The 96,275-nt window shown below is 59.0% G+C and carries 80 protein-coding genes and 1 rRNA gene; 35 read left to right on the top strand and 46 right to left on the bottom strand.

Going from position 1 to position 96,275, the window contains the following annotated elements:
* Positions 1 to 5 precede the first annotated feature (5 nt).
* The 6 genes from rrf to E5J99_RS11645 all read left to right on the top strand — a co-directional run bounded on the left by rrf (position 6) and on the right by E5J99_RS11645 (position 5,913).
* Positions 6 to 117 (top strand): 5S ribosomal RNA (gene rrf, locus E5J99_RS11670).
* A gap of 467 nt (positions 118 to 584) precedes the next feature.
* Positions 585 to 2,648, top strand: coding sequence for a BatA domain-containing protein (locus E5J99_RS11665; protein WP_135497982.1), 2,064 nt, complete (start codon positions 585 to 587; stop codon positions 2,646 to 2,648).
* Between the two features lie 53 nt (positions 2,649 to 2,701).
* Complete coding sequence (locus tag E5J99_RS11660; RefSeq protein WP_135497981.1) at positions 2,702 to 3,232, top strand: DUF4199 domain-containing protein; 531 nt, start codon at positions 2,702 to 2,704, stop codon at positions 3,230 to 3,232.
* Between the two features lie 34 nt (positions 3,233 to 3,266).
* Positions 3,267 to 3,794 carry a DUF4199 domain-containing protein gene (locus tag E5J99_RS11655; protein WP_135497980.1) on the top strand — a complete coding sequence of 176 codons (528 nt, stop codon included), beginning with the start codon at positions 3,267 to 3,269 and terminating at the stop codon, positions 3,792 to 3,794.
* Positions 3,787 to 4,776, top strand: coding sequence for a glycosyltransferase family 2 protein (locus E5J99_RS11650; protein ID WP_135497979.1), 990 nt, complete (start codon positions 3,787 to 3,789; stop codon positions 4,774 to 4,776). Before E5J99_RS11655 ends, E5J99_RS11650 begins: the two co-directional genes overlap by 8 nt.
* Before the next feature lie 6 nt (positions 4,777 to 4,782).
* Entirely contained in the window at positions 4,783 to 5,913 is a 1,131-nt protein-coding gene (locus tag E5J99_RS11645; protein WP_135497978.1) for a glycosyltransferase, read from the top strand.
* A gap of 123 nt (positions 5,914 to 6,036) precedes the next feature.
* Here the strand turns inward: E5J99_RS11645 and E5J99_RS11640 are convergent, their stop codons facing one another.
* The gene (locus E5J99_RS11640; protein ID WP_167852093.1) at positions 6,037 to 7,143 is read right to left on the bottom strand and encodes a glycosyltransferase family 9 protein; all 1,107 of its coding nucleotides are present in this window, start codon (positions 7,141 to 7,143) and stop codon (positions 6,037 to 6,039) included.
* Between the two features lie 178 nt (positions 7,144 to 7,321).
* Between E5J99_RS11640 and E5J99_RS11635 the strand changes: the two genes are divergently transcribed.
* Positions 7,322 to 7,915, top strand: coding sequence for a hypothetical protein (locus E5J99_RS11635; protein ID WP_135497976.1), 594 nt, complete (start codon positions 7,322 to 7,324; stop codon positions 7,913 to 7,915).
* Here E5J99_RS11635 and E5J99_RS11630 read toward each other — a convergent pair.
* The 3 genes from E5J99_RS11630 to purB form a co-directional block, all read right to left on the bottom strand.
* On the bottom strand, positions 7,902 to 8,570 hold the full coding sequence (locus E5J99_RS11630; RefSeq protein ID WP_135497975.1) for a LuxR C-terminal-related transcriptional regulator: 669 nt from the start codon (positions 8,568 to 8,570) through the stop codon (positions 7,902 to 7,904). The two genes, E5J99_RS11635 and E5J99_RS11630, sit on opposite strands and share 14 nt — an antisense overlap.
* A 214-nt stretch (positions 8,571 to 8,784) precedes the next feature.
* Positions 8,785 to 10,509, bottom strand: a complete 1,725-nt coding sequence (locus tag E5J99_RS11625) for a T9SS type A sorting domain-containing protein (protein ID WP_167852092.1) — start codon at positions 10,507 to 10,509, stop codon at positions 8,785 to 8,787.
* Positions 10,510 to 10,638: 129 nt separating this feature from the next.
* Positions 10,639 to 12,003 (bottom strand): adenylosuccinate lyase, encoded by a 1,365-nt coding sequence (gene purB / locus E5J99_RS11620; protein ID WP_135497973.1) that lies wholly within the window; start codon positions 12,001 to 12,003, stop codon positions 10,639 to 10,641.
* Between the two features lie 159 nt (positions 12,004 to 12,162).
* Between purB and E5J99_RS11615 the strand changes: the two genes are divergently transcribed.
* Positions 12,163 to 14,304, top strand: a complete 2,142-nt coding sequence (locus E5J99_RS11615; protein ID WP_167852091.1) for a transglycosylase domain-containing protein — start codon at positions 12,163 to 12,165, stop codon at positions 14,302 to 14,304.
* Positions 14,305 to 14,460: 156 nt separating this feature from the next.
* Here E5J99_RS11615 and E5J99_RS11610 read toward each other — a convergent pair whose 3' ends face one another.
* Genes E5J99_RS11610 through hemG form a run of 3 tightly spaced genes read right to left on the bottom strand, consistent with a single transcriptional unit; the run spans position 14,461 to position 17,591 of the window.
* Positions 14,461 to 15,402 (bottom strand): TerC family protein, encoded by a 942-nt coding sequence (locus E5J99_RS11610; protein ID WP_135497971.1) that lies wholly within the window; start codon positions 15,400 to 15,402, stop codon positions 14,461 to 14,463.
* A 42-nt stretch (positions 15,403 to 15,444) separates the two neighbouring features.
* Positions 15,445 to 16,242, bottom strand: a complete 798-nt coding sequence (locus E5J99_RS11605; RefSeq protein WP_135497970.1) for a polyprenol monophosphomannose synthase — start codon at positions 16,240 to 16,242, stop codon at positions 15,445 to 15,447.
* 17 nt (positions 16,243 to 16,259) lie between these two features.
* Positions 16,260 to 17,591 carry a protoporphyrinogen oxidase gene (gene hemG / locus E5J99_RS11600; protein ID WP_135497969.1) on the bottom strand — a complete coding sequence of 444 codons (1,332 nt, stop codon included), beginning with the start codon at positions 17,589 to 17,591 and terminating at the stop codon, positions 16,260 to 16,262.
* A gap of 77 nt (positions 17,592 to 17,668) precedes the next feature.
* On the opposite strand from hemG, the gene E5J99_RS11595 reads away from it, so the two are divergent.
* Positions 17,669 to 18,214 (top strand): D-glycero-alpha-D-manno-heptose-1,7-bisphosphate 7-phosphatase, encoded by a 546-nt coding sequence (locus tag E5J99_RS11595; RefSeq protein WP_135497968.1) that lies wholly within the window; start codon positions 17,669 to 17,671, stop codon positions 18,212 to 18,214.
* A 70-nt stretch (positions 18,215 to 18,284) separates the two neighbouring features.
* On the opposite strand, the gene E5J99_RS21280 is transcribed toward E5J99_RS11595, so the two are convergent.
* From E5J99_RS21280 to E5J99_RS11590, 3 genes are all read right to left on the bottom strand, one after another.
* A complete protein-coding gene (locus E5J99_RS21280) occupies positions 18,285 to 18,431 on the bottom strand; it encodes a hypothetical protein (protein ID WP_167852090.1) in 147 nt (48 codons plus the stop codon).
* Between the two features lie 330 nt (positions 18,432 to 18,761).
* Positions 18,762 to 18,911 (bottom strand): hypothetical protein, encoded by a 150-nt coding sequence (locus tag E5J99_RS21275; RefSeq protein ID WP_167852089.1) that lies wholly within the window; start codon positions 18,909 to 18,911, stop codon positions 18,762 to 18,764.
* A gap of 103 nt (positions 18,912 to 19,014) precedes the next feature.
* Positions 19,015 to 20,415, bottom strand: a complete 1,401-nt coding sequence (locus tag E5J99_RS11590) for a type III PLP-dependent enzyme domain-containing protein (protein ID WP_135497967.1) — start codon at positions 20,413 to 20,415, stop codon at positions 19,015 to 19,017.
* Between the two features lie 319 nt (positions 20,416 to 20,734).
* Here E5J99_RS11590 and E5J99_RS11585 point away from each other — a divergent pair, with 319 nt between their 5' ends.
* The 7 genes from E5J99_RS11585 (at position 20,735) to E5J99_RS11555 (ending at position 27,817) form a co-directional block, all read left to right on the top strand.
* A complete protein-coding gene (locus E5J99_RS11585; protein ID WP_135497966.1) occupies positions 20,735 to 21,709 on the top strand; it encodes an arginase in 975 nt (324 codons plus the stop codon).
* Positions 21,710 to 22,068: 359 nt separating this feature from the next.
* On the top strand, positions 22,069 to 23,862 hold the full coding sequence (gene argS, locus E5J99_RS11580; protein WP_135497965.1) for an arginine--tRNA ligase: 1,794 nt from the start codon (positions 22,069 to 22,071) through the stop codon (positions 23,860 to 23,862).
* 70 nt (positions 23,863 to 23,932) lie between these two features.
* Positions 23,933 to 24,514, top strand: coding sequence for an LOG family protein (locus E5J99_RS11575; RefSeq protein WP_135497964.1), 582 nt, complete (start codon positions 23,933 to 23,935; stop codon positions 24,512 to 24,514).
* 143 nt (positions 24,515 to 24,657) lie between these two features.
* Entirely contained in the window at positions 24,658 to 25,263 is a 606-nt protein-coding gene (locus E5J99_RS11570) for a glutathione peroxidase (protein ID WP_245318917.1), read from the top strand.
* A 130-nt stretch (positions 25,264 to 25,393) separates the two neighbouring features.
* On the top strand, positions 25,394 to 26,329 hold the full coding sequence (locus tag E5J99_RS11565; RefSeq protein WP_135497963.1) for a 1,4-dihydroxy-2-naphthoate polyprenyltransferase: 936 nt from the start codon (positions 25,394 to 25,396) through the stop codon (positions 26,327 to 26,329).
* A gap of 242 nt (positions 26,330 to 26,571) precedes the next feature.
* Positions 26,572 to 26,907: a hypothetical protein gene (locus E5J99_RS11560; RefSeq protein WP_135497962.1), complete on the top strand. Its 336-nt coding sequence runs from the start codon at positions 26,572 to 26,574 to the stop codon at positions 26,905 to 26,907.
* 91 nt (positions 26,908 to 26,998) lie between these two features.
* Positions 26,999 to 27,817, top strand: coding sequence for an SDR family oxidoreductase (locus E5J99_RS11555; protein ID WP_135497961.1), 819 nt, complete (start codon positions 26,999 to 27,001; stop codon positions 27,815 to 27,817).
* 845 nt (positions 27,818 to 28,662) lie between these two features.
* Here E5J99_RS11555 and E5J99_RS11550 read toward each other — a convergent pair.
* Positions 28,663 to 30,273, bottom strand: coding sequence for a DEAD/DEAH box helicase (locus tag E5J99_RS11550; protein WP_135497987.1), 1,611 nt, complete (start codon positions 30,271 to 30,273; stop codon positions 28,663 to 28,665).
* A gap of 213 nt (positions 30,274 to 30,486) precedes the next feature.
* Here E5J99_RS11550 and E5J99_RS11545 point away from each other — a divergent pair, with 213 nt between their 5' ends.
* Together E5J99_RS11545 and E5J99_RS11540 are read left to right on the top strand one after the other, a co-directional pair.
* On the top strand, positions 30,487 to 31,620 hold the full coding sequence (locus tag E5J99_RS11545) for a CaiB/BaiF CoA transferase family protein (protein ID WP_135497960.1): 1,134 nt from the start codon (positions 30,487 to 30,489) through the stop codon (positions 31,618 to 31,620).
* Positions 31,621 to 32,122: 502 nt separating this feature from the next.
* Positions 32,123 to 32,977 (top strand): hypothetical protein, encoded by an 855-nt coding sequence (locus E5J99_RS11540; RefSeq protein ID WP_245318915.1) that lies wholly within the window; start codon positions 32,123 to 32,125, stop codon positions 32,975 to 32,977.
* 78 nt (positions 32,978 to 33,055) lie between these two features.
* On the opposite strand, the gene trpS is transcribed toward E5J99_RS11540, so the two are convergent.
* The 7 genes from trpS to E5J99_RS11505 form a co-directional block, all read right to left on the bottom strand.
* Positions 33,056 to 34,033 (bottom strand): tryptophan--tRNA ligase, encoded by a 978-nt coding sequence (gene trpS, locus E5J99_RS11535; RefSeq protein ID WP_135497959.1) that lies wholly within the window; start codon positions 34,031 to 34,033, stop codon positions 33,056 to 33,058.
* A 166-nt stretch (positions 34,034 to 34,199) separates the two neighbouring features.
* Positions 34,200 to 34,964, bottom strand: coding sequence for a queuosine precursor transporter (locus E5J99_RS11530; RefSeq protein WP_135497958.1), 765 nt, complete (start codon positions 34,962 to 34,964; stop codon positions 34,200 to 34,202).
* Positions 34,965 to 35,082: 118 nt separating this feature from the next.
* Positions 35,083 to 36,000, bottom strand: a complete 918-nt coding sequence (locus tag E5J99_RS11525) for a ribonuclease Z (RefSeq protein WP_135497957.1) — start codon at positions 35,998 to 36,000, stop codon at positions 35,083 to 35,085.
* A gap of 131 nt (positions 36,001 to 36,131) precedes the next feature.
* Positions 36,132 to 36,506: an STAS domain-containing protein gene (locus E5J99_RS11520; protein ID WP_044002696.1), complete on the bottom strand. Its 375-nt coding sequence runs from the start codon at positions 36,504 to 36,506 to the stop codon at positions 36,132 to 36,134.
* A gap of 99 nt (positions 36,507 to 36,605) precedes the next feature.
* The gene (locus tag E5J99_RS11515; RefSeq protein ID WP_135497956.1) at positions 36,606 to 37,439 is read right to left on the bottom strand and encodes a DUF4198 domain-containing protein; all 834 of its coding nucleotides are present in this window, start codon (positions 37,437 to 37,439) and stop codon (positions 36,606 to 36,608) included.
* Between the two features lie 103 nt (positions 37,440 to 37,542).
* Entirely contained in the window at positions 37,543 to 39,387 is a 1,845-nt protein-coding gene (locus E5J99_RS11510) for a glycosyltransferase (RefSeq protein ID WP_135497955.1), read from the bottom strand.
* A gap of 211 nt (positions 39,388 to 39,598) precedes the next feature.
* Positions 39,599 to 41,422 carry an alpha-amylase family glycosyl hydrolase gene (locus tag E5J99_RS11505; protein WP_245318913.1) on the bottom strand — a complete coding sequence of 608 codons (1,824 nt, stop codon included), beginning with the start codon at positions 41,420 to 41,422 and terminating at the stop codon, positions 39,599 to 39,601.
* A gap of 561 nt (positions 41,423 to 41,983) precedes the next feature.
* Between E5J99_RS11505 and E5J99_RS11500 the strand changes: the two genes are divergently transcribed.
* Positions 41,984 to 42,385, top strand: a complete 402-nt coding sequence (locus E5J99_RS11500; protein WP_135497954.1) for a DUF6960 family protein — start codon at positions 41,984 to 41,986, stop codon at positions 42,383 to 42,385.
* Between the two features lie 198 nt (positions 42,386 to 42,583).
* Here the strand turns inward: E5J99_RS11500 and E5J99_RS11495 are convergent, their stop codons facing one another.
* On the bottom strand, positions 42,584 to 43,930 hold the full coding sequence (locus E5J99_RS11495) for a YfcC family protein (protein WP_135497953.1): 1,347 nt from the start codon (positions 43,928 to 43,930) through the stop codon (positions 42,584 to 42,586).
* 134 nt (positions 43,931 to 44,064) lie between these two features.
* Between E5J99_RS11495 and E5J99_RS11490 the strand changes: the two genes are divergently transcribed.
* Positions 44,065 to 44,307: a hypothetical protein gene (locus tag E5J99_RS11490; RefSeq protein ID WP_135497952.1), complete on the top strand. Its 243-nt coding sequence runs from the start codon at positions 44,065 to 44,067 to the stop codon at positions 44,305 to 44,307.
* Positions 44,308 to 44,566: 259 nt separating this feature from the next.
* Here the strand turns inward: E5J99_RS11490 and E5J99_RS11485 are convergent, their stop codons facing one another.
* Positions 44,567 to 46,225 carry a M28 family peptidase gene (locus E5J99_RS11485; protein WP_135497951.1) on the bottom strand — a complete coding sequence of 553 codons (1,659 nt, stop codon included), beginning with the start codon at positions 46,223 to 46,225 and terminating at the stop codon, positions 44,567 to 44,569.
* Between the two features lie 469 nt (positions 46,226 to 46,694).
* Between E5J99_RS11485 and E5J99_RS11480 the strand changes: the two genes are divergently transcribed.
* A complete protein-coding gene (locus tag E5J99_RS11480) occupies positions 46,695 to 47,258 on the top strand; it encodes a GNAT family N-acetyltransferase (RefSeq protein ID WP_135497950.1) in 564 nt (187 codons plus the stop codon).
* Between the two features lie 6 nt (positions 47,259 to 47,264).
* Here E5J99_RS11480 and E5J99_RS11475 read toward each other — a convergent pair whose 3' ends face one another.
* From E5J99_RS11475 to E5J99_RS11465, 3 genes are all read right to left on the bottom strand, one after another.
* Positions 47,265 to 48,083, bottom strand: coding sequence for a hypothetical protein (locus E5J99_RS11475; RefSeq protein WP_135497949.1), 819 nt, complete (start codon positions 48,081 to 48,083; stop codon positions 47,265 to 47,267).
* A 111-nt stretch (positions 48,084 to 48,194) separates the two neighbouring features.
* Complete coding sequence (locus E5J99_RS11470; protein ID WP_135497948.1) at positions 48,195 to 48,644, bottom strand: GNAT family N-acetyltransferase; 450 nt, start codon at positions 48,642 to 48,644, stop codon at positions 48,195 to 48,197.
* Between the two features lie 332 nt (positions 48,645 to 48,976).
* Positions 48,977 to 50,425: a S41 family peptidase gene (locus E5J99_RS11465; protein ID WP_135497947.1), complete on the bottom strand. Its 1,449-nt coding sequence runs from the start codon at positions 50,423 to 50,425 to the stop codon at positions 48,977 to 48,979.
* Positions 50,426 to 50,695: 270 nt separating this feature from the next.
* On the opposite strand from E5J99_RS11465, the gene E5J99_RS11460 reads away from it, so the two are divergent.
* Together E5J99_RS11460 and E5J99_RS11455 are read left to right on the top strand one after the other, a co-directional pair.
* On the top strand, positions 50,696 to 52,657 hold the full coding sequence (locus tag E5J99_RS11460) for an ATP-binding protein (RefSeq protein ID WP_135497946.1): 1,962 nt from the start codon (positions 50,696 to 50,698) through the stop codon (positions 52,655 to 52,657).
* A 134-nt stretch (positions 52,658 to 52,791) separates the two neighbouring features.
* A complete protein-coding gene (locus E5J99_RS11455) occupies positions 52,792 to 53,277 on the top strand; it encodes a hypothetical protein (protein ID WP_135497945.1) in 486 nt (161 codons plus the stop codon).
* A 366-nt stretch (positions 53,278 to 53,643) separates the two neighbouring features.
* Here E5J99_RS11455 and E5J99_RS11450 read toward each other — a convergent pair whose 3' ends face one another.
* Positions 53,644 to 54,852 carry a glycosyltransferase family 4 protein gene (locus E5J99_RS11450; protein WP_135497944.1) on the bottom strand — a complete coding sequence of 403 codons (1,209 nt, stop codon included), beginning with the start codon at positions 54,850 to 54,852 and terminating at the stop codon, positions 53,644 to 53,646.
* A gap of 226 nt (positions 54,853 to 55,078) precedes the next feature.
* Positions 55,079 to 56,806 (bottom strand): T9SS type A sorting domain-containing protein, encoded by a 1,728-nt coding sequence (locus E5J99_RS11445; RefSeq protein ID WP_135497943.1) that lies wholly within the window; start codon positions 56,804 to 56,806, stop codon positions 55,079 to 55,081.
* A gap of 544 nt (positions 56,807 to 57,350) precedes the next feature.
* Between E5J99_RS11445 and E5J99_RS11440 the strand changes: the two genes are divergently transcribed.
* The 5 genes from E5J99_RS11440 (at position 57,351) to E5J99_RS11420 (ending at position 63,160) form a co-directional block, all read left to right on the top strand.
* A complete protein-coding gene (locus tag E5J99_RS11440; RefSeq protein ID WP_135497942.1) occupies positions 57,351 to 59,600 on the top strand; it encodes a TonB-dependent receptor in 2,250 nt (749 codons plus the stop codon).
* A gap of 154 nt (positions 59,601 to 59,754) precedes the next feature.
* Complete coding sequence (locus tag E5J99_RS11435) at positions 59,755 to 60,474, top strand: hypothetical protein (RefSeq protein ID WP_135497941.1); 720 nt, start codon at positions 59,755 to 59,757, stop codon at positions 60,472 to 60,474.
* Positions 60,475 to 60,674: 200 nt separating this feature from the next.
* On the top strand, positions 60,675 to 61,772 hold the full coding sequence (locus tag E5J99_RS11430; RefSeq protein ID WP_135497940.1) for a sensor histidine kinase: 1,098 nt from the start codon (positions 60,675 to 60,677) through the stop codon (positions 61,770 to 61,772).
* Between the two features lie 64 nt (positions 61,773 to 61,836).
* Positions 61,837 to 62,142: a hypothetical protein gene (locus tag E5J99_RS11425; RefSeq protein WP_135497939.1), complete on the top strand. Its 306-nt coding sequence runs from the start codon at positions 61,837 to 61,839 to the stop codon at positions 62,140 to 62,142.
* Positions 62,143 to 62,383: 241 nt separating this feature from the next.
* Positions 62,384 to 63,160: a LytR/AlgR family response regulator transcription factor gene (locus E5J99_RS11420; protein WP_135497938.1), complete on the top strand. Its 777-nt coding sequence runs from the start codon at positions 62,384 to 62,386 to the stop codon at positions 63,158 to 63,160.
* 145 nt (positions 63,161 to 63,305) lie between these two features.
* Here E5J99_RS11420 and E5J99_RS11415 read toward each other — a convergent pair whose 3' ends face one another.
* Genes E5J99_RS11415 through E5J99_RS11395 form a run of 5 tightly spaced genes read right to left on the bottom strand, consistent with a single transcriptional unit; the run spans position 63,306 to position 67,548 of the window.
* Complete coding sequence (locus E5J99_RS11415) at positions 63,306 to 64,064, bottom strand: LytR/AlgR family response regulator transcription factor (RefSeq protein ID WP_135497937.1); 759 nt, start codon at positions 64,062 to 64,064, stop codon at positions 63,306 to 63,308.
* A complete protein-coding gene (locus tag E5J99_RS11410; protein ID WP_135497936.1) occupies positions 64,061 to 65,158 on the bottom strand; it encodes a sensor histidine kinase in 1,098 nt (365 codons plus the stop codon). The genes E5J99_RS11415 and E5J99_RS11410 overlap by 4 nt, the downstream gene beginning before the upstream one ends.
* A 3-nt stretch (positions 65,159 to 65,161) precedes the next feature.
* Positions 65,162 to 66,121, bottom strand: coding sequence for an alpha/beta fold hydrolase (locus E5J99_RS11405; RefSeq protein ID WP_135497935.1), 960 nt, complete (start codon positions 66,119 to 66,121; stop codon positions 65,162 to 65,164).
* Positions 66,122 to 66,176: 55 nt separating this feature from the next.
* Positions 66,177 to 67,058, bottom strand: coding sequence for a hypothetical protein (locus E5J99_RS11400; protein WP_135497934.1), 882 nt, complete (start codon positions 67,056 to 67,058; stop codon positions 66,177 to 66,179).
* Between the two features lie 34 nt (positions 67,059 to 67,092).
* Positions 67,093 to 67,548: an ABA4-like family protein gene (locus E5J99_RS11395; protein ID WP_245318911.1), complete on the bottom strand. Its 456-nt coding sequence runs from the start codon at positions 67,546 to 67,548 to the stop codon at positions 67,093 to 67,095.
* Positions 67,549 to 67,724: 176 nt separating this feature from the next.
* Here E5J99_RS11395 and E5J99_RS11390 point away from each other — a divergent pair, with 176 nt between their 5' ends.
* A complete protein-coding gene (locus E5J99_RS11390; RefSeq protein WP_135497933.1) occupies positions 67,725 to 68,414 on the top strand; it encodes a hypothetical protein in 690 nt (229 codons plus the stop codon).
* A 235-nt stretch (positions 68,415 to 68,649) separates the two neighbouring features.
* Here the strand turns inward: E5J99_RS11390 and E5J99_RS11385 are convergent, their stop codons facing one another.
* The 3 genes from E5J99_RS11385 to E5J99_RS11375 all read right to left on the bottom strand — a co-directional run bounded on the left by E5J99_RS11385 (position 68,650) and on the right by E5J99_RS11375 (position 72,793).
* Positions 68,650 to 69,042 carry a hypothetical protein gene (locus tag E5J99_RS11385; protein WP_135497932.1) on the bottom strand — a complete coding sequence of 131 codons (393 nt, stop codon included), beginning with the start codon at positions 69,040 to 69,042 and terminating at the stop codon, positions 68,650 to 68,652.
* 26 nt (positions 69,043 to 69,068) lie between these two features.
* Positions 69,069 to 71,255 carry a dipeptidyl-peptidase 3 family protein gene (locus tag E5J99_RS11380; protein ID WP_245318908.1) on the bottom strand — a complete coding sequence of 729 codons (2,187 nt, stop codon included), beginning with the start codon at positions 71,253 to 71,255 and terminating at the stop codon, positions 69,069 to 69,071.
* A 392-nt stretch (positions 71,256 to 71,647) separates the two neighbouring features.
* The gene (locus E5J99_RS11375) at positions 71,648 to 72,793 is read right to left on the bottom strand and encodes an AMP-binding protein (RefSeq protein ID WP_135497931.1); all 1,146 of its coding nucleotides are present in this window, start codon (positions 72,791 to 72,793) and stop codon (positions 71,648 to 71,650) included.
* A 150-nt stretch (positions 72,794 to 72,943) separates the two neighbouring features.
* Between E5J99_RS11375 and E5J99_RS11370 the strand changes: the two genes are divergently transcribed.
* Positions 72,944 to 73,165 carry a hypothetical protein gene (locus tag E5J99_RS11370; protein ID WP_135497930.1) on the top strand — a complete coding sequence of 74 codons (222 nt, stop codon included), beginning with the start codon at positions 72,944 to 72,946 and terminating at the stop codon, positions 73,163 to 73,165.
* 237 nt (positions 73,166 to 73,402) lie between these two features.
* On the opposite strand, the gene E5J99_RS11365 is transcribed toward E5J99_RS11370, so the two are convergent.
* The 9 genes from E5J99_RS11365 to E5J99_RS11325 all read right to left on the bottom strand — a co-directional run bounded on the left by E5J99_RS11365 (position 73,403) and on the right by E5J99_RS11325 (position 83,159).
* Positions 73,403 to 74,245: a DUF6671 family protein gene (locus tag E5J99_RS11365; protein WP_135497929.1), complete on the bottom strand. Its 843-nt coding sequence runs from the start codon at positions 74,243 to 74,245 to the stop codon at positions 73,403 to 73,405.
* 11 nt (positions 74,246 to 74,256) lie between these two features.
* Entirely contained in the window at positions 74,257 to 75,216 is a 960-nt protein-coding gene (locus E5J99_RS11360; RefSeq protein ID WP_135497928.1) for an L-threonylcarbamoyladenylate synthase, read from the bottom strand.
* A gap of 1,157 nt (positions 75,217 to 76,373) precedes the next feature.
* Positions 76,374 to 77,123 (bottom strand): phosphatase PAP2 family protein, encoded by a 750-nt coding sequence (locus E5J99_RS11355; RefSeq protein ID WP_135497927.1) that lies wholly within the window; start codon positions 77,121 to 77,123, stop codon positions 76,374 to 76,376.
* Positions 77,124 to 77,206: 83 nt separating this feature from the next.
* Positions 77,207 to 77,566, bottom strand: coding sequence for a DUF6370 family protein (locus E5J99_RS11350; RefSeq protein WP_135497926.1), 360 nt, complete (start codon positions 77,564 to 77,566; stop codon positions 77,207 to 77,209).
* A gap of 435 nt (positions 77,567 to 78,001) precedes the next feature.
* A complete protein-coding gene (locus E5J99_RS11345; protein ID WP_135497925.1) occupies positions 78,002 to 78,430 on the bottom strand; it encodes a DUF1810 domain-containing protein in 429 nt (142 codons plus the stop codon).
* Positions 78,431 to 78,655: 225 nt separating this feature from the next.
* Entirely contained in the window at positions 78,656 to 79,480 is an 825-nt protein-coding gene (gene menB / locus E5J99_RS11340) for a 1,4-dihydroxy-2-naphthoyl-CoA synthase (RefSeq protein WP_135497924.1), read from the bottom strand.
* A 122-nt stretch (positions 79,481 to 79,602) separates the two neighbouring features.
* The gene (gene menD, locus E5J99_RS11335) at positions 79,603 to 81,369 is read right to left on the bottom strand and encodes a 2-succinyl-5-enolpyruvyl-6-hydroxy-3-cyclohexene-1-carboxylic-acid synthase (RefSeq protein WP_135497923.1); all 1,767 of its coding nucleotides are present in this window, start codon (positions 81,367 to 81,369) and stop codon (positions 79,603 to 79,605) included.
* Between the two features lie 114 nt (positions 81,370 to 81,483).
* Entirely contained in the window at positions 81,484 to 82,719 is a 1,236-nt protein-coding gene (locus tag E5J99_RS11330) for a chorismate-binding protein (protein WP_135497922.1), read from the bottom strand.
* Positions 82,716 to 83,159 (bottom strand): hotdog fold thioesterase, encoded by a 444-nt coding sequence (locus E5J99_RS11325; RefSeq protein ID WP_135497921.1) that lies wholly within the window; start codon positions 83,157 to 83,159, stop codon positions 82,716 to 82,718. Before E5J99_RS11325 ends, E5J99_RS11330 begins: the two co-directional genes overlap by 4 nt.
* A 76-nt stretch (positions 83,160 to 83,235) precedes the next feature.
* Here E5J99_RS11325 and E5J99_RS11320 point away from each other — a divergent pair, with 76 nt between their 5' ends.
* The 5 genes from E5J99_RS11320 to E5J99_RS11300 all read left to right on the top strand — a co-directional run bounded on the left by E5J99_RS11320 (position 83,236) and on the right by E5J99_RS11300 (position 90,514).
* Positions 83,236 to 83,859: a histidine phosphatase family protein gene (locus tag E5J99_RS11320; RefSeq protein ID WP_135497920.1), complete on the top strand. Its 624-nt coding sequence runs from the start codon at positions 83,236 to 83,238 to the stop codon at positions 83,857 to 83,859.
* Positions 83,860 to 84,107: 248 nt separating this feature from the next.
* A complete protein-coding gene (locus E5J99_RS11315; protein WP_135497919.1) occupies positions 84,108 to 85,886 on the top strand; it encodes a pyruvate dehydrogenase complex dihydrolipoamide acetyltransferase in 1,779 nt (592 codons plus the stop codon).
* A 190-nt stretch (positions 85,887 to 86,076) separates the two neighbouring features.
* Positions 86,077 to 88,650, top strand: coding sequence for a TonB-dependent receptor (locus tag E5J99_RS11310; RefSeq protein ID WP_135497918.1), 2,574 nt, complete (start codon positions 86,077 to 86,079; stop codon positions 88,648 to 88,650).
* Between the two features lie 198 nt (positions 88,651 to 88,848).
* Positions 88,849 to 89,385, top strand: coding sequence for an ATP-dependent protease subunit HslV (hslV, locus tag E5J99_RS11305; RefSeq protein ID WP_135497917.1), 537 nt, complete (start codon positions 88,849 to 88,851; stop codon positions 89,383 to 89,385).
* A gap of 157 nt (positions 89,386 to 89,542) precedes the next feature.
* Positions 89,543 to 90,514, top strand: coding sequence for a deoxyhypusine synthase family protein (locus E5J99_RS11300; protein ID WP_135497916.1), 972 nt, complete (start codon positions 89,543 to 89,545; stop codon positions 90,512 to 90,514).
* Between the two features lie 1,281 nt (positions 90,515 to 91,795).
* On the opposite strand, the gene E5J99_RS11295 is transcribed toward E5J99_RS11300, so the two are convergent.
* The 4 genes from E5J99_RS11295 to E5J99_RS11280 all read right to left on the bottom strand — a co-directional run bounded on the left by E5J99_RS11295 (position 91,796) and on the right by E5J99_RS11280 (position 95,956).
* Complete coding sequence (locus E5J99_RS11295; RefSeq protein ID WP_135497915.1) at positions 91,796 to 92,146, bottom strand: CZB domain-containing protein; 351 nt, start codon at positions 92,144 to 92,146, stop codon at positions 91,796 to 91,798.
* A 50-nt stretch (positions 92,147 to 92,196) separates the two neighbouring features.
* Positions 92,197 to 93,519: a PAS domain-containing protein gene (locus tag E5J99_RS11290; RefSeq protein WP_167852088.1), complete on the bottom strand. Its 1,323-nt coding sequence runs from the start codon at positions 93,517 to 93,519 to the stop codon at positions 92,197 to 92,199.
* 254 nt (positions 93,520 to 93,773) lie between these two features.
* Positions 93,774 to 94,337 carry a hypothetical protein gene (locus tag E5J99_RS11285; protein WP_135497913.1) on the bottom strand — a complete coding sequence of 188 codons (564 nt, stop codon included), beginning with the start codon at positions 94,335 to 94,337 and terminating at the stop codon, positions 93,774 to 93,776.
* A 308-nt stretch (positions 94,338 to 94,645) separates the two neighbouring features.
* Positions 94,646 to 95,956: a cystathionine gamma-synthase family protein gene (locus tag E5J99_RS11280; RefSeq protein ID WP_135497912.1), complete on the bottom strand. Its 1,311-nt coding sequence runs from the start codon at positions 95,954 to 95,956 to the stop codon at positions 94,646 to 94,648.
* Positions 95,957 to 96,275: the final 319 nt, after the last annotated feature.

The following is a 96,275-nucleotide window of genomic DNA, read 5'->3' as shown; positions in this document are numbered from 1 at the left end:
CCAGTAATGGTGGCTTTAGCACGGGTGTTCACCTCTTCCCATTCCGAACAGAGTCGTTAAGCCCCGTAGCGCCTATGGTACTGCCTTCACCGGCGGGAGAGTCGGTCGCCGCCAACTTTATTTATACCTCTCTGCCCTCCGCGCCCCGTGCTGCGGAGGGCAGCGTCGTTTCTACCCTGCCCTGACCCCTCTAGTACTGTAGTGGTAGAGCTAGGTGAAAGTATGACCGCCTTGTATGCTTCGCTTGTGCTGTAATGACCATGATACGCACAAGTTTGATGTTATATGTTTCTTTATGACCAATAGATTATATAATCTATTGGTCATAAAAAGTAATACTCTGAGTTGAACAGAATCTTTCATGCGCTAAATGTTAGTATAAAGTGTGCATATGTATGTTGTTTATCTGCTGAAAGTACCGTTCCAGAACACGTGACATAGGGGCAGTAGCAGCACTAGAGAGACCTAGCTAAATTTTGTTTCATCAAGTAAAAAGAACATCCTATCATTTTTTTATAGATTTTGTTTGTATTGGACAAGTAGGAAGTTTTAGTTGTTGCTTACGTGTACTTACTCTGCTTGTCATGATGCTAACTCACCCGTGGTTTTTGCTGGGTATTTTTTCTGTGGCAATTCCTGTTGCAATTCATTTTTTTGAGTTGCGCAGGCCGCAACGGCTTTTGTTTACAAATGTCGGCTTCATCCGAGAAATTAAGCTGGTTACTGCTCGACAGCGCAAACTCAAGCACCTGTTAATATTGCTAACCCGGATTGCATTTATTACTTTCTTAGTATTTATGTTTTGCCAGCCCTTCATTCCTGCACCACAACAAGAGGGTGAAGGAGGAACTGGCAATATCACGGCCATTGTAGATTCTACACCAAGCATGGTAGTAGAAGCAGAAAACGCGGAGCCTTTATTTAGCCAAGCAACAGAGGCGGCACAGGAATTGGCGCAAGTATATCCGGCTTCAACGCGCTTCCTACTACCCACAGTGTCAAACTCGTTATTGACAGCAACAGCATTTCAAACTACAGTTCAAGAACTGGCGGTATCAGGACAGTCTGGAGGCCTTGGCAAGTTGTTGAAGCGAGCAAATAACGCGAATAGCTCAGGGCATACTTTTGTGTTCTCCGACTTTCAGAAGGGTGATTTCAATCCCCGTATGTTGAGGGCTGATAGTATCACCCAATTGTACTTAGTTCCGCTACAAGGTAAATCTACCGCCAACGTTTACGTCGATAGTGTGTTGCTGGAGGATGCCTTTGTTAGAACAGCAACAGATATAGGATTGCGAATCCGACTCCGTAATGGTGGAGCAACAGCCTCAGCTGATTGCCAAGTAAAGGTATTCGTCGGCAACCGGCAGGTTGCGGCTTATCAAACAGCAATCAAGGAACGGGAGAGTACTACTTCTATCGTTCGTGTCCGGCTAGAAGGTGCAGATTTGCAGGCATGTCGGGTTGAGGTGGAAGACTTTCCGGTGACATTTGACAACAAGTATTACTTCACGCTTCAAGCATCTCCACAGCTAAATATAGTTGGCATTACACAGTCGCAGACAGATCTGACGAGTCGGGTGTATAACAATGAGGCGCTGTTTTCTTATGCTAGTAGTACACCCCAAGGTTTGAGCTATACTCAGCTTGATGCCGCTAATCTGCTTGTGTTGCAAGGAGTACCGAAGGTAGATAATACGTTGAGAGAAAATCTGCGCCGGGCAGTAGGACAAGGTGCTACTTTAGTGATTGTGCCTCCCGTTAGTGCTGATGGCAGCCAGGAGGAGTATAACCGGTTGTTTCGGGATTTAGGAATGGGCGGAATCCAATGGGAGAAGGCGCAGGCAGCAAAACCGACTCTACAGGACGTGGCAACGCCTGATTTGCGAAATCCTTTTTTCAAGGATGTGTTTACATCCTCTAATCAGCGGGCAGTGATGCCGAAAGTCGCACCTGTGCTGCGGTGGTCCCGTTCGGGTACGGAGGTGATGAAGATGAGAAACGGTGACAGTTTTTTGGCGGAATTTCCGAGTGGTAAGGGAAAAGTATACCTATTTTCTGCTCCATTTCAGGAAGAGTATTCCAATTTTATCCAGCACGCATTGTTTGTACCGGTTATGTACCGCTTGGCGATGCAGAGCTACCAGAACAAGCAGCACCTAGCGTATCGCTTGAACCAAGGCGCCCTTACGCTTGGCGTGGCTGCGCAGACAAAGAGCCAGCGCGACGAGCCCGTGGTAAGCTTGCAAAAGGATAGTTTGACAGTTATTCCGTCCCAACGCTGGGAGGCTGGAAGTCTACAGTTAAGTATTCCAGCAGTGGTACAAGAGCCGGGGTTTTATCAGGTCGTGTGCAACAACAAAGTCTTGACCACACTGGCATTAAATATCGATAAGGCTGAGTCGGAACTTGCCTATTACACAGCGGCTGAGTTGCGGCAGATCATTGGTCCTAATCGCCCCAATATTCAAGTGTACGAAAATGGCACGGGCCGCTCTGCTGCTGCTTACTATAAAGCGCAGCAGGTGGGTACACCTTTGTGGCGCTACTGCCTGCTGCTGGCGCTGGCCTGCTTGCTTGCTGAGGTAGTGTTGTTGCGCTTAATGGGTGCCCGCAAGCCGGCCTCTTCTCCAGCTGTAGCAGCGTGAATACTATAGTTTAGGCAAAGTCTCTATCTTGCCGCCTCACCTGCCGTTTTGCTGTGTCTGCCGACGTTTCATCTGCCAGTTCTGTAGTTCGTACGGCTTTGCGCTTTGGCGTAGGAGCCGGTATAGTGTGCTCATTATGGCTGGTAGGCCTGCTGTTGACTGGCAACGACCCGTTCGGTCCGAAGCGCTTGATGGTCATATTCTTGCCACCGCTGGCCGTGATAGGTAGCCAGTGGATGTTGAGAAGATCTTCCCGACCTGGTGGTTCCGGACTCAAGCGCACCCTCGCCGTGGGTCTGCTGACAGCGGTTGTAGCCGCTACCACTTCTGCCGTGGGAACTTACGGAGTGGCACAGTTGGCGGGGCCCGAGCAACTTGAAAAGAGCAAGGCAGCCATGCTCACAATTGCCGCCGGCTCGCGGGCTGATTTTTTGCGACAGCCTAATGGCAAGGAACAATACGACCGAACTATTGAGGGTTTGAAAAGTATAAATGCCCAAGGCTTGGCTACGGATGACTTTACGAAGAAGCTCTTGTTTGGCTTGCTGCTAAGCTTGCCCGGCGGAATTTTTCTGCGCAAATAATCGGTTCTGTTGCACTGTTTTAACCTTCTAGGATATGGAAAATGCTACCACTCCCGCCACGTCTCCCTCCAGTATTGGCCTCCGTTACGGCCTTTTGGTCGGACTGCTCGTTTGCATCGTTTCTTTCTTAATCAAGCTGGTCATAACTGATCCGAGTAGCCAAGTAAATAATATCATATATGTGGTGCTGATTGTCGGAATCATTCTGGCTCACAAAGCCTACAAGCAACAAAATCAGGGGTTTATGTCATTTAGTCAGGGCCTGGGAATCGGCCTGCTGGTGGCGCTGATAGCGGGACTAGTTTCAGGCGTATTTTCTTACATATATGCCGAATTTATTGACCCCACCTATATTACTACCATCATGGAAGGTATGCGGGCCCAAATGGAGGGTCAAGGCCGCACTCAGGAGCAAATCGATATAAGCATCAGTTGGATGCAAAAACTGATGACTGGCCCCATGATACTAGCGACAGTGTTGCTTGCCATGTTTTTCTGGGGCCTGATTATTTCCCTGATTGCCTCTGCTTTCACGAAGCATAACCGACCCGAGTTTGAGTAAGCGTTTGTCGTCCCACTTTCCCGTTGAGCTTTCCATTGTAATTCCCCTGCTCAATGAAGCCGAGTCGTTGCCGGAGCTAACGCGCTGGATACATCGGGTGCTAAGCCAGCACGGGCTGACCTATGAGATACTGCTGATTGACGATGGCTCGACGGATACTTCCTGGGAGGTAATCGAGGAATTAGCCCAAACGGACACTCACCTGCGCGGTATTCGCTTCAACCGAAACTATGGCAAATCGGCGGCGCTGAATACCGGCTTCAAAGAAGCGACGGGTCGCGTGGTGTGTACCATGGATGCCGACCTGCAGGACTCGCCCGAAGAGTTGCCGGAACTCTACCGCATGATCGTCGACGACCACTACGACCTAGTAAGCGGCTGGAAAAAGAAGCGGTATGACCCGTTGAGCAAAACCATTCCAACCAAGCTCTTCAACGGCGCGACGCGCTGGATTTCGGGTATCCGGCTGCATGATTTCAACTGTGGCCTGAAAGCTTACGATCAGCGGGTGGTGAAGGGAATAGAGGTGTATGGCGAGATGCACCGCTACATCCCCGTAATTGCCAAATGGAATGGTTTCAGCCGCATCGGGGAGAAGGCCGTGCAGCACCAAGAGCGCAAATATGGCGTGACCAAATTCGGGTTGGAACGCTTCGTGTACGGCTTCCTGGACCTGATGTCCATCACTTTCGTCAGCCGGTTTCGGCGGCGTCCCATGCATTTCTTTGGCACGCTGGGCATGGTTTCGTTTTTAGTGGGTATGCTGATTACGCTGTGGCTGGTGAGCGAAAAGGTGTACCTGGCGTTTCAGAATTTGCCCGCTCGCAACGTGACCGATCAACCGTTATTCTTCCTGGCGCTGGTAGCCGTAATTTTAGGTATGCAGCTATTTCTGGCGGGTTTTCTGGCCGAGATGGTGCAGCTTAACGGCCCGCGTCGCAACGAATACCTGATTCGGGACCGACTAAACTTACCTGACTAATAGCCTGTGGCACGCGTCGTGATTATCGGGCCGGCGTATCCGCTGCGCGGAGGTCTGGCTACCTACAATGAGCGGCTGGCGCGGGCCTTCCGCGAGGCCGGCGACGAGGTGCGGCTGGTTACCTTCAGCCTGCAATACCCCGACTTTCTGTTTCCGGGCCAGACCCAGTTCAGCACCGAAGCCGGTCCTGCCGACCTCGATATTGAGGTCAGCATCAACTCCGTCAACCCGCTGTCGTGGTGGAAAGTGGGGGAGAAGCTGCGGCGCGAGAAGCCCGATCTGGTCATTCTCCGCTTCTGGCTGCCGTTTATGGGACCGGCGCTGGGCACCATTGCTCGCTTGGTGCGACGCAACCGGCACACGCGCGTGGTGGCTATTACCGATAATGTAATTCCGCACGAGAAACGACCCGGTGACCGGCCTCTGACGCGGTATTTTCTTTCTGCCTGCCACGGTTTCGTGACGATGTCGCGCGCGGTGCTAGCTGATTTGCGCCGCCTGCACTTCCGGCAGCCCGCGCAGTACCAGCCCCATCCGCTCTACGATAATTTCGGCCCGCTGAAGTCCAAAGCCACCGCGCTGCAAGCCCTGCAGCTCGACCCAGCATTCGGGTATCTGCTGTTTTTTGGCTTTATTCGAGCCTATAAAGGATTAGATATTCTGCTGGAAGCTTTTGCCGATGAGCGACTGCGCCAGCTGCCCGTCAAGCTCATTATCGCCGGCGAATATTACGAAGATGCCGCGCCCTACGAAGTGCTGATTCGCCGGTTCGGCCTGGAAAAACGGCTGGTGCGCGCCACCGATTTTATTCCGAATGAGAAGGTAGGCGATTACTTCTGCGCGGCCGATCTGGTAGTGCAGCCCTACAAAAACGCCACCCAGAGCGGCGTGTCGCAGATTGCCTACCACTTCGAGCGGCCCATGCTGGTCACCGACGTGGGTGGCCTGGCCGAGTTGATTCCCGATGGCGAAGTAGGCTACGTGGTGACGCCCACGCCCCAGGCTATTGCCGACGCGTTAGTCGATTTTTATGAGCATCAGCGGGAAGCCGAATTTACGGCCGGCGTATGGGCCAAGAAAAAGGAGTTTTCATGGCGCGAGATGGTAGCCGCGCTGAAGGCGGTGGGGCAGGGGTAAAAAGAGCGACAGTAGAACGTCATGCTGAGCGAAGCCGAAGCATCTCTGCCGCAGTAGTAACTAATTACTTTGGCGGTAGAGATGCTTCGGCTTCGCTCAGCATGACGTTCTGTTTATGCTACTCTACTGTTCTGATACCGCCACGCTCGCCTGCACGGCCTCAAACACCTTCCCGGCCGGCAGTTCCTCCATGCAGCTGGTGCCCAGCTTGCACGAGCCCCGGTAGAAGCACACGCAGGCCCGTTCGGGCTGCACGATCTGGCCGCGGCCGTAGAGGTCGAATTCGTAGGGGTTGAAGATGTTGTTCATCAGAATCGTGGGCTTTTGCAGCGCAATGCTGATGTGCATGGCCATCGTCACCTGGGTCACGATGCCGTCCATCTGGTACATCAAATTGATGAACTGCTCCAGCGGGAAGGTGCCCAGGTAGGCGGCACCGGTGGCCGCGTGCAGGCGCTGGTTGCGCTCATCCTCGGCCGTGCCGCCCAGCAATACCGGCGCGTAGCCGGCCGCTTGCAGCTTCCCGATCAGCTCCACCCACTTCTCGTCGCTCCACAGCCGGGTCGTCCACCGGTCGCCGCAGCCGGTGTTCAGGCCGATGCGGGGCCGGCCGGTGGTCAGGGCGCTCCAGTCGTAGCCTTTGTCCTGGTGGGTGTCGAAGACGTATTCTTCGTGGCGGAACTCGTAGCCGCACAGCTCGAATATTTCCTGCACGTAGGGCTTCTGGTTCTGCTGGCTCAGCTCGTCGAAGATGCCGGTCAGGAACTTGTGGTTGGCCAGCTGGTTGCCGGGCCAGGCCACGCCGTACTGCGGGTGCAGGGTGTAGCCGAATTTCTGGGTGGCCCGGATGGTATCATGCAGGGCGCAGGCCTCCTTGTCCTTATCAAGGTTGAAAAGCAGATCGAACTCGCGGGCCTGCAGCTGCAGCACGCCGGGCAAATCCAGCTTCACAATCTCATCAATGGCCCCGGCGGGCAGAATGGCGGGCGTGAGCGTGAGCCAGGTGATTTTGCTGTTCGGATACTCCTGGCGCAGCCGGCGCAGCAGCGGCGTGGTCCGGATAACGTCGCCGATGGCCCCGAGCTTGATGATGAGGATGCGCTGCTGAATGGGCGCATACACCGGGCAGCCGGCGCACTGGTAGCCGTGCTCCTTGTTGGGGCGGCAGGGGATATCACCACGGAAGTGGCGGCAGTCGGGATGCACGAGCGTGCCGTTGAGGGAAGCCATACGGGAGGAGGTATCCGGCAAAGGTAGCCGAAGGCGCGAAGCGGCGCGCGTCCGGTTCAGAAAAAGCCGCCGCGTGCTACGCAACATCTCCGGAATTTGTGTCAACTTGTTTTGTGGCAAGTTTTTTTGCCACAAAACAAGTTGACACAAATTTTCAGCAGGCCCTGCCTGCCCTCGTATGGCGAAGCGCAATTTCTCTCATGGCCGGGGGCCAACCCCGTTTCTGAGCCGCTTGCAGCTGGTGCAGGCCCATTTCGGCCTCTCCCAGCAACACGTAGCCGAACTGCTGCTCGTGCCACGGGCCACCCTGACGATGGACGAAACGGGCCAGCGCCTGCTGCCCCTGGCCGCTACCCTGCGCCTCGATGCGCTGCGCCAACAGCTGCCGGCTCCCTACGGCCCCGCGCCCGCGCCCCCGATGCCCGCGCCGCACCTCACGGAGGAGGAGCAGTGGGAGCTGCAGATGCGGCAGCGCAAAATTGGGTTGGAAGAATACTCGCTGGAACAGGCTCTGGCCCGCAGCCAGAACCACCTGCGGCAGGCCCAGCTGCGTCTGCAGGTGCTGCCCGCCCTGCGCGAAGCCCTCCCCGACGAGTGGGGCCAGACCTGGCTGAATACCTTTGAGGCACAGGCGCAGCTGTGGCTGAAATACGACACGGGTACGCCCGCGCTGCTGGAGCTGCGCCTGAAAGTGCTGGCCTTCGAAAAGCAGGAAATAGCCCGGCTGCTGGCTGAGGCAGCGCCCGCGCAGGAGCCGCCTACACCAGGTTGAAGGCCCGCGCGTAGAGGCCCAGCTCGGCTGTGGACTGGGGCTGGAGCTTCTGGCGGATGTTGCGGCGGTGGGTTTCGGCCGTTTGTACCGAGAGGTGCAGGGTTGCGGCAATCTGGGGCGAGCTGTGGCCCAGGGCCAGCTGGCGCAGCACCTCCCGCTCGCGGGTAGTAAGCGTAGCGAAGGTGGCCGCGTGGCGGCGCAGAAACTCGTTTTCTTCGAGCAGACGCTGCACCCGCATGGCAACGTGGGTTTCGGGCTGCACGGGCGAGGCCATGCACAGCAGCAGCAGCGGTGCGCCCTGGGTATTGTGCAGCAGCAGCCGCATGGCGGTGAAGTACCAGGTCCAGGCCTGCTGGGCATTGGCCCGCACCTGCTGAAAGAAGGTGGCTACCGGCCCCAGCTCGTTGCGCTCAATGAGCTGCCAGACCTTGGGCGCGTACTCGGCCGCGTCGGCCGGGTTGAAAAACCGGGTGTGGTAGCTGGCACCCAGGGCCCGCAGCTCCGGCAGGGTGGTCTGGAGCAGCTCCAGCCCCCAGGGCGACATATACTCCACGCCCTGGGTCTGAATGTTGTTGATAATGATGACGCCCGGGTATTGGGCCGCCGTAGCGGCTATTTCGGCCACTTTGTGGGAAATGGCTTCTTCGTTGGACATGCAGCAGGTGGTAAATGCAGATAAGAAAGAGCGGAGGCAAGCGAGGCCAGGGGCTAACATAGTGAATAGTGGATGATAGTTGCAACAAGCCAAGCCCGAACAGCAAAAAGCCGGGACGAACTGCCAGCGCAGCCCGTCCCGGCTTTAGGGGCCGATACGTTTCAGCAATAGGGGCCGGGGGCGGCCCCGTGCATTGGCACGAAGCCGGCCGGCATTATTCCACTACCAGCTGGGTACGGCTCAGGCCCGCTTCGAGTAGGTAGAGGCCGGGAGCCAGGCCGGCAGTCGGCACCGATATTTCCTGGCGGCCGGCCGGGATGCTGAGCTGGCGGGCTACGCGGCCCAGGGCATCGCGCAGCACCAGGGGCTGGGCGGCCAGCGTGGCAGTGGGCAGGCGCAGGGTAGCGGCGGTGCCGGTAGCGGTAGGGTTCGGATACACGGCCAGCGGCGCTACCCCAGCCGTTTGGCGCACGGCCAGCGGCAGGCCGGCGTTGGAGAGCCTGGCCACGAAGACGTTGCTGCCGGAAGTGGAAGGGTAGGCCAGGGTAGTAGCGCCAAAGGCTACAGTCCCTGCCAAACGACCCGTGGTAAACAGATTTCCTGTAGCATCCAGTGCACTAGACCGGAAATCGTAGCTACCATTCGTGCTGACATCCGGCGCGAGTTGGGCGTAGTCCCAATTTAGGACTGTGGGGTTGAAGCGGGCTACAAATTTCCGGCTTGGGGTAGGACTGGCCAAGGTGCGGGTTCCAAACGTGTAGGTGATGGCATTGGGCAAATTACCAAGAATGACGGCGTTGCCTTGTGCATCCACTGCCAGCACATCCGTATTGCTGGCGCCATTGGTGCTGCCGCTGTGGCCGATGGTGCCTACCGCACCCCACTGGCCAGTGGGCGAGAGGCGGGCTACAAACTCATCTTCATTTACCGTGCTGCTGCCCAGTTGCATGCCGGTGCCAAAGCTTTCCGCAGCCAGCCACAGGTTGCCAGCTCGGTCGTAGTGCAGTCCATTTACGGAGTAAGGCACGGTAGTCGTGGTGGTTCCCTCTGTTTGAGCAGTCCAGGACACTTGGTTGGCAGCACTGATCTGCGCCACGATGCACTTGGATATGGTGGTGCTGGTTGAGGTTACGGTGGTACTGCCCAGCGTCACAGAGGTATTGCGGATGCGGAAGGCAATGGCTACCTGCCCCTGCAGACCTACGGCCGTTTCGTTCACGGAAAAGCGGGCGGAGCTAGCGGTGCTGGTACTGGTGGCTCCCACGGCGCTTACCCACTGGCCCGCGGCACTGAGGCGAGCTACAAAGAAGCCATCAACAGCGGCCGGCAACGTGGTGCTGCCAAACGTGACGGCACCGGTGTATTCACCAGCTACCACAAGGTTGCCAGCCGTGGCATCCCAGCCAGAAGACGTGATTCTGGCTCCTGATACTCCGGCTAGCCACTGAGGCTGCCCGTTGGCATTGAGGCGGGTAATGAAAGAAGCTTCGTTTTTGGTAGTTGTATAGGTATAGGTGCCCACCGTAAGCACCTTTCCCCCGTTGGGCGACAACAGTGGGTCATCCGACACAAGGCCGCTGGCGTAGGTATCGCCAGCCGGGCTAACGGCTACCCGCTCAAAGCTTACCTCTTCGCCGTTGCCGGTGGCCTTGAGTGCCCATAGCCACTGCTGGGTAGATGACAGCTTGCCTACAAAACCGCTGGCATAGCCGCCGCCACTAGTAAGAGAGGTAGAGCCAAATATGCGGATAGCCGGGGCACCGCTGCTGCCGTCGTTCTGCATAATTCCCGTCACATACTGGTTACCACCGGCATCGACAGCTATACCATAGCCCTCCGCTCCGGTATAGTTGGTCGGGGTGGGGTTTGTTGGCTGGATGGCTCCCGTCCAGGCGGGTGTTTGGGCATGAGCAGCGGAGGTGGCCAGCGTGAGAGCCAAGCCAAGAGAAAAGTAAATGTGTCGCATCCGGTTACCGGCATTAGAGATGAGCGTGAACCGCAAAGCTCCACGCTTTTATTTCCGGCTGCAATACCCACAAGTAGGTATTTTGGATGCTGTTGCTGACCGCTAAATACCCACGTAGGTGTGCGGCGTAATTGCCCGCAGTTCGTCCTTCACCTCCTCGCTCACCGCCAGCGTGTCGATAAAGACCTGGATGCTACTCTCCGAAATAGCCTCGCCGGTGCGGGTCAGGGCTTTGAGGGCGTTGTAGGGGTCGGGGTATGCCTCGCGCCGCAGTACGGTCTGGAGGGCTTCGGCCACCACGGCCCAGTTGGCGTTCAGGTCGCGGGCCAGCGCTGCTTCGTCGAGGGCCAGCTTGTCGAGGCCGCGCTGCAGCGACGTGAGAGCAATGAGCGTGTGGCCCAGCGGCACGCCTAGGTTACGCAGCACCGTCGAGTCGGTCAGGTCGCGCTGCAGGCGGCTGATGGGTAGCTTGGCGGCCAGGTGCTCCAGCACGGCGTTGGCCACGCCCAGGTTGCCCTCCGCGTTTTCGAAGTCAATCGGATTCACCTTGTGCGGCATGGCCGAAGAGCCCACTTCACCGGCTTTGATGGTCTGGCGGAAATAGCCCAGAGAAATGTACTGCCACACGTCCCGCGCCAGGTCGGTGAGGATGTTGTTGAGGCGCTTGAGGCCGTCGCAGGTGGCGGCCAGGTGGTCGTAGTGCTCAATCTGGGTAGTGGGCTGGCTGCGGTGCAAACCCAGGCGGTTGTTCACGAACACGTCGGCGAACTGCTTCCAGTCGACCTGTGGGTAGGCTACCTGGTGGGCATTGAAGTTGCCGGTAGCGCCCCCAAACTTGGCCCCGAACGGCACCTGGGCCAGCAGCTCCACCTGGGCATCGAGCCGGGCCACGAACACCTGAATTTCCTTGCCCAGGCGGGTAGGCGAGGCCGGCTGGCCGTGAGTACGGGCCAGCATCGGTATGGCTTCCCACTCGGTGGCGCGGGTAGCCAGCTGGTTGCGCACGCGGGCATATGCCGGCAGCAGCACATGCAGCAGCGCGTGCTGCAGGCTCAGCGGAATGGCGGTATTGTTGATGTCCTGGGAAGTGAGGCCGAAGTGGATAAACTCCAGGTAGGCCTCCAGCCCAAGGGCCGCGAATTTGTCGCGCAGGAAGTACTCCACGGCTTTTACGTCGTGGTTGGTCACCTTCTCGTGGGCTTTCACAGCTTCGGCATCGGCCAGTGAAAACTCCTTGTACACTGCCCGTAGCGCCCCGAACACAGTGGCATCGACGTTCTGGAGTTGGGGCAAGGGCAGCTCGCAGAGAGCAACAAAATACTCTACTTCAATCAGGACCCGGTAGCGGATCAGGGCCAGCTCCGAAAAGTAGGGCGCCAGGGGCAGCGTTTGGCGGCGGTAGCGGCCGTCGAGGGGCGAAACGGCGGTGAGCGGGGACAGGGCAGCGTAGTCGGCGGCAGCAGTCATACGTAAGAGGAGTTGGCCAGAGTGCGCCAAAGGTAGCAAATGAGCCGGCGCAGCGACGGTCGGCGCATCGGTTTTCGCTACCTTTGTTACCCGAGCGGCAGCGGGTTCGGCACGGAACTGGCTTACGCCTCCGCTTCTCTTCTCCCTCTCCTTGTTCGCGTGACTTTAGCTACACAGAAAAAAATAGGCATCGGCCTGGGCATCATTGCGGTGCTGCTGGGCGTGGCCTTGGGCGTGTTTCTGCTCAAAAGACAAGAACTGCTGGACTACGCGCTTCAGCAGGTAAAAACCAAAGTAGAACGCAAATATCCCGTGGCGCTGACCTTGGGCGCAGCCCGCTTCACTGACCTCAATACCGTGCGCATCGACGGGATGAGCATGGTGCCTACCCTTACCGCCGACACGCTGCTGCGCGCCCGCCAGATGACCGTATCGTTGAGTGTGCGGTCGTTGTTTGCCGGGCGGCCAGTGTTCAGCAACCTCGAAATCAACGATGCCCGCCTGACGGCCCGCAAAACGGACCGGGCCGACAACTATTCCTTTCTCTACAAGAAGAAAGGCTCCCAGCCCAGGGTGCCCCGCGACACAACCAAGGGAGTGAATTACGGGCTGCTGGCCAATCAGCTGCTGGAGGCCGGCTTCGATAATATGCCCGAGGAAGCTGATTTTCGCAACTTCCTGGTCACCTACGACAGCCCGCGCCACCGGGCCCGCATCACGATGCCGCAGCTCGTGATTGAAGACGGCGACATCACGGGTCAACTGACGGCTGTCGTCGACTCGGTGGAAAACCGCGTGGGGGTGCAGGGCCACATCGAGCCCGGCGACTATGCGTTGAACGCCGAGGTGTTTGGCCTGAGCCGCCGGCCGGTGGTGCTGCCCTACGTGCTGCGCCGCTACGGCGCCCGCGTGCAGTTCGATACGCTGCGCATGAGCCTGACCGACAAGGAGCTGGACGATGAGGAGCTGACCGTGCAGGGCACCGCTTCGGCGGCTAACCTCATCGTGAATCACCCCAAGCTCTCCGACCGGGACGTGCGTTTCCCGCGCGGGGGCATCGAGTTTGTGGCCCGGCTGGGGCAGGCGTTTGCTGCGCTGGATAAAGGCACCAAAGTGACCCTGAACCGGATGCAGTTCTTTCCGGTGGTCAGCATTCGGAAGCTGCCGCTCGACCAGCGCGTGGTGGGCAAGATGATAAATGGCATTCGCAACCGCCGCGAAACGATGGCCGGGGTGCAGGTGAAGGCCGATATCGAGTCGGCGGAGACGCCCGCCAATACCTTTTTCGCGGCCTTGCCGCAGGGTATGTTCAACACCCTGGAAGGCATGCAGGGCGAAGGCACGCTTACCTATCGTCTGCACTTGGATCTGGATATGAACCAGCTCGACAGCCTGCAGTTCAGCTCCGGGCTCACTCCCAAGAACTTCCGCATCAGCCGCTTTGGCCGCGAAAACCTGAACAAGCTCAACGAGGACTTTCCCTACACGGCCTACAACGACAAAGGCGACTCGATCAAAACCTTCACCGTTGGGGCTTCCAGCGCGAAATTCACGCCCTACGGGGAGGTATCGAACTATCTGAAGGGCGCTATCATGACGGCCGAAGATCCGCGCTTCATGACCCACAAAGGCTTCATGGAAAAAGCTTTCGTAAAGTCGGCTATTCAGAATATCAAGGAAAAGCGCTTTGCCCGCGGTGGCAGCACTATTTCGATGCAGCTGGTGAAAAACGTGTTTCTGACCCGGCAGAAAACTGTGACCCGCAAGATAGAGGAAGCGCTCATCGTGTGGCTGATCGAAAACACTCGGTTAGTCTCGAAGGAGCGCATGTTTGAGGTGTATCTGAATATCATTGAGTGGGGCCCCAAAGTGTACGGTATCAATGAGGCCGCCCGGTTTTACTTCGATAAGCAGCCCGGTAATCTGAACCTGTCGGAGAGCCTGTACCTGGCCAGTATCATTCCGCGCCCCAAGTACTACCAGAACTCGTTCAACCAGTACGGCGAAATGCGCGGTAGTGCCCGCTACTTCCACCGGCTGATTGCGGGCTTGATGGCGCGCAAAGGCATGATTTCGCAGGACGACTACGAGAGTCTGGGCTATTCGCTCAGCTTTCAGGGCCGGGCCCGGACCTCCATCGTGCGGGCCGTCCGCGACACGGTGCGTGCCACGGTGGCCGCCGACTCCGCGCAGTTCGAACCACTGGATTTGATTGACCTGCTGGGCGGCACCAAGGACCCTGACGAAGGCGTGAATGCCAACGCCGCCCCGCCGGCCGATGAGACGCCGCCCAAACCGTAAACGATATTCCTGCTTAACCAGCAAAAAAGCCCTGCCGGATCAAATCGGCAGGGCTTTTTTGCTGGTTAAGCAGCATGCAAGGGAACGTATCATGCGTAGCAATTAGGTGTGCTTTCCTGCGCTTCCGCCAGGTATTCACGCCTCCTCTGCCTGGCCTCAGGTGGTAGGCGGGACCGGCGGGCAGTCTTTGCGCGGAAACAGCAGGGAAACAGCGACGGAACCCAGCAGCAGAAAACCCACTACTCCCAGCGAGATGCTCATGGGCAGCTCGTAATAGTCGGAAATGAGCAGCTTGCCGCCGATGAAAACCAGGATGAGGGATAAGCCATAGTGCAGGTAATGAAATAGTTGCATAAGGCCCGCCAGCGCAAAGTACAGGGCCCGCAGCCCGAGCAGGGCAAAGACGTTGGAAGTGTACACGATAAACGTGTTGCGCGATACGGCCAGAATAGCGGGAATGGAATCGACGGCGAAAACCACGTCGGTGGTTTCAACCATTACCAGCACCACAAAGAGAGGAGTGGCGAATAGCAGCCGCTCTTTGCGCACGAAAAACTTGCCGCCTTCGAGCTTGCTGGTAATGGGCAGGTGGCGACTCAGAAACCGGACCACCGGGTTATCATCGGGGTTGATTTCGGGGTCTCCGGCGTTGGTAGCCATCTTGATGCCGGTGTACACCAGGAACGCGCCCAGCACGTAAATCAGGATGTGGAACTTCGCCAGCAGCGCCGCGCCGGCCAGGATGAAAATGGCCCGTAGCACCAGCGCCCCGATAACGCCCCAGAACAGAATGCGGTGCTGGTATTGCTGCGGCACCTTGAAGTAGGTGAAAATGAGCAGGAACACGAACAGATTATCGACGCTCAGCGACTTTTCAATCAGGTAGCCGGTCAGGAATTCCAGCCCGGCCTGCTTGCCCATGGTGCGATACACGAGGTAGTTGAACGCCAGCGACAGGGCAATCCAGAAGGCGCTCCAGCCCAGCGCCTCCCGAATGCTGACCACGTGCGCTTTGCGGTTCAGGACCAGCAAATCGAGCATGAGCATGCACAGCACGAAGACGTTGAAGCCAACCCAGAACGGGAGCGAGTTTTCCATAAGCTCAAGATACGCAGCCAGCGGTGCCGTCGTACGAGGAGCTTACCGGGATTTGGGGGCCGGGGTTGCCGCCGCCGCCGAAACGGGCGCGGTGGCAGAAGTAGGCGCTACCAGCTCAAAGCGCCGAAACATACTGCTGATCTTCATCTGCACTACTCCAAATAGTGCTTCCTGGAAGATGCCCTTAGTCATTTTGGACGTGCCCCGGGTGCGGTCCGTGAAGATAATCGGCACTTCCTTGATGCGGAAGCCATACTTGTAGGCCAGCCATTTCATCTCAATCTGGAAGGCGTAGCCCACGAAGCGAATCCGGTCGAGCAGCACGGTGCGCAGCACGCGGGCCGTGTAGCACTTGAAGCCCGCCGTGGCATCGGCAATGGGCATGCCCGTCACCATGCGCACGTAAGCAGACGCAAACCACGACATCAGCACGCGGTCCATGGGCCAGTTAACTACGTTCACGCCCTGAATGTAGCGCGAGCCAATGGCCATATCGTAGCCATCGACGGCGCAGGCATCATAGAGGCGCAGTAAGTCGTCGGGGTTGTGCGAAAAGTCGGCATCCATCTCAAATACATACTGGTAGCCGCGCTCCAGAGCCCAGCGGAAGCCGTGGATGTAGGCCGTGCCCAGGCCTAGCTTGCCGCTACGCTCCTCCAGGAAAAGCTGGTCGGGAAACTCGCGCTGCAACTGCCGCACGATATGCGCCGTGCCGTCGGGCGAGCCGTCGTCGATAATAAGCACGTCGAACCCTCTGGGCAGCGAAAAAACTTTGCGGATAATCAGCTCCGCATTTTCGTGCTCATTATAGGTAGGTATCAGGACGAGCCCATTATTCATTGGTCAAAGATAAAGATTCAGTTTGCGCCCTTCGCAATTTTTTCGGCCAAATCCCGTGCGTGCCGGATGCAGTCGGGCACGCCCACACCGGCCAGCCAGTTGGCCGAAGTATAAATGCCTTGGGGCAGCAGAGCGGCGGCGGCGGCATGGGCGGCCCCGATGCGGTAGTCGAACTGCGGAATGGCCCGCTCCCAAGAGTACCGGTATTGCCACGCGGGTTGCACCGCCCGAATGCCATATAACCGGCTCAGCTCGGCGTGAACCTGGGCTTTTTGTTCCGCCGCGGGCTGCCGTGCCTGCGCCTCATACTGCGTGCCGCCCACAAAAGTGGTAAACAAAACGTATCCGGGCGGCACCCGGCCCGGGTAGATGGAGCTGGTCCAGATGCTACCGGCGGCGTAGGGCTGCTCCACCTTCGGATGCAGCGCCCCAAACCCATCCAGCGGGTGCGTTACATCGGCCCGCAAGTAGGCCGTGTAGATAGCCGTCATCGGAGGATAATACACCGCCGCCAGCGCCGCTGCCGCTGCCGGAAATAGCGGCTGCAGCAGCGGCGCGGCGGCGTAGGCTGGCAGGGCCAACACCAGGGCGTCGTAGGCTGTGCCGGTGGGGCCGGCGGTGGTTTCCAGCGTGTAGCTGCCCGTTGTGGTGCGTGCGATATTCGTTACGCCCTGCCCGAAATGTGCCTGGGAAAGGTGAGCGGCTAACGCTGTCGGCAAGGCTTGCAGGCCGCCGCGTAGCGAAATGATGCGCCGTCGGGTCCCGGGTGTGCCGCCTTTGGCCAGGCCCCGCAGCACCGAGCCGTATGTCTGCTCCATGGCGGCCAGTTTGGGAAAAGTCTTGTGCAGCAACAGCTGCTCCGGGTCGCCGGCATAAATACCCGAAATGAACGGATTCAGGGCGTAGTCGACGATTTCGGGGCCGAAGCGGCGGCGGAAAAAACCCGCCAGGGTTTCCTCGGGGTTGGCCGGCAACGCTGGGCGGCTTAGCTCCCGCAGCAGGTTGTACTTGGCTTTGAGGCTAAAAAAGCCATTGAACAGCAGCGCCGGCGGCGCTGCTGGCAGCTTCTGGTATTTGCCCGCGCGCAGCACGTAGCGGTTGGCACTCACGGCGGCCGTTTCCTCGATTTGATCGGTCAGCTTCAGCAAGTCCAATACCTCGCTGAGCTCATCGGAAAGCTGCAGGGAATTGGGGCCGGTTTCGAGCAAATATCCGTCCACCTGCTCAGAGCGAATATTGCCGCCCGGCTGGGCACTGGCCTCGAACAGGTCGTAGGCCACGCCGGCCCGCTGCAGATAAAAGGCCAGGGTGAGTCCCGAAATACCGCCGCCAAGAATAGCTATCCGCATGATGTACCAAATATAGGAAGGCGCAAAGGTAACCGCCACCGGGCAGCCGCTGCCCCCGAATCCGTAGCTTTGCCGGTATGCATGCACCTGAAACCGAACAGCCCGCCCGAGAAAAAGCCGTTTTCCTGGACCGTGATGGTGTTTTAAACCAGGAAATGGGCGACTATGTTTGGCGCCCCGAGGATTTTGTGGTGCTAGAAGGCGTCCCCGACAGCCTGGCTCGGCTGAAGGCCGCCGGCTACCGCCTGATCGTAGTGACCAATCAGGCCGGAATTGCCAAAGGCCTCTACACGGCCCGCGACGTGCAGGCCTGTCACGATAAGCTGCAGCAGGCCTGCCACAACGCCATCGACGCGTTTTATTTTGCCAGCGGCCACCCCAGCGTGAGCGAGTCGCTGCTGCGTAAGCCCGACTCGCTGATGCTGGAAAAGGCCCTGGCTCGTTTCAACATCGACCCCACGCAAAGCTGGATTGTCGGTGACCGGCTGCGCGATTTGGCGGCTGGGGCTACAGTGGGTGTGCGCGGCATTTTGGTGGGCGAGGGTGAAGAACCGCGCCCCGAACTGTATGCTAGCGACCTGCGCGCCGCCACCAGTATCATCCTGGGCTCCCGGAATACCTGAAAACAGCGTAGCCCCCGTCGTTTGCTTCCTGGTCGGAGGCCGACGACGGGGGCTACGGCGCGGAGTAGCGCTACTGGTGGGCAGACTGCTCGGTGCTGGCCAGTATGGGCGACGAAACCTGGGTGGTCGACTTGGTAGCCGAATAGGCCGGGCATTTGGTGCGGCAGGAGCTGAAGGCCGAAAGGCTTACAACTGCTGCAATCAACAGTTTCTTCATAGGTAAGTGCAATCTGCAAAAGGTGGGAACGAGTGAACAGGAAGAGCCTGAAATACTTGCAGCAGTTCTCAGGTTAGTGTACGGCCTCGTTCTAGCGTGCGCCTCACCCCCCTGACCCCCTCTCCGAAAAGGAGAGGGGGAGCCCGGCGATTGAAACCCGTACACCAACCTGAAATTTACTCTAGGTCCTCTTACTGTTTTCGTAACCTCGTGCTTGTACCTATTCGTTCAACAAGAGTAGCTGAGTTTCAGAAACGAAAAACGCCGGCTTTCTGCTCTGCAGAAAACCGGCGTTCAAGAAATCGGGAGTCAGTAGCGAAGCTACCGAAACTACTGACGGTCGGTGGTGGTAGCCGCCGAGGCCGTGATAGTAGACGAGACGCGGTTGGCAGACTTGCTGCCGTAGGCCGGGCATTTCGTCTTGTTGCACGCGCTCAGACCAACGAGGGCCACGGAGGCCAATAAGAGTAGCTTTTTCATCCCGGGAAAAACCAAAAGTGTTGTAAGAGAAACTATATCAGCACCAAAAGTACAATTTCTGGCCCGGACGTTCAACCATCCGGACCAGAAGTTTTTGGCTTCTTTATTTTTGGTAGCCCAGAATCCGCAGCATCGACTCGCCGGTCTGTTCCTCGGCGAATACCCGGTCGGTGAGCGTGCCGTCTTCGGCCCGGTCCAGAATCACCATTTTCGGGGCCGGAATCAGGCAGTGCTTCACGCCGCCGTAGCCCGACAGGCTTTCCTGGTAGGCACCAGTGTGGAAGAAGCCGACGTAGAGCGGCTGCTCGTCGGCGGGCTTGCGCTCGGGCAGGAACACCTGGTAGATGTGCTTTTCGGAATTGTAGTAATCCTGGGAGTCGCAGGTGAGCCCGCCCAGCTGAATCTTCTTGTATTTTTTGCCCCAGCCATTGAGCGCCAGCATGATAAAGCGCTGATTCAGGGCCCAGGTATCGGGCAGGTTGGTGATGAACGAGCCGTCAATCATGTACCAGAGCTCCTTGTCGTTTTGCAGCTTTTCGTCCAGGATGCTGTAAATCGTAGCGCCCGACTCGCCCACGGTGAAGATGCCGAACTCGGTGAAAATATCGGGCTCGGGCACGCCTTCCTCCCCGCAGATCCGCTGCACGGTGCGCAGAATTTCCTCCACCATGTAGGGGTAGTCATACTCCTTCTGAATGGACGTCTGGATGGGCAGGCCGCCGCCGATATCGATGGTGGTGAGCGTGGGGCACACCTTGCGCAGCTCGCAATACTTGTGCACGAAGCGGCTCAGTTCCGACCAGTAATACGAAGTGTCCTTGATGCCGGTATTAATGAAATAGTGCAGCATCGTGAGCTCGAAGCGCGGGTCTTCCTTAATCTTCTGCTCGTAGAGCGGAATGGCGTCGGCGTAGCGGATGCCCAGCCGTGAGGTGTAGAACTGGAAGCGCGGCTCCTCGTCGGAGGCCAGACGCATGCCTATGTTGCACTGCTCGCGCACGTGGTCGTGGTAGTACTCCACCTCGTTGGGCGAGTCCAGAATGGGCATGCAGTTCACGAAGCCGTCGTTGATGAGGGCCGTGACTTCGCGCTTGTATTCTTCCGTTTTGAAGCCGTTGCAGATAATAAAGGTCTCTTTCGACACCTTGCCCTTGGCGTGCATGGCCCGGATGATGTTGGTATCGAACCACGATGAGGTTTCGATGTGCACATTATTTTTCAGGGCTTCCTCCACCACAAAGCTGAAGTGCGAAGCTTTGGTGCAGTAGGCGTACGAATACTGGCCCTGGTAGCCGGTTTTTTCGATGCCCTGCCGGAACCACTCCTTGGCCCGCTGAATCTGGGAGCTGATTTTGGGCAAGTAGGTGAGGCGCAGCGGTGTGCCGTGCTTCTCGACCAGCGCCATCAGATCAATGTCGTTGAAGCGCAACTCGTTCTGCTCGACGCGAAACTCCTGGGTCGGAAAGTCGAAGGTTTGGGCAATCAGATCGTGGTAGGTATCCATTCGGGAAAGTGTTGTGTGCTGAAGGTAAAAGAGAACGTCATGCGGCGCTTGCCGAAGCACCTCTACCGCAACAGTAAATTGTACTTACTGTTGCGGTAGAGGTGCTTCGGCAAGCGCCGCATGACAGACGTCTTACATTTCTTAACAAGAAAGCTTTTGTCGAACTTAGTGCCCGCAAAGATACCCCGCGCGCGGGGTTTTGGTTGTGCTTTGTTCGTTGGTCGCGGCGGAAGGTCCGTACGCACTAAGCCTGAGAGGAATTCCCACCCGCTCAATCGGCAAGCATCTAACCCTTTTACCTTTTTTCGCTCATGTAAATATGCGTCGCATTAAGCTCATCGAAGTCCGCTCCGAACTCGGGGCCGGTACTCGTGGGGCCAGTCTGGGGGTCGATGCCCTCCGGATTGCCTGCCTGAACAAGGGTTCTGACTATTTCCGCCGGTTCAATGCCGTGGCCGTGCCGGATCAGAACCACGTGTTGTTCGACAAAAATCATTTTCCTTTTGCCAAGCACATCGACTCGGTGTACACCGTGCAAAAGGCCATTGCGGGCACCGTGGAGCAAACGCTCCGCTTTGGGGAGTTTCCGCTGGTGCTGGCCGGCGACCACAGCAACGCCGCCGCCACCATTGCCGGCATCAAGGCCGCCAATCCCTACAAGACGCTGGGCGTAGTCTGGATCGATGCCCACGCCGACATTCACTCGCCCTACACCACGCCCTCGGGCAACATGCACGGCATGCCGCTGGCCATGGCCCTGAACGAGGACAACCGGGAATGCCAGCGCAACGAGCTGGACCCGGAAACCGAGTTTTTTTGGCGGCGCCTCCAGAATCTGGGTGAGGAAGGCCCCAAACTCAACCCCGAGCACCTGGTGTATGTGGTGGTGCGCGACACGGAACACGAAGAAGATGCCGTGATTGAGCGCCTGGGCATCAAAAACTTCAAGCTGCCCGAATTCAAGGCCAAAGGAGCCAAGCAGATTGCCCGCGAAATCTACGAGCGGCTGCGCTTCTGCGACCTGGTCTATATTTCCTTCGACGTCGATTCGCTGGATTCGCGCTTCTCGAAAGGCACCGGCACGCCCGTCGTCGATGGCCTGAACGTGGAAGAAGCCATTAATCTGTGCCGCGCCCTGCTCGAAAACGACCGGGTGGTGTGCTTTGAGATGGTGGAAATCAATCCGACGCTCGACTCCGAGAATACGATGGCCAAGAACGCCTTCGATATCCTGGAAGCCTCGACGGATGCTATTCTGGAGCGGCTGCGGATGGAAGATGTGACGAGTCGGTAGGCGCGGGTAGCACGTGCCGCAATCGGCATCAGGTAGGCACCCTGGCAAAAAATGCCAAGGGTGCCTACCCGGCCGAATAGTATCCAGTCGCTTTTGTTATTGGTGCATAGGGGGTGTGGCTGGCGGGCCGCTTCGCTTACCCGCGCTGCTGTGGCATGGGGAAAAGAAGATGCCCAGGATGACAATACCATTGCAGGCGAGATTCTTCGGCTTCGCTCGGAATGACGTTCAACGTAGGCCTCCCCGGCCGCGACGCAGGTTCCTGTTTGAACCCGGCGCGGCTTCCGCTACTTTTGCGCCAGCAATTTCCGCCGCATTTCCCGGAGTCCACGGCGAGGCTCCTATTAACATAGCACCCCGTGCAACAACTCGAAAACGATATCAGAGCGGCGCTGAGCGCGGCTATTCAGCAGGTATTCAGCGTTAGCGTGGCCGCTGAGCAGCTGGTGATGCAGCCCACGCGCAAAGAATTCGCGGGCTCCTTCACCCTCGTTACCTTTTCTCTGACTAAGGCTCTGGGCAAAGGTCCCGAGCAGATTGGACAGGCGCTGGGCGAGTGGCTCATGACCCACGAAGCCCGCGTGAGCGGCTTCAACGTGGTGAAAGGCTTCCTGAACCTGGAAATAGCCGACCGCGAATGGCTGCGCCTGTTTCAGGACCTGGTGCAGCGGCCGGACGACGCGCCCGTGCCTACCGGCGGCCCGCAGGCGGTTATCGTCGAGTATTCGTCGCCCAATACCAACAAGCCGCTGCACCTGGGCCACCTGCGCAATAACTTTCTGGGCTACTCCGTGGCCGAGATTATGAAAGCCACGGGAGCCACGGTGACCAAGGCTAACCTGGTAAACGACCGGGGCATTCATATCTGCAAGTCGATGCTGGCCTACCAGCGCTATGGCAACGGCGAAACGCCCCAGAGCGCGGGCATCAAAGGCGACCATCTGGCGGGTAAGTACTACGTGCTGTTTGAGAAGCACTACCGCGAGCAGGTGAAGCAGCTCGAAGCCGAGGGCGTACTACCCGACGTGGCCAAGCGCCAGGCCCCGATGATGCTCGAAGCGCAGGATATGCTGCGCGCCTGGGAGGCCCACGATGAAGAAGTAGTAGGCCTCTGGAAGCAGATGAATGGCTGGGTATACGAAGGCTTCACCGAAACCTACGCCACCATCGGCGTCGACTTCGACAAGTATTACTACGAGTCGGGCACGTACCTGCTGGGCAAGGAGCGCGTGGAGGAAGGCTTGCAGAAGGGCGTGTTCTTCCGGAAAGAAGATGGCTCGGTGTGGGTCGATCTGAAGGAAGAAGGCCTCGACGAAAAGCTGCTGCTGCGCGCCGACGGCACCTCGGTGTACATGACCCAGGACCTGGGCACGGCCGAGCTGAAGTACAACGATTTTGGCTACGATTTGTCGCTCTACGTCATTGCCGACGAGCAGAACTACCACATGCAGGTGCTCAAGGCGGTGCTCAAGAAGTTGGGCAAGCCCTACGCCGAGGCCATTCATCACCTCAGCTACGGCATGGTGGACTTGCCCTCGGGCAAGATGAAGTCGCGGGAGGGTACGGTGGTCGATGCCGATGAGCTGGTGCGCGAGGTAGTAGCCGCCGCCCAAGCCGCCACGCTGGAGAAAGGCAAAATAGAAGGCCTGAGCGAAGACGAGCAAGCCCGGCTTTTCCACACGCTGGGCCTGGGGGCGCTGAAATACTACCTGCTGAAAGTGGACCCCAAAAAGCGCATGCTCTTCAACCCCGAGGAGTCGGTGAGCCTGGAAGGGCACACGGGGCCGTTTATTCAGTATTCGCACGCCCGCATTGCCCAGCTGCGGCGCAAGGCGGCGCAAATGGGTATCAACGAAAAAGCGTATTTTCTGGCGCTGCCCGAGCTGCAGAAGTCGGAGCGGGAAATGATAGAGGAGCTGGCCCGCTACGCCTCCGTCGTGACGGAAGCGGCCCGCACGTTCTCGCCCGCCATTGCGGCCCAGTACGCCTATGATCTGGCCAAAGCCTACAACCGCTTCTACGCCGAGGTGCAGGTGCTGGCCGAGCCCGATGAAACCAAGCGGGCTTTCCGCGTGGCGCTGTCGGCCCAAACGGGCCGCGCCATCAAAGCCACCATGCAGCTGCTGGGCATTGAGGTGCCCGAGCGGATGTAGCAGTGCGTAGCGCCGCTCCTCACTGGTTGAGGCCGGCGCTTTAGTTCAGTACCGTATTATAAAAGCCACCATGAAGAGTGTTGCCGTCTATTGCGGTTCCAGTGCCGGAACCAACGAAATCTACCGCCAGCAAGCCGACCTGATGGGGCAGGAGCTGGCCCAGCGGGGCCTCACGCTGGTGTACGGCGGCGGCCGGGTGGGCCTGATGGGAGCCGTAGCCGACAGCGTGATTCGGCACGGCGGCAAATCCATTGGCGTCATTCCCGACTTCCTGGCCGATAAAGAGCTGGCCCACCTGGGCCTCACCGAGCTGCACGTCGTCAAGAGCATGCACGAGCGGAAGCTGCTGATGGCCGATTTGGCCGAAGGCTTTATTGCGATGCCCGGCGGCTTTGGCACGCTGGAGGAGCTGTTTGAAGTCCTGACCTGGGGCCAGCTGGGGCTGCACAAAAAGCCCAGCGGCGTTTTCAACGTGAATGGCTTCTACGACCATCAGCTGCTGGCCCTCGACCGAATGGTGGACGACGGCTTCCTGCGGGCCGAAAACCGGGCGCAGCTGCAACAGGACGATACGCCCGCCGGCTTGCTGGAGAAGATGCTGACCTACCAGCCCACCGACCTGGAGAAGTGGCTGACGGTGCCCCGCACCTAAGGAACCGATTGGGCTGCAAAGCCGGGCCGGAAGCAGGAGAAGGGCACAACAGCGTACCTTACCCGTCCGAAACATTGCCGGCAAACGGGCGGTTACGCTGGTGCCACGCGCTACATCCGCCCCGGCCGATTTCATCTCGTCTTATGAAAGCTCCGTTTGTACTCTTGCTCGGCTGCTCGGTAGCGGCCTGTGGCTTGTCTTCTAACACTACCAATTCTCCCACCTCTTCGACCTCCAACTCCATGACGAGTACTGCTACCGAAACCGCTGCCCGCAGCACCGTGTACGACTACAGCGTAAAAACTATTGAGGGTCAGGAGGTCAAGCTGAGCCAGTTCAAAGGCAAAAAACTACTTATCGTCAATGTAGCATCGGAGTGCGGCTACACGCCCCAGTACAAGGAGCTGGAGGAGCTGTACAAAAAGCACGGCGACCGGGTGGCCGTGCTGGGCTTCCCGGCCAACAACTTTGGTGGGCAGGAGCCTGGCACCAACGAGCAGATTGCTACTTTCTGCGAGAAAAACTACGGCGTGACGTTTCCCATGTTCGCCAAGGTATCGGTGAAGGGCGACGGCACAGATCCGCTGTATCAGTTTCTGGCCGACAAAGCCCGGAACGGCGCTATCAGCGACGCCCCCGACTGGAACTTCTGCAAGTATCTGGTCGATGAGCAGGGCCACGTAGTGGGCTTCTACAAATCGAAAGTGAAGCCCATGAGCGACGAGCTGGTAGCGGCTATTCTGAAGTAATTTCTTTCTGCGTTTTCCCTTTAGAACGTCATGCTGAGCGCAGTCGAAGCATCTCTCCCGCAACGGTAACTAGTTACTTTGGCGGGAGAGATGCTTCGACTGCGCTCAGCATGACGTTCTGTTGTTTTCTATGGCTACTATTCCTGCCTCCGCTTCTGCTGCCGCCACCCCCGCGAAAGCCTGGATTTCGGCTTTTCGGCCCCGTACCCTGCCGCTGGCCCTGGCCAGCATCCTGACCGGGGGCTTTCTGGCGGCTGCCAACGGGCAGTTTCGTGCGTCTGTAGTCGGCTTGGCGGCGCTTACCACCATTCTGCTCCAGATTTTGAGTAACCTGGCCAATGACTACGGCGACTCCCAGAACGGGGCCGACAGCGTCCACCGCGAAGGTCCGCAGCGGGCCGTGCAGAGTGGAGCCATTACGCCGGCCCAGATGAAGCGCGGTATGCTACTGTTCGGCGTGCTGTCGTTTGGGGCCGGTATTGCGCTGCTGTGGGTGGCGCTGGGCCTGTCGGGCCTCTGGATTTTCCTGACGTTTCTGGTGCTGGGCCTCTCGGCCATCTGGGCCGCCGTCAACTACACTGCGGGCTCGAAGCCTTATGGCTACGCTGGCCTCGGCGACGTGTCGGTATTCACCTTTTTTGGTCTCGTGGGCGTGTGCGGTACTTATTATTTGCAGACGCGGCAGCTGCCGCTGACGGTGCTGCTGCCCGCCGCCGCCCTGGGCTGCTTTGCCACGGCGGTGCTCAACGTAAATAACATCCGTGACATCCGCTCCGACGAGCTGGCCGGCAAAATCACGATTCCCGTGCGCCTAGGGCCGATGCACGCCCGCCGCTACCACTGGCTCTTGCTGCTGCTGGGCCTGGGCTGCGCCGTGGTCTATGTGGCCCTCACGTATCATTCGCCTTGGCAGTGGCTGTTCCTGCTCTCGGCCCCGCTGCTGCTGCTCAACGCCCGCCGCGTGTGGCAGCGCCAGGATTCGATGCAGCTCGACCCGCTGCTCAAGCAGATGGCGCTGACGACGCTGGTATTTACGGTGCTGTTCGGCGTGGGGCAGGTGTTATGAAAAATGAGCCGAACAGTCGTGAGTACTATCAAGGTCTGAACTTCACCCGACTTGTCACTTATTCCTTTAGAGGGTGTTTGGGAATTGTCATGCTGAGCTTGCCGAAGCATCTCTACCGCTTCGTGGGAGCCGTTCAGCGAAGCGGTAGAGATGCCTCGGCAAGCTCAGCATGACACGAAACCGGCATTTTTGAAAAAACCAAACACCTTCTTAATCGGGGCCGGAACGCGGATCTGCCGAACGTGTACCTGACAGATAAACGTAGAAATCTGCACCCAAGCAGCCAGCTAGTCAAACGGCTTACCGCTACTGACCCCGAAGTGGAGGAGTTAGCGGCAATTCTACAAACTGAGTTAGTCGATGACATGCGCTGGATGTGTGCGCCGATTTATCATGATGCCATTATCTTTTTCAACGCCGAAAATCAGATTGTTTCAATTCTGAACATTTGTCTTCTGTGCAGCAGCCTGCTGACCGGCGAGGGACAGGATATTTCGCTGGATTTCAACGCGTATCCAAGGCTGAAGGATTGGTTGAAAAAGCTGGGACATCCGGTCGAAGAGTCTGCTGCCGGATAAATTATGTCCGCTTGACGAAATAAAAGGGGTGGACTGAAAGTACGGAGCGGAGCTATCCGTCAGCCCGAAAACACTTCCAAATCCCCAGCCCATGAAGACTGTTTTCATTACCGGCACCTCCACCGGCATCGGCGAAGCCGCCGTTCGCCTGTTTGCCCGGCACGGCTGGAACGTGGCCGCCACCATGCGCAACCCCGCCGACGCCCGGTTCACGGACCTGCCCACGGTTCGCGTCTACGCCCTCGATGTGACCGATGAGGCTGCCGTCACCCGTGCCGTGCAGCAGGCCCACCAGGATTTTGGCACCCTTGATGTCCTCGTCAACAATGCTGGCTACGGCCTGGTGGGGCCGTTTGAGTCGGCCACCATTGCCCAGATTCAGCAGCAATTCGCCACCAACATGTTCGGCGTGTTCAGCGTCACGCGGGCCGCGCTGCCCATTCTGCGGGCGCAGCAGTCGGGTATTATCATCAACATCACCTCGGTGGGTGGGCGCACGGCCTTTCCGATGAACTCGCTCTACCACGCCACCAAGTTTGGCCTCGACGGATTCTCCGAGTCGCTGTGGTACGAGCTGGAACCGTTCGGCATTCGGGTGAAAGTGGTAGCCCCCGGCGGCGTTGCTACCGACTTTGCCGGCCGCTCCCTCCAAATGACCGCCAACCCCACCGACGATACAAACCCCTATGCCGGGCAGGTGCGCAGCGTGCTGGCCGCCTTCAGCAGCCGGGGCGGTTCGTTTTCCACCCCCGAGCAGATTGCCGAGGTCATCTATACCGCCGCTACCGACGGCACGTCGCAGCTCCGCTACATTGCCGGCGACGATGCCCAGCAGCTGCTGAAAACCAAAGCTGAAATGTCGGAGCCGGCTTTTCAGAGCATGATTAGGCAGGGCTTCGGATTAGTCTAAAGGCGCGCCGGTGTGCTGCCACCTACAAAGACCGCTGGTTTGTTCCGGCGGTCTTGTTCGTGGGGAGCCGGACTCGTCCGCCACACTTTGCCCTTGATGTGCTTCACAACATCATCCAGCTGCCACGTCAGGTAGGTTGTGTGGACAGGAATCGAAAAAGCAGTCCTGAATGCTTTTTGAACGTCCTGCTGAGCGAAGTCGAAGCATCTCGCGTGCGGTCGTTAGATTACTACTCCTACGGCAGCACGCGAGATGCTTCGACTTCGCTCAGCAGGACCGCCGTTTTGCCAAAATAGAGTTTCCAGATACAGCCTAGTCGGCGTACGTGTAGCTTTTAGTGAGGTCAAGCGGAGAGAACTCAGTGATAGGCAGCATCGGACCAGAGGAAGTTGACGGCAGAAAAAATACACAGTGGAAGCAAAAAAATGCTGCTACTGTGTACTAGAGTGGTTTCGGATTCCGTGTACGAGGTAGCAGTAGCGCTAACTGTGTAGTTCGCGTCGCCGCGCCGATAGAACGCATGCGAACGGCGCGGGGACGCGAACTACACAGTTCGCGCTACTATCCATTGACCCCGAAACCGCTCTAACCAGCCGCAAACTAGTCACAGAAAAAGCCCCGCTACTTCCGTGGCTTGTCCTTACCTAAATCTTTTTTGGGCTGCCCAGAGCCAACCCAAAGGCCTTTTCTTGGCAGTTGATTCAGCCGGAAAAGCAGAAAATCGGTTTGTCAACCTCGCAAAAAAGCCCTTTCGGCCATGTGGCTGGAAGGGCTTTTGAGTTTTGGGTAAGGACAAGCTACTTCCGTGGCGAGGCTTTTTCTGGTTAGTGCTATTGCTGAAATTCTTACTCGGCGCTCGGTGCTACAGGCGTTGCTATGGTAGCTTCCGGGCTGGCGGCACCGCCTTCCGGCCGGGGCCCACGGCCACCACGGTTGCGGCCGCCACGCTTGCGCCGGGGCTTATCGTCGCCGGCTTCGCCTTCGGCCCGAGGCGCGCGGGCTTCGCCTTCCGGCCTCGGAGCCCGAGGCTCACGGGGCGGGCGCGCTTCACCCTCCGCACGCGGCTCGCGGGGCGGGCGGGCTTCCCCCTCGGGGCGCGGCTCGCGCGGTGGCCGTTGATACGGCACGGCTTGGGTTCCGCCGGCATCCAGGGCGGCCAGGGCGGCCTGGGCATTGGCGATGCGCTCCTTCTGCTTAGGGTCTTTCGGGTCAGCATCGCGGCGCGGACGGCCTCCGTCGCGGCCACCTTCGCCGCGTGGTGAGCCACCTTCGGGGCGCGGGCCCCGGCTGCCGCCACCCGAACGGCCGCCGCGCTCGGGCCGGCCACCGATTTTGCCGCCCAGGCCGCTGAAGCGCTTGGGGTCAAACTCCGGGGCGGGACCCAGGCCGAGGCCTTCGGTGATATCCTGCTTTTCTACTTCGCGCTCAATGAGCTTCTCAATCTTCAGGACGCGGTCCTGGTCCTGGTCGGCAATGAAGGTGATGGCCGTGCCTTTGGTGGCGGCGCGGGCCGTACGGCCAATCCGGTGCACGTAATCTTCGGCGGCGCGGGGAATATCGTAGTTCACCACATGGCTCAAGGAGTCGATGTCGATGCCCCGGCTGAGCACGTCGGTAGCCACAAGGATGGGAAACGACTTGTTCTTAAAATCGCGCATGATCTGCTCGCGCTCCTCCTGCGTCCGGTCCGACGAAATGCCCTGGGCCACGTAGCCCAGCTTGTTGATGGCGCGCACAATACCCGCTACGGCCGCTTTCTGGCTCGTAAACAGCACCATGCTCTGCACCTCCTGGGTTTTGATGATGTGCTCGAGCAGGTGAATCTTCTGGCGGTCGAAGGCCATGTAGAACTGCTGGTCGATGCCGGCGGCGGGCTTCGACACGGCCAGCCGGATTTCCTCGGGCTCGTGCAGAATCTGCTTCGAGAAGTCGCGGATTTTGGTGGGCATGGTGGCCGAGAACAGCAGCGTCTGCCGCTTCTTGGGCAGCTGGCGCACGATGTTCAGGATGTCATCCGAAAAGCCCATGTCCATCATCTTGTCGGCTTCGTCGAGCACCAGGTACTTGATCTGGTCGAACTTGACGTAGCCCATCTGCAGGTGGGCAATCAGGCGGCCGGGCGTGGCCACGATGATGTCGGCACCGGAGGTGAGGGCGCGCTTCTGCTGCTCCCAGTTCTCACTTTTGCCGCCGCCGTAGATGGCAATACTGCTGGCTTCCACGAAGTAGCCGAAGCCCGTCACCTGCTCATCAATCTGGGTAGCCAGCTCGCGCGTGGGCACCAAGATGAGGGTGGAAGTATTGCCGTGCTTGGCGTGGGAAATCTTATCGAGCAGCGGCAGCAGGTAGGCGGCCGTTTTGCCGGTGCCGGTTTGGGCGCAGGCAATCAGGTCTTTGCCTTCGATGATTTTGGGGATGGCCTGCTCCTGAATGGGCGTGGCGTTCAGGTAATTCATGGCATCCACACCGGCCAGCAGGTCGTCGTGCAGATTGAATTCAGTAAACTTCAAGGTTCAGCGAAATGAAGTGAAAGTATGCACTGACCTTGGTTCCTGGTCAGCAAACCGCTTGATTTAACGTAAAGGTAAGGGAATTTGGGGCGCTATAGTTCAGCCCGCCGCCGGACGAAAATGGCCGCCGGCAAGCCATTCCGTCGTTTCTTTGCCTTCATGGATTCTGCCGCAAGTTTGCCCTTTGCCGATTTACTGATTCTTGAACTAGCCAGCGTGCTGGCCGGCCCCCAGGTAGGCCAGTTCTTCGCCGAGCTGGGGGCTACGGTCGTAAAAGTAGAGCCCCCGGCCGGCGACGTAACCCGCACCTGGAAAACACCAGCCGAACCAGCCGATACCGATGTATCGGCCTATTTCAGCTGCGCTAACTGGGGCAAGCAGTCACTAGTGCTGGACCTTACCACTGCCGCAGGCCGCGCCGCCGTGCATGGCCTCGCCGCCCGCGCCGACGTAGTGCTGGCCAGCTACAAGCCCGGCGATTCCGAAAAGCTGGGCGTCGATTACGCCACGCTTGCTCTGCTGAATCCGCAGCTCATCTACGCCCATCTCACCGGCTACGGTCCCGACTCCGGCCGGGCCGGCTACGATGCCGTGCTCCAGGCCGAGGCCGGGTTGATGTATCTGAATGCCGCGCCCGGCCAGGAACCGCAGAAAATGCCGGTCGCTATGATTGATCTGCTGGCCGCGCATCAGCTCAAGGAAGCGGTGCTGACGGCGCTCTACCGGCGTGCCCGCACCGGCCAGGGCACGTTGGTACAGGTGTCGCTGCTCGACAGTGCCTTGGCCTCGTTGGCCAACCAGGCCGCTACCTGGCTCGTGACGGGCCACGACCCTCGCCCCATGGGTTCAGGCCATCCGAGCATCGTGCCCTACGGCACGGTGTACGCCGCTGGCAATGGCCGCTCCCTGGTGCTGGCCGTGGGTGCTGACCGGCAGTTTCGACATTTGTGCGACGCGCTGGAACGGCCCGCCTGGGCCACGGAGGCCCGTTTTCAGACCAACGACGCCCGCGTGGCCCACCGCGCCGAGTTGGAGGCTTTGCTGCGGCAGCGCATTGGCGAAATGGATGGGGACGCGTTGTTGCAGACTCTCGAAGCGCTGGGCGTACCGGCTGGAGCCGTGCGCACGGTGGGGGAGGCGCTGACTCGGGAATCGGGGCAGGGAATGCTGCTGCCCGCGCCGGAGACAGGTTTTCCGGGCCTGCGTACCGTGGCTTTCCGGAGCCCGGACTGGCCCCAGATGGAGGCTTTGACGCCGCCGCCGCATCTGGATGAGCATAGCGGAACCTACTAATAAGCTGTTTGCGTTAGGAGTTCAAGCGCTCAGAACGATGTAGAGACGCATAGTTGCGTCTTGTCGTTGAACGGTGCGGGCGAATCGTTCAACGACAAGACGCAACTATGCGTCTCTACATCGTTCTGACGACTCCAGAAACTACCTCAAACCGCTACTAAGGGAAGCAGTCGAATATATAGGGTGTAGAGACACCGGTTTAAGTCTTATCGTTGAGCAACCAGAACCGCATACGGGCTAATAACGACAGCGGCGACGAGACGCAATAATGCATCTTCACAGCGGTTGCACCAATCAAATAACTAAGCAACGCGAACAGCTCGTAAGCAACGAGTGACGAATAAACAGCGCGGGTACAACTGCTAAACCTGCTATTTGCGTAGGTTACGGGCACCGGACGCTGGCTCCTGCTTTGCCAGCCCGGCGGCCCGGCGGCAGTAGTGCTGTCTGTTTTGCTCTGCGCCCACTGGGCCGACTTTCGCTCATCGTATTGTTTCCCGCCATGCCCCATACCACGTCATCACCAGCAACGCCCCCCGCTGACCACCAGGTAGCACCGCCTGAAGCGGCCGACCACACCCCCGGCACCGAAGCGACGGCCGGCGCTACGGCTACTAACAACCTCCCAACGGCTGCTCCCGGCTCGCCCACGGAAGCTCCTGCCGACCGCCTCGACCAGATCTTCGATGGCCTCCAGCAGAAGTCCATTGCCAAGCAGGCCATTTTTCGCAATACCCGCGCCGCTTTTGATACGCTGCGCCGGGTGTCGCAGGAGTTGGTGGTGGAGTTGAGCCGCAAAATTACGCCCGTCGATTCGAACGTGCTCATCGAGTATCGGCCCGTAAATGACATGGAGTTTCATATCAAATTTTCGGGCGATTTGCTCGTGTTTGTAATGCATTCCAATATTGTCACTTTCCCCGACGACTACGGCCCAATGCCGTCCAAATACGTGGAACAAGACTTCCGGCGGCGCTTTTTCGGCCACATTATGGCCTACAACTTCATGGCCGACAGCATCAAGTATCAGCGTCTCAACGACCCCGGCTACCTGGTGGGTCGGCTGCTGATCAATATTGAAAATCACTACTACCTCGAAGGCGTGCAGCAGCTGGAGTTGCCCGACAACGACATGGCCGATAACCTGCTCACGCCGGATATGATGCGCCTATTCGTGGAAAGCGCTATGATTGCCGCCGTCAACAACGACTTGATTGCGCCGCCCATGCAGGACATTCAGAAGATAACGGTGAAGCAGAAAGTTGAAAACCAGCAGGTGAGCCGCGGCAGCAAAGTCGGTTTCAGCTTCTCCAGCGAGCAGCACCATCCGCTCAATATCGACGGCCTGCCGTACTAACTGCTGAAACCAGCTGCCAGCCTGCGCCTTCCGCTTTAAACGTGGAAAGCCCAGGCTGGTAGCTGGTTTCGGTGGGCGTTATCGCGCCGAATAGCCCACCTTTTTCCGTACCTTATTCAGCACTACGCTCCCGTAGGCCTGGGCTTTGCGGGCGCCTTCGGCTAGGCGCGCGTCCAGCTCGGGCAGGTTGTTCATGTAGAAGTTGAATTGTTCCCGCTCGGTGGCAAAGCGGCGCAGAACCAGCTCGTACAGCTCCTTTTTGGCGTGGCCATAGCCGTAGCCGCCAGCCAGGTAGCGGGCGCGCAGGTCCTCGGTTTCGGCGGGCGTGGCCAGCAGTGAGTAGAGCTTGAAGGTAACGTCGGTGGCCGGGTCCTTGGGGGCTTCCAGCGGCGTGCTGTCCGAAATAATGGTTTTAATGGCTTTCAACAACTCATTCTCCGGCGCGAAAACGTCGATGATGTTGCCGTAGCTCTTGCTCATCTTGGCCCCGTCGGTGCCGGGAATGGTCATCAGCTCGGCATCTACGCGGGACTGGGGCAACACCAGGGTTTCGCCGTAGCGGGTGTTGAAAGCCGAGGCAATGTCGCGGGCAATTTCGAGGTGCTGAATCTGGTCCTTGCCCACCGGTACAATCTCGGCATCGTAGAGCAGAATATCGGCCGCCATCAGCACCGGGTAGGTGAACAAGCCCGCATTCACGTCCGAAAGCCGGTCCGACTTATCCTTGAACGAGTGGGCGTTGGCCAGCATCGGAAAAGGGGTGAAGCAGCTCAGATACCACGTCAGCTCGGCCACCTGGGGCACATCCGACTGGCGGTAGAACAGATTTTTCTCCGTATCGAAGCCGCAGGCCAGCCAGGCTGCCGCCACCGCGTAGGTGTTCTGGCGCAGCAGCGCCGGGTCGCGCACGGTCGTGAGCGAGTGCAGGTCGGCAATGAAGTAAAGCGAGTCGTGAGCTGGGTTTTTCGACAGCTCGATGGCGGGCAAAATGGCCCCGAGCAGGTTGCCCAGATGGGGCCGGCCAGTGCTTTGGATACCGGTGAGGATGCGGGACATTAGGAAGGGAAAATCAGGTAGTTGTCGTAAGAAATAGCCGAGGCGCAAGGTTACCCGGTAGTGCAGGCGCGAATTGAAACTAGTAGGTTGACCGTTATGAACCGCTTTTCTGCCACTATAACAAGCAAGTAGAACAAGGACATTGGAAATTGGTCGGGAAGCACTATTACACACTCACATCGGCTGCCGCTTCCTGTTGCAGCTCCACCGTTTCCTCTTTGCCCAGATACCGGTCGATGAGGAAGTGAGAGAGGTAGAGCACCGGCGTGAGCAGAATAGCCGCCGCGAATTTATACCAGTAGTTGGTATTGGCCACGCTTAGCACCTGCTCGAAACTCCAGTTGCCGAACACGTAAAAGGCCACAAATAGCACCACAAAGCTGTCGACGAGCTGGGAAACGAGGGTGGAGCCCGTGGCGCGCAGCCAGACGTAGCGGCCCCGGGTGGCGCGGCGCAGCAGTTGAAATACCGTCGCATCGAGCACCTGCCCGATACCAAAGGCCGTGAGCGAGCCGGCAATAATGCCCATGCCCTGCCGGAAAATCATCTGGTAGGCAAAGTCGATATTGATGGGTTGGTCCTGCGGATCTTTGTTATTGACATCGAGCCAGAAAGCCGCTGGTGGTAGCTTGGTGGTAGCATAAATGACCAGAAAGGCAAACAGAATCAGGCCCGCCGTGAGGTAGCTGATGCGCAGCACGCCTTCCTTGCCGAAATACTCGTTAATGATGTCCGTCGTCACAAACACGACTGGCCAGATCAGCACGCCTGCGGTCAGATTATCGGGGCGACCAATGAGCGGCTCCAGGGAAAATATTTTAACGCCGATGATTTCGGCCAGCAGCGCATTGACGATAAAAATACCGCTCAGAACCAGATAGAGCTGGGTTTTCTTGTGTTCGAAGGTCTTTTTGTGTAGTTGGTAGGCCATCCGTCGGGCAGCACCAGCGAAGCATCTCGCCGGTGGTTGTTGAAGTACGAGATAAAGAAGCCAGCGTGCGAGATGCTTCGCTGCGCGTTGCCCACTGCTCTTTAGCCGGGTAAAGAGGTTACTCCGGAATGCTCACCGTTTTGCCTTCCGTGGCCAGCTCCACCCGCTCAAAAACGGCCTGAGCTTCGACTAGCAGCGGTTCCAGGTCGCGGTAGCGGGACGAGAAGTGGCCGATGAGCAGCCGCCGAACCTGCGCTTTTCTGGCCAGCAGCCCCGCTTGCCGGGCCGTGGAATGGTGCGTGGCAAGGGCCCGCTCGCGCATATCGTCCATAAACGTGGCTTCGTGATAGAGCAAGTCCACCTCGTGCACCAGGTCGGCCAGGCTTTCGGTATAAAGCGTATCGGAGCAGAACGCGTAGCTGCGCGAGTGGCTGGCCTCGGTGGTCACGTCCGTGTTGCTGACCAGCACCGCACCCTTGTCGTCCACGATATCTTCGCCCTGGGCCAGCCGGCCAAGCTGGGCGGGCGTCAGGCCGGCGGGCAGCCGCGCCTTATCGAGGTGACGGCGCTTGGGCTTTTCGCGAAACAGGTAGCCGCAGCACGGAATACGATGCCGCATAGGCAAGGTATGCACCGTCAGGTAGCGGTCTTCGTGCACCAGCGCGTGCTGGTCGGGGTCGACGACGGTGAACAGCAGGTCGAACGAAAGCTGGGTGTGCGACCAGCGGAATTGCGTAGTCAGGATTTCATCCAGGCCGGCGGGGCCGAAGAGGCACACTGGCTCGGTGCGGCCCTGCAGATGCATAGTGGAAAGCAACCCGAACAGCCCGAAGAAATGGTCGCCGTGCAGGTGGGAGATGAAAATGGTGTTCAGGCGCTGGTGCCGGACCCGGTGTTCCATGAGCCGGCTCTGCGTGCCTTCGCCGCAGTCAATCAGATACGACTGATTGCCCACCGTGAGCACCTGCGCGGTGTGGTGCCGATTGAGAAAGGGGGTAGCCGAAGCGCTGCCCAGGATTTTCAGCTCAAACTCCAAAATAAGCTGGTGCTAGTAGCGGTCGGCCGTTAGCGCTTGGTAAAGATGAGAAAAAGAAAAAGCTGTTGGCCATTAGTCGCTAGTCTGAACACTAACCGCTAACAGCCAACAGCTCACCGCTTCGAAGAAAACTATTCTTTGCTGGTCAGGTCACGCTCGATGGCGTGTAGGAAGATGCGGTCAATGCCTTCTTCTACGGTGGGCAGAATGTGCAAAACAGACTCGAGCTTGGAGATGGTGATGAGCTTCATCACATGGTCCTGCAAACCCGTAAGTACCAACAGGCCGCCGGTAGAATTGCACAACCGGTTGGCGATAAGGATAGAGCTGAGGCCCGACGAGTCCGTGTATTTCACGTTGCTCAAGTCCAGGATCAGGTTATTAATGCCTTCAGCGTTCAGCTTCACGAATTCCGATTTCAGATCGGGCGCAACAGTAGTGTCGAGCTTTTTCTCGTCAATGGTGATAATCGTGTAAGTTTCCTTTTTATCAATCGAGTACTTCATGCCGTCGGTGGTTCGAGTTTAATAGAGTTGCGAAGGTAAGAAAAAAATGTTCCAGTACAGAAGGCCCACCGGGCATTCAAGATAGGGGAAACCGAGGAATTACTGCGGGCCGCGTCCGGCTATTCCGAACGTCAGCGTGGCCCAGGTACTCTGCCAGTCGGCTGCCTTCCGGTCGGTGGCGGGCTCCATGTACACGGTGCTTATCATATAATTGCCCGCTCCGTTTAGCCGAAACAACACCCGACCGTTTTTGTTAGCGTAAATTTTTTTCACCTGCGTGGGCTGGCCGGGGCTGCGCTGCCACACCTGCACCAGCGCAGCCGGCAGCGGCTGCCCTTTATAGAGAACCAGACAGGTAAGCGAAGCATCGGCTTTGAGGCCGTACGGGTTTTGCTCCGGAATCAACTCCAGCGGCTGCCCGGTGGCGGTGGCGTAGGTTTTGACGGTGTCGAGCCTAGTAGGGCCGACCTGCACCAGCGTTTTGGCGCAGCGCCGGTACAGCTCGCGGCCGGGCTGGGTGGTTTCGCCGCGCTGCTGGCGCAGGGCCACGATGCGCTCCAGGCCGTCTTCCTTCAGGTAGGCATTGAATTTATCGGCGTTCAGCTCGATAAAGGCATTGTTGGTGCTGAACGAAAGCAAATGCACGCCGGGCTCTATCAGCTCGACGCTGGTGCTGAGCGTATCGCGCTGGCTGGCAATTTTGGTCAGGTCAATTGTGTCGTCGGGTGCAAAGTGCACGAAGCTGGTCAGGCGGCTGCTTTTGCCGGACCAGCGGCTGCCGGTGAAGTTTTCGCCCACGAACACGTGCAGATTAATCTTCTCACCGGCCCGCACGAAAAAACGGGGCGGCAGCAGCCAAAATTCATGCGCCACGGCCGTGCCTGCCAGTAGCAGCACGAGCAGAAAGGGCGCAAGCTTCAACGGACGGAGCATAGGCTAAATTGATGAATTAAACGATACGGAACAACGCTGGGCAACGTCAGGACGAGCAATAGTCTTGCTAGAGGGAAACCAGCTGGGTGGCAAGTCGTCGTCCTTACTCCCGCTCCAGCGCCAGGGTGTAGGCCCGGTCGTAGTGCACGCGCAGGTTTTTCCAGTCGTAGAGCTCAGCCGAGCTTTCCACGTTGTTGCGCTGCATAATTCGCTCGCGCCGGTTGAGCTGCACGAATTGCCAGAGCATCTCCGTCAGCTCCTCCGCCGACTCATCAAAGCTCTTTTCCTGCCGCTTCACCACGTAAATGCCTTTTTCCTCGTGGTCGGGGACGGTTTGCATCACATAGTCGCCGAAGCCGGAAAGGTCGGAGGTGATAGCCGGTACGCCGCGGGCCACGCACTCCAGCGGCGTGTAGCCCCAGGGCTCATAGTAGCTGGGGAAAATACCCAGGTGGCAGCCGCGCACAAACTGGCCGTACTCCATGCCAAACAGCGGCGACGTCGGCGATACGAAATCGGGGTGGTACACGATTTTGACCCGGTCGTGCTGGTTGTTGACGAGGTTGGAGCGGCGCAGGAAGTTCAGGATATCGTCGTTGGCATCGTCCACCAGGTTGTGGGTGATGACGGGCGGCAGGCTCGTGGTTTTCCAGCTTTGCAGCGTGCGGCGGTAGCGCAGCTTCCAGTAGTCGTCTACCATGCTGCCCAGGTCGGGGAGGCGGTGGTCGGTGCCGGCGGCGGCGGCGTAGAACAGCCGCTCGCCTACCTGCCGCTCGATGGCCTCGCAGGTTTCCTGCACTTCATCCAGGATGGCGCGGCTTTGGAGTACCTGTGGATTGATGCTGTGAAAGGGGCGCTTGGTGATGAAAAACATGACCACCTGGCCTTCCAGACCGCTTTGCTGCAAGCGGTAGTTAAGGCGGGCCAGGGCTTCGAGCGTCAGGTCGAAGCCCTTGTTGTGGTATTCGTAGCGGCCGGAGGTAAACAGGTAGAGCGTATTGTCCAGATCAAATGAGTAGCTCTGGAAGAAGTGCGCCATCACGAACTCGTGAATCTTGGACTTGTAGAGCTGGTGCAGATTCTGAAACTCGTGCAGCGCCACAAACCGCTCAATATTCAGCCCGTTGGGCAGCACCGCGTCCGGAATCCGGTCGAGCAGGTAGATGCACTCGCGCACGGTCAGCTCGCTCACGGTGGTGAAGACGTGGGAGCCATGGGCGGCGGCCCGCTCGATGCGCACGGCCGTCTCGATGTTGAAACGCACGGCCTCCGCTGCCCAGTTCACCTGCATGAGGTGGTCGTAGAAGTTGGGGTCGTTCATGGCCAGGTAGCGGCCCAGCAGCGTGGCGTGCGTCGTAAAGACGATGTGTACCGGCACCTGCTCGCGGCGCAGGTCGGGAATGGCCACGCCCGTCATCCACTCGTGAAAATGGGCAATGATGCGGTTGGGCGGCACAATGGCGGTAGCCAGCAGCTGCAGAAAGTGCTTGGCCTGGTGCCCAAACGCTTCCACCTGGTGCAGTAAGTCGTCGTTGTCGGGCGTTGGGATGCCGTGGTACGTCCAGAGGTCGGCCTTGATCTGGCCCAGCTGGTCGTAGGCCTGGTAGGGGTTGATGAGCACCACGCGGGGCTTGCCCGTAACAAGCCAGTGGCCGTAATGCACTTCGTAGCCCTGGGCCCGCATCTGGCGAACGGCGGCGGCAAACGGGTCGGCGGCGGGCAGCTGGTCGAAGGCGTAGTCTTCCAAGGGCTCAAACTCGCTCTGAGCCTGCTGGGCAAAGTAGGGACCCAGCAGACAGTACCGGTCGTCCCAGCCCAGCACGGTAGCGGGCACTTTCGAGCGGATAACGGTATAAATACCGCCAACCTGATTGCAGACTTCCCAGGCCACTTCCACCAGCAGGGCATCGGGCGAAATGGCTTCGGGAGTGGGGAGCGGAGCTTGCATGAAGCGGGTTTTAACGTGGAGTGCCGGCAAGATATACGCCTTGCCGGCATTTCTAACTGTATTTTCAGAGGTTTCCAACGCAGTAGCGCGAACTTTGTAGCGCGCGTGCCAAAATGACTATCGGGGAGATGAATCGTTCTGGCACGCACGCTACAAAGCTCGCGCTACTGCAAGCCGGACGCTGCGGCGAAAAGCTGTATGAAACTGCTTCTTAGCCAGCTTCCTGCGAAATAATGAGCACGGAGTAGGGTGCCAGCCCGAACGAGGCGTGGAAAGGCAGTCCATCATACTCGCCTTCTTCGGCCTGGGTGTCTACGCTTTCGAAGTTGCCAAACTCGTCATCGTAGCCCTGCCAGTCGCTGTTGAAACGCACCCGCCAGTGGCCCCCGGCCGGCAGGCCGATGGTGTAGGCCAGATGCGTCTGGTCGGCAAAGTTGGCCACGATGATGGTCGTGTCGCCGGGGCCGCCGTCGGTATCGGCCCAGCGGCGGAAAGCCAGAACCTTGTCGGTATCGTTGAGGTGAGACACGGCCAGGTGCTGGCCCAGCAAGCCACGGGTGTGGCCGTCGAGGTTGCGGCGCAGCCGAATAAGGTCGCGGTAGAGCTGCACCAGGCCGGGGTGATGAGCGGCATAGTCCCAGTTCAGCGGCTGGTCGTCGGAGAAGTAGCCGTCGGCCAGAAATTCCTGCCCCTGAAACAGCATCGGAATGCCGGGCGCGGTAAACACGAGCGTGGCCCCGAGCGTGGCGCGCTTCTTTGGAAACCACGAGGCAGCCTCGCCCGGCATGATTTCCTCCGGCACCCGCGACTTGCCATTCGCTACTTCGTCGTGCGACTCGGTGTAGATGATGCGCTGAAAAGCGTCGCCGTTGTAGGTCTGGGTCAGGGTTTCGGCTACGGCTACCAGGTTGCGGTCGGCGTCGTGGGGAGTGGTGAGGGCGTCGCGGATGATGTTGACGAAGGCCGCGTCCCACTGCGCCCCAAAGCCCTGGCCCTCCTGATCGGTGGGGCGGGTGATGTACTCGTTGCCCAGCAAATCCTCCGCAATGGTGATTTTCCAGGGCATCGTGGCCTGAATTTCTTCGTTGATCCACTTCATCAGGCTCCAGCCCTCGGGTAAGTCGTGGGCCGTGTCGGTGCTGCCGTGCACGTTGCGGATGTGGGAAATCGAGTCGCAGCGCAGGCCATCCACGCGGTAGTCTTCGAGCCACATAAGGGCATTGTCGCGGATGTAGCGGCGCACCTCGTCGCGGCTGTAGTCGGGCCGGTTGTGGCCCCAGGGCGTTTCGGCGCGCCAGTCGTTGTAGAAGTAGATACCGCCGCCGTCGTTTTCGGCCCAGCCGTCGAACTGCCAGAGGTCCAGGTCGCCGGGGCCGAAATGGTTGTAAACCACATCCAGAATAATGGCAATGCCGTGGCGGTGCGCCTGCTTGACGAGCTCCTTGAAAGCCTGGGGGCCGCCATAATCGGTTTCGAGGGCAAATGGATGGGCGGGGTTGTAGCCCCAGCTGCGCCCGCCCGGAAACTCGGTGGGCGGCATAATCTCAAGCGCATTGATGCCCAAATCGCGTAGGTAGCCCAACTTGGCTACTACGTCGAGGAAAGTGCCGGGCCGCTCAGGGTCCGGCGCGTTGAAGGTGCCCACGTGTAGCTCGTAGATGACGAGCTCATTCCAGGCGGGCATCTCAAAGTGGTCGTCGGACCAGTCGAACTCGTGGTTGGGTACTACCGAGCTGCCGGCCGAGTGCGTCACTTCGCGGGCGTAGGGGTCGTGGCGGGTCAGCTCCGCCTCGCCGTTGCGAAGCCAGAACTTGTACTCGGTGCCGGACGTGAGGCCGGCAATATCGGCGGCCCAGTAGCCATCGGCTTCGTGGGTGAGGGGGTGCGTGGTGCTATTCCAGTCGTTGAAGGGGCCCACGACGGACACGGCATCGGCATGGGGAGCCCACACCCGGAAAGTGGTGCCGGCGGCGTGCGGAATGGCGCCCATGCCGGCGTGCGGAATGAGGGTGTTAGACAGGTCGGAGTTAGGCATGGAGAGCAGTAGGTAAGGTGGCCCAAATTCGGGGCTGCGTCGGGCTACTAACTGATTATATAGCAACGGGGTTATACTCAGGGGCCAAACCCATTGAACCTGAACAGGAAAACTCTGCGCCAGCCGTTGCGCCCTCACTACGGAAATGAGCGAAGCTTTCGGGCTGGTGGCTCACGAGCTCCTCCGCTGTCCTGCCTGAACAGAGTACAATTTGGGGCCAACGGCATGCGCGGCAGCAGCGGGGCAAGGCGCTGGCCCGCATTGCCCCGGCACTGATTCGGCTGATAAGTGGCGCGGCAGTCGTCACCGGAGCCAGCGCATAGGTATAATCGGGGGCGGATATGTGGCAATAGAAGCAAGCCAACCCAAGCCGAATCAATAGGGCTGTTTTTTTCCGGCTCAGGCCCGGCCGCACGAGTAGTGTGCTGCTTTTCGGGGGGCAATGGTTGATTTCAGGGAATAATTAGCGGAGTTTTGTTGTTGATTCCCGACACGTCACGTGTAGTGTCGGCATCTTGTCCGAAGCTCACTTGTGGGCTCTCATTCCCTAATTTCGCTTACATGGCTCGCCCCAAACCCGTTGTCTACGGCCTGTATTCCTGGACGCCCGACTACGGCTTCCGCTACATTCATCCCGCCAACCGCCGCACCTTCGAGTGGCTGGAGCCGTTGGGCAAGCTGTTCGAAAAGATTGACGAAGCCGATGACTGGATTCTGCTGCGCTACGACGAGCAGCAGTTCAAAGTCAGCGGGGAGCTGTTCACGGAGCTGGCCGCAAAACCCCCGTTCAGCTTCGGCGACGTGGTGGAGGAAGCCAACCCGGAGCCCGGCTGCCCCCCGCACCGGGGCCTGATTTCGGACGTGTACTGGGACGAAGCCCAGTACCGCGCCCGGTTTCAGATGGTCGAAAAGAAGCGGAAAGTAAAGCGGATTTTTGAGGCTGAGGAACTGCGGTTTAGCTAGAAAAATAGCGGGCCAGTTTGAGCAGCGCGAGCAATCCATTTTCCGACCTGCCCTGAACCTGATAAAGCGAAAAGCCCTTTCCCGTCGCAACGAGAAAGGGCTTTCTAGTGCAAAGGCAGTGGTCACTCCGCTGGGGATGGAGTAACACCGCTTGAGGCGTGGACTGTCGTTGCTGCTCACAACGACACGAGTCCGACTTTATGCCAGCCCAATAGCTACCCCGATAATAACGGCTACGGCAGCCAGCGCCAGCAGCCCCAGATAGAGCGGCAGCACGAACTTCCACCACTGGTCGAAGCGCACCCCGCAGGCGGCCACAATGGCCACCAGAGCACCGTTAGTCGGCGTAATGATTTCGCAGAGGCCCGCCCCGTACTGGTAAGCCAGCACCGTAACCTGGCGCGGCAAGCCCAGCAAATCGGAGAGGGGCGTGAGAATGGGCATGGTGAGTACCGCCTGGCCGCTCACGCTGGGCACGGGCAGGTGCAGCGCCGTGTGCACGCCTATCATGCTCAGGGCCGAAAGCGTAACGGGCAGCTGGGCCAGCGGGGCCGACAAGCCATTGACGATGGTATCGACGATGTGGCCCTGCTCCAGCACCACGAATATGGCGCGGGCAAAGCCGATAAGGAGCGCCGAAAACGCCAGGTCGCGGAAACCGGTAATGAAGGCGTCGGCGGTGCCGTTGAGGCCCAGGCCGCCAATGAGGCCCGCCAGCACGCCCAGCACGAAAAATAATGCGCCCATTTGCTCAAATTCCCACCCCAGATTCAGCACGCCGTAGGTGAAAGCGGCGAAAGTGAGCAGCAGCAGCAACAGCACAATACCCTGGCGGCCGGCTCCGGCGGCAGTGGTTTCATCGTCGGCTGTCAGCTCGGGCACTACCCGGTTTTTGGCCGCGTAGCGCATCGTGCCCCCAATCCAGAGCACCAGGGCCAGGGCCAGAAACACCAGCCGGAACCCCGCGCCCGACAGCAGCGGCAGCTGGGCCAGCTTCTGGGCGATGCCCACCTGAAACGGGTTGAGCGGGCTAAACGAAGCCCCCACGGCAGCGGCCCCGATGCTGACGGCTGCCGCCGTAATGAGCGGGTAGCCCAGGCGGCGCATCAGGACCAGTAGCACCGGCACCAGCGGAATAATTTCTTCCTGCATGTTTTCCAGCGCGCCCATGGTGGCGAAGAGCAGGGAAATAATGGGAATGACCAGCACTTCCCGGCCCCGCAGCTTCACCAATAGCCAGTCGACGCCCCGGCGCAGGGCCCCGGTCTGGTCGACTACGGTGAAAGCGCCACCGGTCAGAAAGACGAAGAAAATGACACCGGCCGCGTCGGCCATGCCCTTCGGAATATCGACCAGGGCCTGGAGCAGCGTGACGGGCGTGGCGGGCACGCGGTGGTAGGAGCCCGGCACCACTACGTCGCGGCCGGTGAGGGCATCGGCCTGACGGGCAAACTCGCCGGCGGGCAACACATAGCTAAGCAGCGCGGCCAGCAGAATAAACCCGGTCAGCAAGACGAGCGGATGGGGAAAGCGGAGGGTCTTCATCAACGGTGGGAGAGGTGAACGAGCGGGCAATAATCCGGGAAAAATAGAAGTTATCCGCGCAGTGTTGCCGAACTTTCCGCAGAAGTGCCGGCCCCTGGAACCCGGCTTTCGTGCGGCCGGTTGTGTTTCCGCTTATGCGTCTTACCGTTTTCAAATGTCTGCCAATGGGCCAGCAAGCCGACGTGCTGCGTCAGTGCGGGCATTTCCTGTCCGACCGGATGCAGGACAGCTTCCAGCTGCATCTGTATGCGCTAGGCGATTTTTACGCCGAAATCTGGCGCGGCACAGGCGACGAGCATATCTTGTTCATCCATCTGTTTCAGCATTCCCACGGCCTGAGTGCCTACCTGGAAGACATCTGGTTGCCGGAGGTGTGAGGGGCGGTTTTGTTTCTTCCGCTTGTTCCGCTTCTTCTTCTTCTTCTTTCTCGTTTGTCATCCTTTATTTGGCGTACGCAAAGCGAAAGATCTTCCTCCACTGAGTGATTCGGTCAGTTCAACGCACAAAAGCCCTTTGCCACCGGCGTGGCAGAGGGCTTTTGTGCGTTGGGAAGAGCTTCCGTGGGATAGGCGAGGAAGGTCCTTCGCAGGGCTCAGGATGACAGTAGCTACAGATGCTTTCTGCTAAGCCGCTGCTTTACTTCCCGAACCGGCTACCGAAAAAGTCGCCCGCATTCCAGGTGGGGCGCTGCTCGGCCTGGGCCACCTGGTAGCCGATCAGAAAATTGAGCTGCACGTATTTTTTGCCTGCTTCAAAGTCGAAGGTGCCGTTGATGTCGTCCTGGGGCTTGTGGTAGGTGGCGGTGCGCCACGCCTGCACGGTTTTGCTGAAGTCGTTTTTGCCGTCGGCGGTTTTGTTGCCGTATTTGATGTGCAGGGCCGGAATTCCCTGGGTTACGAAGCTGTACTGGTCGGAGCGGATGAAGCGGTTTTGCTCCGGCTCGGGGTCGGCCTCCACGCTCAGGCCCAGGTAGGCGGCCGCCCGCGTGGTGGGCTCCAGCAGGCTGGAATGTTGCCCCCCCAGCGCTACCACCGACAGCAGGGGCGCAATAATAGTGGGCATATCGGTATTAATGTCGGCCACTATCTTTCCCTTCGGAACCGTGGGCTGGGCCGCGAAAAAGGCCGAACCCAGCAAGCCCAGCTCTTCTCCGGTCTGGAGCACGAGCAGCACCGAGCGTTTGGGCTTCTGCGGAAGCTGGGAGTAGATCCGGGCAATTTCCAGCACGCTGGCCACTCCCGACGCGTTGTCGTGGGCCCCGTTGTAGATGGAGTCGCCTTTTACCGGCACACCCACGCCCAGGTGGTCGAGGTGGGCGCTGTGCACCACATATTCGTCGCGCAGCCGTGCATCCGAGCCTGTTATTCTGCCTACCACATTGTAGCTGTCCACTTCCTGGTAGGTCGATATGTTGGTGGCCTTCATGCTCGCGGGTAGCGCTACCGACGCCGGCTGGCCCGCCCGCAAGGCCGCGAACGTGGTGCTGGTATCGGCTGCCGCGCCCCGCAGTAGGGTTTGTAGGGTGCTGGCACTTACGGCCCCCAGCAGCGTAAGGTCCGCGCCGGGCGCATAGGTGCGCGAAGCGGCGACTTTGCCATCGGGGCCCAGCACGCTGAACACGCCCTGCCGGAAATTCGGCAAGGCCGCCGCCGGCGTACGCGAAGCCAGCAGCACGCCCACGGCCCCGTGGCGGGCCGCGTTCTGCAGAAGAGCCAGCACATCCTGACTAGCCGCCGCCACGGTAGACGGAAATGCCTGCGGGGCCCCGCGCAGCACTACCACTATTTTGCCCTTCGCGTCGAGGCCCGTGTAGTCGTCATAGCTCAGTTCGGGGGCGCTGATGCCGTAGCCAGCAAACACCAGTGGAGCCTCTACCGCGACGCTGGGTATTGCGGGATTGGGGTAGAATACGTACTCCGCGCCCGCCGCCAGCGGCACGGCCGTGCCAGCGCTGGGGCGCAGCAGAAAAGAAGTGGTAGCTATACTGCTGAAAGCTTTGCGCAGCCGCACGCGCTGCACGAAAGTGCCCGCGTCGCCAGCGGGCTCCACGCCCAGCATTTTGAGCTGCTGAGTGACGTAGTCTACCGCCATTTGGTAGCCGGGCGTGCCGGGCTGGCGGCCCAACAGCCGGTCGTCGGCCAGGTAGCGAATATGAGCCTTGAGGTCGTTGGGTTTCACCTGGCGCATCGCCTTGGCTACTTGTTTAGGCACCGTCAGGTTCTGGGCGGGAGCGGAATGGGGTAGCAATAGGCTGCTAAGGGCCAGGGGTAGTACGCGGAGTAGGGGTAAGATCATAAATCAGGAAGCAGAGGGGAAGGCGTGCTAAGTAGGTAGTTGGGCTTTTGAGTTTCGTGTCGTGTTTGGTCTGGTTGGTCTGCTTGATTTGACCTTCGTGTAGCCGACGCGTCTCCACCGCAGTCGTAGTTAGTTGTCACTATGCGCGAGATTCTTGGGTCTGTGCTTTAGGCGCAGAATACTCGGAATGACAGAATCAGGTTTTTTCAACATTCCACCCACGCCCTCAACGAAGGAAACCTGCGCCCGTCGAATATTTTTCTGGCAACGGTTCCAAACTCCCGTTTTTGCCCGCGCAATACGCTTCAGCTTGGGCCAGGAATGCGTATCTTGCGGCCGCGTACGTCTACATCGACTACTCCCCAAAAAGTCCTGTTTTACCACCTCTTGCGGAGGTAGCGCCCCACCGACAAAACTGTCGGCCTGTTGGGCTTGTTATTTCCCGCAAACCCCAAAGAAATTGCCATCAATGATTAGACTGGAGCCGTTCACCCAAGCCGATTTTAAGCAGCTGATAGAGTGGATTAAAGATGAGGAGCTGCTGATAAGCTGGTCGGGGTCGCTGTTCTCGTTCCCGCTGACGCAGGAAAGCCTGGCCTGGTATATTGAGGATACCAACGACCCGCTCACTTCCGACGCGTTTGTCTATAAAGCCGTCGATAACAAGACCAACGAAGTGGTAGGCCATATTTCCCTGGGCGGCATCAGTCGCAAAAACCGCTCGGCCCGCATCAGCCGGGTGCTGGTCGGCAGCTCGCAGGAGCGGGGCCGGGGCGTGTGCCAGGGCATGATAAAGGCGATACTCAAGATTGGGTTTGAGCAGCTGCAGCTACACCGCATCGACTTGGGCGTCTATGACTTTAACAAAGGTGCTATCGGCTGCTACGAAAAGGCCGGCATGGTGCAGGAAGGCACCTCCCGCGACAGTCTGTACTACAACGGCTCGTACTGGAGCCTGACGGAGATGAGCATGCTCGAAGCCGAGTGGGACAAGCTGCACGGCAAGCACAAGCTGCTCAAAGCCGCGCAGTAGCGGCTCTCAGGTAGTTTTGAACAGGTACCAGCCTTTGCCCAGCGGTTTCACCACAATCAGGGACTGCGGGTTCATGGCGGGTACTTTGCTCGCGTCGGGTTCGTAGAGCAAGCCCACAGTGTTGTCGATGAGCCCCCCGATGACGAACGCAAAGCAGGCGTCGCAATCAGCCGTTTTGCGCGTCACGCGGCTGATGTACAATGATTTGAGCAGCGCGTTGATAGCCGGATCGGCGTTGGCGGCGGCTTCACCAGCAGCTGGGGTCGCGAAATAGTTGCGGGCCTGCAACAGCTGCACGGTTTTCTCGAAATCAGCCTGGCGCTGGTTGAAATGCGCTTCAATATCGGCGTCGGAGCCGACCCAGAGGCGAATGTTGCCGACGGTAAAATCGTACTCGGCCTGGGGGTGGGTTTGGTTGTAGCGGGCTATTTCGGCCGGCGGCAAGCCTTCCAGCACCGTCAGCATCTGCCGGCCGAAGCTGGTCATGCCCAGCCCCCGCACCGAATGCAGCTTCCAAGTGGCTTCCTTCACGAAGTGCAAATAGAAATCGTTGCCGCCCGTGGAGTCGCGCAGCTCTACGGCTACCACTGCTGTAGTAGTGGTTTGCTGCACCACTTCGCAGGCACGCGCCATACGACCCGGAATCTGCTGGCCCAGGCTCTGGCGCCTGGCCTGCTGCTGCGCCTCACAGCATAGGTAGTCCCGCATGGCGGGCCAGCCTTCCCGGGCCACGAAACGCTCCGCAATTTCGAGCGGCGGCAGCGCCTGGCGCGCCTGGCCACGCAGTGAGGTGAGAAGGATAAAAAACAGGAAAAAATATTTCATCAGAAAGGAGTCAACGCTGCCGGTCACCGCTCAGGTAGTGCCGCCGCTACCTGCTAAACTTACCAGAAACCGGAAACATTCCCGGGCGGCCGCGTCTCGAAATAATCAAGTTCAGGACCGTACCATGTAGATATGCGGAATGTCGTCTTCCAGATACATTTCTCCGAGCTGCATAAACCCGAAACTCTGGTAAAATGCCATCAGGTATTGCTGGGCCCCGATTTTGATGGGCTGTGAGCCAAATAGCGTCTCGCAGTGCGTTATGGCTTGTTGCATCAGCGCTTTGCCGAACCCGTAGCGGCGATAGTCGAGCGACACGGCCACGCGGCCAATGCTAACCTGCTCGTAGTAGTGGCCCGCGTCGAAAAGTCGGGCATAGGCCGCTAGCCGGCCCTGCTCGGTGTAGCCCAGCAAGTGGTACGCATCAGCATCCTTGCCATCGATATCCTGAAACGGACAGTTCTGCTCCACGATAAATACGGCCATTCGCAGCTGCAGCAAGTCGTAGAGCTCGGCGAGCGTTAAGTTGGTGAATTTCTTGCTGGTCCAGGTGAGGATCATGGGCGTAGGAAATCAGGAGCGGGTGTTGAATGTTGTAAAAATACGGGTGTTTGCTGCAAGCTGGTTGCCGCATCCTGCTCGCAACGGGAAGCGCTGCCGCAGGTACGGTATTCTTATGTCGTATTTCTATTTCCCCAGGCTATGTGGCCAGCAGCGCTTTCGAGGTGTTGCACGTTTTTCGGACGTTCTTTTCCTTACTGGCCACGCAGCATAGCATGCCGTAAGAATTAAAATTCCTGCTATTCCTTAAACAGACTGGCGACGAATTGGAAAGAAATAGCGAAGCAAATACGGCAACTCTGAATTCCAGAAATAAGCCATGTACGTTAGGTCTACTTTTGCTCGTTTCGCAGTAAAATCTGGATTGTCTGTTGCAGCCAGTCTTGGTCGTCGCGCAGGTGAACTGCTGGCTCAATACCGATTGCCTCGTACGCCAGTTGGTTTTTCAGGCGCATTGTTGTCACGTTGAGCGTGAAATTATAACACGGCGTTTGCACCGGCAGCACGTTGCCGTAGGCCACATAGCCCCCAGAGTTTTCGCCGACCAGCACTGCTTTGGAAGGCTGCTTGGCCCAAATGAGCAGCGTTTCGCAGGAGCTGGCGCACCCCCGATTGTAGAGAATAGCCACCTTGGCCGGCAGCGTGGCAGGCTCCATTGTGTACGTTTTGTTTTCGCTGTGCGGGTTTGTGATGAAGCTGTTGAGCGGCGCACGGCGCATCCAGGCTACTTTTTCTTTAAAGCTCCAGATTGCCGTGGAGCCGTAGCGCACCGAGTCGGCCTGCATCTGCCGCAGATATTCTTCGTAGCGGCGCAGGTTGTCGGCCGTGACATAATATTCTTCGATTTGCGTTTCCTGAATCGGTTGGGCATAGAAAAAGGGGAGCAGCGGAGCCACGTTTCGGTCGCTGCCGCCGCCATTATCACGCACGTCGATAATCAGATATTTCGTGCGCTGAATTTGGGGCGTAATGGCCCGATACAAGGAGTCGAGGCGCGTGAACTGCTCGCCGGAAAAAGACGGGATACGCAAATAGGCAACGGTGTCGGTGGCTATAATTTTAAACTCTAGGCGGTTGCCGGCCGGAGGCGGAAATGGGTTTGTTTCGCTGGTTTTCAGCCAGTTCAGCCCTCGTAATTGCCCCTGCAAATAGCGAACGTTGGGCACGTAATACAGGCTGTGGTTGCGCTGATATTGGTAGGCCTCAAACGTAGAAGCAGAAGTAGTGCGCCGCAGCTCAAATTTCACCTGGCCCGGCCGCCACAATGGTGTGCGCGAGGCAACAATAACGGCCGCATAATCCCGGAATTTAGTTTTGCTTTTGGCCAGGTATACCCGATATGTTCCGTCCGGCGTCTGGTAGTAGCCCTCCAGCGGATCGGTGGCGGCCGTAGCGCGCCGGGTAGTGTCGAGGCGTACTATTTCCGTGGCTTTGTATTCGGGCGACGCCAGAAAGCGGGCTATTTCCTCGGGCTTCTGCTCATCCACGCCTTTGCTATTCGCGCCAATAGTAGTATGGCTGTCGCGAAAATATTCCACGTACGTGGTCAGGTATTTCAGGCAGATATTTTGGGGTGGATTGGTGGCAGCGGCCTGTCGGATTGTGCGTTTAAAATTTTCGTACGTCTTGCGGTTGGCCGGAGTCACGTTATCGGCAAAGCCCGGCATGTTTTTCTCCAGATACCGAACCGTAAAATCCAGATCCTGCACGCAGCCACAGTTTTGCGCCCGGCTTACGCCAGCCGAAAACAGGAGAAATAACAAGCCATATAATCGTTGCACAACTAGCGTTTACTGTCTGTGATAGCGTCGCCCCAAGATACGGGTTCCGCCACGGTAGTGGAGCAGCATTTTTAGGCTGCAACCAGCGCCGTACGAGTTTGGTACTGGCGTAAGCCAGCCGGTGGAGCCCAGCGCCCGGCCGTCGAAAGCGCATTACATAGCAGGGATTAGGGTATTTAACCGGATATTAGCAAACTCAAATACTGCCCCCAGAACTCTTGCCGCTGGTTGGCCGCGCTATATTGCCTCCGCTCTGTTTTTAACTCCCGCATGACTTCCTGGTTTCGCCACGTATCGGCGTTTCTGCTGCTGGCCTGTCTATTCAGGGCGGTGCCAATTGCAGCCCAGAGCCCGGCTCTCGACAGTCTGCGCCGCCTGGCCCGGCAGCCTCAGCCCGATAGCAACCGCGTAGTATTACTCTGCCAAATCAGCGACCAGTATTGGGCCTTGCGCACCGATTCGGCCGAGGCCTATGCGCGGCGGGCGCTGGCGCTGGCCCGCCGCGCGCGCTACCAGCATGGCGAGGGCGAAGCGCTGAACCGGCTAGGGGCGGCGCTGCGCGAAAGTAACCTGGCGCGGGCTCTGGAGCTGTTTCAGGAGTCGCTGCGCATTGCCGAGGCGCGCCACGACTTGCCCTTGCAGGCCCAGAATCTGCGCAGCATCGGCATCATCTACGTCTATCTGCGCGACCGAAAACAGGGCCTGTCGTATTATTTCCAGGCTCTGCGCATTGGGCAGCAGCTGCACGCCGAGCGGCGAGTGGTGATTGAGCTGAGCAATATTGGGCTGGCCTACGACCTCTATAACGAGCTGGACTCGGCCCGCTACTACCAGCAGCAGGCCTACCAGCTGGCTCAGCGCCTGCACACGCCCACCAACTATATCCTGTATGGTCTGGGCAACGTGGCCCGCAAGCAAGGCCAGCTGGCCGCCGCCCGCAACTATTATCACCGTAGCATCCTGGAGTCGGCGGCGTTGCGGCACCAACGCAGCAGCAATTTTGCCTACGTAGGTCTGGCTACTCTCCAGCAGCAGCAGGGCCTGCTCGATTCCAGCAACTACTATGCGCGCTTGGGCTGCACGGCCGCGCAAAAAAATGGCTTTCTACGCGGCGTGCTCAATGCCAGTACGCTGCTCACGCAAAACTTTAAAAGCCGGGGCCCGGCCGACAGTGCGCTCAAATATCAGAGCCTGATGCTGGCTATGAAGGACACGCTTTTTGGCCAGGAAAAGGTGATGCGGCTGCAAAGCGTGAACTACCAGGAGCGGCAGCGGGCGCAGCAGGCCGCCGCCGACCAGGCCGCTCTGCGGGCCCGCTACCGCACCTATGGGCTGCTGGCCGGGCTGCTGGGGCTACTAGTGCTGGTGGGCGTGCTCGTGCGCCACCACCGCCAGCAGCAGCGGGCCAATGCGGCGTTGCAAGCGTCGTTGGCCGAGCTCAAAACTACCCAGCACCAGCTGGTACAGCGCGAGAAAATGGCGTTTCTGGGTGAGCTGACCGCCGGCGTGGCCCACGAGCTGCAAAACCCCCTGAGCTTCGTCAAGAAGTTTGCGGAAGTCAGCACTGACTTGGTCGATGAGATTAACGGAGCCCAGCGGCTGGCCCGGGATGGGCGGCTGGAGCGCGAAATTCTGGACGGGCTCAAGCAGAATATTCTGAATATCAGCCAGCATGGCCAGCGGGCTACGGCCATTATCAAGGGCATGCTGGAACACGCCCGCACGGGCAGCGCCCCCCGCGAGGCCACCGACCTCAACGCCCTGGCCGAGGAAAACCTGCGGCTGGCCTACCAGGGCATGCGCAACGAGCATCCCGACTTTCAGGCGACGCTCACCACGCGGCTGGCGCCGGAGCTGCCTCACATAGCCGTAATTGCGCCCGACCTGGGCCGGGTACTACTGAACTTATGCACCAATGCGCTGTATGCCGTGCGCCAACGGCAGCTGCAGGAAGCCGACGCTGCTTATCGGCCCGAGGTGAGCATCACAACCAGTAAGCAGCCCACTGGCGTCGAAATTCGGGTGCGCGACAATGGAACCGGAATGTCCCAAAGTGTGCAGGCTAAGATTTTTCAGCCGTTTTTCACGACCAAACCCGTGGGCGAAGGCACTGGCCTGGGCCTTTCCCTCAGCCACGATATCATCAGCACCGGCCACGGCGGTATGCTGGCCGTTGAGTCGGCGGTGGGGGCCGGCACAGAATTCATTATTACGCTGCCTCTGAAGGACTAAGGACGGCAGTGTTTTGGGTTTGACTATTCGACTGGCGCGGTGTGGGAATGAGCTGTTGTGCGCCCAAGCCTGACACCCAATTACTTTTGCGGAACCTGGAACGGGAAGCCGGATGAACTCCATTTAGCAGCCTTATGTATCATTGTAAGCATTTTTCTTCTACCTACAATGACTACGAAATAGTATGTGCTCTGCTGCTGGCGACAACAAGCCTGCTCGGCAGCTGCTCAAAAAAAGAGGCTCCTAAACCTGTGGTAGTTGATACGACACAGTCGGCTATCACGGTGATGGTTTCCGAGAAAGGTGCTCCGCCGTATGCGCTGAACCAGGCGTATGTTGTGAGTGCTAATTGCGCCACCTCAGCTTCCGCTTTGACGATTACTGGGAAGCTCAACAACGGGAAAGCTGTACTGCTGGATTTCGTTCGGAATCCTGGGGCTACTACGCCGCCTAATACGACCAATGGCCTGGAAGCGTACTTGGATGGAGCCAGTGGCACGGCCATGAGCGGCACGACCACTTATAACACCCAGACGAAGAAAGCTGACGGCACTTTTTCCGTAACGTTTCCAGCTACGGGCGCTTTGACGGGGTCTTTTAGTGGCGTAGCCGTGCCATAGTCTGGTTTGTGCTACTGCCTGCATCAAGCAAGCCTCAACCAATAGGTTGGGGCTTTTTTGTGCGCTATTGGGCTTGGAGAATAAGGAGGCAGAAATGTGCGGCGTCGATCTGCGGCTGGGGTAGCCACCGGTTTTTCGCGGCTAGGCTGTGTGGACAGCAAGTAAAAAGAACGTCATGTCGAGCAGCGCGAGACATGACGTTCCAGAAAGGCAAAATGCCTTCCAAAGTGCTAGTGCCCACACAGCCTAGCAGATGTTGAGTGCGCTGACTCATAAAATTCGACGCGAGTGTACCTGAATTCAGCAGGGATACGCTGACTGGCGGTACACTGCTGCTGCTAAAAGTGCTACCGGGCAACTTCGCGCTCAGCCCGCTGAAACCGCCGGACTGAGCGAGCCAATAATAGCTTCGGTAAGGGCGCACTGCCGCTGATGAGAATACTGTTGCACCTGCTGCTGGGCCTGTTGTACGCGCTGCTGGGCGAGGCCGGGTTGCTCCAGGCACTGCCGGATTTGCCGCACGCAGGTTGCTACATCGCCCAAGGGATACAGCAGGCCCGTGTGGCCGTCTTGTACCAGCTCCAAGGTGCCGCCCGCCGCCGAGGCCACAATAGGAACGCCGGCCGCCATGGCTTCCAGGGTCACCATGCCGTAGGTTTCGTTGGTCGAGGCCAGCACAAACACGTCGATGGCGTTGTAAAAGGTCGCCGGGTCGGGCTCAAAGTCCCGGAAGAAAACATGGTCCTGCAGCCCCCACTGCGCCACCAGCTCCTGCAGTCGCCGGAAGTAGGCGTCGCCCTCGTTACGGGTTGGCTCGCCCATGAGCAGAAGGCGGGCCGGGTGCGCCGTTGTAGTGCGCAGCTGATGCAGCACCTCCAGCACGAAATCCTGCCCTTTGCCGTAGTCGAGGCGCCCCAGCAGGCCGAGCAGGGGACCTTGCGCCGGCAGATTCAGCGCTTGCCGGGCTTGGTGCTGGGGCAGCGCGGCCTCGGAAAACTGCTCTATCGGTAGCCCCAGCGGCACTACGTGTACCCGGCTCGCCGCAATTCTGGTTTTTTCCAGTACCTGCCGGGCCAGCCCGGGCAAGGGCGAAAGCCAGGCGTCCAGCAGCCGAAAACGCAGGGTGTGAAACCAGTCGCGCTTGGCACGGCCCAGCTGCATGTGCTGCTGGTAGAGCAGATATAAGTCGCCTTTCAGCAGCAGCTTTACCAGAGTTGCTAGGCCCAAATCCTTGTTTTGGGTAACAATGAGCACCGTTATTCGGCGCTGTGCCACTTGCTTTTGTAAGGCGCGGGCGGCGGGTGGCAGCTGCAAGCCGCGCCGGGGCACCACGGGTGCCAGCGGCACCGCCCACTGCTCGGCCAGGTTGGCTAGTGGGGTGGCGGGGGGCGCAAATAGCGTCACGTCCCAGCCCCGGGCCTGCATCCAGGCGGCAAACTTCAGGCTGTTAAGCTCCAGCCCGCCCAGGCTGGCCGACAAACACAGCACGCCTAGCCGGGGCCGGCCGGCCGCTTGGGAGCCAGTAGCTGGGCCTGAGTTGCTGGGAGAATACGTCGGCGTGTGGTCTGGTGTCATGGCAAGGACGGCGGCTGGTGGCCAAGGTCGGGTAAAATTAGCACTAGAAACTGCCTGAACCGGCTGGTAGGTGTTTTAGCCGGCTACTCGTATGGGTATGACGCCTACCGGCTGGCTTACCTTCCGTGCCGCAGGTAGCGTGCGGTGCCCATCAGCAAAAAGCCGGGGCCCGCTGCAAGCAGCAAGCCCCGGCTGTTACCGGTACTCTACAGCAGAAAATTAAGGGTTAGTGCACCACCACCTGAGTCCGGCTGATGCCTGCTTCGAGCAAGTACACACCGGGGGCCAGGCCGGTGGTAGGCACCGCTGCCTCCTGGTTGCCCGCCGTGATAGTCGTCTGCCGCACGATCTGCCCGAGCGTGTTGCGCAGGGTTACGGGCTGCGTGGCTGGAGCCGGAGCCGCCAGACGTAGCGTGGCGGCCGTACCCGCCGTCACCGGATTCGGGTACAGGGCCAGGGGCTGAGCGCCCGCCGCCTGGCGCACGGCCAGCGTGCTGCCGGCGCTGTTGAGCTTGGCCACGAATATGTCGCGGGAGGAGCCAGTCAGGATAGTAGAGCCAAAAGTGACGCTGCCACCAAAAAGGTTGCCCATGGTGAGCAGGCTGCCCGCCTGGTCGAAGGCAATGGCACTGAAGGAATAGCGGCCGCCGCCAGTGGCTACCGGTGGCTTGATGGCGTATTGCCACTGGCCATTGGTGTTGAACCGGGCCACGTATTCGCCACTCTCGGAGAAGGAAAGAGAGCGGGTGCCAAACGAATAAACTGTACTCGCGCTCGGATCGGCATTTATCGTGCCCGCCAGCACGGCGTTGCCTTGGGCATCAACGGCTAGCTTGCCGCCCCCTAGAACCCCGCCGTTCTGACTGGTAACGGCGCCGACCAGGTTCCAAGCTCCGACCGTGGAAAGGCGGCCTACAAAGCCAACGGTGTTGGTGGGCAGGGTAATCGTACCGAGCTGACCGCCGGCATTGGTGGTATTGGACATCCAGACGTTGCCGCTGGCATCGTATTGCAGTCCATCGATTTCCAGGCTACTAGCGGTCGACGACTGCGTGACCCACTGCCACTGGCCGGCCGGGGTAAGCTGCGCCACCGCTTGTTTATCACCGCTGGTAGCGTTGATCGTCGTGCTGCCCAGCGTGGCGGAGCCACCCCGGACGGCCACTGCTACTGCCACCTGCCCTTGTGGTCCTACCACAGCCTCGTCAGCGCCAATATCGCCGCTGCCGGTGGTGCGTGCGCCCAGCGTGCTGGTCCACTGGCCAGCCTGGCTGAGCCGCGCCACGAACATGCCTTGGTCATTGGGGCCAATGGGGGCGGGTAGCGCGGTGCTGCCGAACGAAACGGCCCCATGGTAGTCACCGGCTACTATCAACTCTCCGTTCATCGGGTTCAGCGCCATCGAGTTAGCGTCAGCGTTGTTGACGGCTAGGATCCAGAGACACTGACCGCTGCTGTTGAGGCGGGCCACGAACATCCGCTGTTCCAGGTTGGAGCCGGTGAGGGGGAGCGTAACCGTACCGATCCGCATAGAAGTAGCATCCTCATCCACGGTGCCGGTTACAAAAACGTCGCCTGCAGGTGTTGGCACAATATCCCCCAAGAATACGACCGTGTTGTTGGTGCCATTGGCATCCTGGGCTTCTATGGCCGTGGCCCACTGCCACTGCCCGGCTGCGTTCAGCTTGCCGACGACCCCGCTGATAGTGGCGCTGCTAAGCCTGGTGCTGCCAAAGGTACGAACCGAAGAAACGCCATCACGCTCCTGCAAGCCTCCGCCCACGTAGCTGTTGCCGGCTGCATCGGTGGCAATGCTGTAGGCGCGGGCCTGGGTTGCATTGGTAGGAGTAGGATTAATGCTTTGGGCACCCCACTGCCAGGTAGGTGTTTGGGCGTGGGCGGCGGGCACACCCAGGGCGCAGGCGAGGCCCAGAGAAAGTAGAAATTGACGCATGAAGCGGGCTGGTTTGAGGTGAAAACGAACCAACAAAGGTTGTGCAGTGAGTAGCTACTGCGCAATACCTACTTCTGGGTATTTTTAAGGGGTTTACAGCCAGCCCAACCATTCCGTCAGACCTCAGATTCGTTGATAAGCTTCACGCAACGGCGGGGCCGCTCCGGTTCAGTAGCTGCTCAGAGTTGGCAAATAGCTTCATAGTGATGGTGTACCCATTATGAAGTGAGTTGTAAGAGCGACGTAGAGACGCGACCCTTCGCGTCTCCGGGACCGCGCCGCGAAGGCATCGTTCAACGCCGCGCCGCGAAGGGTCGCGTCTCTACATCGCTCTTACAACTCACTTCGTGACGAGTACAACTCAACCAGAATGGGAGCGGCCGGCTTGGTGGGCGGTAGCGCAGCACCGAAGTGCGCCGACTGAAGCCGCAGTGGCCACGCCTGGCTTGCGGCGCTTCATCCCCCTCATCCGACGCTTCAGCAACCTTTAGTTTCAGCCGGGGCCGCAGTCCTTCACCTTTGGGCATCACTTCGCTGCTTCCCCATGAAACGACTGCTACTTCCGCTGCTGCTCCTGCTGGCCACGGCCTATGCTGCCCTGGCCCAAACGCCCACCACGCTCAGCGGCACCGTGCGCGACGCCAGCGGGCAGCCACTCCCCGGCGTGAACGTGTTTTTGAAAACCACCTTCGACGGGGCCAGCACCGATTCACTGGGCCGCTTCCGCTTCTCGACCCGGCAGCGCGGCACGCTGCCCCTGCTCGTTACGCTGCTGGGCTACCAGCCCCAGGAGCAGCCCGTGGTGCTCGATGGCACCGCCCGGCGCTTCACCCTGGTGCTGAAAGCCGTGCGCAACCAGCTCGGCGACGTGGTTATTACCTCCGGCACCTTCGAGGCCAGTGATACCAAGCGCAACACCACCTTCTCGGCCCGCGACGTGGTGACGACGGCCGGGGCCTCGGCAGATGTGGCAGGCGCTTTCAACACCATGCCCGGCACCACCCGCAACGGGGAAGAGGGCAAGCTGTTCGTGCGGGGCGGGGCCGCCGGCGAAACCCGGCAGTATTTGGACGGAGTGCCGCTGCAAAGTCCCTACAACGCCGCCGTATCGGGCATGCCGGCGCGGGGGCGGTTTTCGCCCATGCTGTTCAAAGGCATGGCCTTCAGCACCGGCGGCTACTCGGCCGAGTATGGGCAGGCCCTGTCGGCGGTGGTGGCGCTCAGCTCCGAAGACCTGGCCCCGGAAACGCAAACCGGCATTTCGCTCCTGTCGTTGGGCAGCGTGAGCCTGTCGCACCAGCAGCGCTTCGCTCGCTCGTCGGTGGCCGTCACGGGCGACTACATGAACATGCGACCTTACTTCGGGCTGGTGCCCCAGCGCATGCTCACGGCCTACGAATCGGGGGGCGGCTCGGTGGCGCTGCGGCAGAAAACCGGCGAAATGGGCATGCTGAAGGCCTACGGAGCCTTCACCCAGCAGCACATCGGGGCCCGCCAGCCCAACGCCGAATGGGAAGGCGGCCAGCCGGTGCGGCTTAGCTCGAACAACACGTATGTCAACACCACCTTCCGCAGCCCACTCGTGCGGGGCTGGTCGGTGCAGACGGGCGTGGCGGCCACCCGCGACGATCAAACGGCCAGCATTACCACCCGGGCGCCCACTTCGCAGCAGCAGACGCGGGAGCAAACCATGCGCGAGCAAGAGCAGTCGGTGGTAGGCCGGCTGGTGCTCACCAACGATTCGGCCAGCGCCTACTGGAACCTCAAGCTGGGTGTGGAGGGCTTGGCCCAGCGCAACCAGCAGCGCTTCGAAGCCGACCCGTACGCGGTGGCCTTTGGCCTGAGTGAGCGGCGTGTGGCGGGCTTCGCCGAGTCGGATATGGCCTTCAGCAACAAGCTGGTGGGGCGCGTGGGCGGCCGGGTCGAATACTCCGACGTGCTGGGCCGCTGGAATGCAGCCCCGCGCCTGGCTGTGGCCTACCAGATCAATGAGAAAACCCAGCTTTCGGGTGCCTGGGGCTATTTCTACCAGAACCCCGGCAACGACCTGCTGCTGCGCGTGGAAGCGCCCGAACGGTTGCGGTTTGAGCGCGCTCAGCACCTGCAGCTTACGTATTTGCGCAACTACCGCAACCGCACGCTGCGCGTGGAGGCGTATTCCAAAACCTACGCTCACCTAGTGCGCTACGATCTGCGTGGCGTCTATAATCCGCAGCTGCTCTCGCCCGCCGACCCCGCCACGTACCGCAGCACCGGCACCGGCTATGCCCGGGGCGTAGATCTGCTGTGGCGCGACCGGACAACCATCAAAAACGCCGATTACTGGATCAGCTACGGCTTTCTGGATACGCGGCGGCAGCAGCGCTTCGATCCGGTGCTGGCGGTGCCCACCTTTGCCGCCCGGCACAATCTGAGCGTGGTGGGCAAGTACTGGGTCGGCAAGATGCACACGCTGTTTGGCGCGACCTACAGCTACAATAGTCCCCGGGCCTACTACGACCCCAACGACGAGGACGGCTACAACCAGGGCCGCCTGCCCAGCTTTCAGGACTTCAGCCTGAATGCCAGCTACGTGACCAAGCTCTGGAACAACTTCACCATCGTGCACGTGGCCTGCACCAACGTGCTGGGCCGCCAGAACGTGTTTGGCTACCGCTACAGCGCCACCAAAGGAGCCGACGACCAGTATGCCAGCACCGCTGTGCTGCCCTCAGCTCCGCGCATGGTGTTCGTGGCCCTGCTGATTTCCATCAATAAGAAGCGGCCGGCCGATACGGATACGGCCCCGGAATAGCGGCCCCTGCCGGGCCGAAAGTACGGTGCCGCACGCTTCATCCGCCTGATTCGACGCTTCGGCAACCTTTAGTTTCAGCGGCCGCCGCTACCCGCCACCTTTGACTCATTCTCTTCCCCACACAGTTTCATTCACTCACTTCTTCGTTCGTATCATGAAAAACACCCTGCTCGTTTTCGCTTTTGCCGCCGCCTCGCTTTCTGCCGCCGCCCAAACGCCCGCTGCCAAAGCTGCCTCTTCTACCGCCACCACCGCCACGGCGCCCGCCGGCTACACCGACATGATGGCCGCGACCATCACGGCGCTGAACAGCACCGGCGACCCAGCCCAGCTGAAGGAAATCGTGAGCAAGTTTGAGCGGGCCGCCGCCGCCGCGCCTACCGATTGGCTGCCCCAGTATTACCAGGCCTACGGCCGGCTGCTGACCTGCTTCACAAGCAAGGAAGACGGGGACGTGAAGGACAAATACCTCGACCAAGCCGAAGCCTCCCTGGTGCTGGCCCGCAAGCTGGGCGGCGAAGAGTCGGAGCTACTGGTGGTGCAGGCCTACATCTACCAGGCCCGGCTGGGTATTTCGCCCATGGCCCGCTCCATGAAGTATTCGGGGATGGTGAATGAAACGCTGGCCCAGGCCAAGAAGTTGAATCCGGCCAATCCGCGCATTTACCTGGTGCAGGGCAACAACCTGCACTTCACGCCCAAGATGTTTGGCGGCGGGCCGGAAGTAGCCAAACCGGTATTTGAGGAAGCCAAAATCCGCTTTGCCGCTTTTCAACCCAGCGGCCCACTGGCTCCGACCTGGGGCGAGCGGCAGGTGCTGGGGCGGCTAAAAGCGTATGAGCAGCCCGCCGCCCAAGCTACTGCTACCAAATAGTAGCAGACTGCGCCCCGTGCTACCGTCGGTAGCGCGGGGCGCTTCGCGTTTCTGCGTCGCGTCTTTTCGGGTCATCATTCGGCTGTTGCGGCCTGTCCGGTAGCATTCCGGTAGCATTCCGGGAGCACGCCGGACCCGCGCCCTGCACTTGCCCGCACGTAAGCCGCGCTCCGAACTCCTGCCTCAGCCCGTATCTTGCCATGCCTCTCACCAGAATGCCTACTGCCCGCACCATGGCCGAACACGTTCCTGCACTGCCCTCCTGGCGCACCCTGCGGCCCTGGCTGCGGCTGGCGCTGACGCTGCTGGCCGTGTCGTCCGCTATTAGCTTGCTCACCTGCCTCACCTGCCTCGGCAACCTGCAGGAGATGCTCGTCAATTTTGCGCTGACGACCATCTATACCGTCGGGCTATGGCTGGCCAACGGCTATTCCGTCGACTGGCTCGATAAGTACGTCAGCTGGAAGAAGGCGCCGGGCAAGCGGCTGCTGCTCACGCTGCTGGTGTCGTTGGCGGGCTCGTTGGTCGTTATTGCCCTGGTGCGGCTGGGCTACATTTTGTATCGACACCAGAGCCCGCTGCTGCTGCTGTCGGCGCAGTATATCAACGGCTATATCTTCCCGCTGGTCATCACCGTTATCTGCTCGCTGTTTATGCACAGCCGCTCGTTTTTGCTGGGCTGGCGCGAGGCACTGGTGCGCAACGAGCGTCTGCAGAAGGAAATGGCCCTGGCCGAAACCGAATCGTTGCGCCAGCAGCTCGATCCACACTTCATGTTCAATGCCCTGAACGCGCTGACCTCGCTGGTGGAGGAGGAGCCCCAGCTGGCCGTGCGCTTCATCCGGCAGCTTTCCCAGGTCTACCGCTACGTGCTCGATGCCCGCCAGCGCGAAGTGGTGCCGCTGGCCGAGGAGCTGGAATTCGCCAAGTCTTACTTGTTTCTGCAGCACATCCGCTACGGCGAAGCCCTGCGCATTGAGCTGCCCCAGCCTGGCGACATCCCGGCTCACTTCGTGGTGCCGCCGCTGAGCCTGCAGCTGCTGCTCGAAAACGCTCTGAAGCACAACGCCGCCAGCGTGAGCCAGCCCATGCACCTGCGCATCGAGCTGGATGCCGCCGCCCGGCAGCTGAGAGTGCGCAACACGCTGCGTCTGCGCCGCCTGGGGCCCGAGGAGTCGCTGGGCATTGGGCTGCCCAACCTGACGGCCCGCTACGCCCACCTCACCACCGAGCCCGTGCGGGTGGAGTGCACGGCGTCCGAATTCGTCGTAACGCTGCCGGTATTGAGCTTAATGTGATAAATATGCTAATTGGGTTGCGAATCGGTTGATATGCCAATTGCAACCACCGTTTTCTTGAACTATGGTATACGCCAGCCTGAATTCATTCTGCGAAACGGAAGTGAGCAGTGCATTAGCCAAACAGCAACTGCTTAATGAAATTGCTGCGGGCCAAAAAGAGCTCCACGGTACCCTGGACGTTGAATACAACGTGTATCAATTGGTTATCCGCTTTAAGGACAACCACGTCGAACTCTGGGATACCATGATGCACTATGACAAAGACCAAGAGCCTTATACTACGACGTTGAAGGCCTTTCTAAAAGAACTTGCCGAGTACGTTCCTGGGACGTTCCCCGCAGAATACGTACCGAGTAGATCGACATAACGGCATCGGAGGACCCTCTTTTCCCTAAACAGCCAGCAGATGCTCGTCATTAGGTAGCTACGTGCCCACAGTGGGGTGGCCCGAGTTCAAAGAACTGGTTCCCCAAATCAAGGTACACGGAACCCAATCAGGTAGGCGTTTCGTGAACTCCAACGCAGTATATTGCTCAAATCAGTGCTTAGCTCATCGGCCTATTTTCCACATTTGTCACCTGAGCCCTACTTTTCCACATTGAAAAAGGATGACTGCCTTCGTTATTGAAGATGAGCCGCTGGCTGCCCGCCGCCTCACCGACCTGCTGCGCCGCCAGAACCCGCCGGTAGACGTGCGCGCTACCGCCGACTCGGTGGAAGCCGCCGTGGTGCTGCTGCAAACGGCCCCGACGCCGCCCGACGTGCTGTTTCTGGACATTCATCTCTCGGATGGGCTCAGCTTCGAGCTGTTCGAAAAAGCTGACGTGCGCTGCCCGGTTATTTTCACCACCGCCTACGATGCCTACGCGCTGCGGGCATTCAAGGTGAATAGCATCGACTACCTGCTCAAGCCCATTGACGAGGAAGAGCTGCAGGCGGCTGTGCACAAGCTGCGTGCGCTGCACACGGCCGCCACGCCCACGCCATCGTTCGACGCGGGGCTGCTGGCCCAGGTGTTGCAGCAGCTGCAGCCCTCCCAGCAGTACAAAAAGCAGTTTGTAGTGAAAGTGGGGGAGCACCTGAAGGTGATTCCGGTGGAAAATATCAGCTACTTTTTCAGCCTCGAAAAGGCCACCTTCCTGCAGACCCGCGAAAACCGCCGCTTCGTCATCGACCAGACCCTGGAGCAGCTGGAAAAGCTGCTCGACCCGCGCCAGTTCTTCCGCCTCAACCGCGCCTACTTCGTGCACCAGGATTCCATTCAGGACATCATCCACTACACCAACAGCCGCCTGAAAACCGTGCTGCTTCCCGCCAGCCCCGAGGGCGACGTGCTGGTCAGCCGGGAGCGGGTGCCCGCCTTCCGGGCCTGGCTCGAGCGGTGATTTTGGGGAGTTTAACTTTCTGTGAACGTCATGTCGACCAACGGGAGACATCTCGCCTGCAATGGTATATCAGATTACTTTGGCAACATCAGCACGCGAGATGTCTCGCTAAGGCTCGACATGACCGAAACAGCACTACGCGCCTCTAGCCCTCCAGCCAGCTTTTAAACGCGCTGGCTTTTTCCTTGCTCACCAGCACCTCATCACTCGGGGCGGGGGCGAGGTCGAGCTTCAGCTTGCCATTGAAGTGCGGATGCAGGCGCTGCACGGCCTGCAAATGCGTGATAAACTGCCGGTTGAGGCGAAAAAAAACCGGCGGTTCCAGCAGCTTCTCCAGCTGTTCCAGCGTGTAGTCTACCACGTAGCGGCGGCCATCGGTGGCTACGAGCGTCGTGACTTCGTGGCGGCTCTGAAACCAAGCGACGGCGCTGACGGGCAAGGGGAGCAGCTGCTCGCCGCTGCGCACCAGAAAGCGGGTTTTGTACGAGCGCTCGGGCCGGGGCAGACTGTCGCGCAGGGTTTCCAGCTGCTGCGCCGGGGCAGTGGGCGTGCGCCACTCGTGGAGCTTGAGCAAGGCCGCCTGCAGTTCCGCCAACTTGATGGGCTTGAGCAGGTAATCGATGCTGTTGGCTTTGAACGCCCGCAGCGCATACGCGTCGTAAGCGGTGGCGAAAATGACCGGGCTGCGTACAATTACCTGGTCGAACACGTCGAGGCTAAGGCCGTCGGCAAGTTGAATATCGGAGATAATCAGGTCGGGCGCGGGGTTGGTAGCGAGCCAGGCTACGGCCGTGGCCACGCTGTCGAGCACGGCGACTACGCGGGCGGCAGGCGCAGCCTGCAGCAGCAGCCGTTGGAGCCGCTCGGCGGCGGGGTACTCGTCTTCGAGCAGCAGAACGGTCATGTGGTTGAATGCTGAATACCGGGTTCTAACTTGTGGGCGCTGGCAGCGGCGGGCAGCAGCGGCAGCAGCACCGTAAACGTGGCTTCGGTGGCCTCGATGCGGACCGGCAGGGTGGCTTGCAGCAGCTCGTAGCGGTGCACCGTATTCTGCAGGCCCAGGCCGGTGCTGGGCCCCAGGCCGGCAGCGCGGGGCCGGAATGGGTTTTGCACCCGCAGGTAGCCGCTGGCCGCATCGGCCATGATGCCTACTTCCAGCGGATGTTGCCGGCTCACTACGTTGTGTTTCAAGGCGTTTTCTACCAGCAGCTGCACGCTCAGCGGGGCCACGCGCTGGTCGAGCAGGGCGGCCGGAATCTGCTGCGATACCCGCAGGTTGTCGCGGAAACGGGTTTTTTGCAGGGCCACATACGTTTCCACGAAGGCCAGCTCCTCCCGCAGCGACACGGTGGCCTTGCCGCGGCTCAGCAGCACGTAGCGGTACACGTCGGCCAGCTGCTCCACAAACTGCTGGGCCGGCGCGTTGGCATCGTCGATCAGGGCGGCCAGGGTATTGAGGCTGTTGAACAGAAAGTGCGGGTCGAGCTGGTTTTGCAGTGCTTCGAGCTGGCTCTGCACCCCGGCCTGGGCAAGCTGCTCGGCGCGGCGCACGTTGTGCTCCCACTGCTGAAACGAGTGCCAACTCTCATAAATAAGCTGCACCACCAGGGTAGGCACCATGTTCAGGCCGAACTCGAACCAGAAAGCGCTGCTGCTCAGGGGAAAGTACAGCTTGCCCGCCGAGGCCAAGTGAATAAGCACCGTGACGACAAACGTAATCAGAGTGTTGAGGATGGCCAGCGACCAAAGCCGGGGAGCCGTTTGCCCGACCAGCGGGAATCGGCGGAACAGCCCCGCCCAGAGTGCCCGGCCCGTGAGCCAGAAAACCGTAGTGAAGCTCGTGGACAACGCCCAGGCCACCAAAAACTCGGACAAGGAGCGTACGTGCAGCAGCCCGCGCGGCAGCAGCGCCAGCACGGCCAGCGTCGGGATGCCAATCAGCAGAAACCACCGGTCGTTGGGCAGGGTGCGGGCGGCGGGCGCGGCGGGCTGGGGCATGGGCTAGGATTGGCGGGGCAGCTTTTGCACGAAGCTAACGACCGCCCGGCGGAATGCCGCCGGCTGCTCCAAAAACGAGTAATGCTTGCCCGGCACCACTACCACCTGCTGCCGCGGAAAGCGGAACGTTTGGGGCGTGGCCCCCGTGGAGCGGTCGTCCTGGCCCACGATGGTCAGCACCGGCATGGTGAGGCGGGTGGTAGCGGGCACGTAATCCTGGCCATAGTCGGGCAGCTGGCCGCTGAATACCTGGGTGGCGAAATCGTGGTTGGGGCCGCTGGCTTGGCTTACACGGCCGGCCCGGCTGGCCAGGGAATCGGCGGAAAACTGCAGCTGATAGCCCAGGTTTTTTTGCTGAAGCGCCCCCATTACCATCCCGAAGCGCTGCATCAGTGGCAGGCCCGGCGCGGGCTGCGCGGCGGCGGGGAGCAGGGAAGTGCCGTAGTGCAGCATGCTTTCCAGCGAGGCCGGTGGGTTCAGCACGCTATTGACCAACACCAGCGCCCGCACCCGCTGCGGATACTGAACCGCATACGCCGTAGCAATGGCGCCGCCAAACGAATGGGCCAGCACCACCCAGCTTTCCAGCCCCAGCTGCTGCCGCAGCTCCTCCAGATCCTGCACCATGCGCTGCATCGAGTAGCGGTTGCGCGGCGAGCTGGCCGAGCGGCCACTGCCGCGCTGGTCGTAGTAGATCATGCGCAGCTGGTCTTCGAGCTGATTGCCACCCAGCTTCTCAAAGGAGTAGCTGCCGGCCCCCGGCCCGCCGTGAACATACACGCAGGGCGTGCCGTGGCCGGCTAGCTGCACGTAAAGCCGCACAGAATCAGAGGTGAGCAGGCTGGTAGGGCCATTGGTCCAGGCTGGCGTGGGCCGTTGCTGGGCGTGGGCCGAAGTAGAGGCCAGCATCAGGGGCAAAAAGAGCAGGCAGAACAGCAGGCGGGAGAGAGGGAGACGTAGCATGGCTGAAAGAAGAAGGGAATGGAAGAGAGAAGCAGAAGGATAGGTAGCGGGCCGCTCAGCTCACGTGCCACAGCGGCAGCCCTTGCAGGGCGTGCCAGTAGAGCCAGGCCACGCCGCTGGTGTAGAGCAGCGTGAAAGAAAGGATGCCCAGACGTTGGCCCTGAACGGCCAGGTGAGGGAAATAGCGCGTCAGCAGCCAGCCGAAAAGGGGCAGCACCTGCAGCGCATGTAACCCCAGAAAATGCGCTGCCCGCAAGTCGCCGTAGCGGGTGCTCCAGCCCAGGCCCGGCAGCCCCGCCCCACCGTCGGCCCCGCCAATGGTGTGGCCCAGGTGGCTGATCATGCTGCCGCCAATGGCGCTGCCCGCCAAAAAAACAATCAGGCCCAGGCGCATGCCCCATACGTAAGCCGTAGAGCCAACGGGCCGATGACGCAGCATCAGACCCAGCGCCCAGAACAGCAGCGCCGTATTGAGCATAATAAACAGCCCCATGACGCCAAACAGGATTCCGTCGAGCGGTGTGCCGACGTTGAAGTGCGACGTAGTGCCGCGGGCCGCCTGCAGAAAAATGACCAGAATCTCGACTACCATGCTCACCGCCACGCCCCAGCTGATGTAGCGCACGGTGCGTTGGGCCGCCGCCGGCAGGTGAGCCAGTAGCCACCCGAGCGTCCAGAGGTAGATTAAATCCGAGACGGCGAACTTCAGGGGCTTGAACCACACGTTCAGGCCCGTTACCATCCGGTCGTCGAAGGGCAGCAGGAGCAGGGCCCCGGCCAGCAGCGCCACGTGCAGCCAGCCCGCCCCCGACAGCACCGGATTGCAGCGGTGCAGCACCGTTAGAAACTGACGTAGGGAGCCGACCGAATCGGGAGAGCCGGGAGCAGCGGGCGTGGAGTCGGCGGCGGCAGCGGATGACAAGACGAGCGTTTTCATAGCGAAGCAAGTAAGGAGCAGTGACCAACGGGAATCAAACGGCCAGCGTCGCCGGGGCCGAAACCAGCGGGTAAGCCCTGCGAATGAGATGATAGAGCAGAAAGCCCACCGGCCCCAGCAGAAAGGTGAGCACCAGCACCGGCACCAGCAGCACATGGGGGAGGCCCCGGCGCTGGGCGTCGCGGCTGGCCCAGGCACCCACGGCCAGATCGAAACACAGATAATGCACCCAGCCGGCCAGCAGCGCCCAGGGGTCCTGAAACAGCGCCGCTACCGCCGCCAGCGACCCAAACCCGCCCTGGCTGCCACTGGCCCCGAGATAGTGCCAGCCGATGCAGCCGGCGTAGAGGCCGGCCAGCACCAGCGGCAGCGCCCCACTGCCCACTACACAGCGCGTGATGCGCCAGCGCGGTGCCAGCAGCAGCAGCAGCCAGCCGGGCAGTACCACGGTGCTGGCGAGTTGAAAAAGAAATTCGGGAGACAGTGCCATAGCTACTAGGGTGATGGAATGCTCAAACTTCCCTAATCTTCGGTGGTTACACAGGCGTAAAAAGGGTGAAACAGCCCAAGCCGGCAGTGAACCGGCAGAAATAACCAGGTGAGCTACGGGAATGAAATGCTGGTGAATGGTACAACTCCCCCCGCCACCGCTCGTATTGTTGGCACGTGAACCGATTGTTGATGAAATGGCTGGGCTTGGCGGCCGTAGCCTGGGGGTTGCCACTGCTGGCCCGGGCCGGAGCCGGCGAGGAAGATACTACCGGTGTGCGGCAGGCGCATCGCCGCGTCGTGTTTCAGTTCGACAACCGCTACTCTATTCTGGATGGTAAGCTGGTCGCTATCAACGGGCTCAAGCTAGCCATCGAGTGGAAAGGCCGTTTGCGGGCCGGGGCCGGGGGCTACTTGCTCAGCAGTGGTATTCCCTCGCAGCAGGTAGTACCGCCCGGGTTTCCGGCGGGCACCACGGCCGAGCTGCGCTTTCGCTACGTGGCCGTTTACGCCGAATACCTGTTTGTGCGCTCCAACCGCTGGGAGCTGAGCGTACCAGTGCAGCTTGGCGCGGGCCGCTTTTTTACCAGCTTCGAAATGCCCGACGGCAAGCGTAGCAAGGATGCCAAAGAAACCGTCTGGCTGCTCGAACCTTCCGTTTCGGGCCATTTTCGGGTGTTTCCCTGGTTTGGCCTCGGGGCCGGTGCGGGCTGGCGCGAAACCATTTTCGTGAATAATGCTTTGGACGAAGCCCTCGACGGACCCATCTTCTACGGCCGGGTCAAGCTCTTTCTGGGCGACTTATACAAAACCGCCCGCTTCAAGCGCAAGCTGTTTTCCCAGCAGCATTTCCGCTACGAAGAATAAGAGCGTGTTCGGGATTTTATTTTTCGTGTCCTGCTGGGCGCGGTCGAAGCATATCTACCGCACTGGTAAAGTCAATTACTTCTGCGGTAGAGATGCTTCGACTCCGCTGCGCTGCGCTCAGCATGAGAGTTTTCAATAACTCAAACAGCTTCTTAGCCAACCCTATTCCATACAAAAGCCGCCGGCGCTTCTCACGAAGGGCGGCGGCTTTCACGTTGCTGCGAATAGCTAGGTACTACTTCGGGCCCGAAGCCGTGGTCAGACGGCGCAGCAGGATGTGGGTAGCCTGCTGGTTTTTGATGCCGTTGGGCAGCGAGTACAATTGTACTACCTCCCAGCCCAGCTTGCCCATGTAGTTAAGCGTGCTCAGCGGAGTCGAAAAAACTTCCAGCTTGCCTACTTCGCGCTTGGCCATATCACTGTCGCCGAGCTTTTCGTAGCCGTAGCCGAAGTCCACGTAAATGTCGCCGCCCTTCGTTTTGGTGGGGTCGTTCAGGAAGTCGGTCTTCAGCAGCTCGCAATACTCGTAGCGCGAGGCATTAAGCAGGTTCGTCGTTTGGGCGACGCTGGCCGTGGGGCGAGCTGCCAGCAACGATAGCAGCAGGGCGGGGAAGAGAAGTTTTTTCATGGGAGGTCGGGGGCAGGCCGGAAGCCTTAGTTATAGGTAGGCAGAAACTTGTACTTGCGGCCGTAATCAAGCATTTGCTGGGCAAAATCGGAAGGATATTCCACCTTCACGTCCACTATTTTGCCGCCTTCCTCCACCGGCACCAGGCGGGGCTGAATAAAGCCGGCATAGGGCGCAATGTTGAGCTTCTGGTAGCGCTCCAGCACTTCCTTGTGCAGGGTGGGGTCTACTTTCACGCCGTAGGTTTCAATCAGGTTTTTGGCCGCCGCGTAGTCGCCCTCGCTCGTCAGGCGCTGCAGCTCGCGCAGCAGCTGCCCAAACAGGCCGCGTAGCTTTTGGTAGTCATTGACTTTGAAGTAGGTTTTGCCGTCGCGGGTTACCTTCTCGATGACGTTATCCTTTTTGCCTTTTTCGTACGCCCACTTGGCCACCATCTGGCGGTTGCGCATGTGCGCTTCCTCCACGGTTTCGCCCAGCGGCAGGCGTACCAGCTGGCTCATGAGCCCGCCCCGGATGTAGTTGTCGTACTCGGCTTTGCCCACCTCCAGGCTCGGCACCACGCCCAGCGTCACCAGCTTGGTATCCATCAGGTAGTACAGGGCCACCAAGTCGGCGCGGCCTTCCTCAATGGCCGAGGCGTAGCTTTTCAGCGTCTCCTTGGGCGTGCCCACTCCCGCGTTTATCTGCCCCGAGGCGTGCCCGATAACCTCGTGCATATCGGTGTGGAGCTTGCCGGCCAGGCCCGCAAACTGCCGGGCGCGCTGCTTTTCCTCTTCCGAGAAGGCAAACTCATCGAGGCTGCCGCCCGCGTCGGCCATGCCGTAGGCGTCCACGATGTTGCCCAGGTTCACCGACTTCGAGCCGTGCTCCTTGCGAATCCAGTTGGCGTTGGGCAGATTGATGCCGATGGGCGTGGCCGGGGCCGCGTCGCCCGACTCCACGACCGTCGTAATGACCTTGGCCGTGATGCCCACCACGTTCTTTTTCTTGTGCTGGGGCAAAATCGGCGAATTGTCTTCGAACCACTGCGCCTGGTCGCCGATGGCCTTGATGCGCTTCGTCGCCTCCAGGTCCTTGAACGATACCACCGACTCGTAGCTGGCGCGGTAGCCCAGCGGGTCGCCGTATACCTCAATAAAGCCGTTCACCACGTCGGTCCGCGACTTGGTGTCGCGCACCCAGGCGATGTTGTAGTCGTCCCAGGTTTTCAGGTCGCCGGTCGTATAAAACTGCACCAGGCGCTGCAAGGCCAGCTTTTGCTCGGGTGTTTCGGCCACGTCGACCGCTTTGCCCAGCCAGTAGATCACCTGCGTCAGGGCCTCGCCATACATGCCGCCCACCTTCCAGGTACGCTCCACGATGCGGCCCTGCTTGTCTTTGGTCAACTTAGAATTCAGACCGTGGGAAACCGGCCGCTGGTCTTTTTTATCCGCTTTCTTGGCGTAGAAAGCCTCGGCTTCTTTCTGGGTTACGCCCTCGTAGAAGTTGTTGGCTGAGGTCGTGAGCAAGTCCTGGCCGGCTACCTGGTTTACCCGCTTGGCGGCTACGTTCGGGTCGAAGATAATCGGGGTGATGCTGGTCAGCAGCTGGGCTACGGTTTCACCCTTTTCCAGCGGGAGCGTAGCGGCATCCACGCTTTTCACCAGTTCGGCAAAATACTCCGGCGAGCATTCGGGCACGAACTTCCGGGTCGAGTAGTGGTGGTGCACGCCGTTGCTGAACCACACGCGCTTGGTGTACACGTTCAGCTTGTTGGCTTGGTCGACGCGCTGCGTGTTAGAGGTAGCCGAAATCTGCTGCTGGTTGGCGGCCCAGATGGCCTCCAGCGTGCGGCGCACCCGCAGGTTGTGCTTGAAATTCTGGTCGTAGGAAATATCGCGCCCGCTCAGGGCCGCTTCGTACAGATAATACAGCAGCTCCTTCTGCTTAGGGGCCAGCTCTTCGAAGCCCGGCACCTGGTAGCGTAGCACGCGCAAATCGGCGAATTGCTCACTCACGACCTGAAACGAAGGCGTGGCGCTGTTGGCTAGCGCCTCCGACGGGGCCGCGCTTATGGCGGGCCCTTCCAGGCTCTGCACCGAGGTTGTTATGGCGTCCGAAACAGCTTGGGTGGGTGGAGTGGTAGCGGCAGTGGTGGCCGACGTGCCGGCGCAGCCACCAGCCATCTGAGCGGCCAGCAGCAGAGCCGCGACCGGAATATGGGTACGCTTCATTGCGAGAATTGCGGGTGGAAATTTGTACAAATCAACGTCTTTTTTCACATAGTTAAGAAGGCCAGCCCTCGGCTCGGCTCCACAGAACAGGACTCCCGCATTTTACTGCCCGCAATCCTAAGAGGCTGTTTGAGTTAATTTTTTTAGGTATCAGGAATGATGTAGAGACGCATAGTTGCGTCTCATCGTTGAACAAAACCTGGCCTTGAGGCGCAAGCGACGAGACGCAACTATGCGTCTCTACATCACAATGACAGCTTTTTGCTAACTCAAACAGCTTCTAAGAGCGGGGTTGGAAGTTTTCAAACAAGCCAATTCCGTCCTGCCAGATCAGACAGGGCACGAGAAGCAACATCCCAAACCCGTTCTAATCCATGCTCCACGCGCGGCTTTTAGCTGTGCGGCTCTTCGGGGCGCGGCGCCACGGCTACGGTCCGGAGCGTGTTCAGGCGGTCGAGCTTGCCGGAAGCCGTGGTGCGGAACTGGGGCACATACACCAGCGCCCGGGGCCGCTCGTAGCGCTCCAGTCGCTCCGAAAGCAACGCCAGTAGCGCCTTGGCCTGCGCCTCCGGCAAAGCCACACCTTCCAGGTACGCCGTCACCTGCTCGCCGAGGCGCGCGTCGGGCCGGCCAGCCACGAAGCTGCGCCGCTCACTCAGGCCCAACTCTACCAAGGCCACTTCGAGCACTTTTTCCACCTTTTCGGCCTGCACTTTCACCCCGCCGGAGTTAATCACGAAGTCGGCGCGCCCGAGCCACTCAAACGTGTGCCCATCCAGGAGCCGCACCCGGTCGTTGGTCGTGAGTAGGCGGTCGTCGGTTACATCGGCGCGCACGGTAAGGCAGCCGCGCTGGTCCTGGCCGATATGAATGCCGGGCAGCGCGCGGTAGTGGAGCGTGGCGTCGGCCCCATTGAGGCGGCGCAGGGCAATGTGGGAGGCCGTTTCGGTCATGCCATACGTGAGGTACACCGGCACCTTGAGCTTCTGAATAGCGGTTTCCAGGCTGCTCTCCACCGTGGCCCCGCCCACCAGAATAGCCTTCAAGCGGTTCAGGCGTGGCGCATACGTGTGGGCCAGCACCTCCCGCAGCTGCAGCGGCACGAAAGAAGCGAAGTCGAACGCGGCCGTAGCGGGCACCAGCGCCAGCGGGTCGGCGTGGGGCTCCACGATGGTCAGGTGCAGGTTCAGCTCCAGGCCGCGCACCAGCATCATCATGCCGCCCACAAATTCGCAGTTCAGGCACACCAGCATCCGGTCGCCGGGGCCCAGGTCGAAGTAGTCGCCGGTGCGGCGGGCCGAAGCGGCCAGCTGGCGGCGGCGCATCGTTACCAGCTGGGGCTTACCGGTGGAGCCGGAGGTGCGCAGCCCAAACTCCTGGGCCCCATTGAGCCACTGCCGGCAGAAGTCCAGCACTTTGGCCTCGTAGCCGTTCAGCTCCACGGGGCTGTTGGCCGGATATTGTTTGATGTCATCGTAGCGGAATTCGCGGCCGTTGAGCAGCAGGGCGTCGGGCAGGAGCGGGGGAGTAGCAGACATAAGCAAAGCGGAAAAGCCAGCGGCAAAGATTCACGAATACAACCACAACCGCATACGAAGCTCCCGGCGGAAGGCTGGCTACCCGCGCTTCTGCTTGACATTGAGCGAGGTAGAGTCGTATCTTAGGGAAGGTATCAACGCCCCGCCATTATGTCCAGCCCCCACCTCTCGCCGTTTTCGTTGACCCGCACCTTCGTGTTTCGGCGCTACTTCACGCTCCGCAGCCAGGTAGCCGCCGCTGTGCGTGTTGATCCTGCTTCCGAAGCGGCCCACCAAGCCCGCAAGTGCCGCAAAAAAGAGGCGAAAAACGAGCGGCTGCGCAACTTTTATGGCTGGTGTGAAGGCTGCGCGGCCTACGGATCGATATTTTAATAGAGCATTCTGTAGAAACGAGCAGCGCCACCTGGTTCGGGTGTCGCTGCTCGTTTCTGCAGGTATTAGGCAACTCTTGGAGCATTGGCGATTTAGAACCACAAATGTTCAACATGACACTACTGTTCATTAAACGCACAAAATCCAAAATTTGCACGTCACTCGCCATAGTCGCTACTACCGTGTTAGCGGCTGTGGTTCTTTTTGTCTTGTAGCATACATCCTTTTTCGCTTGTGTCAAGGGTTGCAATAGTCGCAATACATAGGGTCTTCGCTTGTTTTTTTATGAGGGAACACTTCTTCTTTTGTGTATTGACAGTGTTGGCAGACGTAAACGTAGCTTAATATTGAATTTGTTGGTGAGCCGCATGAATTGCATTTTAATCCTCTTTTAGCGTCTGTAATTGCAAATCCAGGTTTGCTGCATTGAGGGCATAAAGAATTTAATTTCTCTATTAATTTATGGGTTGCAGTTTCGATTACCTTCATGCGAGAGGGATTATACAATGCCCTCATATCAGTTTCTGCATAAACGGAATCAGAGCCTTGTATTAATATGCCGAACGCGTATTTTAATTGGTCAATATCTGTGATACCTTTAATAATTTTATTGTTTTCGCCTTTACTCTTGCGAAGAATTAGGCCGTGAGATGGGAAATATACGGAATGAGAAAATTCCAAAAGTTCATTTTCAGTTTTAACCTTTTTGCCGTTAAAGTTTGTTTCGATACTCAATTCTCTTGCTACAACTTCTAAATTATTCTTTTTATCAATAAAAATTAAAATTTCATCGTCAGCACTTAGGAAAAACATTGATGGGTGTGGTCCAAAAGAGCCTTCACTTGCTATGCCTAAATCGCAATTAGAAAGCTCCATTGCAATCAAGCATTTTTTTCTTGCTGTTGCTATAGGGTCAAGTTCTCGTTCTGTCTCACCTGTAAAAGTGCCTAACGCATCTGTGTCAAAGTCTTTATTTACAAAGCAGGTAACACCCAGCGCTGCTTCCAGAAGTGGGGCTATCACCTTTTCTTTTTCGTGTTTTGTGGCTATGATAAGCTTGCGATTGCTGAAAAATTTCACTTTGTTTTTATTTATTTTTTTGTTGCACGCTCCAGTCTGTCATTTATTGATTTGCCTAATCCAATATCAGGCAACCTTTCAGCAATAATTGCATCCAGATTCAATTTGTCTAAAAGATGTAAAGCGGAATATAAATTCGTTGCAGCTTCTTCTAAGTTACCATTCTTTGATAATATTTCCTGGTGAATTATTTGTGGTGCATTTACTTCGGAACAAAAAAGTAAAAGCCCAATTTTTTTATCTGGGAACGATTTTATAAATTGTTCTATATTCGATGCCAAATAAGTATTTGTTAAAGGCGCATAATGCTTTGAAAGCATTCCTGGCGCATCAGGAGTAGATTCCTTTTTGTTTTTGATTTCGATTTTGCCAACTACTTTTTCAATATCCTCAATAGAAATTGCGCCTAACCTATATACAACCGGTTCGTCGTATGGAAAACCGATGATAGTTGATTCAATGCCATTTTTGCAATTGCCTCCATCAAGAACCATCTGTATGTTATTGCCAAAATATTCTTCAACATGAATTGCTTTTGTTGGGCTTATGCAGCCAAAAGGGTTTGCACTGGGCGCTGCTAGTGGAAAGTTCAACTGTTCCAGCAAAGCTAATGTTACAGGGTGATTGGGTATTCTTATGGCAACCGAATCCTTGCCAGAAGTGATTAAATCAGGTACATGTGACTTTTTTTTTAGAACTAAAGTCAGAGCACCTGGCCAAAAAGCATTAGCCAACAACAGCGCTTTTTTTGGAATATAACTTATGAATTCATTGAGCTGATTAATGCTATGAATATGAACAATTAAAGGATTAAATAAAGGGCGATTTTTCATTTCAAAAATCTTACGTATAGCTTTTTCACTATAAATATTGCCAGCTAAGCCATAGACAGTTTCTGTAGGTATAGCAACCAGTTCTTCTTTGTTTAAAATTTCAACAGCTTTTTGAATGTCTTTTGATGTGATTGTCATTGATTTGTTTGTTTGATTTGAAGAAAAAAATGCCTTTAATCCGTTTGCAAGTCAATTATTTCAGGCGATAAAAATTTGCCGGTTCTATCAATTATATTAAATTGGCTTCGCCTTATAAGTTGATGATTGTTTTTTAATAAAGCAGCCATAAAAAATAATATCGTCAGTAAAAGGTTTGCTTTATTTGCAATCTTGACATTTTTTATCAGCTATTTGGAAGTCACGATTATCGCTGTCTGCCTGTCTGTTGCTGGAGGGCTACTGCCATCGCCGCTGACGTATATACCTTTGTGTTGTGGTGGGAATCAGGGAACATCAGCTCAGTCTATAACCAAAAGCTTAATTGAAGAACTAAAGATTAGAGTTTCTTGTCATTGTATATTTTGGGCTAAATGTTTTTGTTAGTGTGGTGTTTTGTCAGCTTGCCCATAACATCTGTGTTGCTGTCATGGCGAATGTCGTCAATCCACCCTCAGTACGCAACTCAATAACATCAACCCAACGCCTGGTAGTTGGGCTGATGTCGTTGACTGCTTCAGAATGCCAGATCGTTCAGCGGAGAAGCGGGGCGTGCGTTGCGCCACATGCGTATAGATTTCGGTGATTTTGATGCTGTTATGTCCGGGTAACTCCTGAAGCACCCAAGCGATACTGCCGGAACTGCGCCCGCAATAGCAGCAGCACTATCGGGCAGCGGCAGCTTTTGCTCTTGCCCCGCGCACGTGCAAGGCCATGCAGCACGAGTCACTATCCTGGGGAGTAAGCGCCCCGGCACCTCGCCCAGCCCCAGCCCCAGCCCATGGGCCGGCGTCAGCATGGCCCGGTGCTTGAGGTTGTCGGTGCTACAATCAGGCTCTGCAACCGAGTAGCCGCTACCGTCGGCCCCGCTCGGAAAGCGGCGCATAAAAGATGCGAAAACGAGCGGATGCGTAATTTTTACGGCTGGTGTGAGGGCGGCGCGGCCTAGGGGCCGATATGCTAACCGAAACTTTGCTACACAGAAAGCGCCATCCGATTCGGGTGGCGCTTTCTGTGTAGCAAAGTTTCGGTTAGCTGTTTTGCTGCCCGACGAAGGTAACAAGGCGCATTGCCAATAGCCATGCAAGATACTAAACCGCCAATTCTGATAAGCTGCTATTGATCGTATTATCTGATTTTTAAAATGTCATGAACGCGCCCAAGCCATACGTCTTGCTATTGTAAAAAGGCATGATCATGCCGTCTATGTTTTTATGCTTTTTAAACAGTGATTTCTTTGCCAATGGATGAATCCAATAGGCGATTTTCGTACTGAAAATACCGATTCCGGCTCCCGCCGCAACATCACTCAACCAATGTCTGTTGTTATACATTCTAAAAAAACCAGTTCCCGATGCTACGGCATAGCCTGAAATTCCGTACCAGATAGATACGTCTTTGTATTCCTGGAATAAAAATTCAGCCCCCATGAAGGCTGTAGCCGTATGCCCGGAAGGAAAAGAATTGCTGGCTGAGCCATCAGGCCTTTCCGTATTTCCGGTCTTTTTTATGATATTGACCGTTGCTCCCATAATTAAATAGGAGGTGCCTAGAATAATTGTCCTGTCCTTAAGATTATTCTTTCCCTTAATATTTACTACGTTCATTGCATATACAGCTATAAAAGGGCTGTACTGTGAGAAATCATCTATGGTGAATTTGTTGTCAATATGTTCAGCTATTTCGTTTTTTGTACTCGAGTTTAATCCTTTCAATGCATGGCTTTCAAGGCCAACGACTCCGTAGCCAATTAAAAGGCTGGGTAGTATCAAGCTCTTATAGTTGAATTTGTCTTTTTTATCTAGTTGTAAACTGTCAACGCTTTTGTTTTGCCCGAACAAATGCAAAGACAAAAAGAGAATAGAAATTATCAGCTTGATTTCTTTCATGACGTTTTAGGTGACCACGCACAAATAGGTGTGTTGCTGTCATAGCAATGACGTCAATCCGCCGCAGCACGTTTTCGGGCGTTCTATTTTTTCTTCGTCGCTTCCGGCAGCAGCCGGAAGTAGCTCGCCTTGAATCTGTTGTCCACTACCTCGCCCTGCACTTTCGCCTTGCGAACGGCTTGGCAAAAACCATCTTTGGCGTGCGCATCGCCGTGGGAGTCGATGGTGGTGCCGTCTACGAAATAGGCTTGGCTATCCATGCGCACGGCCAGGTCGCAGTCTTTGCCTGATAGGCCCAGCCGACACTGGCCGCAGGCCGCGTCTACTACCAGCGTTTCTTTGGCGGCATCAGCCACCGCCACGCCGGACGCTTTGGTCTGCTGCGCCTGGGCAGCAGATGCCAGCGAAACACTCAGCAGCACTAGCAACAGGAAAGACTTCATTGGGTGGCCAGTTAGGTCGAGAACTAATGATGCGGAAGGTACCGGTTCTGGGCTGGTTCAGGAAAGCTGCCTGCCACTTCCGGAGCTTCACCCGGTGGAAACTGCAGCTGCTTGGAGAAGTTCAGGATGTTCTTCCCGGAAAGCGTGGCAGCCTGCTGTGACTGCCTCGCTCGGGTACCAGAAAAGTGTGGCGCTGGACAAGTTCCCGAATGGTGGCGTGGTAACAAGGTAATGAAGTCACGTCAGCCGACGATAAGCAGGTACGGGACTTTGCACTACTCTTTAGAAGCTGTTTGCGTTAGCGTAAGAGCCGTCAAACCGGTGTAGAGACGCCTACTTGCGTCTTGTCGTTGAACGATAATCGTTGTGCCGGCGCGGCCGACGAGAAGCAAGTAGGCGTCTCTACACTCTGCCAGCGCTAACTCAAACAGCCTCTTAGTGGTGCTTGCCAAGCAGCGCCAGCGTTTTGTCATCCGGTGAGCCTCGAAAGAACTTTTCCAGAACGGCTTGGAACACCGGGTTGCTGTCCAAAGAAGAAAACAACGTCATCGACGACTTCAGCTTCAGGTCGTCGGGAGCACCGAATATTCTGTTTGCATCACCCGACTCCAGCTTCAGCAGCTCCTGACAGATGCTGACGAGTCGGCTACCCAGCACCGGGTGCTTCAAGTACGCTTCGGCTTCCTGGCGGCCTTGAATGGCGTACAACTTCGACGTCTCACTAAAGCCCAAGCCTTGTAGCTGGGGGAAGATGTACCACATCCAGTGGCTTCGTTTACGGCCCGCTTTTATTTCCTGCAACGCTTGTGTGTAAGCCGTTTCCTGGGCGGTAAGAAATCGGTGTAAGCTGTTGTCTGCGCTCATGTCTTCGGGGTTTTTAAAACGGTTACCGCCCCAGTATGAGAGTAGGTGGCGGTAACTGCCGGTCGGTATGCAGCATTGTCCTACGAGACTTATGTGGAGCAAGGCTGCGTGTAGCAGAATAAAACGACCGGACTGCCGCGCCTAGCGCAACAGGGCAGGGCTATAGCAGAAAGGGCCCGCACACTAGTGTGCAGGCCCTTTCCACGATGAATAACCCTGCTGGCCTTACGGGAACTTCGGGTACTTCGAGAAGTCGGGCTGGCGCTTCTCCAGAAAGGCGTTGCGACCCTCTTTGGCTTCCTCGCTCAGGTAATACAGCAGCGTGGCGTTGCCGGCCAGCTCCTGAATACCGGCCTGGCCGTCCAGCTCGGCATTGAACGACGACTTGAGCATGCGCAGCGCCAGCGGGCTTTTCTCCAGAATCTTTTTGCACCAGGCCACCGTAGTTTCTTCGAGCTTTTCGAGGGGCACTACTTTGTTCACGAGGCCCATATCGAGCGCCTCCTGGGCATCGTATTGGTCGCAGAGAAACCAGATTTCGCGGGCCTTTTTCTGCCCCACCACGCGGGCCAGATACGAAGCCCCAAAGCCGCCGTCGAACGAGCCCACGTTGGGGCCGGTCTGGCCGAAGCGGGCATTGTCGGCCGCAATGCTCAGGTCGCAGACGACGTGCAGCACATGGCCGCCGCCGATGGCCCAGCCGGCCACCATAGCCACCACGGGCTTCGGAATCGAGCGGATCTGCTTTTGCAGGTCCAGCACGTTCAGGCGGGGCATGGTGTCTTCGCCCACGTAGCCACCGTGGCCCCGCACACTCTGGTCGCCGCCCGAGCAGAAGGCCTTGCCGCCTTCGCCCGTGAGTACGACCACGCCGATGTCGGTGCGGTTGCGGCAGATATCCATGGCCTCAATCATTTCCTGCACCGTGAGCGGCGTGAAAGCATTGTGGACCTGCGGGCGGTTGATACTGATTTTGGCGATGCCCTCGTGATAGGTGAAGAGGATTTCGCGGAATTCCTTAATCGGAGTCCAGGTGAGTTGTTCGGGCATACAAGGAGGAAAAAAGAACGTCATGCTGAGCAAAGCCGAAGCATCTCGCGGGCAATGGTAATCAGATTACCGTGGCGGTAGAGATGCTTCGGCTTTGCTCAGCATGACAACGATTGGTAGAATTAAGAGGAAAAAGACGTGCGGACTACAGCCCGGTATTGTTCGAAAAAAGCGGCGTTGGTGGCGCTGTCAGTGGTGATTTCCAGCAGCGCCGCGCCGCTTACGGGTGCAAAGAAAGCGGATAGCGCCAATTGCAGCTCGCTGAGGGTGCCAGCGGTGAAATAGCGCAGCCCGAAGTCCCGCGCCGTGTTTTCGGCCGTGAGGGGCTGGTGCGTTTCGAACAGCTCCTCCAGCTCGGGCTGCTGGCGCGGGCCATCGATAAGGCGGAAAATGCCCCCGGCGTGGTTGTTAAACAAAATCACGCGCAGGTTGGGCGTCGGGTAGTTCTGCCAGAAGGCGTTACGGTCGTAGAAAAACGCCACGTCGCCGGTGAGCAGCACCACGGGCCGCTCGGGCTGGGCCAGGGCCGCGCCTACCGCCGTGCTGGTGCAGCCATCGATGCCGCTGGTGCCACGGTTGGCAAATACCTCCACGTGGCGGTTATCGGGCATTCCCAGAATATTGGCGTAGCGCACCGCCATGCTGTTGGCCAGGTGCAGCGCCGTGCCATCGGCGAGGTGGCGCAGGGCATGTTGGAAGGCCGTAAATTCAGTGAAAGTCTGGTCGGGTTGACTCAGAAAGTCGTGCAACAAGCCCGTAGCCCAGCTCTCGGCTTGTTGCCAGGCGGCGGTGTAAGACGTGGGTTCAGCCGTAGCTGTCGCCGAAACCTGATTGCCGGATGATGAGGAGCTGATAGTAGCCAGCTGCTCAAAAAAGGTGGCCGGCTCCAGCCGAATAATGCGCGTCAGCGACTGAAAGGTGTCGGCTACCGGCCCGGCCGCCTGAATGTGCCAGTGCTGCGCTGGCTGAGCGTCGCGCAGGTATAGCTTCAGCGCTTTGGAAATCAGCGACTGTCCGAAGGTGATAAGCAGCTCTGGTCGGAGCGCGTCCTTCAGGTTGCGGTCGGGCACGGCCAAGAATACGTCGTGCTTGCTTATGGGACCAGAGCTCAACTCTCCAGGCTCCGCCAATGGCTGGTGCAGATTGGAAATAACGTCGCCGACCACCGGCACCTGGTAGGCTGCCCCGAACCGATGCAGGGCCAGGGCCAACGGTGCGTCGTGGCGGTGCTGGCCAGCCACCACCAGCACACGCGGCGTTTGGGCCAGCGCCGCCCGCAGCGCTTCAAATTCCGCACCCGACAGCGTTGGTTGGCCCGGCGTTTCCCGAATCGTACGGACAGCGTCGAACCGAATTTCTTCGCCCGCTTTCGGGTAAAACGGCTCCCGCAGCGGCACATTCACCTGCACCGGCCCGGCCGGAAACTGCTGGGCCAGGTTGATGGCCTCTGCTACGAGCCGGGCCGAATGCCAGTGTGCATCAGGATGCGAGGTATCGGCCGGAAAGCTGAACGAGCCCTTTGCGTGGGCCCCGTAGAGGTCGGTCTGCCGAATGGTTTGCCCATCGAGCTGGTCGATCCACTCCGGGGGGCGGTCGGCGGTGAAAACCACCAGTGGAATCTGCTGGAAATAAGCCTCGGCCACGGCCGGCGCGTAGTTCAGGCCCGCCGTGCCCGAAGTGCACACCAGCGCCACCGCCCGCCGCTGGCTTTGAGCCAGCCCCAGCCCGATAAAAGCCGCCGCCCGCTCATCGGGCACCGTGCGCACGTGTATGCCAGGGTGGCGGGCGAAAGCAAGCGTCAGCGGGGCGCACCGGGAGCCCGGCGACAGCACGACGTCCGTAATGCCTTGCTGGGCGCAGATTTCGGCGATATTGTAAACGGCTTGCATGTGTGGGGTAGTGCAGTGGTGAAGTGGACGCGTGGGGGTAAAAACGTCTGTCATCCTTCCTCTATCTACGCCAGATGAAGGATGACAGACCAGAAAACTCGCTCCATCGTCACCTCACCGTAAGATGGTGCCAATGGTGGTCAATTTCATTTCGGTTTCCTGCCACTCCCGGGCGGGGTCGGAGTCGGTAGTGAGGCCGGTGCCCGCGTAGAGAATGGCTTCGCCGGGGCGGAGCTGCAGGCACCGCAGGTTTACGTAGAGCCGCGATACGCCGGTTTGCGGCAGGTTGACGGGCCCCAGAAACCCGCTGTAATAGGCCCGGTCGTAGCCTTCGTGCTCCCGCAAAAAATGCAGCGCCGCCTGCTTAGGCATGCCGCCCACGGCCGAAGTCGGGTGCAGCAGGCGCAGCATATCGGTGCCCAGCGTAGGAAACGGCACTTGGCGCAGGTTTACGGCGAAGTCGGTGCGCAGGTGCAGCAGCTGGCCGGCCACGACGGTGCGCGGGCCGGTTTCGTCGTATTCGCGAAGTCGCAGCTGCTTAAAGCAGTTCACGATGTAGCGCGCTACCAGGGCTTGTTCCTCAATTTCTTTTTGCCGCCAGATAGCATGGTGCGGCAATGCGCCCGGAGCCACCGGCTGGGTGCCGGCCAGGGCCATCGTCCGGAAGATACCGTCGGCATCAATCTCCGCCAGCACTTCCGGCGACGCGCCCAGCCAAGTGCCCGCGCCCGGCGCGCTTACCAACGACACAAAGGCCTGCGGGTAGCGCTGGCACAATTCGCCGAAGGCCCGCACGACCTCGAAGCCGGCCGGCAAGGGCCGCCGCGCCGCCCGCGACGATACTACTTTCATTACCTGCCCGCTCCGGATAGCCGCCACCCCGGTTTCGACCAGCGCGAAATATTCGTCCTGCGCCGCAGTGTGGGGCAGTGGCAGCGGGCTCAGGTGCCAGGGCAGCGGCGTGCCGGGCTCCGTGTGTTCGGTGGCCAGAAAAGCCAGCAGCTGGCTGGCCCGGCTATCGGCCACGTCGAGGTGCAGCTGGTCGGGCTGCTGGGCATTCCAGTAGATGTCGCCGGGCAGAAATAGGGCCGGGTTCTGGTCGGAGTCGCGAAACGGGAAAAAAGCAAAGCCCGCGGGGGAATCGGGGGAAAGCGCGGGCGGCAGGCCGGCAAGGGCCGCATCGGCCGACAAGCTCAGGCAGAGCTGGGGCCGCGCCGTGCCCGGCAGCCGCCACACGGCCACGGGCAGCTGTTGCTGCAAGGCAAAGGTGAGCAGCTGGTAGAGCTGCTCCGGCGGGCCCGGCACCAAGCCCGGCCAGCGCACTACCTGCGGCAACTGCGGCTCCCTCATGCCGCTGGTGGCGTGCTGGCCGGCAAATCGATAACGGCCATCGTGATGCGGCTGATGCAGACCAGCGCGCCGGTTTCCTCGTGCGTGATGCGGATTTCCCACACCTGCGTGCTGCGGCCTACGTGCAGCGCCGTAGCCCGGCCCACTACCCAGCCCGAATGCACTCCTTTGATATGATTCGCGTTGATTTCCAGCCCTACACACGCCTTTTTGCGTACGTCTACCTGGAGCGCGGCCCCAATGCTACCCAGCGTTTCGGCCAGCGCTACCGATGCGCCCCCGTGCAGCAGGCCCATGGGCTGGTGGGTGCGGTGGTCCACGGGCATGCGGCCCACCAGCAGCTGGTCGCCTACTTCAGTGATTTCAATACCAAGGTGTTCGCCCAATGTATTGCGGCACCAGGCATTGAGCTGGGTCAGGTCAGGAGTAGGATGTGGCATTCGATAGAGCGGTAACAATGGGTTTAGGGGCCGGAAAACAGTACTTTTGGGCCAGAACAACAAAGCTAGCGGGAAAGTGAGCGTCAAAAAAATATACCTCATTCGGCACGGCCAAACCGATTTCAACGTGCGCGGCATCGTGCAGGGCAGTGGCGTCGACTCAAGCCTGAACGAAACCGGCTACCAACAGGCGGCCCGGTTCTTCGCGGCCTATAAGCATCTGCCGTTCGATAAAGTTTATACCTCTACGCTGCAACGCACCCAACAGTCGGTGCAGGGCTTTTTGGATCTGGACCTGCCCCACGAACAGCACGCGGGCCTCAACGAGATTAGCTGGGGCGTGCGCGAAGGCCTGCGCATCACGCCCGAAGAAGATGAGGAATACAACGGCGTATTGCAGCAGTGGAACCAAGGCCAGACCCAGGCCCGCCTGCTCGGGGGCGAAAGTCCGGATGAGGTAGCGGCCCGGCAGCGCCCATTTATCGACCTGCTGCGTAGCCGTACGGCCGAGGAATCCGTGCTGGTGTGCATGCACGGCCGGGCCATGCGCGTGCTGCTCTGCCAGTTGCTGAACTACCCGCTCAGCTTCATGGATGCCTTCGAGCACCGCAACCTATGTCTCTACAAACTGCATTACACGGGCAGCATGTTCTCGGTAAACAGCTTCCTGGACGTGATGCACCTGGAAGAGTGCGTATAGGTCAGCACCCAGCTCCAACGCCATCTGCGGGAGTTGCTAACGGCCCACCGCCGAAGCACGGAGCCTGAAGGGAGTCACCTGTCGCTCCGGTGATTGAAATCAGCACACGGCAGGGCAGCAAAAGCCCGCTGCGTACTGCCAAGGGCGAAAATTCGCTGAGGCCTCCCGCTGGTTGGCTGGGATGTTATTGTTTGCACCCCAATATTTTCGGGCTAATTTTGACCCTACACAATACAAGCGAGACGCAGATGGCCGAAATCATAAAAATGCCCAAAATGAGCGACACCATGACCGAAGGGGTCATTGCGGCGTGGCTCAAAAAGGTGGGTGATAAAGTCAAATCCGGGGATATCCTGGCCGAAGTCGAAACCGACAAGGCCACGATGGAGCTGGAAAACTACGACGACGGTACCCTGCTCTATATTGGTCCCAAGGAAGGCGAAGCCGTAGCTGTTGATGGTATTCTGGCCATTGTGGGCAAAGAAGGAGAGGATATTTCTGCGCTCCTGAGCCAGATTCAGGGTGGCGGCGCTCCGGCTGCGGCTGCTCCCAAGGCGGAAGAAGCACCGGCTCCCGCGCCTCAGCCCGCCGCTGCTCCAACGCCAGCCCCAGCTGTGGCTCCGGCTCCAACTGCCGCGCCAGTTGCGGTAGCCGCCGCGCCAGCTGCTGGCAATGGTAAGAAAGCCACGGTCATTCGGATGCCCAAAATGAGCGACACGATGACGGAAGGCACCATTGCCTCCTGGCAGAAAAAAGTAGGCGACAAAGTGAAGTCCGGGGATATCCTGGCCGAAGTCGAAACCGACAAGGCCACGATGGAGCTGGAAAACTACGACGACGGCACTCTGCTCTATATTGGTCCCAAGGAAGGCGAAGCCGTAGCTGTTGATGGTATTCTGGCCATCATCGGGGAAGAGGGAGCCGATATTCAGAGCCTGCTCGGCGGCCAGTCGGGTGGCGCGGCGGCTCCTGCTGCTGCCCCAGCTCCGGCCGATGCTGCTCCGGCGACTCCCGAGGCGGCCGAAGCGGCTGCGCCTGCCGAGGCTGCCGAGGCTGCCGCCGCGCCACAGACGGCTGCGCCTGGTCGTTTATTCGCTTCGCCACTGGCCAAAAGCATCGCCCGCGAAAAGGGTATTGATTTGAACAGCATTAAAGGCTCGGGCGAAAACGGCCGTATCGTGTCACGCGACCTGGAAACTGCGCAGCCCGCCGCGGCTCCGGCTCCGGCGGCTCCGCCTGCCGCCGCGCCAGCGGCGCAGCCAGCTCCGGCGGCTCCCCAGGTGGCTCCGGCGGCACAGCCCGCTGCCGCTGCGCCAGCTCCGCAAGCGGCTCCGGCTCCGGCCGAGGGCACGTATACCGACACGCCGGTGACGCAGATGCGTAAGGTAATTGCCCGCCGCCTGTCGGAAAGCCTCTTCACGGCTCCCCATTTCTATCTCACGATGGAAATCCTGATGGATCGGGCCATGGAGGTGCGTGCCCAGCTGAACACCTTGTCGCCGGTGAAGCTCAGCTTCAACGACTTGGTTATCAAAGCCGCCGCTGTGGCTCTGAAGCAGCATCCCGCCGTCAACTCGTCGTGGCTCGGCGACAAGATTCGTCAGAACCACGTCGTGAATATCGGAGTGGCCGTAGCCGTGGATGAAGGCCTGCTGGTACCCGTGGTGCGCAACGCCGATGGCAAAGGGCTTTCCACCATCGCCACCGAAGTGAAAGACCTCGCCGGACGGGCCAAGACCAAGAAGCTGCAGCCCGCCGAGTGGGAGGGCAGCACCTTCACCATTTCCAACCTGGGGATGTTTGGCATCGAGGAGTTCACGGCCATCATCAACCCGCCGGATGCCTGCATTCTGGCCGTGGGCGGCATCAAGCAAACCGCCGTGGTAAAAGACGGTCAGCTGGCCATCGGCAACGTGATGAAAGTGACCCTGAGCTGCGACCACCGCGTGGTGGACGGCGCGACTGGCGCGGCCTTCCTCCAAACGCTGAAAGCCCTGCTGGAAGACCCCATGCGCATGCTGATCTGATACCATCATAAAGTATTCAGCCTCAGAGAAGCCAGCCCAATCGGGCTGGCTTTTTCGTTGCCTGCTACCCCAAGTACTGCACCGGGCAGCGGATAGGGCGCATTTTTTACCGTAAAAGCTCTATACTTACCACCGGAGGGGACTAGGTTACTGCCTCTCGCATAGTTGAATTTTCACCTTGCATAACGCTATGAAGCAAAATTTACTGGCACTAACGCTGTGTGTAGTCAGCGCAACTGCCTTCGGGCAGGGACAGGCTCTGACGGGCCAGGTTCTGGATGCCGCCGGCCGGCCCGTTATCGGGGCTACGGTGGTGGAGCGGGGGACCAACAATGGTACGGCTACCAATAATGAAGGCCGTTTTACGCTGTCGTCGCGCACGGCCAGCCCGCGCCTCGTGGTTAGCTCCATTGGCTTTGCCTCGCAGGAAGTAAGCGCCGGCAGCGGCTCCATCAGCGTGCAGCTGGCCGAAGCTACCACCAGTCTGAGTGACGTGCAGGTGGTGGGCTCGCGCAGCCAGAACCGGTCCGTTACCGATTCCCCTTCGCCGGTTGATATCATTGATCTGCGCGAGGTGACGGCCAAAACCGGCCAGCTCGACGTGAATCAGCTGCTGCAATTCGTGGCGCCCTCCTTCAACTCCAACCGCCAGACCGGTTCCGACGGCGCCGACCACGTAGACCCGGCCTCCCTGCGCGGCCTGGGCCCCGACCAGACGCTGGTGCTCGTGAACGGCAAGCGTCAGCATCAGTCGTCGCTGGTAAACCTGTTTGGCTCGCGGGGCCGGGGCAACACCGGCACCGATTTGAACGTCATTCCGGCCGCCAGCATCGAGCGGATCGAAATCCTGCGCGACGGCGCGGCGGCCCAGTACGGCTCCGATGCCATTGCCGGTGTGATTAACATCGTGCTCAAAAGCTCGGTGAAGGAGCTGACCGCCAGCGTGAACTACGGCGCTTACGACGCCAAGTATCGCCGCGACGACCAGAAGTTCGACGGCGGCAATTTCAACGCCAACGTGAACTACGGCATCGGTCTGGGGGAGCGGGGGAGCTTTATCAATGCTACCCTCGACTACAACAAGCGCGAGCATACCCAGCGGGCGAACGTGCCGAACCCGGACGGCATCGCCCGCCGCGAGTACGGCGACCCGGAAGTGAGCAATACCTCGGCGTACCTCAATTCTAAGTTTGCCCTCAGCGACAAATCCCACATATATGTGTTTGGTGGAGCCAACAAGCGCAAGGGTGACGCCTACGCCTGGACTCGCTTCGCCGACGATGACCGCAATGTGCCCGCCATTTATCCCAATGGCTTCGACCCCATCATCACCAGCGACATCGTGGACGTTTCGGCCGTGGCCGGAGTGCGCACGAAGCTGGGTGAGTGGGACCTGGACCTAAGCAACAACTTCGGCTCCAACCGCTTTGAGTACGGCTTGCGCAATACCCTCAATGCCACACTGGGCGCAAATTCGCCTACTGCATTCAACGCCGGCGGTTTTCAGTTGCAGCAGGATGTGGTAAGTCTGGGGCTCACGCGCAACTACAAAACGGTGCTGGAGGGCCTCAATGTAGCCGCTGGAGCCGAGTTTCGGCGCGAGTGGTACTCACTGTTTGCCGGCGAACGAGCTTCCTGGGACACGTTTGACACGAACCCGGATGCTGCTCCTGGCTCCCAGGGTTTTCCCGGGTATCAGCCCAAAGATGAAATTAAGGCCCAGCGTGACAATTTTGGTGCTTACGTAGATGCCGAGCTGAACGTAACCCCCCAGTGGTTGCTGGCCGGAGCGTTGCGCTACGAGAACTATACCGATTTTGGTAGCACACTCAATTACAAAGCCTCTACCCGCTACAACCTGACCGAGTTTCTGACGTTGCGCGGCACCTATAGCACCGGCTTCCGGGCTCCGTCGCTGGCCCAGATCAACTTCAACTCCACCTTTACCAACTTCATTGAGGGCAAGCCGGTGGAAGTGCTGCTGGCCCGCAACAACAGCGACATCACCAAGAAGCTGGGCATTCCGAGCCTGAAGCAGGAAACCTCCAATAGCGCCAACATCGGCCTGACCAGCCGCATTGGCTCCTCGCTGAGCCTGACGCTGGATGGCTATTACATCAAGGTAAAAGACCGGGTAGTCCTCACCAGCCAGTTTAGTGCCCGCGACGAGAACAAAGTTCTGGACCCGGTTATCGGTGCCGACCTCGAAAATGCCCGGGTTGCGCAGGCCCAGTTTTTCGCCAATGCCACCGATACCCGCTCCCTGGGCCTCGACGTGGTGCTGAACCATACCGCTACGCTGGGCACGGGCCGCCTGAGCTCCACGCTGGCCGCCAACTTCAACCGCCTGCGCATCGACCGGGTGCAAACCTCGGGCCGCCTGGCCGGGCGCGAGGATGATTTCTTTGGTCCGCGCGAGCAGGCTTTCGTGAAAGCCTCCGCGCCGCCTTCGAAAGTAAACCTGACGTTCGACTACAAAGTGAGTAAGTGGGGCGCGCTGCTGCGCTTCGTGCGCTTCGACAAGGTGACGCTGCTCGACTTCGACAATGAGCCGATGAAGTACAGTGCCCGTATCACCACGGACCTCACCCTGAGCTACGCCCTGACCGACCACCTGCAGCTGGCCGTGGGTAGCTCCAATCTGCTGAACGTGTATCCTACGCTGTTCGATCCGCAGCGCACCGAAACCGGTGGCGCCTGGGACCCGGTGCAGATGGGCGCGAATGGTCGGTTTTACTTTGCTAAATTGCAGGCCCGTTTCTGATAGAAGGTCAGGCAAGTACTACCTGTCATCCTTCATCTGGTGAACCGCAGGAAGGACCTTATCACGGCAGAACGAGATGCTTAAGCGTCCTCGACCTCTGCGGGATAAGGTCCTTTCTGCGGTTCATCAGATGAAGGATGACAAACTTTTTTGCCGGCTGGCTTATTAGCAACGCACCACTCACTACTCGCAACTGAAATGAGAATCCGTTCTACTACCGTGCTTGGCGTGCGCCACAACGGCGAAATTGCCCTCGGCGCCGATGGCCAGGCCACCATGGACAAGCACGTAGCCAAAAGCAACGTGCGCAAGGTGCGTAAGCTCCAGGATGGCAAAGTCGTGACGGGCTTTGCCGGCTCCACGGCCGACGCGTTTATGCTGCTCGATAAGTTTGAGGAAAAGCTCAGTGGCTACGGCGGGCAGCTGCGCCGCGCCGCCATCGAGCTGGCCAAGGAGTGGCGCAAAGACCAGTACCTGCGCAAGCTCGAAGCCATGATGGTGGTCTGCGACAAAGACGAGCTGCTCATCATTGCCGGCAGCGGCGACGTGCTGGAGCCCGACTCCGACGTGGCCGCCATCGGCTCGGGCGCTATGTATGCCCAGGCCGCCGCGCTGGCCCTCAAAAAGCACGCCCCCCACCTCACGGCCCGCCAAATGGTGGAAGAAGCCCTGCACATAGCGGCCGATATCTGCATCTACACCAACCACAACCTCATGATTGAGCAGCCGGTATAGAGTAGCGGCTGGAAAAGAACGTCATGCTGAGCGGAGTCGAAGCATCTCTACCGCTTCGTTGCAGTGGTAATTGATTACTACTGAGGTAGAGATGCTTCGACTCCGCTCCGCTCAGCATGACCGTTACCATTAACAAAGACACAAACCACCCCAATTCATGCAAGTCACCAATTTCCTCAAGCACCACTACCGCCACTTCAACGCCGCTGCTTTGATTGATGCCGCCGAAGGTTACAACAAGCACCTGGCCGAAGGCGGCAAGATGATGATAACCCTGGCTGGCGCCATGAGCACCGCCGAAATGGGCATCCAGCTGGCCGAATTGATTCGCCAGGACAAGGTGCAGATCATCAGCTGCACCGGGGCCAACCTGGAAGAGGACATCTTCAACCTCGTGGCCCACGACTTCTACGAGCGGGTGCCCAACTACCGCGACCTGACGCCCGCCGATGAGCAGGCCCTGCTGGAGCGCCACATGAACCGCGTAACCGACACCTGCATCCCCGAGGAAGAAGCTATGCGCCGCCTCGAGCACTCGGTGCTCAAGTTCTGGGAGAAGGCCGACAAGGCTAAAGAGCAGTACTTCCCCCACGAGTTCTTCTACCAGATCCTGAAGTCGGGCGAGCTGGAGCAGTACTACCAGATTGACCCCAAGGACTCCTGGATGCTGGCCGCCGCCGAGAAAAACCTGCCCATCATCTGCCCCGGCTGGGAAGACTCCACGCTGGGTAACATCTTCGCTGGCCACGTTATTGCGGGCGACATCCAGAACGTGCACACCGTGCGTACCGGCATCGAGTACATGATTTTCCTGGCCGAGTGGTACACCAAGCAGGCCACCGACGAGAGCAAAGTAGGCTTCTTCCAGATTGGCGGCGGCATTGCCGGCGACTTCCCCATCTGCGTGGTGCCGATGCTGCACCAGGATCTGGGCCGCACCTCGGTGCCGCTGTGGGGCTACTTCTGCCAGATTTCGGACTCCACCACGTCGTATGGTTCCTACTCCGGTGCCGTGCCCAACGAGAAAATCACCTGGGGCAAGCTGGGCCAGGACACGCCCAAGTTCATCATCGAGTCGGACGCGACCATCGTGGCCCCGCTGATTTTTGCCATCGTGCTGGGGCAGTAATTGCCGCATAGTTGCATAGAAAGCCCCGCCGCTGACGTTCAGCGGCGGGGCTTTTTTGTGACTTGGACAATCTGGTGCCAGTTTAGGCGTAGTCGTGTCTGTGCCAGACGAACTATTTTACAAGAAAGTCAGCAATAGCAAAGTACTCGTCCGGTCTGAAGTGCTCCGGATTCCGAATGGACTCGTTGTAATGATCAGGGGGGAGCTTCCGGTTTTCTCTACCACTGATGAAGGAGTGAACAAAGTCGTTATAATTCGAGCAGGCCCCCTGGCCCCCCAGTTGTATTAGCATCGTATCCAGTTGTAAGCGGCCAACTAAGTGAAATCTGGCGGCATTATCGACCTAGCAGTCGTTGTGTACCGCTTCTACGTCCACGCAGATTGTATAGCCGGCCGGATCCAATGTGCTTGCTGCCTTCCGGCCAACCAGACGATGCTGCCGAAGCTGCTTTGCGGATGGAGCGGCTTTGGCTGCGTAATCTGTGAAAACCAGATCATACCAAATGTGGGTTGAGTCAGCGGCTTCCTTTAAATACCCCGTGACAACAGCTGCACCGGTCGTAACACTGAAGCTGTTTAGGAAGTCAGCATGACGATCTGGTGGGTTCAACCATACTTCCTAAACAGCTTTACTATCTACTTCAAACGCTACAACGTCCCCTTTGTGATAAATAAGTTCTTCGGGATGGATAGGTAAATATCGAACTGCTTCGTCTTCCTCGAAAGCACAGCCAAACAAAAGAAGCACAGAAAGCAGAAAGTAAAATTTAATATTGCGAAGCTACTTATTGTCAGTCAAGACGCTCTGATTATGCCTCTGCCAGCACTCAACGCAGCTAAGCGTTGGCGGGGGCAGCAGGACAGCCGTTAGCTCTGCGGGCCCTTTGCGTTGTTGGTGCCTCGCGCAGTCGCTCAGCTGTGCCGAGTGACTGCGCGGGGCCTGTCCGAACAGGTGGCCATGCTGAGCTTGTCGAAGCATCTCTACCGCTTCGCCTGACGATTGGCAACGAAGCGGTAGAGATGCTCCGACAAGCTCAGCATGACATTCTGGAAAAACCAATTCGGATAGGTTCTAAGCCGGAGCGGCTCTGCCGCGAGCGTCCCGCGCCGTTCGGTTGTGCGGCTGGCGCGGTTCCATTCGCAGCATCTTAATTGCTCGCGCAAGAAAGATGCTGCGCCGCGCTCGGCATGACGTTTTGGTTGTTCGCTACTTTAGGTACAAGTCTGACTGGTAAGCTGAAGGTACGCAGTGCCTTCGTTCAGGCGACGCTAAAGGGAGTGCTACAAGCTGCTTTCCAGAGAGAGTAACTGGGTTTCAATCTGGTCGGCGAAGGCATTGACTTGGTCGAGGCCGGCGCGGGCTTCTTCAATAAGGCCGCGCTGGTAGCGGTTGGCCAGGTCCTGGCCGGTGCTCAGCATGTGCTGCAGGGTGTTTTCCAGCTCACGCACGGCGGGCTGGTTGCCAAATTCGGGCTTCAAAACCGTCTGAATCCACTGGCCCAGCGGGTTTTCGGCGTAGGCAAACAGGGCTGGCTCGGCTTCGCGCACCCCGTAGAGTACCGAGCGCAGCCGCGACTTGAAGAGCACCTGCTTGACGCGGGCCTGTTGAAAGTCGAAAGGGGAGAGGGGCATGCCGGGAACTACAAAAGGCGGGTAGATAGGGAAGCAAAGGGACGCCTTGCTTAGGAAGCCAAGCCGCTGTCGGGGCCGTTGGGGGTCCGGCTGCGGAGTTGCTCCAGGGCCTGTCGGGTGAGCACCAGCTCCGTGACGTCGTAGGCGTAGGCCGTGATGCCGGCGGGCTGGCCGTTTTCCGCGAAGCGCTGGTAGTAAAAGTTGAAGTAGTGGTCGTGCAGCCCCTGGCCGTCAGGACCGGCCAGCTGTACCAACAGTTCCTGACCCACCATGGGCTCACCGGTGCGAAACACGCCGTCGAGCAGCGCGATGATGCCCTGGCTCACAATTTCGGGAAACACCTCGGCCACGGTTTTGCCTACAATCTCCTGCTGGCCCACCAACTCCCGGAAGCGGGTATTGGCAAACTCGTAGCGGTGTTCGGGGCCGCGCACCACCGTAATCATGGCCGGGGCGTCGGCAAAGAGGTCCAGCAGGAGTTGGCGCTGCTGCTGGGCGCGTTGGTACTGTTCGTAGGCCTGGTCCGAGAGCAGGGCCTGCTGCTCATTGGCTTCCAGCAGCTCGGCTACCATGAGCTTTTGCTCGTGAATATCGGCATTGCAGCCCACCCACATCTGAATCTGGCCGTCGGGGCCGAGGCGGGGTACGCCCGTGGCCAGGTGCCAGCGGTAGCTGCCGTCGTGCCGCCGCATGCGGTACTCGGCCTGGTAGGAAGTGCCTTGCTGGCGGGCGGCTTCCCAGCGGGCGGTGGTGAGGGGCACGTCGTCGGGGTGCAGGTCAGCGACCCAGCCCCAGCCCAGGGTATCGGTCAGGGAGCGGCCGGTGAAATCGGTCCAGCGGGCATTGAAAAAGTCGGCCGTGCCGTCGGGGTGGGTGGTCCACACCAGCATGGGCAGGCTTTCGAGGATGAAGCGGTTGTGCTCGTGGGCCTCGTTGAGGGCGCGCTGTACGTCGGTGGCGTGCCGGGCAGCCAGTGTGGCTTCGGTCACGTCCTCCGACATTTGGAGGATGTACTGCAGCTCGCCGCGGGCGTCGAGCTGGGGGTGGTGGGTAATCTGCCAGTACCGCTCCTCGGTGCCCCCGCCCAGCGCGGCGGGCCGCGCAATGTCGTAGCGCAGCAGCGGCATCACGTGGGCCCGCAAGGTGCGCCGCACCGTGTCGTGCGAGGCCAGCAGGCCGGCCTGGCTTTGGGGGTCGCCGGGGTAGGCATCGAAAATGTAGCGCCCCACCGCCTGTTCACGGGGCAGCAGCGACACGGCCACGTGCTGGTCGGAGTTGTCGAGGATGGTGCCATCGGGGGCCAGCAGCAGGTAAGCGCCGGGCAGGGTCCGAAACAGGGCCTGGTAATCGATGGAAGCAGGAAAATCAGCCATGTAGGAAGATTGTTGACGCAAAACCGGCGGGTAAGGATGGTGCCGTGCTGAAGCCTGGGCAGGCAATAGGCTTGTTCCGGAACAAGAAAATAACCGAAACGCCAGGCAGCGCGCCGCATCTGTACTGTGCCAGCAATTAAGTAGTAGTGAGGTAAAGATACTTCGCTGCGCGCCGTATGACGTTCTTTGGCTTTCTAAACAGCTTTATTTTCTTACTCGGGAACAAAAGAATTGCTAGCCGGCAGCGCTGCGGGCTACCGGGGCGGCTCCGAATCAGCAGGTGCTTCCAGGTATTCGGCCAGCAGTTCAGCTTCGCACCGCAGGCCGGCGAGGCGGGCTTCCAGCAGCCGTTGCGCCGTGGCCCCGCAGGTAGTGCGGAGCTGGCGGCGGGCTTCCAGCTCAAAAAAGGTGAGCCAGTCTTGCTCATCCTCCGGGCTTGCGACGGGGCCGGGGTAAGCCCGCAGGGCCGGCGCGGCGGCCAGCCGGGCTACGTACGGGGCCGCCCGGCGGCGCAGCGTTTCCAGCTCCAGCTCCAGGGTTTGAATTCTGACCCGGCACTCGCGCAGGCGGTAACCCAGCTCCTGCGCGTTGGGCGGGGGCTCAGGCAGCACCGGCGGGGCGGCAAAACTGCCGCCTGCTCCATCGTACACGAGGCCCTGGGCCGCCAGGATCAGGCGCAGTCCCTGCACCCCCGTAGCAGAGGTAGTCGATTGGTAGCCCCGCTCGGTCAGGGCCAAACTCGACCGGGCTACGCCCAGCCAGTCGGCCATCATTTCCTGACTAAGCCCGAAACGGGTGCGGAGTGCGTGCGTATCCATACTGGCTAATTCTGTTTCAGGAAGCTAAACAATTCTGGCCTAAACAATTTTAAATTGTTTAGGCCAGAATTGTTTAGCGGCGACTGTTGATACGTATTGCAGCTGCTTAGGCATTCTGAAAACCGGAAGCATGACGGTCTGACAACTTTCTAAACAGCTTTAATGCGTACTAGCAGGTGAGGCAAGCCGCATTCCCCAGGAACAGCGCACCCGCACGAAGCACAAAGCCCACCCTCTGTTTGCAGGGGGTGGGCTTTGTGAAATAGCGAAGCAAAGCGTATCGAAAGGAGGCTAACAGGCCCGAAATGCTACGCCATTTCTGCCACGGTCACTTCCTGCGGCATGCCCACGGCCTCAAACGCCTGGCTCAGATCCAGCATCAGATCCTGCGGGTCTTCCACGCCGATGCTCAGGCGCACCATCTGCGGGGTGATGCCCATCGTGAGCTGGTCCTCGACGGTGATATCGGAGTGGGTCATGGTGGCGGGGTGCTCGGCCAGGCTTTCGGTGCCGCCCAGGCTCACGGCCAGCTTGATGAGCTTTAGCGCGTTGAGGAAGCGGAACGCTTCGGCCTCGCCACCCCGAATGTCGAACGAAATCATGGAGCCGGGCGACAGGCAGTGGCGGCGGTAGATATCCTGCTGGGCCGGGGAGTGCTCCAAATGCGTGAGGTAGTAGGTGCGCGCCACCAGCGGGTGGGCCCGCAGCCAGTCGGCAATGACCTGGGCTGAGGTGGCGGCGCGCTCCATGCGCAGCTTCAGGGTTTCGAGGCTGCGCATCAGCATCCAGCCGGTGTTCGGGTCGCACATGGTGCCCATAAAGGTGCGCATGGCCTTGATTTCCTTCATCAGCGGCTTGCTGGCCAGGGCCGCGCCGGCAATCAAATCGGAGTGGCCGCCCAGAAACTTGGTGGCCGAGTACAGCACCACGTCGGCCCCGTGCTTGAGCGGGTGCTGGAATACCGGGCCCAGGAAGGTATTATCGACCACTAGGCGCACGGGCTTCTCGGGCGTGGCGTAGCGGCGGGCCAGGGCGGCGCAGGCTTCCAGGTCCACGAGGTGGTTGGTGGGGTTGGCGGGCGTCTCCACGAAAATCATGGCCAGGCGGCCGGGCTCGATAGCAGCGGCCTGGGCGGCCAGCTCGACGGGCGAGGCGGTGGGCAGGAAGCCCCGGGCCTCGATGCCGAACTTGCGCAGCACATTTTTCAGGAAGAAGTCGGAGCCGCCGTACACGGGCTCGGAGTGCAGCACCACGTCGCCGGGCTGGAGCAGGGCCAGCAGCGTGGTGCTGATGGCGGCCATGCCCGAGGCGAAGCTGGCGGCTTCCTCGGCGCCATCCCAGAGGGTGAGGCGGTGCTCCAGGATTTCGAGGCTGGGGTTGTTGAGGCGAGAGTAGATCAGGCCCATTTCCTCGTCGGGGTTGGCTTGGCGCAAGCCGTAGGCCAGCTCGAAGAAGGCTTTACCTTCCTCGGCGTTCTTAAACACGAAGGTGGAGGTCTGGAAAATCGGGGGCTTGATGGCTCCTTCGCTCCAGGCGGGCGTGTAGCCGTAGCTCATCATCAGGCTTTCGGGGCGCAGCTGGTGGCCGCCGATGTGGGCGTGCTCTTGCGGGTTTGTCATGGGAAGAAAGGGTGGGTGGGAGAGGGGGAAAGTCTCACAAGGTACCTTTTCTCCGCACGCGGTGTCACCAAACCGGGCAGAGCTTTGCCCGTTACAAGCTGGTAGCGTGGGGTTAGGATTTTGATTTCGCCGGTCCTGGTTGATCTGGTGGCCGCTTATCGACCCATTTCTGCGGCAGCAGTACTCATATGTTATAGCAGATTCGTGAACCATGTATCCTTATCGTTTGCCGGCTTGTGTGTGATAGCCGCAGTGGTCAAACCAGTTCCGGGCGTCCCGGCTGGTAATGCAGTCGATAGCCTGAGAGAGGGCCTGTTTG

Origin of the sequence: Hymenobacter elongatus (genome assembly GCF_004745955.1) — a bacterium.
Taxonomy (GTDB): Bacteria; Bacteroidota; Bacteroidia; order Cytophagales; family Hymenobacteraceae; genus Hymenobacter; species Hymenobacter elongatus.
The sequence above is the reverse complement of the archived record's forward strand: the minus strand, read 5'-3'. Positions and strand labels throughout refer to the sequence as shown.

What these genes read in the sequence shown, in the direction of transcription:
- E5J99_RS11665 (WP_135497982.1), top strand. Translation starts at nt 585, where the DNA reads ATGATGCTAACTCACCCGTGGTTTTTGCTGGGTATTTTTTCTGTGGCA.
- E5J99_RS11655 (WP_135497980.1), top strand. Translation starts at nt 3,267, where the DNA reads ATGGAAAATGCTACCACTCCCGCCACGTCTCCCTCCAGTATTGGCCTC.
- E5J99_RS11640 (WP_167852093.1), bottom strand. Translation starts at nt 7,143, where the DNA reads ATGGCTTCCCTCAACGGCACGCTCGTGCATCCCGACTGCCGCCACTTC.
- E5J99_RS11635 (WP_135497976.1), top strand. Translation starts at nt 7,322, where the DNA reads ATGGCGAAGCGCAATTTCTCTCATGGCCGGGGGCCAACCCCGTTTCTG.
- E5J99_RS11630 (WP_135497975.1), bottom strand. Translation starts at nt 8,570, where the DNA reads ATGTCCAACGAAGAAGCCATTTCCCACAAAGTGGCCGAAATAGCCGCT.
- purB (WP_135497973.1), bottom strand. Translation starts at nt 12,003, where the DNA reads ATGACTGCTGCCGCCGACTACGCTGCCCTGTCCCCGCTCACCGCCGTT.
- E5J99_RS11610 (WP_135497971.1), bottom strand. Translation starts at nt 15,402, where the DNA reads ATGGAAAACTCGCTCCCGTTCTGGGTTGGCTTCAACGTCTTCGTGCTG.
- E5J99_RS11605 (WP_135497970.1), bottom strand. Translation starts at nt 16,242, where the DNA reads ATGAATAATGGGCTCGTCCTGATACCTACCTATAATGAGCACGAAAAT.
- hemG (WP_135497969.1), bottom strand. Translation starts at nt 17,591, where the DNA reads ATGCGGATAGCTATTCTTGGCGGCGGTATTTCGGGACTCACCCTGGCC.
- E5J99_RS11595 (WP_135497968.1), top strand. Translation starts at nt 17,669, where the DNA reads ATGCATGCACCTGAAACCGAACAGCCCGCCCGAGAAAAAGCCGTTTTC.
- E5J99_RS21280 (WP_167852090.1), bottom strand. Translation starts at nt 18,431, where the DNA reads ATGAAGAAACTGTTGATTGCAGCAGTTGTAAGCCTTTCGGCCTTCAGC.
- E5J99_RS21275 (WP_167852089.1), bottom strand. Translation starts at nt 18,911, where the DNA reads ATGAAAAAGCTACTCTTATTGGCCTCCGTGGCCCTCGTTGGTCTGAGC.
- E5J99_RS11590 (WP_135497967.1), bottom strand. Translation starts at nt 20,415, where the DNA reads ATGGATACCTACCACGATCTGATTGCCCAAACCTTCGACTTTCCGACC.
- E5J99_RS11585 (WP_135497966.1), top strand. Translation starts at nt 20,735, where the DNA reads ATGCGTCGCATTAAGCTCATCGAAGTCCGCTCCGAACTCGGGGCCGGT.
- E5J99_RS11575 (WP_135497964.1), top strand. Translation starts at nt 23,933, where the DNA reads ATGAAGAGTGTTGCCGTCTATTGCGGTTCCAGTGCCGGAACCAACGAA.
- E5J99_RS11570 (WP_245318917.1), top strand. Translation starts at nt 24,658, where the DNA reads ATGAAAGCTCCGTTTGTACTCTTGCTCGGCTGCTCGGTAGCGGCCTGT.
- E5J99_RS11565 (WP_135497963.1), top strand. Translation starts at nt 25,394, where the DNA reads ATGGCTACTATTCCTGCCTCCGCTTCTGCTGCCGCCACCCCCGCGAAA.
- E5J99_RS11555 (WP_135497961.1), top strand. Translation starts at nt 26,999, where the DNA reads ATGAAGACTGTTTTCATTACCGGCACCTCCACCGGCATCGGCGAAGCC.
- E5J99_RS11550 (WP_135497987.1), bottom strand. Translation starts at nt 30,273, where the DNA reads ATGAATTACCTGAACGCCACGCCCATTCAGGAGCAGGCCATCCCCAAA.
- E5J99_RS11545 (WP_135497960.1), top strand. Translation starts at nt 30,487, where the DNA reads ATGGATTCTGCCGCAAGTTTGCCCTTTGCCGATTTACTGATTCTTGAA.
- E5J99_RS11540 (WP_245318915.1), top strand. Translation starts at nt 32,123, where the DNA reads ATGCCCCATACCACGTCATCACCAGCAACGCCCCCCGCTGACCACCAG.
- trpS (WP_135497959.1), bottom strand. Translation starts at nt 34,033, where the DNA reads ATGTCCCGCATCCTCACCGGTATCCAAAGCACTGGCCGGCCCCATCTG.
- E5J99_RS11530 (WP_135497958.1), bottom strand. Translation starts at nt 34,964, where the DNA reads ATGGCCTACCAACTACACAAAAAGACCTTCGAACACAAGAAAACCCAG.
- E5J99_RS11520 (WP_044002696.1), bottom strand. Translation starts at nt 36,506, where the DNA reads ATGAAGTACTCGATTGATAAAAAGGAAACTTACACGATTATCACCATT.
- E5J99_RS11515 (WP_135497956.1), bottom strand. Translation starts at nt 37,439, where the DNA reads ATGCTCCGTCCGTTGAAGCTTGCGCCCTTTCTGCTCGTGCTGCTACTG.
- E5J99_RS11510 (WP_135497955.1), bottom strand. Translation starts at nt 39,387, where the DNA reads ATGCAAGCTCCGCTCCCCACTCCCGAAGCCATTTCGCCCGATGCCCTG.
- E5J99_RS11505 (WP_245318913.1), bottom strand. Translation starts at nt 41,422, where the DNA reads ATGCCTAACTCCGACCTGTCTAACACCCTCATTCCGCACGCCGGCATG.
- E5J99_RS11500 (WP_135497954.1), top strand. Translation starts at nt 41,984, where the DNA reads ATGGCTCGCCCCAAACCCGTTGTCTACGGCCTGTATTCCTGGACGCCC.
- E5J99_RS11495 (WP_135497953.1), bottom strand. Translation starts at nt 43,930, where the DNA reads ATGAAGACCCTCCGCTTTCCCCATCCGCTCGTCTTGCTGACCGGGTTT.
- E5J99_RS11490 (WP_135497952.1), top strand. Translation starts at nt 44,065, where the DNA reads ATGCGTCTTACCGTTTTCAAATGTCTGCCAATGGGCCAGCAAGCCGAC.
- E5J99_RS11485 (WP_135497951.1), bottom strand. Translation starts at nt 46,225, where the DNA reads ATGATCTTACCCCTACTCCGCGTACTACCCCTGGCCCTTAGCAGCCTA.
- E5J99_RS11480 (WP_135497950.1), top strand. Translation starts at nt 46,695, where the DNA reads ATGATTAGACTGGAGCCGTTCACCCAAGCCGATTTTAAGCAGCTGATA.
- E5J99_RS11475 (WP_135497949.1), bottom strand. Translation starts at nt 48,083, where the DNA reads ATGAAATATTTTTTCCTGTTTTTTATCCTTCTCACCTCACTGCGTGGC.
- E5J99_RS11470 (WP_135497948.1), bottom strand. Translation starts at nt 48,644, where the DNA reads ATGATCCTCACCTGGACCAGCAAGAAATTCACCAACTTAACGCTCGCC.
- E5J99_RS11460 (WP_135497946.1), top strand. Translation starts at nt 50,696, where the DNA reads ATGACTTCCTGGTTTCGCCACGTATCGGCGTTTCTGCTGCTGGCCTGT.
- E5J99_RS11455 (WP_135497945.1), top strand. Translation starts at nt 52,792, where the DNA reads ATGTATCATTGTAAGCATTTTTCTTCTACCTACAATGACTACGAAATA.
- E5J99_RS11450 (WP_135497944.1), bottom strand. Translation starts at nt 54,852, where the DNA reads ATGACACCAGACCACACGCCGACGTATTCTCCCAGCAACTCAGGCCCA.
- E5J99_RS11445 (WP_135497943.1), bottom strand. Translation starts at nt 56,806, where the DNA reads ATGCGTCAATTTCTACTTTCTCTGGGCCTCGCCTGCGCCCTGGGTGTG.
- E5J99_RS11440 (WP_135497942.1), top strand. Translation starts at nt 57,351, where the DNA reads ATGAAACGACTGCTACTTCCGCTGCTGCTCCTGCTGGCCACGGCCTAT.
- E5J99_RS11435 (WP_135497941.1), top strand. Translation starts at nt 59,755, where the DNA reads ATGAAAAACACCCTGCTCGTTTTCGCTTTTGCCGCCGCCTCGCTTTCT.
- E5J99_RS11430 (WP_135497940.1), top strand. Translation starts at nt 60,675, where the DNA reads ATGCCTCTCACCAGAATGCCTACTGCCCGCACCATGGCCGAACACGTT.
- E5J99_RS11425 (WP_135497939.1), top strand. Translation starts at nt 61,837, where the DNA reads ATGGTATACGCCAGCCTGAATTCATTCTGCGAAACGGAAGTGAGCAGT.
- E5J99_RS11420 (WP_135497938.1), top strand. Translation starts at nt 62,384, where the DNA reads ATGACTGCCTTCGTTATTGAAGATGAGCCGCTGGCTGCCCGCCGCCTC.
- E5J99_RS11415 (WP_135497937.1), bottom strand. Translation starts at nt 64,064, where the DNA reads ATGACCGTTCTGCTGCTCGAAGACGAGTACCCCGCCGCCGAGCGGCTC.
- E5J99_RS11410 (WP_135497936.1), bottom strand. Translation starts at nt 65,158, where the DNA reads ATGCCCCAGCCCGCCGCGCCCGCCGCCCGCACCCTGCCCAACGACCGG.
- E5J99_RS11405 (WP_135497935.1), bottom strand. Translation starts at nt 66,121, where the DNA reads ATGCTACGTCTCCCTCTCTCCCGCCTGCTGTTCTGCCTGCTCTTTTTG.
- E5J99_RS11400 (WP_135497934.1), bottom strand. Translation starts at nt 67,058, where the DNA reads ATGAAAACGCTCGTCTTGTCATCCGCTGCCGCCGCCGACTCCACGCCC.
- E5J99_RS11395 (WP_245318911.1), bottom strand. Translation starts at nt 67,548, where the DNA reads ATGGCACTGTCTCCCGAATTTCTTTTTCAACTCGCCAGCACCGTGGTA.
- E5J99_RS11385 (WP_135497932.1), bottom strand. Translation starts at nt 69,042, where the DNA reads ATGAAAAAACTTCTCTTCCCCGCCCTGCTGCTATCGTTGCTGGCAGCT.
- E5J99_RS11380 (WP_245318908.1), bottom strand. Translation starts at nt 71,255, where the DNA reads ATGAAGCGTACCCATATTCCGGTCGCGGCTCTGCTGCTGGCCGCTCAG.
- E5J99_RS11375 (WP_135497931.1), bottom strand. Translation starts at nt 72,793, where the DNA reads ATGTCTGCTACTCCCCCGCTCCTGCCCGACGCCCTGCTGCTCAACGGC.
- E5J99_RS11370 (WP_135497930.1), top strand. Translation starts at nt 72,944, where the DNA reads ATGTCCAGCCCCCACCTCTCGCCGTTTTCGTTGACCCGCACCTTCGTG.
- E5J99_RS11360 (WP_135497928.1), bottom strand. Translation starts at nt 75,216, where the DNA reads ATGACAATCACATCAAAAGACATTCAAAAAGCTGTTGAAATTTTAAAC.
- E5J99_RS11355 (WP_135497927.1), bottom strand. Translation starts at nt 77,123, where the DNA reads ATGAAAGAAATCAAGCTGATAATTTCTATTCTCTTTTTGTCTTTGCAT.
- E5J99_RS11350 (WP_135497926.1), bottom strand. Translation starts at nt 77,566, where the DNA reads ATGAAGTCTTTCCTGTTGCTAGTGCTGCTGAGTGTTTCGCTGGCATCT.
- E5J99_RS11345 (WP_135497925.1), bottom strand. Translation starts at nt 78,430, where the DNA reads ATGAGCGCAGACAACAGCTTACACCGATTTCTTACCGCCCAGGAAACG.
- menB (WP_135497924.1), bottom strand. Translation starts at nt 79,480, where the DNA reads ATGCCCGAACAACTCACCTGGACTCCGATTAAGGAATTCCGCGAAATC.
- menD (WP_135497923.1), bottom strand. Translation starts at nt 81,369, where the DNA reads ATGCAAGCCGTTTACAATATCGCCGAAATCTGCGCCCAGCAAGGCATT.
- E5J99_RS11330 (WP_135497922.1), bottom strand. Translation starts at nt 82,719, where the DNA reads ATGAGGGAGCCGCAGTTGCCGCAGGTAGTGCGCTGGCCGGGCTTGGTG.
- E5J99_RS11325 (WP_135497921.1), bottom strand. Translation starts at nt 83,159, where the DNA reads ATGCCACATCCTACTCCTGACCTGACCCAGCTCAATGCCTGGTGCCGC.
- E5J99_RS11315 (WP_135497919.1), top strand. Translation starts at nt 84,108, where the DNA reads ATGGCCGAAATCATAAAAATGCCCAAAATGAGCGACACCATGACCGAA.
- E5J99_RS11310 (WP_135497918.1), top strand. Translation starts at nt 86,077, where the DNA reads ATGAAGCAAAATTTACTGGCACTAACGCTGTGTGTAGTCAGCGCAACT.
- hslV (WP_135497917.1), top strand. Translation starts at nt 88,849, where the DNA reads ATGAGAATCCGTTCTACTACCGTGCTTGGCGTGCGCCACAACGGCGAA.
- E5J99_RS11300 (WP_135497916.1), top strand. Translation starts at nt 89,543, where the DNA reads ATGCAAGTCACCAATTTCCTCAAGCACCACTACCGCCACTTCAACGCC.
- E5J99_RS11295 (WP_135497915.1), bottom strand. Translation starts at nt 92,146, where the DNA reads ATGCCCCTCTCCCCTTTCGACTTTCAACAGGCCCGCGTCAAGCAGGTG.
- E5J99_RS11290 (WP_167852088.1), bottom strand. Translation starts at nt 93,519, where the DNA reads ATGGCTGATTTTCCTGCTTCCATCGATTACCAGGCCCTGTTTCGGACC.
- E5J99_RS11285 (WP_135497913.1), bottom strand. Translation starts at nt 94,337, where the DNA reads ATGGATACGCACGCACTCCGCACCCGTTTCGGGCTTAGTCAGGAAATG.
- E5J99_RS11280 (WP_135497912.1), bottom strand. Translation starts at nt 95,956, where the DNA reads ATGACAAACCCGCAAGAGCACGCCCACATCGGCGGCCACCAGCTGCGC.